A 115,343-nucleotide genomic window follows, 5' to 3' on the forward strand; every position below is an offset into this window, starting at 1 on the left:
TTTAACGTTAATAGAGAACTCATTCCCTTTTTTAATGTTCGTCCTCAGATTAGAAAACTCAAGAACATCTCCTTGGCTCAGCATGTCGTAATCTTCTGTGTGAACAAAGGTTATCGGCAACACACCAAAGTTAACAAGGTTTTGCCAATGAATTCGCGCAAAGTCTTTAACTAAAGCAACGCGTAAACCAAGGTATCTTGGTGCTAGTGCAGCATGTTCACGGCTGGAACCCTGACCATAATTGAATCCGCCTACTACAGCATGTCCACCTTGACTAACACTTTCCGTTCCACGTTGATAGTAGGTTTGATCAATAATTTCAAAGGTGAATTTACTAATTTCAGGAAGATTGCTTCGATAGGGAAGAACACGTGCTCCTCCGGCAAGTATTTCATCGGTTGAGATATTATCACCCATTTTTAACAAAATGGGAATTTCCAGTTGATCTGGCATCTCGTCCATTTGTGGTATCGATGCAATATTAGGTCCTTTATGTAGCTCAACTTTCCTAGCTTCCTCATATGGCAATGGTTCATCCAATAAATTTTTATCAACGGTTGGTTTCTTCATTTCCTTGACTTTGGGATATGGAACATCCATGGTACGTGGATCTGTAATTTCCCCTGTTAATGCGGAGACCGCGGCTGTTTCGGGACTACATAAATAGACGCTATCTTCTCTCGTTCCAGAACGTCCAGGAAAATTACGGGGTGTTGTCCGTAAACTGTTGCGTCCCGTTGCCGGTGCTTGCCCCATTCCAATACAGCCATTACAACCTGCCTGGTGTAAACGAGCCCCAGATTGAAGTAAGCTTGCAATATGGCTTTCTTGTACCAAATCGGTTAATACCTGTCTTGAGGTTGGGTTAATATCAAAAGAAATACCCTTTGCAATTTGTTTTCCGCTAACGATTTGAGCCGCAATGGCGAAATCGCGAAATCCCGGATTTGCCGAGGAACCAACATAAGATTGATAGATCGGTGTACCAGCAACTTCCGTAACAGGGACTACGTTTCCTGGACTCGACGGTTTAGCAATAAGCGGTACCACTTCAGACAGGTTGATTTCCTCATCAATATCATAAGTTGCACCCACATCAGCAACCAGTTCTATCCAGTCATCCTCTCGATCTTGTTCCTTTAAAAAGCGTTTTATCTCATCATCAGAAGGAAAAACAGTTCCAGTTGCCCCTAGCTCAGCCCCCATGTTTGCGATCACATGGCGATCCATTGCACTTAACGTTTTAACGCCTGGCCCGTAATATTCAATGACTTTTCCAACACCACCTTTAACATCATGTCTGCGCAACAATTCTAAAATAACGTCCTTTGCACTCACCCAATCCGATAGTTCTCCCGTTAACTTAATACCCCATACCTTAGGCATTTTCACGTAAAAAGGCTCACCTGCAATAGCTAAAGCCACATCAATTCCACCAGCGCCCATGGCCAGCATACCCATACATCCATTTGCACATGTATGGCTATCTGATCCAAGCAACGTTTTCCCCGGTTTGGCCAGTCGCTGCATATGAACTGGATGGCTGACCCCATTCCCTGGACGACTATAATATAATCCAAAACGCCGCGTGGCACTTTGCAAAAACAGGTGATCATCCGGATTTTTGCTATCCACTTGAATCAAATTGTGGTCCACATATTGGGCGGACGCCTCTGTTTTCGGACGGTCTAATCCCATCGCTTCCAGTTCTAGCATCACCATTGTTCCCGTGGCATCTTGAGTTAAGGTTTGGTCTATTCTCAGTCCGATTTCTGTGCCTGGAATCATATCACCAGAAACAAGATGCCCTTTTAGAAGCTTTTGGGTAATATTTAAAGGCATGTAACTTCCTCCTGTTTAAAAAAAATTTAATTGTTGATATCTAATCTTTAATATTGTCCATATTTAGACACTTAAAAAGTCCTTTAATAAGATGCACAATTGGTGGATTAAATATCCGGGAATTTAAAGTTTCATCGTGCAATAGCATTTGGAAAAAAACTATTGAAAAGCGCTTTCAATTATTTTATACTCTAGATAAATCGATTTACTAAATCGGTTTATAGTCGACAGAAGGTGCGTGTGATGAAAAGTGTCATTATTCCGTTAAATGCTTTTGGTAGGAAAGAAGTGATGGAAAAAGGCCAATTTCCGATTGTACCAGCGGAGCGTGTGAAGGAGTATGTGGAAATGGTGGAAAGCAACAAGGGTAGCGAGAGAGGAGATTTTGTATGCAATCGTTAGATGTTGTAACGTTCGGTGAAGCGATGGCTATGTTTATCGCAGAAAATCCAGGACCTCTGCATGAAGTAAAACATTTTACAAGGGAGCTTGCAGGTGCGGAAACAAACGTCGCAATCGGGCTGGCGAGGCTTGGTTTCAAATCTGGATGGGCCAGTAGAGTCGGGTCTGACGCATTCGGAAAGTTTATTATGAAAAGGCTTGGGGAGGAAAATGTAAATGTTGATCATGTTTTAACAGATGAACGTTTTCCAACCGGATTCCAAATAAAATCAAAGGTTATAGATGGAGATCCTGAGGTCCAGTATTTTAGAAAGGGATCAGCAGCTAGCTTTATGGATGCTGAAAATTTCCAACATCAATATTTCACGAGTGCCCGCCATTTGCATATGACCGGGATTCCTTTAGCGATCTCCGGCCACACCCGCAGATTCGCAGAGAGAGTGCTTTCTCATATGAAGGAAATAGGAAGCACTGTCAGCTTTGATCCCAATTTAAGGCCGACTCTATGGACGTCTAAACAAGAGATGATTGAAGTTATTAATCAGTTTGCTGTAAAAGCAGACTACGTTTTTCCAGGGATCTCCGAAGGCGAGATATTAACTGGGTTTAAAAGCCCGCGTGATATTGCTTCCTTTTATTTGGATAAAGGGGTTGAACTTGTAGTCATCAAACTTGGCGACAAAGGAGCGTTCTACAAAAACAGTATCGAAGAAGGTACTGTCGCTGCTTATGAAGTGAAAGAAGTTGTTGATACGGTTGGAGCTGGAGACGGTTTTGCGGTGGGCCTTATCAGTGGTCTTCTTGAAAATCTGCAGCTAGAGGAAGCCGTGCTGCGCGGGAATGCAATCGGTTCAATGGCCGTCCAAACTCCTGGTGATAATGATGGTTATCCTAACCGCAATGAACTGATGGAATATATGAAAGTACAAGTACAAGGAGTGAAGTAACATGCAACACTTGGATTTCATAAAGTATGCCAGATTACTAGAGCTAAGGGAGAGTGGAAATCATGGGTGTTTCAGAAATAAAAAACCGGGCCGTTGTCGCTGTTATCAGAGGAGCAACGCCTGAATCTATTATAAAGATAGGAAACTCGTTAAAGGATGGGGGAGTTACGGCACTTGAGATAACAATGGAGACCCCAAAGGCTGTATCCGTAATCGAAGCAGCAGCTGCCTATTTTGGAAAAGATGTGCTGGTCGGCGCTGGAACCGTTCTTGATCCCGAAACAGCAAGGTCAGCGATTCTGGCCGGTGCGAGATTCATATTTTCACCGACTGTCAAAAAAGAAACAATCACAATGGCTAAGCGATATGGCGTAGTCAGTGTGCCCGGTGCGTTTACGCCAACGGAAATTCTAACAGCATATGAGTATGGGGCAGATATAGTCAAAGTATTTCCAGCAAATGCAGCCGGGCCGGAATATTTTAAAAGCATAGCCGGTCCTCTGCCACAAATTCCTTTAATGCCAACGGGTGGCGTTGATGTCCACAATGCAGGCGCTTTTATAAAAGCAGGGGCTGTTGCAGTTGGGGTGGGCAGCACGCTTGCCAACACGGCACACGCCTTAACCGAAGAATATCTCGAAAAAATGAAAGAAAAAGCAGCACAGTTTATCAGAGAAGTGGCCAAAGCAAGAGAAGAATAGCAGCGGAAGCCCTCTCATTCTGTTACGGGATATGGAGGGCTTTCCTTTATAGAGAAATCGAATGACAATTTTGCAATGGATAATTAGTGGATTAATGCAGCTTTTGCCTTTAAAATGGAGATACGAATGTTTTGAAAGAGGAAGATAAAATGGCAAAAGTAACAATGGCAGATGTAGCTAAAGAAGCGGGAGTCTCTAAAAGTACGGTCTCCCAATTTTTAAATAAGCGTTATGAATATATGGGAGAAGACACGAAGAGGAAAGTAGATGAAGCAATCAAAAGGCTTGGCTACCAGCCCAACTATCTGGCGCGAAGTTTAAAGCAGAAGCGCACATCAATGATCGGCATAATTGTTGCCAATATCATGCACCGCCTTTCTACCGAGGTCAGCCGCTCGATTGAGGACTATTGCCATGAGCACGATATGCAGGCCATCCTTTGCAATGCCGACGACAATCCTGAAAAAGAAAGAAAATATATTGAGGTACTTCGGGCAAAGCAAGTGGATGGACTGATTATTTTCCCGACGGGGCAGAACATGGATTTATATGAAAACATGATAAAAGAGGGTTATCCGGTTGTTTTTATGGATCGAAAGGTAGAAGGCTTAAAAGCAAATACAGTCGTTGCAGCCAATAGTGAAGCAACCGTGGAAGCTGTTTCCCACTTTATTTCAAATGGACACAAAAGAATTGCAATTGCCACACAGCCATTAAGCATCAGTCCGAGGGTTGACAGGCTCCATGGCTATAAACAAGCGCTGATTGAAGCGGAAATTCCCCTCAGGCAGGAATATATGATCCATACTGAAATAAAAAATATGCAAGAAGAACTTGAAAAGCTTTTTAGCCTTAAACAACCGCCGACAGCTTTATTTGCCGGAAATGATCTGGCTTTTCTCGAGGTGCTCGAATTTTTTAACGGAAAACGGTTGAAAATTGGCAAAGATGTAGCATTAATCGTTTTTGATAATATCCCGTTTGCTCATCTTGCAGAAACTCCAGTGACAACCATTGCCCAACCAGCCCATGAAATGGGGCAACAGGCGGCAGAACTGCTGCTTAAGCAAATTGATGACGAGGTTCAGGATGTTCAGGAATATGTTTTTCCATGCGAATTATTGATACGGGAATCGTCCCGGAGAAAAGTTGAATAGGAGTCTGTTCAGTAGCGATACTATTTTACTAAACCGGTTTACACGAGGAGTAATGCAATGAAAATTCAGCTAGCTTTAGACCGTTTATCGATTGAGGAAGCGATTCAGATTGCACGAGAAGCAGAAGAATCGATTGACTTGATCGAGGTTGGAACATCATTGATAAAAGAGTTCGGCATTTCAAGTGTGTCAAAAATTAAAGAGGCCTTTCCAAATAAAACAATCGTTCGCGATATAAAAACAATTGATAATGCCGTCTATGAATTTGAATTATGTTTCAAAGCAGGCGCCGACATAGCTACGGTGATGGGAGTATCTCCCGTTCAGACAATCGAAGCATGCTTAAACACAGCAGCGAAGCACGGCAGGACGGCAATGATAGATTTGTTAAACACAAATGCAGAGCAAAAGGATTCTCTTTTTCAATATAATGATGCGATTTTCTGCGACCATGTGAGCAAGGATGAGCAAGAGATGGCAGGGAAAAAGAAAAGCAGTACTGCACAAAGCTTGGATTCTTCACTGCAGTGGGCTGTGGCTGGCGGCATTACCCTCGATTCAATCAATAAAATGACAGAGCCGCACCCTGACATTCTCATTATTGGTTCTGCAATCACGCAATCGGATGATCCCGGAAAAGCGGCAGCAGCCTTTAAAAAAGTGATAGATGAGGGAAGGGTAGAATACCAATGAATCAAATGGAAACGATACTTTCAGAAGTTTCAACTGTTCTTAAAAGAATTGATAATCAGGAAATAGACGCGGCAGTCCGCAAGCTACAGGAAGGGAGGCGTATTTTTGTTATAGGAGAGGGACGGTCTGGTTTGATGGCCAAATCTTTTGCGATGCGTCTTATGCATTTAGGTGCAGAAGTTTATGTAATTGGCGAAACGATTACCCCATCCATTACAGAAACCGACATCCTTGTGGCAGTTTCCGGCTCAGGGACAACGAAAAATGTAGTCTGGACAACAGAAAAGGCCCAGTCAATGGGCTGTAGCATTATTGCGGTCACAACAGACACTGACTCTCCTTTAGGATCACATGCTTCCCTTGTCATCCATGTTCCAGCAGCCACAAAATATCGAAAAGAATGGGAACCTGCCACGATCCAGCCGCTTGGCTCTTTATTCGACCAATGTGTCCATATCCTTTTCGATAACATTTGTCTTGCCTATGCTGCCAGTAAACAAGTCAACCATGAACAAGCTTTTCAAAAGCATAGCAATATGGAATAGCACATTTTTTCGCTTGAATCCCGAGCCTCTTCAGGATATGACCGGTTTTATCCGGGCCGCAGCGGGAATAATACTCATAACATTAGAATTTGTGTTAAATTGAGGTGTTTCAATGCTATTTTTGGATAAAAAGCATGACCCGGGTAAGAATGCAAAACTCTTGGCTGAAATTTTCGAAAACAATCAGGATATCAAACAAGCAATCAAGGAAACAGATGCTGTTTTTCAAGAGTGCCAACTAGGCTTCGGGCAAAATCAAAAGTGGTCTACTATTAATAATTTAAGTGTTGTCATACCGCGTTTCTTTCTGACCAAACGGGCAGATACGAATTTTATCCCGTGCGAAACATTGATAGATCAACAAGGGAATGTCTATCCGGATTGGAAAACTCATCTGGACAAGGAATATATACATTTACAAAACAAGATTGATAGAGAAGTGAACGTTAAAGATTATGATGCTGTGGGAGATGGCGTAACAGATGATACGGAAGCTTTTAAGAAGGCAATTGGCAATGGCCATGTAATAGTAAACGTCCCTGAAGGTGTTTTTATCACAAAAGGAATCAGGCTGCCGTCATGGACAATCCTGGCTGGTGAAGGAAAAGGCGTTACAACGATAAAACTACATGATCATGCTCCAAAAGAGACAAGGCTGGTTACCAATCGAAATCACTGGCTGGGTAACCGTAGTATTTTAGTAAAGGGGCTGAGTCTGGACTGGAATGTAGAAAGGCTTGGCAACGAGCCAAAGACTAGTACCTGGGGAAACCATTCCAGCTGTCTAACGTATGCCAATGTAACATATGGCTGGGTGAAGGATGTGGAAGCGATTAATCCCGGCCTTCATTGCTTTGACGTTTCATCGACCCTCTATAATTACTCTGGTGACGGATACCGGGCCCGGGGCGGCAGCAAGTATATCTGGCTGGATAACCTTAACGGCTATGGCTTTGGAGACGATGGAATTACTACCCATCACAGCGACTATATCTTCATTTCAAATTCACATATGTGTGATCCGAGCGGCAGGGCACATAAAAAAGGATTTTCCAACTCTAATGGAATCGAAGTGGACGATGGCTCACGATATGTATGGCTCATGAATAACTCCACGGCCAGATGCTTTGGCGGGGTAGAAATGAAAGCCCATGCCAATTCTTCAGCGGCAAACAACGTCCAAATTATCGGACATCTGTCCGTTAATGACAACCGTTCTTATAACTTCCGCCACATCGGCCATCACAAAAGCAGTGATCCTGAGTCCCGGACCGCCCATAACATCAGGGCAACGAACATTGTCGCTATCGCACCGGTCTATACCGATCTTTATGCAGGATCCACCCCTCGGGCGATGGTTGTCTCAGCATATAAAAATGTGGTGATAAACAATTTTACGATAATCGGTAATCCTGAATATGACTTCAAAGGGAATCCGATCATTGCCATTCAGTACCGCGCAAGAAATGTTATCCTCCATAATGTATCAATAAGAGATTTTAAAAATGCTCATAGTAACATTCAAGTCTTTGGCGGTGAACAGCGTGCTGATTCCGTTTATATCCATAATGTAAGGGTTCGAAATTCAGGATCTAAGGCGGTTGATGTTGGTATAGGAATAAAGGATATCAAAATAAGCGATGTGGATTTGTTAGTATAGGCAAGGAGGGGTTCGGCAAGGTTCTTTGATATAATAGAACACAAACAAAGTCCAGAAAGGGGGAGGCTTACTTTGAAAAAACTAGCTGGAAAAAGAATTGCTTTAGTTGGCCAGCGTAAAAGCGAAGAATTAAGTAAACTTGTTGAAAATCTTGGTGGAATCCCATTTTTGCGTCCTGCCCAGGGCACTGTGTTCCTTGATGAATCAAATATAGAATCCGACATAAAGTCCATAATAGAAGATGGTTTTAACTGGATGATTTTCACAACAGGGATAGGTACGGATGCACTGTATAACATCGCTGAGAAAATGGGGAAAGCCAAAGAATTTATCGAAGCATTGGGAAAGGCAAATATTGCAGCCAGGGGTTATAAAACCGTTAACGTTCTTAAAAAGCTTGGGATTACCCCGCTTGTCCGCGATGATGATGGAAGCACGGCTGGTTTATTGAGAGAGCTGGCTGCTTATGATTTGAAAGGCTGCCGGGCGGCTCTGCAATTACATGGGGATCCAGCACCAAAGCTGATCGGTTGGTTGGTTGAGCAAGGCTGTACATATAAAGAAATTCTTCCGTATAAGCATGTTCCGCCTCAACCTGAAATGATGGAGCAACTAATTACTGAGCTGCTGAACGGGGATATCGATGCAGTCAATTTCACAAGCACGCCACAGGCCAGGTTTTTAATGAGCTATGCCCGGGAAAAAGGAGTCGAACAGGATATTCTGAAGGTCTTTTCTAACAACGTCATCGCTGTTGCGGTCGGAAAAGTGACCGCCCAGGCTTTAAAAGAAGAAGGGATTGAACGGGTAGTCATTCCCGAAAATGAGCGGATGGGAAGTGCTATAGTCGCCTTAGCTGATTATTACCAGGGAAAAAGAAAACTATAGTAAAAAGAAGAAGCAGGTTTGAAATAACGATCCTGCTTCTTCTTTTAGACCTTTTTTAAAACTCCCCATCAGACTGAGTAAACGGTATGTTCAGCCTGCCTTCAACAGTACGCAGCCTCTGGTTTAATCTGCTCAGGCGGCGTGTATGGCGCTCATCATTTTGATTTAGGCGGTTTATCTCCTGATTGATCCGATTAATTTCTCTGTTTATACGATCGAATTCCTGATTAATCCGGCCGATTTCCCGACTTTGTCGGGTTAACTCTCTGGTTTGCTGCTCATTTTGCCTTTCGAGAGCGTTCAATCTTCTTTCAACTCCCTGAGCCTGGGGCTGTTGTTGTCTCTCAAAATCGAATTGTTCTTGTTGTGGCATATACGGATTGTAATTCTCAGTCATATATTGGTCAAATTGCTGTGGAACATACTCATAATGAAAACCTCTTGGATTCATCGGGGCACTCTCCTTTTATTTTTATCTCGGGTTAAATACCATATAAATTATGTGGTTATTTGCGGAGTGACACGGCATTTACCCAGAGACAGGCCTGTTCGAAACAATAGTGATAGTTGGCAAAGATTTATAAAGAATGTAAAATGAAGGCGAAACTTTTTTATATTCCATGCGAAAAGAGGTTGTTCATTATGAGTAAAGATAAAGTTTATAAGCTAAAAATCACCATTCAAGATATCTATCCGGCTATATGGAGAGAAGTTCTGGTTCCGGGTGGCATTACCTTTCATAAGCTCCATAAAATCATCCAGGCTGCCTTTGGTTGGCAAGATTATCATTTGTTTTTATTTCTGTTCCCGGATTGCATGGTAAAAGAACAAGATCCTGATTTTCCCCTGCATGAGATAGAGAAAAATCCAAAAAAAACATATATTGACGATTTGTTCGAAAAGCATGAGAAATGTTTGTATGAGTACGATTTTGGAGATTCCTGGATGCATGAAATAATTGTTGAAGAAGTGATAGGAAAGCCATTAGAAAATCGATCTCCAGTTTGTATTAATGGGGAGAGGCATCGTCCTCCCGAAGATGTTGGCGGAGCTGGAGGTTATGAATATTTTCTTAATGTTATAAATGACCCGAATAATCCAGAATACGATGAGATGCTGGAATGGGCTGAAAAGGATACGGGTGGCAGAAAATTTGATCCCGAATATTTTTATAAGAATGAAACAAATCGAAAGCTGAAAAGAATTAAATAAAACTAGATAAGTTGAGATTAAGCATTGCATCTAACACAAATCGGTCAATACTTGCTGAAAATTTATACAGGAAGGGGCAGTCATCTTGAAAGTTAGTATTTTAGGCGGGGGAAGCGAGGTTGGTGCTTCTTGTTTACATATAAGTATGGCGGATACAAATTTATTAATTGATGCAGGCATGAGAATGCACGGGGATGAGTTGCTCCCGGCTTTAGGTATGCTTGAAAATCTTGGCAGTCCCGAAGCGATGTTGGTTACGCACGCCCATGCCGATCATATCGGAGCACTCCCGATTGTCCATTCCCTTTTTCCATCAATCCCTTTATATACAACGCCTCCAACTGCAGACCTTATGAAGATAATGATGAAGGATTCATATAAAATAATGGAACAGCGCTCCCGTGAAACCAGTACCTTACTTCCATACACAGAAGAACAAGTAAGCTCACTGCTTGATTCGATTCTTCTTTTTCCTGCAAGCGGTTCTTTGAAAGTCGGCAATTTACAAATAACCAGTTTTCGTGCCGGACATATTTTAGGAGCGGTTATGTTTCTGATTGAAGGGGAAGGTGAACAGCTCCTGGTTACGGGTGATTTGAGCTTTAAAGCGGGACGGACGATTCAAGGAGCCCAGGTTCCGCATGACATTCAGCCGGATGTGGTGATCATGGAATCAACCTATGGTAACAGAGCCCATACTGACCGGAATACGGAAGAAAGGCGTCTTGCGGAACACGTTGCTGAGGTAGTGGCAGGCGGAGGCTTCGCACTTATTCCTGCATTTGCTCTAGGACGGGCACAGGAAGTTCTCTTAGTTCTTCAGGACTATATGGAAAAAGGGCTTATCCCGGAGTTTCCAATCTATGTAGATGGACTTGTGACCCCTATCAGCAGGATTTATAAAAATTACCCTCATTTTCTGAAAGGACCGGTTGCTTATCGCATTAGGAAAAACGGAGATGTGTTTTTAACAGAGGGCCGCTGTAAGGCTGTACATCCAAAAGAACGCGATGAGATTCTTAAGGGAAAACCGGGTTGTATTGTTGCTTCCTCAGGCATGCTGACTGGAGGAGCGAGCTCTTGGTATGCACAAAGGCTGGTATCCGAGGAGAAAAACGCAATTTTTATTACAGGTTACCAGGATGAAGAGAGTCCGGGCAGAAAACTGTTAAACCTCGCAGATGGCTTAGAAAATAACCTGGAACTGAACGGAACGAGCTTTCAAGTAAAATGCCGTATTGGAAAATATGGTTTATCTGCACATGCAGACGCAAATGAAATGAATCGCTTCATCCAGACATTGAATCCCACTTATACATTGCTCGTTCATGGCGACGATGATGCAAGGAGTCGGATGGCTGATTTAATTGATCCAAGATTTCATCCCGTTTTAGTGGAGAATGGCCAATCCTACCCATTTGAGAAACGGAAGTCAGGAATAGGCATTACAGGGAAAAAGTATAAGGTCAACGAAGCAAGCATGAAGCTCCGTGAGAAAATCGGAAGCCTGTTGCTCTATCAACCTGAAAATGAAAACATCCTTAAGCTGGCCGTTTGCACAGGCACTCATCCAAAAACAAATTTACTTATTTGTCAAACCCTTAAAGGAAAGCAGCTGAGGATTAGTCTGGGACAAGTTAAAGAAACGATTGGCAGTTGGAATCAGTCGATAGAGATTTTAAAGCAAGCTGCAGGGGAGGTATTTTCCTTTTCCCGTCCTTTTCTTGAAAAAATAAATTGGAGTGTCCTTCCTGATCAAACGTTATCTTTTAAAGAAATAGTGGAAACACTTCAAATCAAAAATATGGATGACAAACTGGCGGCTGCCATCGCTTTGCAAGGTCTTCCAAATGAAAATCGCATGGAAGAGCAAGCTGGGATAATCCACTATAAACTGGATCAAAAAGTAAAACGCCAGCTGAACGATTTGGAGTTGCCAATTCAGGGACTCAAGGTTAATCCTGCTGCTGCCATGGAAACCGTTCGCGCACTTTTTGCGAATCATCCACGATTTATTCGCTGCGGGGTGGATGACTTAGGAAGGGGGAATGAAAGACTGACGATCTATTTTGATTTTCCGGATGCTGTGTCCCAAAGCGAGAGAAACGACCTTTCTGATGTAATCAAAAACCAAACCGGCTGGACTGTAAGTTTTGCGGATTCTGTCCGTCAGGATCTTTTACAAACCCGGCTCTTGGATTTATTGGGCAATTCGATAGGCTCCCCTTCCATACATTTGCATGAACGGAACGTGGCTGTTGCCATGCCAAGACCAAAGGACGCTGAAACTTTGATTCTGACGTTTAAAGAAGCAACAGGGTTTGATTTGCAATTCAAAGGAGAACCGCTTTCAGCATCTAATGATAAAAACAAAGAATTGTTCCAGGTCAGCACATCTTCAATAAAGCTGGAAAATAATCAAGCTTTAGAAGAAGCAAAAAACTGGGCAGAGGAGCGGGGACTTGCAATATATAAAACAGGGGTCAAACAACAAATCGGACAAACGATCATGGAAGTCCACTTCATCTCACCGGAAATAGCTATCCAACATGGAGCGGACCTGGAAGAACTCTCATACCGGATCGGCATGCCGGTAACATATGCGAAAAACCCGAAACAAAATGAAATTATCCGCCTAACCCTGGAAGCCATCTCTAAAAGCTGGGATATAAAAAAGAACCCTTCTATTCATATTGATAAAAAACTCGTGGCTGTAAAGCTGGCATCCATGCCGGATGAGAATGAACAAAGGGAAACCAGTGAAAAAGTCAGGAGACAAACGGGTTACAGTCTAGAGGTAATCGTTTAAAGTAAAACGGCAAAAACTACAACACAGAGGTAATCCGAAAATGAGTAAAAAAGATATCGAAAAGAGGGTATTTTCTTGCGCTGGACAAGTGCTATATGAAAAAGGCTACATCAGCCCAATAGACATTTTAATCAAAATGGAACGGATTACGCCAAAGCAAGCGGAGGATTGGCGATTTAAACGTATCCCATATCTGGAGAGGGTTACGATTGGGAATCTCTCAAAACTAAATCATATTTTAAAGTCATTGGCCAAGTTTGCCAGAGAACGAAATCTTCAACCTTCTAAAAGGGTTTATATGTCCTGGGGGAAAGGGGCAAAGCAAAGGCTGCGTTTTTCAAAATCCGATAGCCCATACATGGAGGAGCTGTATTCAACCCATTACGTAAAGGTTCAAAAAGCCGGCAGCCAACCAATGGAAAACGACAAATCGGCCAAGGCTGAACAAGGAGGAATCATTAAATCTTAAACAGTGATATAATGGAAAGAAATGGGGTGATTTCATTGAGCATGCATGAAGAGAAAAGAGAATATTCTTATGCTGATTATTTATCTTGGACTGAGGACTTCTGTTGTGAAGCAATCGACGGTCATATTATTGCTATGTCGCCCTCTCCTACCCCAAAGCATCAGGATGTTGTCGCTGAATTGACCGCGGAGTTTAAAATGTTCCTTCGCGGAAAAGAGTGCATGGCATTTTCAGCCCCCATTGACGTTTGTTTATTTGCCTCTAAAGAAACAAAACATGATGACATTAAAGATTGGGTTCAGCCAGATTTACTTGTGGTATGTGATCCAAATAAAATTGGTGAAAAATATATTACAGGTGCCCCGGACTTAACAGTTGAAGTTCTTTCCCCCTCAACAACAAAGAATGACAGGCAGATTAAATTTAAGAGCTATGAAAAAGCAGGTGTGAAAGAATATTGGATTGTCGATCCTCACCATATGTCAGTTGAGGTTTATGAATTGGATGGAGATGCTTATATACAAAAAGGAATTTTTGTAAGAGAAGATCAATTGAAGGTAGGACTATTTGAAGGTTTTGAGATTGATTTAAAAAATGTTTTTAAAGAATAGAAATCCATGATTATTCTTACCATTCAGCTTTAATGAAATTATTAAGGTTAAAAAGAAAGGAGATAGCAACTTGTTTGAGAAAGCACAGCAATTCTTGCACTCTTATTTTGGTTACTCCTCTTTTCGAAACGGCCAGGAGCAGGCAATCCGCTCTGTAATAGAAGGGAAGAATTCTCTTTGTGTGATGCCAACGGGTGGTGGAAAATCGATTTGCTACCAAATTCCAGCTCTTGTGCTGCCTGGCACAACAATTGTCGTTTCCCCGCTCATTTCGCTAATGAAGGATCAAGTTGATGCCCTCTTGCAGTTGGGGATTCAGGCGACGTATATCAACAGCTCCATTAGTATAAGTGAAGCAAACGAACGAATGGTTGGTGCCAAAGCTGGCCGGTACAAGCTTCTATATGTTGCTCCCGAGAGGTTGGAGTCCCGAGAGTTTATCGAAAACTTGAAAAGCATCGAGATTCCGCTCGTTGCTGTAGACGAAGCACACTGTATCTCCCAGTGGGGGCATGACTTCCGGCCGAGCTACCGCCAGATCAGCAGAATGATGGACAGTCTGGCACAAAAGCCAAAGGTGCTTGCTTTAACAGCTACTGCCACGCCAAAGGTACGGGGCGATATTTGTGATTCTCTTGATATTGATGATAACAATACCGTCATCACAGGGTTTGAACGGGAAAACCTGTCTTTCTCTGTGATTAAGGGCCAGGACAGGCATCTATTTTTAAAGGATTATTTAAAAAAGAACAATAAAGAAGCGGGTATTATCTATGCTGCGACTAGAAAAACGGTTGATCAGCTTTATGATCGACTCAGAAAAGAAAATATCAATGTCAGCCGTTATCATGCAGGAATGAGCGATATCGACAGGATGAGGGAACAAGAGAAATTCCTCAAAGATAAAACGACCGTAATGGTTGCCACCTCTGCCTTTGGGATGGGAATCGATAAGTCGAACGTTCGATATGTCGTTCATTTCCAGCTCCCTAAAAACATGGAAAGCTATTATCAGGAGGCGGGCCGTGCGGGAAGGGACGGGCTTGCCAGTGAATGCATCGTCCTTTATTCTCCCCAGGATGTACAAGTCCAGCGTTTTTTAATAGACCAGTCTGGAGAAAGGAACCGGATCTCACAGGAACTTGAAAAGCTGCAACTCATGGTGGATTATTGCCATACGGAAAATTGCCTGCAGTGCTATATCTTACAGTACTTTGGCGAAGCGGAGACAGAGCCTTGCGGGCGGTGCGGCAATTGTACAGACTCTCGTGCAAGTGTGGATGTCACAAAAGAAACGCAAATGGTGCTCTCATGTATCATCCGGATGGGGCAGAAATTTGGAAAGATGATTACGGCCCAGGTTTTAACCGGATCGAAAAATAAAAAAATCACAGAGCTACGCTTTTTTGAACTGTCGACATATGGAATCATGAAGGAAAAAAGCGCTAAAGAAGTAAGTGATTTTATCGAGTTTCTTATTTCACAGGAATTAATTGCAGTGGAACATGGCTCTTTTCCAACGATTTTTGTCACTGAAAAGGGACGAGGAATATTGCTTGGAAAGCAAACCGTCTACAGAAAAGAAGCGGTCCAAACAAGGCAAGTATCAATAGACGATCCTTTGTTTGAAGCTTTGAGGACAGTCAGAAGAAGTATCGCGGAAACAGAAAAAGTGCCTCCGTTCGTGATTTTTTCCGATACAACTTTAAAAGATATGTGTGTAAGATTGCCTCAGGCAAATGAAGAATTCCTGCGGGTAAATGGGGTAGGAGAGAATAAGCTAAAAAAGTATGGCAAGGCTTTCATCGATGCCATTATCGCTTATTGTACAGAGCATCCAGAGCGGCAGCCGGAAAAAGTTACAGAAAGTTTCCAAAAAAAACCGGCAAAAAAGGCGGAACGGGACTCGCACTTAGCAACCTATGAATTGTTCCGGAACGGTTTAACATGCAAGGAAATTTCCAAGCAACGGGAGCTATCTCTCGTAACGGTCGAGAATCATCTGTTGCACTGTGCTGAGCAGGGTCTGGAGATTAATTTTGAAGACCTCATCCCGGCAGAATACATGCCATTACTAAAAACAGCAGTGGAGGAGGCGGGGAGTGACAGACTGAAACCAATCAAGGAACTGCTTCCCGAGAAAGTCACCTATTTTATGATTAAAGCATTTCTGTTTCTGAATCGGCAAAAAGAAAATGCATGAAGAAAAAGGTCAGTTCCCCTATGCTCAAAAGCAGGGGAACTGACCTTTTTCGATTTTATTTAAATGATACCTTGATCTATCATTGCATCGGCAACTTTAAGGAATCCTGCGATATTTGCGCCCACGACCAGGTTTCCTGGATAACCATAATCATCTGCAGCTTTCATACAATTTCGATAAATGCCTTCCATGATTTGGTGTAACTTTGCATCGACTTCTTCAAAAGCCCAGGACAATCTTATGCTGTTTTGCGCCATTTCTAGCGCTGAAACAGCTACCCCACCGGCATTGGCTGCTTTTGCAGGTCCAAAGAGAATATCGTTAGCCAGGAACACGTCAATGGCTTCAAGTGTAGATGGCATGTTTGCGCCTTCGCCAATTGCTTTTACGCCATTGGAAACCAGAACATTCGCGGCTGTTTCATCAATTTCATTTTGAGTGGCGCATGGTAGAGCAATATCACAAGGGATAGACCACACTCCAGACGTTCCTTCATAGTACTCTGCTTCGGGATGGACATCCACATATTCACTAATTCTTTTTCGCTCGATTTCCTTCAATTTTTTAAGCGTGTCAAGATTAATGCCGTTAGGGTCATAAATGTAACCATTAGAATCACTGCAGGTCACTACTTTTGCCCCTAACTGGGTGGCTTTTTCTATCGCGTAGATCGAGACATTGCCGGATCCAGATACGACAACGGTACTTCCTTTAAAACTAAGTCCTTTGTCTTTCAGCATTTCCTCTACAAAATAGACGGCTCCATAACCGGTAGCCTCTGTTCTCGCTAAACTTCCACCGTATCCTAGCCCTTTTCCTGTCAAGATTCCTGCTTCATAGACCCCGCGAATTTTCTTATATTGTCCAAACAAGAAGCCTATTTCGCGGGCACCGACCCCAATGTCACCTGCCGGAACATCGATATCCGGTCCAATGTGTCTATATAGTTCGCTCATAAAACTCTGAGCGAATCTCATGATTTCAGCATCTGATTTTCCTTTTGGATCAAAGTCGGATCCGCCTTTGCCTCCCCCTATCGGTTGTCCGGTCAGAGAGTTTTTAAAGATTTGCTCAAACCCTAAAAACTTAATGATGCTGGCGTTAACCGTGGGATGGAAACGTAGCCCGCCTTTGTATGGGCCAATAGCACTGTTAAATTGGACACGGAATCCACGGTTCACTTTTACCTTTCCTTGATCGTCTACCCATGGAACCCGAAAAGTAATCAATCGTTCCGGTTCGACAATTCTTTCAAGAATCCCATTATCTATATAATGGGGATGCTTTGCGAATACGGGAATAAGTGATTCGAAAATTTCTTTAACAGTTTGATGAAACTCATTTTCGATTGGGTTCCGCTCTTTAACAGCTTGATACACTTCACTTACATACTCTTTGGCGACTTGCACGTCATCTTGTGTTACTTCCTGTAAAGTACCCATTATTCTGTCATCATTCCTTTTTCAGCGAATTTTTTATATATGGTTGATTAGATTTGATAAATATAATTAGTAAGATCTATATAGTTTTGCCCATAAACTATTATATATTTAAATAATAATCGAAACAATATAAAATATAGATCAAATTAATGCCAAAAGTAGATGAGTATAGAGAGGGTGAGAAAGTTGGAATTAAGACAAATCCAGTATTTTATTGAGGTGGCTAAGCTTGAACATGTGACAGAGGCTGCTTTAGCTTTACATGTGGCTCAATCAGCAGTGAGCAGACAGATTGTTAACCTGGAAGCGGAACTAGGGGTGGATTTGTTTATCCGGGAAGGACGGAACGTAAGATTAACACCAATCGGAAAGGTTTTCTTGGAAAACATGGAGCGCGCCATGAAAGTTATTGATGATGCAAAGAGGGAAGTAGAAGAGTATTTAGACCCTGAGAAAGGTACGATACGTATTGGATTTCCGAGCAGTCTCGCTGCCTATACATTGCCTACAATCATCTCAGCATTTCGCGAACGCTATCCCAAAGTTCACTTTCAATTAAAACAAGGATCCTACCATGTTCTAATTGATGCTGTGGTAAAAGGGGAAATCGATATGGCGCTGCTTGGCCCGTTGCCTAAGCAAGAGAAAAAGGTTAAAGGAGATATATTGTTTCTGGAAAATATCGTTGCCTTGCTGCCATCTACACACCCCCTTGCCGATAATAACTCGCTCAAATTGAGCCAACTAAAGAATGATTCGTTTGTCCTGTTTCCGAACGGATTTGTTTTAAGGGAAGTAGTGGTTAACGCCTGCAGGCAGCTCGGCTTTGAACCGAATGTGTCATTTGAAGGACAAGATATTGACGCAATTAAGGGACTAGTATCAGCAGGTCTCGGTGTGACACTTATACCTGAAGTAACATTGATTGAAAGCCTGCCATCATCAACAGTAAAACTGCCGATTATCGAACCCGAGGTTACCCGTACAGTTGGTATAATTATTCCAAGTGAACGCCAATTACTTCCGACAGAGAAGATATTTTATGAATTTGTTAAAAGTTTTTTTGCAGTTTTGGACAGTTTTCACAGATGAGTTTGCCTGTTATCTATAAGAAAAGGTATCCGTTTTGAGAAACGGATACCATAATTGAGAAAATGATAATGTAGTTGAGAAAATCAGAACGGTTATCTTAACACTTCCTGTGGTATAGACAGGCCAAGTCCCTCTGCTACTCGTGTACCATACTCAGGGTCTGCTTTGTAGATATGCTGAATTTGGCGCAGCTTTATTTCTTCAACTGCAACAGGCTTCATTGCTCCAACCATGTTTTCTACCAGGCGTGTGCGCTCATCTTCACTGAGAAGGCGGTATAAGTCACCGGGCTGGGTATAGTAGTCATCATGATCGTATGCGACACTGTCTGCAGAGCCGGATACCGCATAGGCAGCAGGCTTATTTTCAGGTGACTCCGTTGGACCGCCAAAACTGTTAGGTTCGTAATATACGGAACCGCCGCCATTGCTATCAGGCCGCATTTGGCCGTCACGCTGATAATTATTCACTTCAGCCTTTGGACGGTTGACCGGCAGAAGATTGTGGTTTGCGCCAACACGGTAACGATGGGCATCTGAGTATGCGAAAAGGCGGCCCTGCAGCATTTTATCAGGAGAAGCTTCGATACCTGGTACAAATGAACCAGGAGAGAATGTTGCTTGTTCGACTTCCGCAAAATAGTTTTCTGGATTTTTGTCTAATACCATACGGCCTGCCTCGATTAAAGGATAGTCTTTTTGAGACCATACTTTTGTTACATCGAATGGATCGAAGCGGTAAGTATCTGCATCCTCTACTGGCATGATTTGAACATAGAGTTTCCACGCCGGGAAGTCGCCATTTTCAATGGCATTGAATAAATCTTCTGTATGATAATCAGGATTTTCCCCAGCAAGCTTAGCGGCAAGATTGACATCAAGGTTTTTAACGCCTTGTTCGGTTTTAAAGTGGTATTTCACCCATGCCCCTTCGCCCTGTTCATTTACCCACTTGAATGTATGGCTTCCGAAACCATGCATATGGCGGAAGGTAGCGGGAATTCCGCGGTCAGACATCAAAATGGTTACCTGATGAAGTGATTCAGGTGAGAGGGACCAGAAATCAAATACGGCTGTTGGATTTTTCAAATGAGTTTTCGGGTCTCTCTTTTGTGTATGAATGAAATCAGGAAATTTAATCGCATCGCGGATAAAGAATACAGGCGTGTTGTTCCCAACCAGGTCATAGTTTCCGTCTTCCGTATAGAATTTCACGGCAAACCCGCGCGGGTCACGGACCGTATCGGCAGAACCGAGTTCACCGGCTACTGTTGAGAAACGAATGAACATCGGAGTACGTTTTCCGACATTGGATAAGAAATTAGCCTTTGTATATTTGCTTAAATCATTGGTTACTTCAAAGTAGCCATGTGCACCGGCGCCTTTGGCATGGACAACACGTTCAGGAACACGTTCTCTATTGAAATGAGCCAACTTTTCCAGTAGGTGGACATCCTGAATCAACGTCGGACCGCGGTGGCCGGCTGTCATAGAGTTTTGGTTATCGCTTACGGGAGCACCCCAGCTGGTAGTAAGATTATTCTTCTTTGTACTCATAAATAGAATCACCTCAAAGTAGTTTTTTAGAATGATTATAGTTATATAATAACATTCACTAATAAAAAATCAATACTTTTTTATAATAATTATAATTAAGTAGATATTATAAAGACCACCTACCGGTAAGCCTAACAGTAATGAGTAAACTAATAGATTTTGAATAATAGATCATATAGATAAGTAATTTCAAGATAATAAATCCAGATATTCTTACTTTTGTAATAGGAGCCAAAGGATTTGGAGGTGTCTTCTGGAAACAAATAATATCTAGTATAATTTCCTTTTATAGTATGTATAAAAGCGCTCTTACTTTAAAAAAGTTACTTAATAACATAAAATAAAGTAGGTGTTCAATCTAGTGAAAATGAAGTTTCAAAAAAACATATACAAAAGGAGAGGTTCATCCGTGTCAAAAATCGTCATTACCGGGGCTACCGGAGAACTGGGCCAACTTGTTGTCCAGAATCTGCTTACAAAAGTTTCGGCAAGTGAAATTGCAGTAAGCGTACGGAATGTTGAAAAAGCGTCTGCATTTGCCGAACAGGGAATTGAAGTCCGTTATGGGGATTATGAAGATCCGGCGTCCCTTGAAAAGTCTTTTTCCGGAGCTTCCAAGCTGCTCCTGATCTCAACCCCGGAAAACGAGCCAGTGGCACGTATCCGTATGCATGTGAATGCGATAGAAGCAGCAAAGAAGGCAGGAGTAAAACACATCGCTTATACAGGTTTTGCCTTTGTAGATAAGGGGGCATTTCCTTCACTCGGCAATGTTCACCTGGCGACCGAATATACGATTCGTGTATCCGGCATTCCTTTTACCATCTTGCGAAATGCTTTTTATCAGGAAGTGTTTGTGAATCCTGCTCTCCAATCCTTTATTGACAGCGGTTCTATCGTTACTTCAGCAGGAGAAGGAAGAATTAATACGGTAACACGCAATGATTTGGCATTAGCGGCAGCGACGGTCCTTGCTGAAGATGGACATGAAAACCGGGTCTATGAATTAGCGTCTGCTGTTGCCTGGAATTATGATGATCTTGCAGAAATTCTCTCTGATGTTTCTGGCAAAACGGTTACTCATCAATATGTAACAGATTCCGAAGCCTTTAATGGAATGGTTATAGCCGGTCTGCCGGAAGGACTTGCCCGCTTCCAGATTGCTCTTTATCAATCGATTGCAAGTGGAAATGAAGGAAATACTTCTGGTGATTTAGAAAAACTGATTGGAAGAAAACCGACTTCAATCCGTGAAAGTATCACTCAGTTTTTTAATAAATAAAGATGGTTTGTACTCTATATTTATTAAGGGAGCTTAACGGCTCCCTTTTTATTCTTTTGAAGTATACTTCTAATAATTAGAAAAAATGATAAGGAGTAATCAAACTGTGAAAATCATTTTTCCGTTACTTGCCTTACTAGGAGGCATTGCAATGGCTATTCAAGCCCAGGTAAATGGTGGGTTGGGTAAGAAGGTAGGAGCAATTGAAGGATCGTTTATTTCGTTTGCTGTCGGGACGCTTGCTTTGGCCTTTGGGGTGTTGTTCATTGGGAAAGGTAATGTGTTAGCGTTCACGAACGTACCGAAGTGGCAATTGATAGGCGGTTTGTTAGGTGCTTTATATGTGTTTATTATGGTACTTGTAGTTCCAAAGGTTGGCGTTGCAACGGCGTTTGTTGCAGTTATAGCCGGACAGATCATTGTAGGTGCGATTATTGACCATTATGGTCTTTTTGGCGGAACAAGAATTCCGATTGATGGTAAGAAACTTATCGCGATCCTATTGTTGTTTGTTTCTCTTTATTTGTTTAACCATAAATGAATTTTGCTTATTGTATTGATAATCAAGGTTTGCTTTTTGGAATATCTAAAGCAAATAGTGAAGCGGGAAAAAATGAAACAGCTACAAAGCCGAAAAAAATAAGCTATCATTTTTACAGATCTCAAAAGACAGAAACTCCGGTGGGAGCTCCTGTCTTTGTTATTGAGGTATTAAGTGCGTCTGGACCAGTGTTGATTGTTCACTTCTGTTTCTGCCAACTCAAAAGTTGATCGATACGGTTGAAAATTCACATGACGGTTCACTGCATACAATTTTTTCGGAGCAATAAGGAAAAGCGCCAGGGATTCATGATATACATACCTATCAATCTGCTTGGCTTTCAAGATTAATTGATCAGGGTCAGTCTCGGAAGCCATTTGGGCATATAATTGATCAAATGTTTCGAATTTAGGTCCGGCGCGGTATGCTCCGTCTGCTCCAAAGTATTCTCTATGGATGAAGGCGGGTGTGGCTTCTGAAAACAACGCAAACGTATCTACTAACAAGATGTCCCAATTAGGGAGGAGTTTCTTTTCTGCTGCTACACGGAGCCATTTGTTTTTGCTGCTTTCGGGAATAATCTTTACCTTTGTGTCAATTCTCAACACATTTTTAATATCGTTTGCAATCAATCGGGCTGGAGAGCCATATTTTTCTGTGGCAGCGATCTCTAATACTCTACCGGACGGCCAGCCGCCAGCTTCTCTAAATAATTGCCGTGCTTTCGCTGGATCATAGGGTCTTGGTTTGAGTTCCTCAGGGAAGTCCTTTGCCCATGAGGGTGTCATGGCAGCGATCGTATTTGCATAACCAAGAAATCCTTTTGCTATTACATTTTCTCGATTCACTGATAAATTGAATGCTTCTCTCAATCGCCTGTCATGAAAACTACTATCCTTTGCAAATCGATTGAATGTACCGGCTAAAACTTGATTAGCATCGACGGAAATTAGCTTTGCGCATGCGGATGAAACAACACCTGACGCATCGGCAGGCTCTACGTCTGTTACAATGTCCACATGACCTTCTGTTGATGTACAAAGTTCTAACGCTTGTTCAGGGGACAGGTCATTGCGGAAGACAACACGCTCTATACGCGGCCCCCGTTTTTTGTTCCAGTAATTTGGATTTGCCTCGAGCCGCACGACTGAAGTGCGATCTTCTGCTTCAGTCAGCCAGGTACAAGCGAATGGCTTCCTGGTTATAATTGCAATTTTATTCTCAATAGATGAGTAACCTTCAGATAAAATAAATGGTGCGGTACCCCACGGGCCCGAAGCATCAAGCACTCACCAATGGCCCTCGCCGCTGCCGTTGCGGGCATACCCGAATCCAAGTTGGCTCCAAAATAACTGATTTCCGATATGAAAAGCGCGCATTTTTCCGATGGCTAAACCATCAGGAGACGGGAAAGTAAAATGGACGGTGTAATCATCCAGCACTTTACACTTCGCTCCTTTATCAAAATTCAACCAGGTCCCTGGCGGATGAGGAGCCGTCCAACGCTGTAGTTCATCAAAGCTTTCTTTAACATTCTTTGCTGTAAAAGGGGCTCCATCGTGGAAAGTAACCCCTTTTCTTAATTGAACCTCTAGTGTATGAGGGTTAAACCAGGAAGCTTCTGTGGCTAAGGAAGGAACGATATGGCCGTCTGGGTCAGAACGAATCGGTTCTTCCATTGTGTTATATAAGACAAACAACCAATTTAACGGAGAAGGGTCCACAACCTGAATCATCCCTGCCGGAAAATGATCGGGCTGTTCTCCCTGAAAATTTTCGAACCCGTTCAATTTAATTCCCCCTTCGTTATAATTATGTTTTCAGAAGCTACTATCATCTATATGGATGGCATCCTGGATTCATGCCGCATCGCACATGTAATATAGATATTGAAGCGAATTTTATTATTGGAAAAGTGTCAAATACAAAAGAACAGGGAAATCTATAGATTTTCCCTGTTTTTTGTGTAATAGCTATATTTTAAAACTATCACATAAGTGGACGCTTCTATTAATTACTGTCAAAACGAGTGTTTATATTATATGATTTGGCTTAAACAGTAGCTCCTTCTCAACGTATGAGCGATTATTAAGATTTAAGAGCTATTGTAGAAATTTATGAGCTATATTCTGGATTTTAAGAGCTATTAGGAGAAACAGTAAATAGATGATCTATTTTACTATCAAATTGGGTGGTTATATTATATATTTAGCCAATATAAGTAGCTCCTTTTCAACTTATGAGCGATTATTAAGATTTAAGAGCTATTGTAGAAATTTATGAGCTGTATTCTACATTTTAAGAGCTATTACGAAATTTTAAGAGCTTTCAGCAGAAACAGTCCCAAAATACGCTCCACACTACTCAATCACATTACCCTCGGCTGGAATTGGATGTTCCTTTAACATCTTCGCAAAATGGATTAAGTTATAGGCCATTATTTTTGCATGCTGCATTGTAAATTCATTTTTGTTCCCTGATGCTTCAATAAAGGATGGGCCGGGTCCTGCTTCTCCAACCCAATAGGTATCGACATTCGGCGGGATGGTAAACCCAATATGGGATAAGGCATAGATGACCGAACGGGAAACTTGTTTTGCTCCGTCTTCATTTCCGGTGACGACCACACCGCCAACTTTATTGTAATAGATATATTGGCCTTTTTCATTGGTAAGGCTGCTTCCTCCATACAGTCTTTCAATAAGTAAAGTAGCAATGCTACTTTGTTCCCCAAGCCAGACAGGTGAACCAATAATCAATATGTCTGCTTCTTTCACCTTCTCAAAAATGGCCGGCCATTCATCTTTCTCGTCCACGGCTTCAGCGGTAATTCCATATCCTATCGTATAATCCGCCATCGTCAAAATTTCTGTAACTACGCCATTCTCATCGAAAATTTTAACGGCCTCATCAATCAGCGCGCGAGTATTTGAGGTATGTCTGCTATTTTTTAATGTACAATTAAGTACAAGAGCTTTAAGCTTCATTATTATTTTCACTCCTACTTTTGTATTTACTCTCTATGTTCCCTATTATTCAATCTTAAAAACTATAAACACAAAGAAAGGGATCAGGGCCACCGTATCGCTGGCCTGATCCCTTTTTGGTTCGCTATCTACGAAACTTTCACATCTACTTCCTCGGCTACTGGAGCGTTTTTGCTTAATCCGCTAAGAATCATTCCAATCCCTGTGCCGATAAGCGCAGGTATGATCCATTCAAGTCCAACTGCTGAAAAAGGAAGCATATCACTCATGGTTTGGAGCGGGCCCAGGTTCAAACCGAAGGCATTCAAGCCATCAATTAAGGCAAAAATGCCAGTGAATAAGATAGCGCTGCCGTATACCTTTTTTGAATTCTTAAAGAAACGGTTGAAAAACGTTAGCGCGATTAACACAATGGTTAATGGATAAGCCATGACAAGGAATGGCACTGATACTTTAAGGATTTGAGCCAATCCTAAGTTTGATAGAGTGAAACCTACAAGTGTTACGGCTAAGACCACCATTTTATAGCTTGCTTTCGGGATGAGCTTTGAAAAATATTGTCCGCAGGCTGTGGTTAACCCAACGATGGTTGTAAAACAAGCTAGCGTGAAAATGAAGCCTAGCAGCGTTTTGCCGCTTTGTCCCAGCAAAAGGGTGGAGGCAGCTGATAGGATGTCTGTCCCGTCTTCAAACGAGCCGGTTGCAGCCATTTTCCCTCCTATCAGTCCAAGACTGATATAAACCAGTGAAAGCAATGTTCCTGCGATCAACCCGGCTTTCAGGGTATAGTTTGTTAATTGCTTTCTATCGCGCACACCTCTTTGCTGTATGGATGTAAGTATAACAATTCCGAAGGCCAGCGCCGCGAGGGCGTCCATTGTGTTGTAGCCTTCAAGGAAGCCTTTAGAAAATGCTCCAGTTTCATATTGTTTTGACGGTGATTGGAGCGGTGCGTCTAATTTAACAAATCCGACTACACATAATACGACCATCGAAAGCAGCAGGACAGGAGTAATCCAACGCCCCATATATTTTTCCATTTTAGACGGGTTTAAGCTGATTACATATGCCAGGCTGAAGAATAGCGCCGTGAATAAAAACAAGAATAAAGATGAATTCGCTGTGATGCCAAGGAAAGGTGCAACCCCCATTTCAAAGGCAACATTGGCATTTCTCGGAATCGCAAGAAATGGTCCGATGCTTAAGTAAATAACGACCATAAAGATCGTACTGAATAGCGGATGAACACGATTGCCAATCGATTGAACACCGCCCTTTACATGCGATACAGCATAAAGTACAGCAAACGGCAGCCCAACACCGGTAAGGATAAAACCGGCCATCGCAAGCGGGTATGAAGTTCCTGATTCAGCTCCTAAGAAAGGCGGGAAAATAAGATTTCCAGCACCGAAAAACATCGAAAATAACATCAAGCCAATAAGTAAGGTGTCCCTTCTTTTCATCGTAATCTCTCCTCGCATATTGTTTTTGCAAAATAAAAAAACTCGTCCCTATATATAGGGACGAGTTTGCGCTCGCGTTACCACCCTTATTCCGCTCATCCTTATGAATTGATGTGCGGCTCTCAGTCAATGTACAATCATACGTGTTCCAATGTAACGGTGGAAAACCCGTCAAAGCTTACTGATGTTCAGCTTTGCATCTCAGAGATGATCTTCAGATAAGTCCTGGACACCGGCTTTCACCATACACCGATTCTCTGTGGAACTGGGATCTTTTCTTACTCTTCTCGTCATCGATTTTTATTATTACAAATAATCTAGCAGAGAAAAAAAGCTATGTCAATATATTTTGATAGTTGAAATTACTCTATTTTTATAAAGAAAACTTAGACCATAATTTTAAGATTTATATAATTGACGCAAAAGTAGGTTTTGTTTTCATACCTTGCTAATATCTGTTAAAATTCAACTATCAATATTTCGCGGAGGAGAATGGATGTGGCCCAACAAAAAAAACTCGGGTTGATGGTTGATGTTGAAACGACAGGGTTAGGTCCTGCTACTGACGAGATCATTGAACTGGCTGTAAAATTATTTTCCTTTCAACAGGATACAGGAGAAATTATCGAGATTATCGAACAAGATTCGTTTTTAAGAGAACCAGTGTCTTCCTCGGCAAAAAGAAACTATGCAAATGCCTATCGGGTTCATGGAATACCCTACGAATTAGTCGAAGGCGAAAGCTTTTTGGATGATAAAGTGACAGGATATTTTGGGAAAGCAGACGCCGTTTTTGCTCATAATGCTTCCTTTGACCGCAGCTTTCTCTATCATATGTACCCGGAAGTGAATAATGCGAAATGGTACTGCACGATGAGAAACGTTCCCTGGAAAAACTATGGATTTGCTAATGGTAAACTTCTTACACTGCTGCAATCACATAAGATAACTAATCATCAGTCTCATAGAGCGATGGACGATATTACATATTTAATGGAATTACTTAAAAAGACCAATCCGAAAGGTGAACCTTATCTCAAGGAAGTCCTGACATATGGCCATATGAGAAGATACCAGCCAGCTGTAAAACGGGAGAGCTGGGCGAAAAGAAAAGCTTCTAATTTTGAAATGTAAACATAAATTCCTGCAGATATTTCTCAGGGATTTTAATTTGGTTCTATGTTAAAATAAAGTAACGTAAAGAGTATAGTGGGGTTCTGGAAATACAGGAGTTGAATGACAGTTTAGTTGAATAAGAAATGATGTTATAATAGGATTGATTACGGTAAAAGGGGATGTTATGATGTCAAACGAAAAAGAAATCGTAAAACAACTAACGAGGATTGCTGATGCTCAGGAGCGTATAGCTTCTGTTCCCGAACAAAAGGAACAAAAGAGGGAAAGGGAATCCGAGGTTCAATCTGATTCAGAAAAAATGAAAGAGTTTTTAAGCGAAAAACAAGCACAATAGAACATTGTGCTTTTGCTTTAGTTCTATATAAATTTCAGGAGCTGGAAACAGCTTCTTTTCTTATGCAGTTAACGAGCTTGTCCAGCTTTGCAGAGGATAAATGCAGAAGTGAAATAGTTTGTTAAAATAATAAGTTAGAGATTGTTCGTTTTTTGATAAAAAAGAATGTGTGCTGCATCTTTTCTTTTCGGATAAACATTACTTTCAAATATATTACGGTGGTGGCAGAAATGACTTCAGAAAATACTTTGATTGCAAAGAAGTTCTATGAGACGTTGCTGGAATCGGATGCTGCGGCCAATCCAATCCAAATACTTGGAGAGGCTTTTTTAGCGGAACAGAAGAATGATGTTCCGGAGCTATCGCCTGTCCGTTATGCGCAGGGCGAGGTTTATTTCCATTATAAAGATTATGAATCAGCGATTTTTAAATGGGGAAGTATCATTGGTGAATTGGAGCCGTGGGCTAAAAAGAATATGGCAGATGCTTATTATGAGTTAGGAATCCTGCCGACAGCGGAAGAAATGTATAAGTCGATTTCAACAGAAAAACTGGTTCTGAGGGCGGAGGTCGCACTTCAATTATTTTCATTATACATAGAAGAAAAAAGGTTTGACCTCGCATCACGTACTATCAAGGATGTAGTGTCCTTCCATCCTGATTACCCCAATGTTACAGGAGTGGCGCGTGCGTTTTTTGAGGAAAAACAGGATTACAGCAGTGCAATCGAGCTTGCAGTTAACGAAAGTATTCGTACTGAATCCCTAAAATGGTTTGATATTCTGCATGATTATGTCGATAAGGGCTATACGGAGGAACTGCCGCCCGAGTATTTTTCGCAAGTGCTGCTGACGGTATTCAACGTCGATCAAGCCCGCTTGGAGAGGCTTGTGTTATCGCTTTGGAGCCTTTACAAAAAGCAGGAAGTTTATTTCTCGTGGCTGACATCAATTAACCATTTCTTTTTGCAGGCAGAAGTTGGGCCGTATGATACTTATTCAGGCCTGTCACAAGTGTATAAAGATACGTACCTTGAATTGATTGGCGGCCATTATTTCATTAAAGAAGTACAGGATACCATACCCCCTCTACTTTCGAACTGGCTCAAGCTTGCTGACCAAACGCATTCCCTTTATGCAGCTGCTGCGGTTCTGTCCTGGAATGAGATATTCCCGGAAAGCATTCATTCGCTTGCAATAAGTGACGCAGAAAACCTGCTGATGAATTCTAAGAATTATATCAATTCTTTACAAGAAAGCAGTGCATTGTATCAATCGATTGCGGAATGGGCTGAAAAGCACGAATTAGATACGGGCGAAAAAAATAAGTGGATGATCCGGGAACTTATGGACTTACAGACAAAACATCTATTAATAGTAGGAACGAGCGGCACAGGTAAATCGTCCTTCTTGAATACGTTGCTCGGTGAGAAAATTATCGATGATGGAACATCTGCCTTCATTATGGTTAAAGATAGCGAACAGGCCGAAATCACCGAGATTACCGATGATGAGATAAAAGCTGTTTCGGATTTAGAAAGCATCGCTTTAAATCGCCATCAATGGGAATCGCTTTTTGAAGTTAAGTTCCCATCTGGATTTTTACAGGAACATGGATTATCGCTGATTGATACTCCGGGACTAAACGGCAGCCATCCGGTGAGGAATGAGGTCTTCAATCTGTTGAATGCTGCCGATGGCCTGGTTTTCGTACTCGATGCCCAGGTGCCATTTACAGACCGGGAGCGAGATATGCTCCTTGATATAAAAAGGCAGGCGCCTTATTTGCAGATTCATTTCCTATTAAATAAGGTCGATAAGGTCTATAACGAGCAGGACACCGTTCGAATTTTGGAAGATACGTCCGCAAGAATCCACTCTTATTTACCGAAAGCGAATCTATTCGCCTTTTCCGCACATTATAACAGCAGTAAACAGTTGAACGATTTAGGCACATTCCTTACTTCGAACTTCCAGACAGGAAATATCGAAGAAGAACGGGCTGAAAAGCTTTTATATTTTATCCGTAAAACATTGACATACCTGTTGGAAAAACGAATGGAGATGGAAACCCAGCTGATAGACTCCATCAATTGGAATGAAGAAATGACGGTCAAACTGAATGGGGCAATCAATCAGGTGAATGACTTAGAAAAGGAAAATACACGGGGTATTAAAAAGTCTTATCGTATAATAAAAGAAGATGTGAAAAAAGACATGGCATCGAATATACCCGAAATTATCCGTAGCTGTACCGGGCTGCTTAAGGAAGACAGTGATTTCCGCAGGGTGCATATCGACTTAAATGAGGCCATGAATGAGCGAATCCAGGAATACGTAAACGATACCGTGCTGCCGAAGTTCTATGCGTCTCTTCAGGAATGGATTTCCGTTTCGAAAGAAGAGTTTGTCGAAAGCCAAACCTATTTAACAGAATTGAGCGATGGGTTCAATGCAATGTATGGAGACGAGAGAATGCAATTAGAATGTGACTTCAAGGTGCTTGGTGATTGGTACCGGGATGCCGATCGCATGACAAGCGGGGTGCATATTGACGAGGTAAACATTCTCATGCGCAATACCCCGTCACAATTGCTGCTGAAAAGTGCCGGGAAGCTATTTGGCGCTCTTTCTCAAAACAAAACCGCGTTATATACAAGATACAAGAAGTTTCTGGAGACACAGGACTATGATGATGTGAGCGAATCGATTACGGGTAAATTCCTTTCTCAGTTTGAACTGTTTGAAAAATCCTTGGACCGGGATGTAACATTATTCTTCAGAGATCCACTAAGCGTTCTGAACCACGCTGTTGAGCAGTCTCATTTGGAGATTAAGGAAGGCAAGGAAGCTCTTGATAAAATGAGAGAAAAGCCGGAAATATACCGCGACCCGATTAGTCTGTTCGAAGTGCAGCTCCGCCAATATGAATGGATGCTGAATGCCGGGAAATAGGACCTTTCAGTTGGATCTGTTGCTTCGTTGTCAAATGAATCGTTATTATTTCGATGTTCGCCTAGTTTTCACAAAATACGTTGATTGCCATATTCTCTGCAAATAGACAAAAAGCATTAAATTAAACAGACTGGCAGGCTCTAAAAGTAGAGCCCTGCTTTTTTAATTGCCGTCAATGCCTATCCTTCAAATTATTTTTAATATAGTATTAACTTATAGTTTCCTCTTTTCATTGATTGCAAGAGTGAAAAAACGTGATATAATATTTTTATTTAAATATACTGAATTGTTGAAAGACTTATGCAAGCATAAAATTAGGGGGTACTTTATGAAAAAGCTATCAGGATTAGTAATGGCCATGGTATTTGTGTTTGTCTTGGCGGCCTGCGGGGCAGAAAAGACGACAGGTGATGGACAGGGCGGCTCTGATACAGAGAAGAAATCCGTCCGGGTTGTGACAGATGCCAATTATGCCCCATTTGAGTATATGGATGGGGGCAAAATTGTTGGATTCGATGTTGACTTTGTGAACGCTGTCGCAAAAGAAGCCGGATATGATGTGAAAATAGAGAACGTTGGCTGGGATCCTTTATTTTTAGAAGTGAAGAATAAAAGCGCTGACATGGGTATGTCTGCGATTACAATCAATGACGAACGGAAGCAAACGTACGATTTCTCCGTACCTTACTTCTTGTCAACTAATAAAATTTTAGTTCCCGAGGGCAGTGATATTAAATCAGCTGAAGATCTTAAAGGGAAAACGGTATCTGTCCAGAACGCAACAACCGGACAGTCATCTGCTGAAAAGTTATTAGGCAAAAACAGCAAGGATATCAAAAAATTTAAAAACAACAACCTGGCCATTCTCGAGCTTACCAAAGGCGGAGCAGATGCCGTTGTTGCCGACAATACGGTGATTGAGGAATATGCCAAGAACAACCCTAAGCAAAAATTAGTCGTAATTGAGGATAGCAAAGCCTTTGAGGCGGAATTTTATGGACTAATGCTTCCTAAAGGCAGCAACGTGAAGGCGGATTTCGATGAAGCTACTAAAAAGATCATCGATAATGGAAAGTATACGGAGATTTATAAAAAGTGGTTTAAAGTCGAACCCGATCTAGATAAACTAAAAGAACAGCAATAAGAAAAAAGCTAAATTGCGTAACCCAATAATGTGTTACGCAATTTTTACTTATGTGGGGGAGTAAATTGATGGATTTTCGCTTTGATATTATCGCCGAATATGCTCCTTTCTTATTGGAGGGAACATTGCTGACGATTGGCCTGTCTTTGGCCGGAATCGTAATAGGTACAGTGCTTGGTTTATTGATTGGTTTAGGGAAAATGATGCAAAATAAATGGCTGGCATTTCCGTTTGAATGTTACATAACGATTTTTCGGGGAACGCCGTTATTGGTCCAGATCTTGCTGATACATTTTGCGGTCGTCCCGCTTTTTACGGGGAACACGAATGGAATCTTGGCATCTATCATTACCCTGTCTTTAAATGCGGCTGCCTATATCGCTGAAATTTTCCGTGCAGGAATCCTTTCCATTGATAGAGGGCAAATGGAGGGGGCCCGTTCGCTCGGGATGAACCACGTCCAATCAATGAGATATATTATTTTGCCGCAAGCGTTCAAACGAATGATTCCGCCGCTCGGAAATGAATTCATTGTATTAATTAAAGAGTCTTCGCTGGCTTCAATTGTGGCTGCACCTGAGATTATGTATTGGGGACAGGCCATGAACGGGCAATACTTCCGGGTATGGGAACCGTACCTAACAGCTGCAGTAATTTATTTGATTTTGACACTTTCCTTAAGCTTCTTATTACACCGCTTAGAAAGAAGGCTGGCAACGGAATGATAGCTTTTCAACTTATTCCCTTACAAAACAAGTCATTGAAATATTATGTTTTCTATTAATCAAACGATTGGTGAAATTACTATAAACCACTTTTTACTGATTCTATAATAAAAGAGACACAAAAATCCGTGTCTCTTCAACCTTTCTTTAAAAGATCGGCTGCTTACTTAAAATGTTCGATTTCTTCATCTTGCTGCGATTTGTCTTCTTCAAGGATTCCTATCTTTTCAATGAAACGCTTTGCTTCGGCATCACCCAATTGATGAATCATCGCATAAATTTTTTTTATCGATTCATCGTATCGATCGTTTTGAGGATCCTTATGATATTCACGAAATGGAATATGTGAACGAACATATGCTTGCATATCAGCTTTATCACTTTCGTTTAAAAAGCCCTTTAGCTTGTTTAATTCTTCATCAGTGGCCTCTATTTTAAAACTTGGATTTTCTTCCACACCAGGGCGGTCCAGAACATCGCCGCTGACGAGGTCGACGTAGTACGTATTTTTCATCGATTCCATAATCTCCACTCCTATCCGCTATTTATTGTTTAATTTACCACAAATGCAAAAGGATTAACCCTTGAATCCTCTAATGACTATTTAATTCGTGAAAAAACGGTTTTTCCCTAGAGAAAGAACAAGATGAATCCGTCTCTAACAATCCAATGCACTAAGTGAAAGTCAAGAAAATTTGTGTGAAGATAACAGAAAAAGTTTGACAATTTTGTGAACTAGATGAATAATATATAAAAAGGAGGATGATTGAAATGGAAGTGAAAATACTAAATGCTGTGAAGTATGTTGGTGGAACGGTACTTACAATCGGAATCTTTATTTTTTTGATAGGTTTTTTTGAAAGCGGTTACAGCATTTTGACTCCAATTGGCATTGGAACGATTATGGGTGCTGTTTTTATCTTTCTAATGGGTGTGTTCTTTGTGGCGACGGAAGAAATGCTTAAGAAAAGATATAAAGGAATTAATATAGCTCCAATCAAACCAAAAAAAGGAGTGCCATTATAGGCGCTCCTTTTGATACACATCGTATTACATATCCCAGACCATGGCTAGTAATGTACCGAAGACGGTAATTAGAGCTAAGGCTAATCCGTAATATACGTTCGTATAGATTGCCGCTTTATCCTCAGATTCACCGGCATGCATAAATACAACCAGTTGAAGGCCTGCTTGTACGAATGCTGTTACAAGAAGAACCGTCATGCCTACTGCAAATGACATGTTTAAGAAGTAAACCGAAAGAGCGACTACAGTCAGGGTAAGTGAAAGTACAAAGCCCATTACTTGTTTGGGCGGGAATAATTCTTTCATGTTTACATCATTCCTTTCAGGTAGATGAAGCTGAAGATGAAGATCCAAACTACATCTAGGAAATGCCAGTAAAGAGAGAAGATGAATGATTTATTAGCTGTTTCAGGAGTCAATCCGCGCTTTTTCACCTGAAGGATGATGAATAATCCCCAGAAAAGGCCAAGTGTAACGTGTGCTCCATGTGTTCCTAATGTTGTTAATAGGATAGATGTAAACGCACTGGTTTGCAGTCCTGCCCCTTCATGAACATACGTAACGAACTCAAAAATTTCAAATCCCAAGAATCCTGCACCAAGAAGAAGTGTGATCGCGAAGAATGACAACATCGCTTTCTTATTGCCGAGACGCATCGCATGAATTCCAAGTCCGATGGTAAAACTGCTTGTTAAAAGCAAGATCGTTTCAATTAGCACTGGAGTGATTTCGAAAATCTCCGCTCCAGTAGGGCCGCCTGCCGTACGATCAAACAGTGTGAAATATGTCGCGAAAAGCGTTGCAAAAAGCATTATTTCGGCGCCCAGGAAAATCCAGAAACCCAAGACTTTTAAACGGTTTTCTTCCGTACTATATTCAAGTGGCAGCGAGTTATCTATTTTCATTAGTTAGCACCTCGCAATTTTGTTTCTGTCTCTTCTATTTCTTCAACTGAGATATAACGGCCGTGATCTTTCTCGAACGAACGGAGAGCCATACAAGCAAATATTCCGATTGTTGTAAGGATTAAAGGAATCCACATGCCGAATACAAATGAAAACCCCCATGCGAAGAAGATACAACCCATGATAAACGGTACGCCGCTGTTATTTGGCATATGAATTTTTTCATATTCACCTTTGAATAAAACATGGCCTTTTTTCTTGGCATCCCATAGTGCTTCAGTTGAATTAACTTGTGGCAAAATCGCAAAGTTATATTCCGGTACCGGAGTATGAGTAGCCCACTCTAAAGAACGTGCATCCCATGGATCAGAACTGATATCCCTTGAAGCGTAACGAGTGCTGTAGTAGATGTTGTAGACGATTAATACAAAACCGACTGCGAGCACAAGTGCCCCGATAAACGAAATCATATTATATATTCCAAATCCAGTTGATTCAGAGTATGTGTACATCCGGCGTGCTTGACCATCCAGCCCTGAGAAAAACATTGGCATGAATGCTACGAGAGTACCGATAGCGATTAACCATGCTGCCCATTTCCCGATTCTTTCATTCAGCATGAAACCGAACATTTTTGGCCAATAGTAAGTGAGTCCGGCCAGCATAGCGAATATAACACCAGGGATGATGACCATGTGGAAGTGAGCCACTAAGAACATCGTATTATGGTATTGGTAGTCAGCTGCTGACATTCCAAGCATAACTCCGGTAACTCCGCCGAGTGTGAAAAGCGGAATGAATAGCAATGAATAAAGCATTGGAGTTGTAATAACAATTTTCCCTTTCCAAAGCGTTAACAGCCAGTTAAAGATCTTAACCCCGGTCGGAACGGCAATCGCCATGGTTGTAATCGAGAAGATACTGTTAGTAAGTGCTCCCTGTCCCATTGTAAAGAAATGGTGCGCCCATACCAGGAACGAAAGGAATGAAATTGCAACCATGGAGGCAACCATTGATTTATAACCATATAGGTTGCGGCGTGCAAAGGTTGAGATAACCTCACTATAAATACCGAATGCCGGAAGAATCAAGATATAAACTTCAGGATGTCCCCAAACCCAGAACAAGTTCGCCCAAAGCATATCCATACCGCCATTATCCGTTGTAAAGAAGTTTGTTCCAAATAGCCGGTCCATTGTACCCATCGCAAGCGTCACTGTTAATACAGGAAAAGCAAAAACGATGATAAGGTTAGTGATGAGGGAAGACCAGGTGAACATTGGCATTTTCATTAATGTCATACCAGGTGCCCTCATTCTGAGAATGGTAGTCATAAAGTTAATGCCAGTCATTAATGTACCAATACCAGCAATCTGAATCGCTATCATATAATAATTCGTTCCGACTGATTCACTAAATTCGTTACCTGCGAGCGGGAAGTAAGAAGTCCAGCCCGCATCAGGAGAACCCCCAACTACAAAAGAGATGTTGAATAGCATCGCACCCATGAAGAATAACCAAAAACTTAGGGCATTCAAACGTGGGAACGCTACGTCACGAGCTCCAATTTGTAATGGAACAACGAAGTTCATTAGGGCTATGATGAATGGCATTGCCATAAAGAGGATCATGACGACCCCGTGCGTTGAGAAAATTTCATTATAATGTTGTGCATCCAGCAGCTTGTTTTCAGGCACGGAAAGTTGGGCACGCAACATTATAGCATCAACACCACCGCGGAATAGCATCAGCAAAGCGGATATCAGATACATAATACCAATCCGTTTATGATCTACTGTTGTTAACCATTCACGCCATAGATAGCCCCATTTTTTAAAATATGTTAAGCCGGCGATTATTGCGAGAACAGTAATACCAATGGCAACCATCGACGCGTAAATCACAGGACTTGGATGAGGTATGGCAAATCGATCAAAGTAATCCATACTTTTTGTGACTCCTTTCGGGAAGTATATTGCTATTCATGTAATCTAGTTGTTATAAAACTCGAAGTATATTAATGATTATTGTGTTCTGTTTCTTTTTCATCTGAATCGCTTGATTCTTGATGTTCAGTATGTTCATCTTCTGAATGTTCATCAGAGTCACTTGATCCATGATTATGTCCTGTCGGAGGTGGATTAAATTCTAAATGAGTTCCGGTGAACGTCATCCGCCCAAGGTGACCAGGTTCTAATAACTCATCGAATTTTTCTTCAGTCACTGGTTCAGCCGTTTCTTTCACTTCTTCTACCCATTCGTCAAATTCAGCTTCAGGCATTGCCTCGACATCGAACGTATTTTCAGCGAACCCTTTACCACTAAAGTTTGCATTTCGTCCCATAAATTCCCCTGGAACGTCAGCCCCTAAGTGTAACGTGTTAACCATGTCACTCATCGCGTATTTTTGTCCCCCAAGTTGCGGAATCCAGAAACTAGTGATTGGTCCGTAGGAATAAAGTTTAAATTCAAGCGGCCGGTCTGTTGGAATATTTAAGTAGTTAACTGTTTCGATACCCTCTTCTGGATAACTAAAATGCCACTTCCAATTAGATGAAGAAGCATAAATTACTAAAGGTTCTTTATCTTCATATCCTTTCGGTGTTGCTTCAACCTTATAGTTGCTTTGTACAGAAACAAATGAAAGGAAAGCGACGATTAAAACTGGAATCCCCACACAAATCGCTTCAACAATCACATTCCCTTCCATGTGAGGCGGTTCATAATCTTTACTTTGTTTGGACGCACGGTATTTTATTAACACAAATGCTAAAAGTGCGAAAACGACAATGACAATAAACGACATGATCCCAATCGATAACATAATGTCATTGGCTTGCGTTTCGGCTTGAGGCCCCTTAGGATCTAAAACCATTAGTGGTTCACAACCTGTAAGCACTGTGATTACAGTAAAAACTATTGTTAATAAAGCCCATTTTATTTTCATGAAAGTACCCCTTTCTTAATTAATGAAAAAATAAAGTCAAATACCAAATGTGAACATTTTGTTAATTATTTCACAAACACTTTTGAGAACGTAGAACCAAAAATCCTTCCTTCTCAAACTATACGTCTATCTTAGTACCATGTATGTAAAAACTCAAATGAAAATTGTGTATGTCACAAAAAGTTCATGATTGGTTAGTCGATGGCTGGAAGGAAACAAAAAAATGGGTAAACGGGTTTTATGGTTTTTTCGCAAGTGGATTTTATTTTAATATAAGGATTTTGATAGATGATCTATTAAATACCTTCATTATCAAAGAAAAACACCTGTTAAGTTCGTTCCTGAATTTTATCTGAAATCTAAATAGTTTATGGGATGGCATTTTACATTAGGCCTTGTTCGTTATTGAAATCCTAAAGGAATTGCCGCTAAACTATCCGATTAATACTATTTATCTGAATAAATTGGAAGTTGTGGAAGATAAATTTATTAGCTTCTATAACGAAATGGGGATTGCGACATTTTTAGAAGGAGAAAATCAAATTGCTGTGGATGGAAAACAATAATCGGAATCGAATGGTGATTTTATTGCTTCAGATAATTTAGCTTTAAATAATAAAGAAGCAGGTACCTTCAATCAGGTTTCCTGCTTCTCTAATTGGTCCATTGTTTTTGAACTTGTTCGAAAGCTTTACGGAAAATTTCGTCTTCAGTATCCCCATGTTCCGCAATTACGTTCGTTTGATAACTCTTTCCTAAATAATCGATTTTTACAGTGACTTGAATCATGTTTTTATCATCCTTTCTATAAAACTATTCTTATGAAAATTTCTTGCACAATATTATTATTTATACCCCTTTTGTAGAGTTTCAAACATAAAAGATTGGAATAACAGGCTGGAAAAGATAAGACTCTGGAAATGTTGTTTCCAGAGTCTTATTTTGCATTAACTTTATTTAAAAACTGCAGCGTACGATGTTTTTTTTTTGACGACCATGACGTTTGGCGCCAAGACCGGCAATCATTCCATCCCATTTTGTTTCAACGAACTTAGGTTTAAAATCGAGACGTTTAAATACCTCTTGAGTTATTTCAATATCAAAACCCGTCACTTTTATCGAAAATATCCATTGACAGAGTACCACTTTTTTAACTATAGTAATCAAGACAAAATGATAATTGAGCGGGAGAGGTTCATAGCAATCACCCTCTATAAAAAACTATGGCTTTGATAGGGAACGAATCAACCATATCTTGATGAGGTATGGTTTTTCTGTTTCGAGCCTTTTTATGAGTTTATTGCCTCTCTTGTGTAAAAAAGGAGGTTTTTTTATGTCTGGAAGAAAAGATGAGAGAAAAGATGAGGATTTGCAGGACATAACACTGCTTGGGAATCAGGGGACAAAATATGTATTTGAATATTCGCCTGGAATTTTGGAAACGTTTGACAATAAACATCCAAACCGGGACTATTTTGTGAAGTTTAATTGTCCGGAATTCACCAGCCTATGCCCAAAGACGGGCCAGCCGGATTTTGCGACGATTTATATCAGCTATATTCCCGGCCATAGGATGGTAGAAAGTAAGTCGCTCAAGCTCTATTTATTCAGCTTCCGCAATCATGGTGACTTCCACGAGGATTGCATGAACATCATCATGAATGACCTGATTGAACTGATGGATCCTCGCTATATTGAAGTCTGGGGGAAGTTCACCCCTCGGGGCGGTATCTCGATTGATCCGTATACGAATTACGGCAAGCCGGGCACTAAATATGAAAAAATGGCGGAATACCGTTTGATGAACCATGATTTGTATCCGGAAAAAATAGATAACCGTTAGGAAAAGAATTCTCTATTAAATGCCGTTACTTTCCTTCCGGGATCGATTGCGAATATTTATTTCAGCTTTTCAGACAACTGGAAGATGTAAACGAGAGGCAGTACCGTGCGACAATGCAGTAGATTATAAGAGTACGCATAATAGTAAAATGTATAAAAAAAACACACTTTTTCTAAAGTGTGTTTTTTTTATACGTTTTAAAAATCGACAAAAAAACTTAAGTTATAAACTAACCGTTATATAAAGCTAAAAGAAGTATAGATTTCTCTACTTTTAATGTTGGCACGCTTTTTGCATATATAAATTATAAGACTTATATTTTTAGCTTTATATAGAAAAAAGGGGGATATAGAACGGAATCCTTTTTGATCAGTAACTACTGTTTGAAGAATAGAGCTTACTGCAATGGGTTTCATTACAGAAACCATCCAAAAGTTTCACACATGAATATCGGTATAACGATTTACCGTGCTTTTATTTGTATTGCTTCTATCATACTTCATCTTAGAAATGAAGGCGATTACATAAGGGCAATTAAATATGAATTTTAAAACAAGATAGGAGGAAACATTGAATGAACAATTTAGGTTTTTTTAAAAACCCCACCCAAATTACTTATGGAATGGGGGCTGCTAATCAATTAAGAGAAATTATTGATGCTCAAGGTTTTAAGAATGTATTAATAATCACAGATGGAGGCATCGTCAAAACTGGTTTGATTGACCAGCTTACAAGGCAGTTAGATGGCATTCATTATGCGATATTTGATGAGACAAAACCAAATCCCACTGTGACAAATTGTGATGATGCGATGCTGGCATTGAAGCAAATCAATGCAGATGTAGTTGTGGCCATGGGAGGTGGCAGTTCCATTGATGTTGCCAAAGCAGTTTGTCTATTAGCTACTAATGGTGGTTCTATTGCCGGTTATGAAGGAATTGATACTTGTTCAAATGACTTATTGCCACTTGTGGCCATCCCTACAACGGCGGGTACTGCTAGTGAAGTCACTACTTTTACGGTTATTACCGATGAAGAACGTCAGTATAAGCTCACTGTCGGAGGAATTAGGTTGGCGCCTAAGTGGGCATTAGTTGATCCATTGGTAACAAAATCTTTGCCTTCTCATATAACAGCTTCTACTGGATTGGATGCACTTGTTCATGCACTCGAATCCTATACCTCAAAAATGGCGACCCCTATTTCAAAGACGCTGGCAAGGGAAGCTATCAGAAAAATTAGTTCTCATCTCCGCCAGGCGGTATACAACGGGGATAATATGGTGGCAAGGGATAATATGCTGATGGGAAGCCTTTTAGCAGGGCTAGCATTCAACAATACACGTTTGGGAAACTGCCATGCATTAAGTCATCCGGTAAGTGCGATTTATGGAGTACCCCATGGAGTTGCTAATTCGGTTTTGATTCCGCATGTCATGGAATTTAACTCTCTGGCTGTACCGGAACTGTTTAGTGATATTGCGGAAGATATGGGAGAAAACCTTGAAAGTTTGACATTAATGGATAGAGCAGTAGCTGCTGTAGATGCTGTTAAAAAGCTTTCAAAGGATATTGGAATTCCTACAACTTTTGCAGAGTTCAAAGTTGATGATTCTCAGATTGACCGTATGGCAAAGGATGCAATGTTAAGTGGAAATATTGCAGCAAATCCTAGAATCACTACATATGAAGATGTGGTTGCGCTATATCGTAAATCAATCGGAGGTGCTTTAGTTGAAGTTGTTTGATTTGAGCGGAAAAACGGCGTTGGTTACGGGAGGAGGACGAGGAATTGGCAAGACTATTGCGTTAGCACTGGCTGAAGCAGGTGCTAACGTAGCTATCACGAGCAGAACAGAAAGCGAACTAAAAGAAACTGCAGACACGATAACTGGTTTTTCAAGAAGGGCTTATTATTCTGCAGTGGATGCACGAAATGCAGACGATATAACTGGTTTTGTAAAAGATATCGTGAATCAAGAAGGAAAAATTGATATTTTAGTGAATGGTGCTGGAACAAATAAACGGCTTTCGTTTTTAGAAGTAACCGAAGAGGATTGGGATTATGTGATGGATATCAACCAGAAAACAGCAGTATTTACATCACAGGCTGTTATCCCATACATGAAGGAACAAAGATATGGAAAAATCATCAATATAGCTTCACTAACTAGTGAAATAGCTTTTCCGAACATGTCTGCATACGCTGCAAGTAAGGGTGGAATATCTCAATTAACCAAATCGTTGGCAGTAGAGTTTGCAGAGGATGGAATTTTAGTCAATGCAATTGGTCCGGGCTATTTCAAAACAGAAATGACGAAAAGTCTTTTTGCGGACGAGAAAAGAGTAGAGTGGATGAAATCTCGTATTCCATTAAGAAGAACCGGTGAAGTTGAAGAACTACAAGGAGCTGCAATTTTCTTAGCTTCGCATGCTTCCGATTATGTTACCGGCCAAACGATTTATGTCGATGGCGGCTGGTTAAGCAGTTAATTATTTATGGGGGTTCAATTTATGAAGAAGATTTTTTCTCTAGTAATAGTAGGTTTTCTATTACTATTGACTGCCTGCGGCGGATCAGATCAGGCAAGTGGTGATGACAAAGGCTCCGACACGTTAAAAATCGGTGCAATTTTTCCATTATCCGGAGGTCTAGCGCTACTAGGTGAAGAAAGCTATCGCGGAGTGGAGCTTGCAATTGAACAAAGAAACAAAAACGGTGGAATAGCAGACGGTAAAAAAGTTGAACTCGTTAAAGGGGACGCTCCAGATGCTGACTCTGCACAGGCGGAAGCAAACCGTTTGATTAATCAAGAGAATATTAAGACAATTGTCGGTTCTTATTCTTCTGGCGTCGCGCAGGCAGCTAGTGAAGTGACTGAAAGAAATGGTGTCTTGTTCTGGGAGTATGGTGCCGTTGCTGATTCTATTACGGACCGGGGATACAAATATGTGTTACGTACGAATCCTCCAGCATCCTATCTATCAAAAACTCACATTGATTTTATCAAAAATTATGTGGCTGATAAGCTTGGGAAGGACTTAGGCGATATAAAAGTAGCGATTGCCCATGAGGATTCATCTTATGGAACAACAATTGCAGATGAAGCAGAGAAACTAGCAGAAAAAGAAGGCATTAACGTCGTAACAATCCAGCCATATAGTGCTGCATCAAACGATTTAAGTTCTGTAGTTCTGAACCTTAAAAAGGCTGAGCCAGATGTACTCATTGCAGTTTCTTATTTAAATGACGGCATTCTGCTACACAGACAAAGTCAAGAATTAGGGTTAAAAGTTCCGGTTGTTGTTGGCTCAGGCGGAGGCCATGATATGGCTGACTTCATAGAAGGTGTTGGTGACATAGGAGATGGTTTTTTTAATGTTGCGTTTCCACAATACCATATTAACCAAGAATTCACACCCGGAATGAAAGATTTTGTGAAGCTTTATAAAGAAAAATATGGTGAAGATCCTCGCTCTGGACACTCTTTGGTGCACTACATGGGAACGAATGTCCTTCTTGATGTAATTGATGAGGTTGGGGAGATGGACCCTGATAAATTACGTGATGCAGCCATTAATTATAAGGCAGAACCAGGACAAACTGTAACTGGATGGGGTGTAGAATTCGATCCAGAAACAGGACAAAACAAGCTAAGTGAACCATATGTGCATCAGTGGACTGACGGAAAGCTTTTAGCTGTATGGCCAGAAAAAGTGTCTGTTCAGGAACCACAGCTTAACAAATAATTATTTATCAAATGAGGGGGAAATTTCTTGAAGAAAGTTGCAAGCGTTATTATGGTAGGATTTCTTCTCCTTTTATCAGCCTGCTCAGGCGGGGCAAGTGGTGATGGTGAAGGAAGTGGTAAATCGGGAACATTAAAAGTTGGTGCGTTATATCCTTTATCAGGTGGATTGGCACTTCTTGGCGAAGAGAGTTTTCGGGGTGCTGAGCTTGCTATTGAAGAAGCAAATAAAAATGGCGGTATAGCAGGTGGAAAGAAAATTGAACTTGTTAAGGGAGATGCAGTTGATGCTGATGCTGCTCAAGCAGAAGCGAATCGTTTAATTAATCAAGAAAACATAAAAACCATTGTCGGATCATATTCAAGCTCTATTGCTTTTGCAGCAAGTGAAGTAGCTGAAAGAAGTGGAGTGTTGTACTGGGAACTTGGTGCCGTGTCTGATACCATAACAGACCGTAAATACAAATATGTTGTGCGCACAAATCCACCGGCTTCTTATTTTTCTAAGGTTCATGTAGATTTCATAAAAGAAATTGTTACAAAAAAACTTGGTAAAGAGCTAGGAGATATCAAGGTTGGTCTTGCGTACGAAGATTCTACGTATGGAACAACGATTGCGGATGAAGCTGCTAAACTAGCAAAAAAAGAAGGAATTAATGTTGTAACAAAACAAGCATACAGTGCTGCTTCAAATGATTTAAGTTCAGTAGTTTTAAACCTTAAAAAAGCTGCACCAGACGTTTTGATAGCTGTTTCTTACTTAAATGATGCTGTCCTTCTTGCTAGGCAAAGTGAAGAGTTAGGACTGAAGGTTCCTGTATTTGTCGGCTCTGGTGGCGGTCATACGATGACTGATTTTGAAGATGCAATGGGAGAAAAAGCAAACGGTATTTTAAATATTGATTTCCCGCAATACCAAATTAATCGCGAAGCTACGCCTGGAATTGAAGAATTTATGGCGCTGTATAAAGAAAAGTATGGTGAAGACCCACGTTCTGGACATTCTTTAACAAACTATATGGGAATGAAAATAGTACTAGACGTAATGGATAAAGTAGGCGAAGTTGATCCTGATAAATTAAAAGAAGAAGCTTTGAAATATACTGCTGACCCTGGATCAACAGTTACTGGCTGGGGAGTAGAATTCGATCAGGATACCGGGCAAAACAAGCTGGGTCAACCATACGTCCATCAGTGGCTCAATGGAGAGCTTAAGACAGTTTGGCCGGAAAACGTAGCTGTAGAAGAACCTCAAATAGCGAATAAATAAAATAATAGTTTTTATGAAATCAAGAATCTAAAAGGATATCCCAAAATTAAGAGTGTGGCACCCTTAGAAAAGGGTGCCGGGCACTTATAGGTTAACCTCATAGAAGTTTCTCTTTTTATTATCAAACAGAGAGGTGTAAATATGACAATAGTTCAAACACTTATATCAGGGATTTTATTAGGTGGGATTTATTCATTAATCAGCATGGGCTTGAACTTAATTCTTGGGGTTGTAAGGATCGTAAACTTTGCTCATGGTGAGCTGCTTATGATTGCCATGTATATAAGCTTTCTTTTTTACACGACGATGGGCTTAGATCCATATGTATCTGCCATTCTAGTAATCATTTGTCTATTTTTACTTGGTGTACTCACTCAGAGATTTATGATTCAGCCAATTTTAGATACACCTGCATCAACGAAAATATTTGCAACTTTAGGATTATCGATAGCCCTTCAAAATCTTGCTTTAATGACATTAAGTGCGAATCATCTTTCTGTTAAAACAAGTTATCAAACATCAGTTATTAATATTGGAGAACTTGCAGTCAGTATTCCGAGATTAGTTGCATTCGGAGCTGCAGTTGGGGTAGCTGTTGTTTTATATCTTTTTTTGCAAAAAACCTTGACTGGAAAAGCCATCCGGGCTGTTGCTATGCAAAAACAAGCCGCTTTCTTGATGGGGATTAACGTAAAAAGAATTTATCTTTTAGCTTTCGGAATCGGATCAGGCCTGGTAGGTCTTGCGGGTGCTTTGCTCATGCCGATTTACTCGGTCTACCCAACAATTGGTGCATCATTCATACTAATTGCGTTCGTTGTCGTTGTATTAGGTGGAATGGGAAGTATGTTCGGTGCATTCTTCGGTGGGTTAATTATTGGATTAGTGGAAGCTCTTTCCGGTGTTATCTTTGATCCAGGTCTAAAAGAAGCGATATACTTTGTGATTTTTATTATGGTTTTACTGGTTCGCCCTTCCGGTATATTTAGTCTTGGCAAAGGAGCAGAGGAGGTTGGCTTGAAATGATGCAACTATTATCTAAACAAAAATTTTTGTTTTTATTTGGTATTTTGCTAGTAGTAACTCCCTTTGTTGTTACAAATAGATTCTATTTAAATATTTTTATTCTCATTTTATTGTATGCAACTATTGCGGGGTCGTGGAATATTTTAGGCGGATATGGTGGTCAATTATCACTCGGCCATGCGATCTTTTTCGGAATAGGTGCTTACACTTCAACCCTTTTATATCTAAATTTCGGTGTTAGTCCTTGGTTGGGATTCATCATAGCAGCAGTGATATCCATCGTGGTTGGTATATTGATCGGCTGGCCTGCTTTCAGATTAAGAGGAACATATTTTACTCTAACAACTATTGCATTTGCAGAAGTTATTCGCCACTTGACGCTATATTTCAGAGACGTAACAAAAGGAGCGATTGGAGTTAATATTCGATTTGAGCCAAGTTTTGCAAACCTAATCTTTAGAGAATACAGTGCCTACTATTTCGTAGTATTAGTTTTATTTGTGATTAGTATAGCCATTGCGATTTGGGTAGATAAAACAAAGGTTGGTTATTACTTGAAAGCTATTCGTGAGGATGAAGATGGTGCTGAAACACTTGGAATACATGTAACGAAATATAAAATGATTGCTATGGTAATAAGCGCTGGAATGACTGGTATTGCCGGTGTATTTTACGCTCAGTATATGTTGTTTTTTGAACCTATCTCTGTTTTCAACATGAACTTTTCGATTGAAATTGCTTTGATTGCGATCATTGGCGGGGTTGGAACAGTATTCGGACCGGTTTTAGGTGCTTTTATCATCATCCCATTAAATGAACTTTTACGTTCTTCTTTCCCTTCATTAAGCGGAATGAATTATTTAATATATGGTGTTGTATTAATTCTAATCGTATCGTTCTTGCCGAATGGATTGCTTCCAATTCTAAAAAGCATTCCTAAAAAACTGAAAGGCTTGAATAAAAAGAACATCAAAGTGGAGGACGGTGAAAAAGTTGATTATTCAGGTTAAAGAAGTTTCAAAACATTTTGGTGGATTAAAAGCAGTAAATGGCGTTTCATTTGATGTAAATGAAAATGAGATCGTCGGGATTATTGGTCCGAACGGTGCAGGTAAAACGACGTTGTTTAACCTTATATCTGGCTCACTTCCGGTAACATCTGGACAAGTAGTATTTAATAATGAAGATATTACAAGCCAAAAGCCATATGTTATTTGCAAAAAAGGAATTGGTAGAACCTATCAAATCGTTAAGCCGTTTGGCAATATTTCTGTACTAGAAAATGCTATGGTTGGAGCTTTCAACAAAGCATCTAGTACAAAGGAAGCAAGAGAATATAGCCTGGAAATATTGAAAAAGGTTGGTTTAGATAAAAAGAAAGATCAAATCGGCAAAAGCTTAACCATCGCAGATAAAAAGCGTCTAGAAGTAGCTAAAGCATTGGCAACGCAGCCAACCTTGCTTCTGTTGGATGAAGTTATGGCTGGTTTGAATCCAAGTGAAGTGAAAGAAATCCTGCCGATGATCAAGGGGTTAAGAGAAAGTGGAATTACCATCATTCTTATTGAGCACATTATGGAAGTTGTCATGAATGTTTGCGATCGTATCGTCGTAGTTCATCATGGTGAGAAAATTGCAGAGGGTACACCGAAAGAAATTACGAACAATCCAGAAGTAATTAAAGCTTATCTTGGGGAGGAATTGAGCTTTGCTTAAATTACAAAACGTAAACTTATTCTACGGCGAAATCCAAGCCTTATGGGACTTGTCATTTGAAATTAAAGAAGGCCAAATTGCTGCATTATTAGGAGCAAATGCGGCGGGAAAATCAAGTGCAATTAATGCTATTTCTGGAATCGAAAAAATTTCGAGCGGAGAAATAACATTATTTGATAAAGAAATTCACAAAATGAGCCCACATGAAATTGTTGAAGAAGGAATTATTCAAGTACCAGAAGGAAGAAAGCTTTTTAACTATATGCCTATTCAAGAAAATCTAGAATTAGGGGCTTATTCTAAACGAGCGAAAAAAGATTTCAAAAAAAATCTCCGCTTCGTGTACGACTTGTTCCCAATTTTAGAAGAAAGAAAAAGTCAAATGGCAGGGGATTTGAGTGGTGGACAGCAACAAATGGTCGCGATTGCTAGAGGATTAATGGCCAATCCAAAACTATTAATCATTGATGAGCTATCACTTGGATTAGCTCCCATCTTAGTTCAGCAGTTAATAAAGGATTTAATAAATATACGAAATACTGGAATTACGATTTTACTAGTGGAGCAAAATGTGCAGCAATCATTGGCCATAGCCAGCGATGCCTATGTACTGGAAAATGGAAGATTAGCATTGTCCGGAAATGCGACAGAATTAATTAACGATCCACATTTGAAAAAAGCCTACCTTGGAATGTAGAGGTGTCATGTATGAGAGCAGCCATTAAGACAGAAAATGCTGGAGAAATTATTCTTCAAGAAAAAGATCTGCCAAGATTGAGCAGTGAGGAATTGCTCGTTAAGGTAGAATACTGTGGTGTTTGCGGAAGTGATCTTCATGCATTTAATCATTCAAAAGGCTATGAATTTGTGAAAAAACCGATCATTCTAGGCCACGAATTTTCCGGGAGTGTCGTTGATTGTTTTGATGCTTCACTTTCTCATTTAAAAGGAAAAAACGTCATCGTTGAATCAATGAATTACTGTGGCCAATGTGAAAACTGCCTTAACGGGCGCAAATCGATATGTACTCAAAATAAAGTAATTGGTCTTCACTTTGATGGTGGCATGGCACAATTTGTAAAGACAAAAGCGCAATATGTAAGGGAAGTTCCAGATGGGATGCCCCTCCATTTAGCTGCGTTAAGTGAACCGATGGCAATCGCTGTTCATGCTGTACGCCAAGCAGGAGAAAAATCTAAAAACGATACAATACTTGTTCAAGGTCCAGGAATTATTGGTTTTTTTGTAAGTGTAATTCTCGCTCAGCAAGGTGCAAAAGTTATTTTGTCTGGTCTTCAACAGGATTATGAAAACAGATTATCAAAATGCCGGACATTCGGAGTCATACCACACATTGTTGAATCAGGGAATTTAGAAGAAAAGGTGGACATTGTATTTGAATGTTCCGGATCTAACGCAGCGGTGAAATCAGGATTCCGTAGTTTGAAAAAAGGTGCAAAAGCGGTTTTTGTTGCACTGTATGAACATGAAACAACCCTCTTCTTAACGGAATTAGTAAGAAGTGAGGTATCAATCATAACAAGCTATGGATGTAATCCTGACGATTATAGTATGGCATTTTCTGTTTTAGATTCATTATCAGAAAAATTGATAGACGTTATGACAATCTATCCATTAGCAGAGGTAGCACAAGCTTTTGAAGACGGTCTGAATCAAGTAGTACTGAAGCCAATGTTAGCTATAAACAAATGAAGGCGGGGGACTCATGACTCTTGACAAACAATTAGATGCAACGCTTGAACTTTTACGAAGTCATACTTCCATAAGGGACTATAAAAAGGAAGACATTCCGCCTGAAACCTTAAAAAGGATGCTAGTTTCTGCACAACACGCTGCAACATCTCACTTTGTTCAAGCTTATTCGGTCATTCACATCACAGATCCGGAGAAAAAAGAAGCAATTGCAACTCTTTCAAATAATAGAAGGCAAATCGAATCTGCACCGGTTTTGTTGTTATTCTGTGCAGACATGAAACGCTTGGAATATGCATGTAAAAAACAAGGAACAAACATTCAGAATGAAATTCTTGAAAACTTCCTTGTCGGAGTTATTGATACTGCACTATTTGCCCAAAACTTTGTAGTTGCTGCAGAATCTCAAAAATACGGTATTTGCTACATAGGCGGTGTACGAAATAACCCTGAAGAAATTAGTAATGTTGTAGGGTTACCTGATAAAACATTTCCTTTATTCGGCATGACAGTGGGAGTTCCGGATGAAACTCAATTGGTAAAGCCGCGCTTACCAGTTAATGCGATTCTACATGAAAATGTATATAACGAAGAAAAATACGATGAGCTCTTGGATCAATATGATTCTCAATTGGAAGATTATTACGGTCACCGTTTTACAAACCAGAAGAATACGAATTGGACAATAACAATGAGTGATTTTCTATCGGTACCAAGAAGGGAACATATGAGACCCTTTGTTAATTCAAAAGGGTTTCATTTAAAATAACTTTTCCGTTAAAAGAGGGGATGAAAATGAAAAACAATAAAGTCGCTTTGGTTACAGGTGCTGGGGCAGGGATTGGTAGAGCAATTGCAATGCGGCTTGCTAGTGATGGTTTTGATATAGTCCTAAATGATATCGGTGAAGAATCCATAAAAAATGTGGCCTCCGAAATTGAAGAGCTAGGTCAGAAATCCTTTGCAATTGTAGCTGATATTAGCAAGAGAGATCAAGTTTTTTCCATGATTAATCAAACAGTAGAACATTTTGGCCGTCTTGATGTCATGGTTTCAAACGCTGGCATTGTCCAAGTAAAACCATTGCTTGAAATTACAGAAGAAGATCTAGAAAGAATCTTTCGAATTAATGTGTTTGGAACAATGTTTTGCATGCAAGCAGCAGCTGAAGTGATGATCAAACAAAACAGTGGAAAAATCATTAATGCAAGCAGTACTTCCGGAAAAAGAGGTGTTGAATTTCTAGGTCACTATTGTGCGACAAAATTTTCTGTTATAGGTCTTACTCAAACGGCAGCAAAAGAGCTGGCTCCTCACGGAATTACGGTTAATGCGTATTGTCCAGGTATTGTAGGTACAGGTATGTGGGAAGAAATTGATCGCAAAATGAGTGAATATATGAATGTGCCCTTAGGAGAAACGTTGAAAAATAAAATTAACGGAATCCCGTTAGGAAGAATTGAAGAACCGATAGATGTAGCGAATTATGTTTCATTTTTGGCATCTGAGGATTCAAATTACATGACAGGGCAAGCAGTCGTAATTGATGGCGGAATGGTATTCTCTTAAAATTAATGATTGTATTTTAAACAATTTTTCTAGATTCATTTTTTCATGAATTAATGGATCATACATGACTTGAAAAAAATAGGAGGAATTACAATGTTACAAGCTGCTAAACAAGTATCTTTGATTGACTTAGATAATAGTAAATTATTCATTAACGGTGAGTGGGCAACTGCAAGCGGTGGTTCCACATTTTCAGTAAAAAATCCAAACACTGGTGAAGTCATCGCCGAGGTTCCAAGAGGAGCAAAAGAAGAAACGAAAGCTGCTATTGAAGCTGCAAATGCAGCATTCCCAAAATGGGCTAAGCTTACTGCCAATGAAAGAGCAGATTATTTATTAAAAGTACATGATTTAATGCTAGAGCATGAGGCTGAACTTGCAACCATTATGAGCAAGGAAATGGGGAAAGCATACACAGAAGCTTGTGGAGAAGTGAAATATGCTGCTAGCTTCTTATCCTGGTATGCAGAAGAAGGCCGCCGTATTTATGGGGAAACGATTCCGGCATCCTCACCTAACAAAAGATTGCTTGTCGTGAAACAGCCAGTTGGTGTAATTGCTGCCATTACCCCTTGGAATTTCCCGTTAGCCATGATGACTAGAAAGCTTGGACCTGCCTTGGCTGCTGGCTGTACGGGTATTGTCAAGCCTGCAAGTCAGTCACCACTTTCAGCTCTTGCCTTTGCTAGCCTTGTTCAAAAAGCTGGTATTCCAAATGGTGTCGTAAATATTGTGGCAGGTGCTACAGGAGAGATTTCTGATGAGATTTTTGCAAACCCGATAGTGAAAAAGGTTTCTTTTACAGGATCAACAGATGTAGGGAAGAAATTAGTAGAAAAGTCCGCAGAGCAATTGAAAAAGCTTTCTTTAGAGCTTGGTGGACACGCTCCTTTCATCGTATTCGAAGATGCAGATTTAGAAAAAGCAGCTGAAGGAGCAGTAGCGAGTAAATTTAGAAATGCAGGCCAAACATGTGTGTGTGCAAATCGCATTTATGTTCATGAAAATATTAAAGATGAGTTCACAAAGCTTTTTGTTGAAAAGGTTCAAACGTTGAAGGTAGGGAATAGTTTGGATCAAACTGTACAAATTGGACCATTAGTAAATAAAGACGGACTTGAAAAAGTACAAGAGCATGTAAAAGATGCTAAATCAAAAGGTGCAGAAGTTTTAACTGGAGGTAAAGTAACAGGAGATCCTAATGGTTTCTATTTCGAACCGACTATTCTTGGTAATGTTACAAACGACATGATTATCATGACAGAAGAAACTTTTGGACCAGTAGCTCCAATCACAACTTTTAGTAATGATGAAGATGTTATATTCGAAGCAAATAATACGGAATACGGGTTAGCGGCTTATCTTTATACTTCAAACATTCAACGTGCAGTTGCTGTTTCTGAAGCATTAAACTTTGGCGTAATCGGATTAAATGATGCAGTTCCTGGCGTACCTCAAGCTCCATTTGGTGGTATGAATCATAGTGGATACGGCCGTGAAGGCGGACACCAAGGAATTAGAGATTACTTAGAAGAGAAGTATATTTCTCTTGGGCTATAGGAGTGAATGAAAATTCCTTCTGGAAGAGCAACTAACTTTTCCAGGAGGAATATTTTTCTTCATAAACGTTATAGAGACACAGTGGTAAACAAAATAATGTGTTAGTTCGTTTTAGACTGAATCGTACATCAAATTTTAATAAGCGAGTGGATTAGACATGAAAGCACTTATGAAGACAAAGCCCGGTTTTGGAAATTTACATTTACTTGATATTCCTGAACCGGTTTGTGATGCGACCGGAATAAAAATAAAAGTGCGGTATTCAGGCATCTGCGGCACAGATATGCATATTTATCATGATAGCTATAAGAGCTATCCACCTGTTGTGATCGGACATGAATTTTCAGGAGAAGTCGTTGAATCTGGAAAGAACGTAAAAAACATTAATCCGGGAGATATTGTAATGGTGTTGCCTTCGATTGCCTGGACGTGTAAGAACTGTATGTACTGTAAACAAGGCTATTATATGTTTTGTTCTGAACGCAGAAGTATTGGCAGTGGGGTAAATGGCAGCTTTACAGAATATGTGGTCGTCAATAAAGAGATGGTTTATAAGGTACCATCTACCATTTCATTACAAGAAGCAGCTCTAGCAGAACCATTAGCATGTGCAGTACAGGCAATTGAAGAATTGACGGAGTTTCATGCAGGTGATTGGGTCTTGCTTTCAGGACCGGGGCCAATTGGATTACTTTGTTTGAGTTTACTAGTAAGAAAAGGCTGCAATGTAATTGTTACTGGAACGAGTCAGGATTTAACAAGGCTGAATATTGCCAAAGAACTTAGAGCCCATACAATAGTTGATGTTTTTACTCAGGATTTGCAGGAAATTGTGGATGAGTTGACAGAAGGTGTTGGTGTAGATGTTGGTGTTGAATGCTCTGGTGCCCCTTCAGCGGTCAATACTTCCATTAAAGCAATAAAGAAATTGGGGAAATACATCCAAGTTGGAATTATCGGCAGTGACATCGAAATGGATATGGACTCCATTTTGTATAAGCAAATACAACTATACGGATCATATGCTCATTCCATGCAAACATGGGAAAAAGTAAAGAAAATCTTATCGACGAATACGATTGATTTAAAACCTATTATTACCGATGTAGTTCCACTAAGCGAATGGGAAAGAGCTTTTGAGATCATAGAATCAAAAGAATGCGGAAAAGTGTTGATGTATTACGACTTTGAAGAATGAAGAAATGGTTTGATAAGGAATCGTTAAAGCAAATAAGTTTATATGAGAAAGGGGTTTCCCATATGAAGACAAGCACGGTTGGAAGCTTACAAAAGCTAGGGAAAGAAAGATTAAAGGATTTGTTATATCAAATGATTCTTATTCGCAACTTTGAGGAAGCGGTTGAAAAACAGTTTATGCAAGGGAAAATTCACGGAACGATGCATCTTTGTATCGGTCAAGAGCCTACCGCTGTTGGTGCATGTGCAGTGTTAACGAATGAAGATAAAATTACGAGCACTCACCGTGGACATGGACATTGTATTGCCAAGGGCTCAGAAGTGAAATACATGATGGCCGAGCTATTGGGGAAAGAAACGGGGTATTGTAAAGGAAAAGGCGGTTCCATGCATATTGCCGACTTGGAAATAGGAAATATAGGAGCAAATGGTATTGTAGCAGGGGGTCTGCCATTGGGTTGTGGAGCAGCTCTAACTTCTAAGAAGAAGGATTTAGGCTTTGTCGTTGTTTGCTTTTTCGGTGACGGAGCGACGAACGAAGGAGCGTTCCATGAATCTGTTAATATAGCGTCTGCTTGGAAATTGCCAGTTATCTTCTTCTGTGAAAATAATCAGTACGGAATGTCTAGCTCCATCAAAGAAATGACGAACATCGAGAATTTAGCGGACCGTGCAAGTTCATATGGAATTCCAGGCGTTACAATTGACGGCACAGATGTTATTGCAGTTATGGAAGAGACACAAAAAGCGTTAGATCGTGCTAAGAATGGTGAAGGCCCTACTTTAATAGAAGCTAAGACTTATAGATGGAGAGGACACTCCAAAAGTGATGCTAGAAAATACAGAACCCGTGATGAAGAACATGATTGGATGACAAACAGAGACGGAATCAAGCTGTTCAAGGAAAGATTATTGAACGAGGGTATTATCACAAGTGAAGAAATTGTTGAAGTAGAAGAAAAAGTGAAGAAAGTGCTGGATGAAGCAATTGAGTTTGCAGAAAACAGTCCTGAACCATCACTTAGCTCGCTTGAAGAAGACGTATTTGCATAAGAAAAGGCAGGGAGGGAGGACTATTCATGCGTGAAATTACATATGCAGAAGCAATTAATGAGGTTATGTGCCAAGAAATTGAAGCAAATGAAGATGTTTTTATTTTAGGTGAGGATATTGGGATTTATGGTGGTGCGTTCGGGCTAACTAGAGGAATGATTGAAAAGTTAGGACCAGAAAAAGTATTAAATACTCCTATTTCAGAACAAGCCATTACAGGAGTTGCAATCGGGGCAGCCTTAATGGGAATGCGTCCCATTTTAGAACTCCAATTTTCTGATTTCGTGACAGTTGCGATGGATCAAATCGTAAACCAGGCAGCTAAAATACGTTATATGTATGGCGGAAAAGGAAAAGTTCCTATCGTAATCCGTACCCCAGGCGGCTCTGGAGCTGGTTTTGCAGCTCAACATTCACAAAGCTTAGAGGCTTGGATGGCACATATACCGGGATTGAAAGTGGTGCAGCCATCTACAGCTTATGATGCGAAAGGTTTGTTTAGAGCAGCGTTAGAAGATGACAATCCAGTTATTTTCTATGAACATAAGCTTTTATATGGCATGAAAGACGATGTACCGGAGGAATCTTACGTGATTCCTCTTGGAAAAGCTGATATTAAGCGTGAAGGTAAGGATGTTACAGTCGTTGCAACTTCAATTATGGTTCATAGAGCATTGCAAGCAGCTGAAGAGCTTGAAAAAGAAGGAATTAGTGTTGAGGTCATCGATCCGCGTACATTAGTTCCGTTAGATATAGAAACAATTGTTGAATCGGTGAAAAAAACTGGGCGTGCGGTCGTTGTATATGAAGCTGTTCAACGGGGTGGATACGGAGCAGAGATTGCCAGTGTGATTAACGAAGGTGAAGCATTTGATTATCTTGATGCACCAGTAGTCAGACTAGGCGGAAAAGCTGTGCCAATTCCGTATAATCCAACACTTGAAAAGAAAGCTGTTCCGCAAGTTGAAGATATTATTAATGCTATTAAATCAACGGTAGTAACGTATGCCTGATGGGAGGTTAAACAATGGCTGAGCAAGTTCTGATGCCAAAGCTCGGGGCAACCATGGAAAAGGGAACTATTTTGGATTGGATGAAGAATGAAGGGGACCGAGTTGAAAAAGGTGAACCTATTCTTGAAATTATGACCGACAAAATCAATCTTGAAGTGGAAGCAACAACGTCAGGAATTCTGTTAAAGAGATTATTTGATGTTGATACGGAAGTAGCCGTTTTGGAGCCAATTGCTTATATTGGCGAGGAAGGTGAAGAATTTGGTGATCTTCGAAACAAACGAACAGAGGACTTGAAAGAAGAGATTGTACCAGTAGTAGCAGGCACTGTTCCTTCAACCGGTACGGAAATTGAAACTGATTTTAATGTAATAAACAAACCAAGAAAAACGCCTGCAGCAAATAAGTTGGCAAAAGACAATGGCATTAATTTACGTCAAATTAAAGGTACAGGTCCAAATAACCGCATCCATGCAAAGGATGTTGAATTATTTATCAATAGTAAACAAAGAGTCAGCCCACTTGCTAGTAAGCTTGCTAATGATCAAAATATTGATTTAGCAAACATCAAAGGCACGGGCGCGAACGGAAAGATTGTAACAAAAGATATAGTGAAAAATAGTCCGATCCTGCAGAATCAAACGATTCAATATGCCGGCATGAGAAAGGTGATCGGAGAAAGAATGGTACAGAGTGTTACTACTGTACCTCATGTAACGCTAACATCAGAAGTCGAAATGACGGCGGCAATCGAATTAAGAACGAAACTTCTAGACAAAATTAGTAAGGTCACGGGATATCGTTTATCCTATACTGAAATTTTTATTAAAGCGGTAGCACAAGCATTAAAAGCACACAAAATGGTGAATGCTTCATTAAATGGCAATACGATTGAACTTCATTCTGAAGTGAATATTGGCTTAGCTGTTGCTGTCCCGAATGGATTAGTAGTGCCAGTTATCAGAAATGCGGATACCTTAGGGCTTTCAGCTCTTACAGAAGAAAATAAAAGAATAGTAAAACTTGCACGAGAGAATAAGCTATCTCCTGAAAACTTTGCGGGGGGAACATTCACGATCAGTAATTTAGGAATGTATGCTGTCGATGCGTTTACACCAATTATTAATCAGCCACAGTCTGCTATTCTTGGAATTGGTCGAATCCGGGAAAAAGTCGTTTCTAACAACGGATCATTTGCTGCTAGGCAATTTGTTACCTTAAGCCTTTCCTTTGATCATCGGGTGATTGATGGAGCTCCGGCAGCAGAGTTTCTCACTGAACTGAAAAATTTATTAGAAAATCCTTATGAATTAATGGTTTGAGGTGAGAGATATGAAAATATACGATTTAGTTGTAGTCGGAGGAGGACCAGGTGGATATATTGCTGCAGAGCATGCCGCAAAACATGGTTTGTCCGTGGCACTCGTTGAAAATCAATTTCTTGGGGGAACATGCCTAAACACAGGGTGCATTCCATCAAAAACGCTTTTACGGCATTCTGAATTCCTCGACTTGTTAGAAAAAGCAAAGCAGTGGGGAATAGAAGCGGGAAATGTCACCCTTTCTTTTGAAAAAATGATGCAACGGAAAAACAGTGTAGTCGAGAATTTACGCAAAGGTGTGGAATTCTTGCTGAAAAGCACGAATGTCAATATTTACAATGGATTAGCAACGGTTCATTCTGACTATCGAGTTACCATTGATTCAAAGAATACTCAATCAGAGGTGTATGGTGAAAAAATTATCATTGCTACTGGTTCAAAACCATTCATTCCTCCTGTTAAAGGCGTTGAACAGATAAAAGCCCATACAAGTGATACGATTTTTGACTTGAACTATATTCCAAAATCAATCGTCATCGTTGGTGGAGGAATTATCGCAGTCGAGTTTGCTTGTATTTTTTCAAGCTTAAACGTGGATGTGACCATCATTGAAATGGGAGAAAGGTTAATTGCCACAGAAGATGAAGATGCATCGAAGTTAATGACAAAAGAGCTTAAGAAAAAAGGCATCACCATTCATATATCTGCAAAAGTAGTTGAGGCAAGTGAAATTGATTCGGAAAAGGCATTAACAGTTGAGCTTGCGAATTCTGAGAAGATGACAGTTTCTGCCGAAGAAGTTCTGTTTGCCTCAGGCCGAAAGCCGAATTTAACTGGTATAAATAAGTTGGGATTGACCATGAATGAACCGTTCATCGCAGTGAATAAGCAAATGGAAACAAGCTTTCCGAATGTTTATGCGGTTGGTGACGTCATTGGCGGCTGGCAATTAGCCCATGTTGCAAGTAGCGAAGGCATAGTGGCAGCAGCAAACACAGCGGGTATACACAAGGAAATTGATTATAAAGTGGTACCTCGCTGTATCTATACCTATCCTGAGATTGCCAGTGTTGGATTATCAGAAAAAGAGGCAAAAGAAAGAGGATATTCTTATCGGTGTGAGACGCTGCAGCTAAGAGCGAACGGCAAAACGTTGGCTATGGATGAGTCAAGCGGTTTTATCAAGCTCATTGCAGATGACCGCTACGACGAAATTCTTGGAGCGGTTATGGTTGGCCCTCATGTAACCGAAATGATTTCTGAAGTATCCACCGCTATTTTCTTAGAAGGTACTGTGGATGAACTGGCTTCACTGATCCATCCACATCCTACTGTTTCAGAAGGAATATGGGAAGTCGCAAGAACGTGGCTTGAGAAAAAGAAAAGTTTCATTCATCACTAGAATGGAGGATGGATTGTTTCAGTATAAAGGAGGTGATAAGTGTGAGTAACTTATCACTTTTTTTATTCATCCATTTAATATTCTTATAAATTCTCACGAATTCTCAACCATTCTCAGTTTTTCTTAAATGGCTTTATCTTTTCCCAATTAAACCAATATAGAAAAGAACAAGCTCATAACATGAACTGATAGTTAGTAATGTTATTGACTTTTTTCTAATATATCAATGCATAGTATCGGATGATTTTTGAAAAAGTGTTCTTGTAAACACTAGGTTCATATTAACATTTCTCAGGAGTTTTCTTCTTTAGAAAAACGAGCAAATGAGAGTATTAAAGATATTTTTTAAAAAAATAGAGGTGTGGTCTTGAGCTTATAAAAATTTGGCATCGATCTTGCATATTACTAATTTGAAAGCAGAAACCTTAAGGAGATGAATTTAATGAAGTTAGGAATGTTTTTAATGCCCTCACATCCACCTGAAAGAAGTCTTTATGATGCAACGGAATGGGATTTAGAGATGATTCAATACGCAGATCAATTAGGCTATGAGGAAGCATGGATTGGGGAGCATTTTACGTCTCCATGGGAGCCAATTCCAGCTCCTGACTTACTTATTGCTCAAGCTCTTAAAAGTACTAAGCAAATTAAGCTTGCACCAGGTGCGCACCTGTTGCCTTATCATAATCCAGTTGAGTTAGCCCACCGTGTTGCCTATCTTGACAACCTTTCACAAGGACGCTTGATGCTTGGAATTGGGGCAGGGGGGCTTCCTAGTGATTATGATACGTTTGGTGTCGATGGGTTACATGGAGAAAATAGGAGAATGACAGCGGAAGCACTAGAAATAATGCTGAAGATTTGGAAAGAAAAAGAACCCTTTGAATACAAAGGTGAATATTGGAAGGCAAATAGAATAGAAGGGAACGAGTTTTTAAGACCCCATATAGAACCATACCAAAAACCTCATCCGCAAATTGGGGTAACTGGACTTAGTCCAGGGTCGGAAACCTTGATAATGGCAGGAGAAAAGGGATTTATTCCTATGAGTCTTGGAAATAATCTCGACTACATTGCTAGCCACTGGAAGTCTGTTGAAGAAGGCGCTAAAAGAAGTGGTAAAACCCCGCAGCGCAGCGAGTGGAGAATTACACGTGATGTGTTTGTAGCAGATACAGATGAAGAAGCACTGGAAGGTTCCTTATATTCAATGATGGGCAGACAGCATCGTGAATATTATTTGCCTCTGTTTAAAACCCTTCGTGCCATTTCAGTATTTAAACATAAAGAGTCTGTAGATGATAATGAAGTTACACCGGAATATGTTGCAAAACATAATTGGTTTGTTGGCTCGCCCGAAACAGTTGCAACTAAATTTGCGAATATTTATGAGAAAGTTGGCGGATTTGGAACTTTACTTGTAACTGGCTACGACTATAGTGAAAATCCTGAAGCATGGAAAAAATCAATGCGGCTATTAAAAGAGGAAGTACTGCCAAGATTAGCAAGTAAATTATCAAAAGTAGAAATATAATATCAGAAGTTTAATAGGGAGGTTAGGCCAATTGAATAACGAAAAAGTATCTGTATTTAAGCAAATCATGGGCTCTTATCCGACGGGAGTAACAATCCTGACGACTATGGATGCAGAGAGAAATCCGTGTGGTCTTACAGTCAATTCATTTGCTTCCGTTTCCTTGGATCCTTTATTAGTTTTATGGTGCATAGATCGCAAGGCTTCGTCATTAGAAGCATTCAAACAATCACCAAACTTTGCAGTGCACGTATTGGCAGCAGATCAAAAAGATCTTTGCTGGGCATTCGCGGGTAAGGAGCCTGATCGATTTTCAAAAGCCAGTTGGAATCTGTCAGAAAATAAACTGCCAATTCTTTCAGGTTCACTGGGAGTGATGGAATGCAAAAAGGTTCAGGAAATCGACTCAGGTGATCATCTCATTTTAATCGGCCAGGTTATCCATATAGAGAATCAGGAAAAGGAGCCAATGTTGTATTTTCGGCGAAATGTCGGTGCTGTTCCTACTAATTGGCCAGAATTGGCCAGCTTAACCAAATAAGAAAGATGGGCGGGTATGCCATAGAATTACCAATCCGCCCTTATCTGTTGCTTGATTAATACTTAAAAGGAGGGAGTCATTCGATGGAAAAACTTTATTGGGTCATAAGCAGAGGAGGCAAACAAATTTCTACTATTGTGCATGTTCCACAGAATACTGCCTCCTCTAAAGGAAAATCCCCCGTGATTGTATACTTTCACGGGTTTGCCGGCAATAAGACCGTTGGGAATCGAATGGGTGTAAAACTGGCAAGACGGTTATGTGCAGAAGGATACTTGGTAGTTCGTTTTGATTATATAGGTTCGGGAGAAAGTGAAGGAGATTTTGAAACTGATACCTTTTTCACCGGGTGGATAGAAGATGCACAGATCGTGTTGGCATGGACAAAAACGTTGGAGAACGCCGATTTGAAGAGAATCGGGATCATTGGCCACAGTTTGGGTGGTGCGTTGGTGACACACTTATCAGCGTCGGATAAAACATTAAAATCGATTTGCACATTGTCTCCTGTCTCTTACTTGGAGAGAAACTTCGAACAAATCATCCTTGGGCCTGCATTGTGGGCAGATTTATTACGTGGCCAAACCATCCGTAATTTTAATGGATCGGGATATTCATTATCCTCTCTATTTGCTCAAGACATAGTGCGATACAATATCTTGGAAAGCGCAGGAAAAATCTCGCAGCCTATCCTTATTATCCACGGAAAAAAAGATCAAGTCGTGCCTGTAGCAAACAGCTATGATTTGGAACGCTCTCTGGTTTCGCCAAACAAACGCCTGGAAGTTTTTGAGGACGAGGGGCATTTATTTTCCGAGAAGATCTACCTTGCTGTGATCGATTGGTTTAAGAATACACTATAATTTTCTCTGATTTTTAATACAGGGGGATTTAATTTAAGTAATCATAAATTAATGCCGTTATTAGATCCTAAAAATATAGTTTTCATTGTTGTTTCGAACGACACCAATAAGGTCGGTGGCAGGCCGATTGAATATTTAAAAAGATAGGGTTTTAAAGGTACAATACATCCCGGCGTTTGGATAGTGTCATGGGTAGGAGGTCAAAACGGAGTTGTTCAACAACTTAGTAAGAGTGGGGTTCCTTCATTTGAAGATCGGACTATGTGTGTTAGAGCCTTTTCGAAATTCGTTGACTATCATTTAGATTTAAAATTGATTTTCCAAAAAGTGTTGATTCACGTTGATAATACAGTAAAAATATCATATGATTATAATAAGAATTTTATAAATTCAGAAAATTTCAGAAAATATTTTATCTTAGGGCAAAGTCTAATTCCAAGACTTAAGGGAGATGATATTTTTTTGAATGATTTAATCATTACAAAGAGTACGTGGAAGCGTTTTGTGGATGAGGGAATTTTGGATACTTCCAGGCTTTCCAACAGAATTATAGAGTCGTGGTACCGGTCTAAAAAAAATAATGTAAACCCTTATCTTGAAAAAGGGTCTCATCTTTTAAGCTATGAGGATCTTTTGAAAAAAAGAAAAGAAAATAATCGCTTATTACAGTTGGCAAGTCCTTATATTCATTCGTTGGACGGATTTTTAAAAGGAACAGGAACAATCCTCATTTTAACAGATTCAGAAGGGCATGTATTAAAGGGACATGGAGAAGATAAAACTATCCAATTCGCAAGGGATTTCAATATAATTAATGGACAATGGAATGAAAAAGAGCTTGGGACGAATGCAATCGGTACTGCCTTGGAAATTAATGAACCTATTCACGTTGCTGGCGTAGAGCATTTTTCTGCAGCTTTTCATAACTGGACATGTTCCGCTGCGCCAATAAAAAATAACCAGGGTCAATTAGTAGGAGTTTTAGCTATTTCTACTACAAGAAAGCAGCATGATTTAAAGTTGCTTAGTATAGCCGTTTCAACAGCATATGCAATTGAACTACAATGGAAATTGCATCAAGAGAATGAAAGGTTGGAACTGCTTCAAGCATCTTATAACAAAATAGAGAGTAATAGGGAACAATCCATCATTATTTGTGATCGTGACGATTATTTCATTGCAGCAAGTTCTTCTATTATGGACATGATTAAGGATGAAATGAAAGAGTATAAAACGAATGTTTCTAAATTGGAGGAGATCGGCCTTAAGGAAAAGATTAGAATCCCTATTCACATGGATGGGAAATTATACGGATATGAAATCCATGTGGCAATAAAGAAAGATCATAAGATGCAGGCACATAATGGCAGCACTTTCAAGTTTGCTGGTGAAGAGGGGAAAAGCGAGCAGTTCGAACAAGTTATTAATGATTTGAAAAAAGCATCAAAAACAGACATTACAGTATACATACATGGCGAGAGCGGAACAGGAAAAGAAATTACTGCTAAAACTATCCACTTGAATAGTAAAAGAAAAAATAAACCTTTCATTGTTATTAACTGTGGTAGTATTCCTGAACATCTTTTGGAAAGTGAATTATTTGGATATGAGGAAGGAGCTTTTACTGGAGCAAGAAAAAAAGGGCATAAAGGAAAGTTTGAACAGGCTGATGGTGGAACAATTTTTCTTGATGAAATAGGTGATATGCCCTTATCGATGCAGGTTGCTTTATTGCGTGTTTTGCAAGAAAAGGAAGTCGTTCCGATTGGGGGAAGCAAAGCAAGGGTTGTTGATGTTCGAATTATAACTGCAACAAATAAAAGATTAGAAATGCTGGTTGAAGAGGGGAAGTTTAGAAGAGATCTATTTTATCGTTTAAATGTTTTTAACATAAATCTTCCTCCACTAAGAGAGAGAAAGGCAGACATTTCAAGTTTGGTAGACCACTTTCTCAAAACAAAAGATTGGGATGTTAAATTTTCAGATTATTTAATGGATTACCTTGTGAATTATCATTGGCCTGGAAATGTTCGCGAGCTTTTCAATGTTCTTGAAAAAATGAAAGTATTAGCCGAAGATGGCGAGCCTCAGCTTTCTCACTTTTCTCCTTATTTTCTTCATGGGAATCTGCTTACTAATTCTATTTCATTAAAAAACTATAAAAATAATGTGAAAGATAAAATGGTTATGGCATTGGAACAAGCAGAGGGAAATGTATCAAAAGCTGCGGAATTTATTGGTATGCCGATGAGTACATTTTATCGCAAATTACAAAAATATAAAATATCAAGGTGATAAGTGTAAATAACTTATCACTTTTTGGTGTACCCAACAGTCACACAATCTAGGTGGTTCAAATCCACCCAGTAACTTTACCCTTTAAAGTGCTGTAGCCGAAGTATAAATCCTCCCATAAACGAGAAGGATTGACAGGTTTTCCTATGACGGGGTATCTGAAAGGTCGGCAAGTATTTACCCGACTGGACCAACATTCCTCGCCTTTTCTCACAAATTCTCACCTTTTCTCATAAATTCACATTTTTTCTTATATGACATCAGCTTTCTCAAACTTAGAAAAAACAAGCTTATATCATTAGTTGATACTAAATTTTATTTAGTTACTTTTCTAATAAATTAATTTATTTGATATCTGGAGTTAAGGGATTAATTTAGTTATTTGAAAATGTGCTTGTTACAACACTAGGGCGAATTAAACATCTTAGTATTCTTCTTAATAAAAAAACAGACAAAAAAGTTACAAAAGATATTTCAAAAAAGTGAATTAGAGATTGGCATGGAGCTTATATAAACTTGGCACAAATCCTGCATATTACTTATATGAGTAACTAAAAAATACTAAAGGAGATGTTTCAATGAAGTTAGGAATGTTTTTACAGCCATCACATCCACCAGAAAGAAACCCTTATGATGCTACGGAATGGGATTTAGAGGTGATCCAATTGGCGGATCAATTAGGTTACAATGAGGCATGGATTGGAGAGCATTTCACTTCAACATGGGAGCCCATCCCAGCTCCTGACTTAATGATTGCTCAAGCTCTTAAATCTACGAAGCAAATCAAGCTTGCACCTGGTGCCCACCTGTTACCTTATCATCATCCAGTAGAATTAGCTCACCGAGTTGCCTATCTTGATCACCTTGCCCAAGGACGATTAATTCTAGGAATAGGTGCAGGGGCGATGCCAACTGATTATGAGACGTTTGATGTTGATGGTAAAAATGGAGAAAATAGAAAGATGACAGCGGAAGCACTAGAAATTATGCTGAAATTTTGGAAAGAAAAAGAACCCTTTGAATTTAAAGGAAAGTATTGGAACGCAAATAAAGTAAAGGGCAATGACATCTTAAAACCACATATGGAACCTTACCAAAAACCTCATCCGCCAATTGGTGTAACTGGACTTAGTCCAGGTTCAGAAACTTTAAAAATGGCAGGAGAAAAGGGATTTATTCCAATGAGTCTTGGAAATAACCTCGAGTATATTGCTAGTCACTGGAAGGATGTCGAAGAAGGGGCAAAAAGAAGCGGAAGAAACCCGCAACGCAGCGAGTGGAGAATTACACGTGATGTGTTTGTGGCAGATACCGATGAGGAAGCACTTGAAGGATCATTAAATTCTATGATGGGTAGACATTATCGTGAATATTATTTACCTCTGTTTAGACTCCTTGGAGGAGTTTCAGTATTTAAACATGAAAGTTCCGTAGAGGATAATGAAATTACAGCAGAATATGTTGCAAAACATAACTGGTTGGTCGGTTCACCCGAAACGGTTGCAAATAAATTTGCAGATCTTTATGAGAAGGTTGGCGGTTTCGGAACTTTACTTGTAGTTAGCTACGATTATAGTGAAGAACCTGAAGCGTGGAAAAAATCAATGCGTTTATTAAAGGAGGAAGTACTGCCAAGAGTGGAAAAAAGATTATCAAAAGTAACAATATAACTCTTTCTTGATTAGGTTGTTATTTATTAATGAAACATAAAAGGTAAGAACGATGTCACAGGAATTGCTGAAAAAGCAAGTCCTCAGGTGGGTATCTTTCACATCCCAGAGCCTCTTAATTACTTCACTGTAAACACTTTAATTTATGAATTAAATAGATTTTTATAAAATAGAGGAGGGACTATAATGAGTTTTTCTGGAAAAGTTGTTGTTGTTACAGGTGCAGCTGGGGGAATTGGTAAAGAAACAGTTAAGGCTTTCGTTGAACAAGAAGCAAAGGTCGTTTTAGTTGATTTGGAACAAGATACGTTAGAATCTACAGCAAAAGATTTAAATCTAATAGAAGGAGAGTACTTATTAGTTGCAGCAGATGTTACGAAAGAAGCAGACGTAGAAGGGTATGTGACAAAAACAAAAGAAACCTTCGGACGAATTGACGTTTTTTTTAACAATGCAGGTATAGAGGGAAAGATTGTACCGCTTACTGATTATCCTTCGGATGTATTTGAATCTGTGTTAAACGTAAATGTTATGGGAGTTTTTTATGGATTAAAACATGTACTTCGAGTCATGAGTGACCAGAAATCCGGATCGGTTATTAATACATCTTCTATCTCCGGCTTAAATGGAATAGCTGGTGTTAGTGCTTATATTGCGTCTAAACACGCTGTTAACGGTTTAACAAAAACAGCTGCATTAGAAATGGCCCCGTACGGAGTTCGAGTTAATAATATTAATCCATCTACTGTAGACACAAGAATAATGCGCACTTTTGAAAGTGCCGCTGCACCCGATGATGTTGCAGCTGCTAGAGAGGCATTTACTCAGGCCATTCCACTCGCCCGCTATGGGAAGCCAGAGGATATTGCGAACTTAGTGCTGTTTTTGGCTTCGGACAAGTCCTCTTTTATTACTGGTACAGACCATAGAATTGATGGAGGACAATTAGCAGGAGTAAGAGGATATTGACATTGATCGAAAAAAATATTAGGTAAGCGATCACACTTTTTATATAGCCACAAATTGAACATAGTATCAGTATTAAATAAAAGGAATGGGTATCAAACATTCCTTTTATTTACGCTTAATCAATTCTTATTTCAAACTTTTATTTTTTTTAACAACTTCACAAGAAGCAATTCCAGGACTAGTTAACCAATGGACCCAACGTTTCTCAAAGGCTCCTACTGGCCAAATCGGAATGATGAAAAAAGCCATAAGCCAAAGTATCGGAGAATCAATGGAGAGATCAGTAGATTATCATCGATATATAACTGCATTAATGTACCAAACACAAGACCACGATGAGGGGAAGAAGGCATTTTTTGAGAAAAGGGAACCTCATTTTATTGGGAAATGATAAATGAACATCCAGGAAATGGGGATGAGATAATTTGAATAATAAAGCAGACATTATCCATTTACCTGACTGTAAGAGCATTATCTCCCAAGTAATATGTAAAAGAATATGAGAAAGATCTACTGTCTTACTTATCAAATATTTGGTATTATAATAAAAGGTCAGAAATTTGTCATTTTTTAATTTATTATCAAAAGAACATTATCATTTTAGTTATCCAACTCTCTAGAATATGTGAGGTGATTATCTTGAAAGGTGAGTATTCATACAAAGAATTGTATAACAAATGGGAGAAATTTATCAATGGCGGAAATGATTTGAACCACTTGAGAAAGGAAGTTGCGGAATCGTGGATTAATTGTCGTAAATTAAATGTAAACCCTTTCAAAAAGCCTCTTTTGTTAAATGAATCCGAAATAATAGAATTAATTAATAAAAATCGATATTTAATAGATATTGTTTCTCCATTTTTAAAATTAATTACCGATTTGATAAAAGAGACGAACTTTATATTTGTATTGACTGATAATAAAGGGAATGTTTTAGATGTTAGGGGGGATAAAGAAGTAGTCAATCATGCGAAAAAGAGTAATTTTGAAATAGGTGCAAACCGTTCTGAAAGTGCAGGCACTAATGCAATCAGTCTAGCAATTAGCACAAACAAACCAATCCAGCTTGGGGGTCCAGAGCATTATAACATACTTTTTCATCAATGGACTTGCACTTCAGCTCCGATACATGACATGAAAGGAAAGCTTATTGGAGTTCTAACACTTTCGGGACATTTCTCGCTAAAACATACACATACTTTAGGGATGGTCGTATCACTGTCCAAAGCAATTGAGAAAGAATTATCATATAAAGAAAAAATATTTGGTAAAGATAAATATATACGTAACTCTATGAGATGCAATTTTACTTTTGAAGACATTATCGGAAGAAGTAAGGCTATTCGATCTGCAATTGAGATGGCTAAAGTAGCATCAATGACAGACACAAGAATTGTAGTGGAAGGTGAAAGTGGTACAGGAAAAGAAATGTTTGTACAAGCAATACATAATGCAAGTAGTAAAAGTGGTGGGCCCTTTGTAGCAGTTAATTGTGGCGCGATTCCTGATCAGCTAATCGAAAGTGAATTATTTGGTTACGATGACGGTGCATTCACCGGGGCTAGAAAGGGAGGGAAACCCGGGAAATTTGAATTAGCAAATGGCGGAACCTTATTTTTAGATGAAATTAATAGTATGTCAGAAGATATGCAGGTTAAGTTACTTCGTGTTTTACAACAAAATGAGATAACCCGCGTCGGCGGTATAGATCCAATTCCAGTCAAGGTTAGAGTAATTGCGGCTTCCAATCAACCGCTGGAAGCGTTAGTTGAAGAAAATGACTTTCGCAGAGATCTTTTTTATAGATTAGGAATTATTATGATTGAAGTGCCTCCTCTTCGTGAAAGAAAAGAAGACATTCCTGAATTGTTTACCCACCTGTTAAAAAAAATTTCAACCCAATTAGGGAAAAACAACCTCGATCATGATCCGACAATTTTATCCTATTTAAAATCTTATCATTGGCCGGGTAATATACGTGAGTTAGAAAATTATATAGAAAGAGCTGTGGTATTAGGGCAGGGCCAAAGACTATCTTTAGAACACTTTCCGAAAAAAGTGATGGAACAAATATTTTTGAAATGCAACCTGGAGTTAACGACTTTGGAAAAAGTAGAAAAAGAATCTATCAGAAAAGCACTTGAGGTTTACGAGGGCAATATTTCAAAGACCTCCAAATTGCTAGGTATAACAAGAAAGACCTTATATAATAAGATAAAGGAATACAATTTAGAAAAAGATCAAATTGGTTGAATCTGTAGTCTTTCATAAGAGAACGTTTGTCCGTACATTATGGAATCTCCCCTTGATTGTTTTTCTGAAAAAGGTAATAATAGAAATTATATTTTTACTGTGAATTTTAACAATTAGGGGATGTAAGAATGAAGGTTGTAAAATTTGGCGGTTCTTCGCTGGCATCAGGCGTACAGGTGAAAAAGGTCTTGGATATTGTCGTTTCTGATCCGGAGAGAAGGATTGTTGTTGTTTCTGCACCGGGGAAACGCCATTCTGATGATATAAAAGTAACGGACTTATTGATTGAGTGTGCCGGACAGCATTTGGAATATGGCGAAGCAGTGGAACTGGAGAATGCTATTGTGGGTAGATATGATAATATTGCTCAAGATTTACATCTGCCAGAATCAGTTACCGAACAAATACGGACAGATCTTCATGAACTGCTGAAAGGCGATAAAAGTAATCCTGAAAGATATTTGGATGCTGTGAAAGCAAGTGGAGAAGATAATAATGCCAAGCTAATTGCTGCTTATTTTCAAAGCCAGGGCTTGGACGCAAGATATGTAAACCCTTGGGAAGCAGGGCTTATTGTCAGCAATGAACCAGGCTATGTAAAAGTGCTTCCTGAATCGTATGATGCTTTATATAGATTGCGTGAACAGTCTGGCATAATCGTTTTTCCTGGATTTTTCGGCTATAGTGAAAACAGGGAGGTTATTACATTCTCAAGGAGCGGCTCTGATATAACCGGATCGATTCTCGCAAATGGAACAAAGGCAGATTTGTATGAAAACTTTACAGATGTTGATGCGGTGTATTCTGTCAATCCAAATGTCGTGTATAATCCGACGGAAATTCGAGAACTGACTTATCGTGAAATGCGTGAGCTTTCCTATGCGGGTTTTTCCGTATTCCACGATGAAGCGTTGATTCCTGCTTTTCGTGCGGGAATTCCAGTGAATATAAAGAACACGAATAATCCGGCCGCTGAAGGAACGAGAATCGTGAATAGGCGGGATAATAAGAACGGGCCTGTCATCGGGATCGCCGGTGACAGTGGCTTTTGCAGTATTTATGTGAGCAAATACCTAATGAACCGGGAAATTGGTTTCGGCCGCAGGCTTTTGCAGATTTTAGAGGAAAGTGGCCTGTCCTATGAGCATGTCCCCTCTGGAATAGACGATATCTCCATCGTTTTAAGGCAGCGCCAGATGGATCAAGATCTTGAGGATAAGATTGTATCCCGAATTTATGAGGAACTTCACGCAGATGAAGTTAAGATAGAACATGACCTTTCGCTTATTATGGTTGTAGGAGAAGGCATGCGCCACAATGTAGGAACAACCGCGAAAGCATCCGAAGCGTTAGCGAAAGCAAAGGTTAATATTGAAATGATCAATCAGGGCTCTTCAGAGGTCAGTATGATGTTCGGTGTGAAAAACAAGGATGAGACAAAAGCAATCCAGGCTTTGTATGAAGAATTTTTCAGCAAGGCCACTGTATTAAAATAAACGAACCATTGCAAATAAACAAGACGATGCTGCGGATTCTTTAAAATTGTATTGAGAAAGACCCGTTTAGGTTAATAAAAAAGCTTGTAGTAAAGCTATCAATAGGCTTTACTACAAGCTGAAATACATAAAATTTTAAGAGTAACTATGCTTAACAAATCGTTTTCGTAATAATAGCAACACTGTTTTTGCTAGTCGTCTTTAAGCCCTTTGTTCCACAAACTTTTAATATCCGCTGCCGCCTCCAACATAAGCAGCCCCTACGATGATGAGCAGAATAAATAATACAACGATTAGCGCAAAACCAGCACCATATCCACCAGAACCAGACATTAAATCCACCCCTTTCCTTTTACAATAATAAATTATGAGTCTTCAGAGTAACCGTGCTTAGGAAATCGTTTTAGAAGAAATAATAATATTGTTCTTGCTACTCGTTTCTAAGCCCTCTGTTTCAGAAATTTTTAATATCCGCCGCCGCCTCCAACAAAAGCAGCCCCTACGATGATAAGCAGAATAAATAATACAACGATTAGCGCAAAACCAGCTCCATATCCACCAGAACCATCAGACATTAAATCCACCCCTTTTCTTATACATAATAAATTATGAGCAAAGCTAAGATATTGGCAGGGCTATTGAGTAAAAAAATCCATCCTAAAGAGAATTGGGATAACTGGGAGGGTGTTTCGAAAATGGTTATGCCCCTAAAAAGACTTTTAAAAGCGGGCAGGTCCATCATTAATACATCCTCCATTGTGACGTTTCGGTTATAAACAATTGATTGATTACACATCGACAAAAGGAGCCATCATTGGTTTCACCCGTGCATTGGCAAACAATGTCGCAGATAAAGGCATACGGGTAAATTATAGCCATTTTCAACTGTTTAAAAAACAGACTAAAAAATGTATGATTAGTAGTAAAACCATAGAATTCGAGATAATAGGTTTTTTAATTGAAAAGGTATTGAGGCACTTGGGAATGTGTATGTATTATCACCGATTTCGGTCATAAAATTGAATTTCGGGTATAACATGTCCTTTTACCATTCCCATAGTACTAATACGAGGAGATTATCAGGTGGATAGTATGAAAAAAATATTTTCTTTCCTAAAACCATACAGACTTCCTATGACGGTTGCCCTTTTCCTGATGTTATTCGAATTGGGCGTCGAACTAATCCAGCCTATTTTAATGGCGAAAATTATTGACGAAGGCATAATCAAGAAGGACCTTTCGACAGTCTATCTTTGGGGCGGGGTCATGGTTGGAATCTCGATTCTGGCTTTCGTTGGAGGAATCGTCAATTCATTTGCTTCCTCTCATGTTAGCCAGAGCTTTGGTTATGACGTGCGAAAAAGTTTGTTTGAGAAAGTCCAAGCTTTCTCCTATGCAAATCTGGATCAAATTCCGACATCTTCGCTTGTCACGAGAATGACAACGGATGTGACCATTATCCAAAATACCGTTTTTATGGGCTTAAGAGTCATGATGAGGGCACCGCTGCTTATTATCGGAGGGACCATCATGGCTCTGGTTGTAAATGTTACATTAGCGTTAGTCCTTCTATTCTCCATTCCAGTGCTTCTCTTCTTCCTTGTCTGGATTATGGGTAAAGCCGGGAAGAGGTTCAAGGCTGTCCAGGAGAGGCTGGATCAAGTAAACATCGTCATGCGCGAAAACTTGATGGGTATGCGCTTAATTAAGGCATTCCTCAGGAAAGATTTTGAGATCAATCGCTTTCAGGATGTGAATGAACAACTAAAAAGGAAAACGGTATCCTCTTTAAGATTGATAGAAACAACAATGCCGATATTGCTGCTGGTCATGAATATCAGCACCATTTTCATCCTATGGTTTGGCAACAGGTACATCGCTGCAGGGGATATTAAAGTAGGGGAAGTTGTGGCTATCGTAAATTATGCTACAAGAATTACCGCATCTTTTTCTGTGTTTTCCTGGCTGATCATGGTGTTTTCAAGAGCACGAGCCTCTTCACAACGTATCAATGAAGTCTTTGATACAGAAATTAATCTGCTAGACTCGGAGAATATGGATACATCAACAGGAATCAAAGCAGGAAAAGTAGAATTCAGGACGGTTTCTTTCCAGTATCCGGACACAGAAACATCTGTTTTACAGAATGTTTCTTTTATAGTTGAACCGGGGGAAACAGTTGCAATCCTCGGTGCCGCTGGATCCGGGAAAACATCACTGTTCCAGTTGATTCCGCGCCTTTATGATCCCAATAAAGGTGAGGTAATGATTGATGGACAGGACGTGAAAACGATTAAATTGGCAAGCTTGCGAAATCAAATTGGCGTTGTTCCCCAGGAAGCTCACCTTTTTACAGGGTCTGTCAGGGAAAATATCATATGGGGAAAAGAAAATGCGAAGAATGATGAAATCATTAGAGCTGCCGAAAGGGCCCAAATTCATGATACGATCATGAAGTTTCCAAAGCAATATGACACAGTATTGGGCCAAAAGGGTGTCAATCTTTCTGGAGGTCAAAAACAACGCTTGTCCATTGCCAGGGCGCTTGTAAGGGAGCCGAGAATTCTTTTGTTGGACGATAGCACAAGCGCCCTTGATTTACATACAGAGGCAAAACTGCTTCATGCATTGAAAGAATATACGCGTACTACTTTGATCATCACCCAAAAAATCAGTACGGCGATAGAGGCGGATTCCATTTTGCTTATGGAAGATGGAAGGCTGATTGCAAAGGGAAGCCATGCCCAGTTGCTTGGAAACAATGTTCTTTACCAAAGAATTTACCAATCACAATTCGGAGAGGAGGCATATTGAGGTGAGACGGGTACCTGCTCCATCTAGTTCAAATAACAGAACCAATCCTGCTTTTAAAAGTAAGTCAAAACCACAAAACTGGAGCGCGACAGTAAAACGCATTTGGGTGTACCTTGCTGGTAAAAAAGGTTTATTGGGCCTTGTTATTTTGATGGTTTTCGCAAGCTCGGCTCTCGGACTGCTTGGACCCTACCTCATAGGCGCTGCGATAGATGACTATATCATGACTGGAGATAGCAGTGGCTTTATTAAACTATTGCTTGCTTTGCTTGGCGTCTATTTCTTTTACTCGCTTTCAACATGGCTGCAAAACTTCTGGATGATAGGAATTGCCCAGGATACGGTTAGGACGATGCGCAATCAATTATTTGAGCATCTGCATAAACTGCCGATTCCCTTTTTCGATCATCGCCAGCATGGAGAATTGATGAGCCGTGTCACAAACGATATGGAGAACGTCAGCTCTACCCTGAATAGCTCGTTCATTCAAATTTTTTCAAGTGCCCTGACGCTTGCCGGGACAGTGGGCGTGATGCTCTGGCTAAGTCCGTTGCTAACTGTTATTACGCTGATGATCGTTCCGTTGATGTTCGCCGGAATGAAGTGGATTACCAGCAGGACGGGGAAATTGTTTAAAGAACAGCAGCGAAATATTGGTGAATTAAATGGTTTTATTGAAGAAACAATATCAGGCCAGCGGATCGTAAAGATGTTTTCCCAGGAACGAAAGGTCACCGGCCTTTTTATGGAACGAAACGGTAAACTGAAACAGTCGGGATATTTAGCACAGGCTTATTCAGGATTCATTCCAAAACTGATGACCGTATTAAATAACTTGAGCTTTGCGATTATTGCCGGCATTGGAGGCTTATTAGCCTTGAAGGGATTGATCTCGATCGGGACGATTGTGGTTTTCACAGAGTATTCCAGACAGTTTACCAGGCCCTTAAATGATCTTTCCAATCAGTTTAACACGCTCCTTTCAGCAGTAGCCGGAGCAGAAAGGGTATTCGAAATCCTCGATGAGGAAAAAGAAGAGAAGGATGAAAAACAGGCTATAGATCTTGAGAAAGTTGCTGGCAACGTTGACTTTGAACATGTCTCTTTTTCGTATGAAAAAGGCGCGAATACGATACAGAATGTCAGCTTCCATGTTTCCAGTGGTGAAACCGTGGCGCTTATCGGGCCTACCGGGGCCGGAAAAACGACTATCATCAACTTGCTGTCTCGTTTTTATAACCCTGACAGCGGGCGAATTTTAGTGGATGGGCACGATATTGCCAACGTTAGAAGGGGCAGCCTGCGGCGTCATATGGGTTTTGTATTGCAGGATTCTTTTTTATTTGTGAAAAGCATTCGTGAAAACATCCGTTATGGAAGGCTGGGAGCAACGGACGCAGAAGTGGAACAGGCCGCGAAACTGGCAAATGCTTATTCATTTATCATGAAACTGCCTGAACAATTTGATACAGTTTTAAAGCAAGATGGCGGCGGAATCAGTCAGGGGCAGAAACAGTTGCTCTCCATCGCTCGTACAATCCTTGCCGACCCGACCATTTTAATCCTCGATGAAGCTACTAGCAGCATAGATACCATAACCGAAGTAAAAATCCAGGAAGCCCTGAGGCGGTTGATGAAGGGAAGAACCAGTTTTGTAATTGCCCATAGACTGAATACAATTCAGCAGGCTAACCAAATTTTTGTCCTGGAGGAAGGGACTATTCTTGAAAAGGGCAGCCATGAATCACTTCTGAGGGATAAAGGCTTCTATTACGGCCTCTATCATAGTCAACTGCATGATAAAGGACACTTGAGCGGCTGAAAGGTAAGGACTTGCATGGGATCTCACCACCCACGAAATCATAGATTTTTTTTTGGTAAAATGTATCTCGAAAAAGATACTCAATATAGTGTATTGATGATGAAAAATGGGTAATGAGAATAATAAAGGGCAGTTGATATAATCAAGGGATCTAACTTGAGGGTAAACGAGATGAATATTGAAAAGATTTCATCGAAATGGCAAGAGGGGATTACTGTGCGAAAAGGTCCGAAGATGTTACCGTTATTATTAAATATATCAAAGTATTTTAATCAATACATGCTTTTAGAAGAACACTTTAAGCATTACCAGTTGAAGCACGATTTGCGCTGAAGATTCTAGACATTTTTGCTTGTGCTTAGCAGATCAGTTGCTTGGTTTTCTGTAATTCCATTTATTAATCCGAGTTCACTAATTAACATTTTCCGGGCAGTAAGGAGCATTTGTTTTTCACTGGAGTTAAGTGCTTTTTGATTTTGTATCCGCGTTAAATCACGTAACACTTCGGCACCTTCTTGTAATTTACCAGATTTCAACTTCTCCGAGTTTAGTTTATATCTTTCTTTCCAAGATAATGAAGTATCAGACTCTCCATAATGAAAAATGTGTAATACGTTTTTCATGGCAAGTTTATCAGAAACCGCTCTTATTGAAGAAGATGTTACTTTAGCAAGAGGGATCATTACTTGCATACTGCTGATAGGAATTGTTATCAGATAATATTCCTGTCTTTTTCCTTGAATTTCCTTTTCTTCTATGGCTTCAATTACACCTGCTCCATGCATCGGATAAATAATGTTATCGCCAATTTGAAACAAATAATCAACCTCCTATATCGTATCTTTTAATGATATCATGATTTGGATTTTTAATCAAATTTTATATAATAACACTTATTTATGACAAATGTCAATATTTTTGTTGCACAAATATAAAATAAATGAGCCAATAAATTATTTTGTATCGGTACGGTTGTAATCAACTCTTTGCCTAGGATTTTCGATCTTCAACACATCCTTCGCCAACCCTGCAATCATCCAAAAAGGTAAATTCCTTTGACTTGTTCTGTATATTAAACCATTTGCATAAACTGAGCAGGAGGTCGTTTTGAATATTGAAAGTCAATAAGACAGTCTGCAGCAAGCCCTTGTCTTCCCTGTAGGAGAAAAAGAATTAATATCTATTGAACATTGCTTCAAAAAGCTAAGGAAAAGCAAGGAGGACTAGGAGTGCAAATATTAAAGGTCTCAGCAAAATCTAATCCTACTTCTGTAGCCGGTGCACTTGCAGGTGTTCTAAGAGAAAGAGGAACCGCAGAAATCCAGGCTATCGGGGCAGGTGCGTTAAATCAAGCAGTAAAGGCAGTGGCGATCTCTAGAGGATTTGTCGCCCCAAGTGGAATGGATTTGATTTGTATTCCTGCTTTTACAGGTTTATTGATTGATGGTGAGGAAAGGACAGCTATTAAGTTGATCGTTGAACCGAGATAAAGAGCATTGTAAGACTAACCTGTTTCACGCTTCTGTAAGCAGGTTAGTCTTTTTGCGCATAATATAAATGCTAAATAAAGAAAGAAACCAAAATAAGCAGATGGTTTGTAAATCGTAATGATTCCGTTTATAATAAAAATATCATTTGAATTGAGGTGATAATTTTGAAAACGAAAGTACACCCTGAATATCATAAAGTCGTGTTCATGGATATGAACAGCGGCTTTACGTTTTTAAGCGGATCAACAAAATCATCGAAAGAAACAATTGATTGGGAAGATGGAAACACCTATCCATTGCTTAAGGTCGAAGTCACTTCCGATACCCATTCTTTTTATACCGGAAGACAAAAGTTTGCCGATAAAGGTGGAAGGGCTGAACGCTTTATGCAAAAGTACAATCTAAAAAATGATAATGAATAATACTGAAGCCTGCATCTAACAACGATGCAGGCTTTTTTTAGATCAAAGATTAGCGAAATAGAGAAGGTTGGCACAAGTTTTCGCTTTTAAGCAGCTAAATTTAGAAATAAATTGCTTTTGAAACGAGGGGTGACATATAATTCTAAATAGATAGATAATTCTGAATGGAGAGGAGGGCTGGCATTCAGAGAAAATCTTAATAGAGACAAAGTGGAAACGACATCAGAGAGGTGGGGAATTAGTGAAAGCGCTTAAATCAATTCTTCTTTGGGGAGTAATTTCTGCACTTGGGGCTGTTAGCTTCGGCGTTGTTGCCCTTAAGCGTGGAGAGAGCATCAATGCAATTTGGATTCTGACTGCGGCTGTTTGTGTGTATGCAGTTGCTTACCGCTTTTATAGTAAATTTATTGCACAAAAAGTATTTGAGTTAGATGACAAACGGCAAACACCAGCAGAAGCAAATAATGACGGAAAAGATTATGTGCCGACAAATAAATGGGTGCTTTTTGGCCATCACTTTGCAGCCATTGCCGGTGCGGGTCCGCTTGTCGGTCCAATCCTCGCTGCGCAAATGGGCTATTTGCCCGGGACTCTTTGGATAGTAGTCGGGGTTGTTTTTGCCGGTGCCGTACAGGATTTTATTATTTTGTTCGGTTCAATGCGCCGGAACGGGAAATCACTTGGTGAAATTATTAAAGAAGAGATTGGCCCAGTTACAGGGTTGATTGCAATGGTTGGTATTTTAGGAATCATGATTATCCTATTGGCAGTACTTGCTCTCGTAGTTGTAAAAGCACTGACGGGAAGTCCTTGGGGGATGTTTACGATTGCGGCAACCATTCCAATTGCTGTCTTTATGGGGATTTATATGCGTTACATACGCCCTGGACGGGTGGGCGAAGCCTCGATAATAGGGATTGTATTATTGCTTCTTTCCCTGTATGGCGGCCAATACGTATCTGAAAACCCTACTCTTGCAGCAATGTTCACATTTAGCGGTGAAACGATTGCACTTATGATGATCGCCTATGGGTTCGTAGCATCGGTACTGCCGGTATGGCTGCTGCTCGCTCCGCGTGATTATTTAAGTACATTTTTAAAAGTTGGAACGATTGTGGGCTTAGCGTTAGGAATCCTTATCGTGGCACCGAATCTGGAAATGCCAGCAGTCACTCAATTTGTGAATGGCACTGGGCCTGTTTTCTCAGGGAATCTATTCCCGTTCTTATTCATTACAATTGCCTGCGGTTCGGTTTCCGGATTCCATGCACTCGTCTCGTCCGGAACAACTCCTAAGATGATTGAACGGGAATCGCATGCGCGCTCGATTGGTTACGGAGCGATGCTTACTGAATCCTTCGTTGCGGTTATGGCAATGATCGCTGCCTGTGTCTTGACACCAGGAATTTATTTTGCAATTAACAGTCCGGCAGCTGTAATCGGCCCTGATGCTGTTACTGCTGCTGCAACAATTTCCGACTGGGGCTTCAAACTGACACCGGACGATTTAACAGAGCTCGCGGACAAAGTCGGAGAAGAAACAGTACTATCCCGTACGGGGGGAGCTCCAACGCTTGCGATCGGAATGGCTGTTATTTTCTCAAATGTGATAGGCGGGGATGCATTGATGGCATTCTGGTATCATTTTGCGATCCTCTTTGAAGCGTTATTTATCTTAACCACCATCGACGCCGGAACCCGTGTCGGGCGTTTTATGATTCAGGATATCATAGGCACCGTGTATAAACCGTTTGCAAGGACAGATGCATGGGTGCCAAATGTTATCGCTACTGCGATTTGTGTAACCGGCTGGGGGTATTTCTTATACCAGGGCGTTATTGACCCGTTAGGCGGGATTAACACCTTATGGCCGTTATTTGGTATCTCAAACCAGATGCTTGCTGGAATTGCGTTGTTGCTTGGAACTACCATTCTATTTAAAATGGGAAAGAAAGCCTATACTTGGATTACGCTTGTGCCTACAACGTTTTTGTTAGTCGTAACGTTGACTGCAGGCTGGCAAAAGTTATTCCATGAAAATCCAAAGATTGGTTTCTTATCACATGCACAGATTTTCAAGGATGCGATCGACAAGGGTGACGTGCTGGCGCCAGCTGCGTCAATGGCCCAGATGAGACAGGTGATGATTAACGATTATGTAGACGCTGCACTTTGTGGGATTTTCATGCTCGTCGTTATTACTGTTTTGATTTCAGCTATCCGCTTATGGATTAAGGTGCTGAAGAACCAGAAAGTGACTCTTCACGAAACGACATATAGACCTCGCGCCTAAAAGGAGGAAATCATGTATAAAAAATTATCAGAGATTATGAGCTATCGTAAACAATTTATTAGCCTGCTGGTCGGTGTGCCATCCTATGAAACATATGTGGAACATATGCAAGTGCATCATCCCGGCAAGCATGTGAAAAACCGAAAAGAGTTTTTCTGCGAAGCACAGGAAGAAAGATTCAACGCAAAGGGCGGTAAAATATCACGCTGCTGTTAATATAAGTGAGAAACATAAATAGTTGAGATTGATTAAAAAGGGTTTCCTCATCATGGAAACCCTTTTATTATGCAAAAATATAGCTTGTAATGTAATTAGTATGTTGGAGATATTAGAATAATTGCACTATATAAAATAGTAAGAGTAATCCTAAATGGTTGAACTCTGCTTTTTTTTAATGTTATCTTTTAGTAATGAGGCTGGCATACTCCCTTGAGGGAACATGTTTTAGTCTGTTTTTTTATTTCTTCCTCGGCATTTAAGCTACTCGTTCATAATCTGCTGTCCTTCACACAAAAGCTTTCAAAATCGCATGCCGTGCCACTTAGGAATAAAAACTTCCACTTTGAACAATCTTTTAATAAGAAAGTCCCGATTTTTCCAATTTAATGAACAATCATTTCATTAAAAGTATAAATAAGTAAAGGGGCCGCAAAATGAATGGAGGAATACGATGAAACCAAATGTCATAGTAAGGGATGTTTCAAAAATTTTTGGGAAGTCTCCAAAGAATGCAATTGATCTTTTGAAAAAAGGATATTCCAAAAAGGACATTTTAAAAGAAACAGGGCATACTGTCGGTGTGAACAAAGCTAATTTTGAGGTCTTTCCCGGAGAAGTTTTCGTGATCATGGGATTATCAGGCAGCGGGAAATCAACTTTGATCCGAATGTTTAACCGCTTGATTACCCCTACTTCAGGTGAAATTTTGATTGATGGGGAAGACCTTGTAAAGATGAATCCGGCACGCTTACGGGAGACGAGAAGGAAAAAAATCAGCATGGTCTTTCAGAACTTTGCGCTTTTTCCACATAAGACGATTCTAGAGAACACGGAGTATGGACTTGAGGTTCAAAAAGTACCTCCTAAAGAACGAAGAGAAAAAGCTATGAAGGCATTGGAAGTCGTAGGTTTAAAGGGATATGAACATCAGTTCCCTTCCCAACTGAGCGGCGGTATGCAGCAGAGGGTGGGACTTGCCAGGGCGCTGGCCAGCGATACTGATATTCTTTTAATGGATGAAGCGTTCAGTGCCCTTGACCCGCTCATTCGAAAGGATATGCAGGATGAGCTGCTCGAAATCCAGGAAAACTTTAAGAAAACGATCATCTTTATCACTCATGACCTGGATGAGGCGTTACGGATAGGTGACCGAATTGCCTTAATGAAAGATGGGAGCATCATCCAGCTCGGAACCCCTGAAGAAATAATGATGAACCCAGCAAATGAATACGTAGAACGCTTTGTTGAGGATGTGGACCTATCACGAGTGCTCACTGCTTCACATGTCATGAAAAGAGCGGAAAGAATATCAGTCGACAGGGGCCCGCGTGTTGCTCTGCAAATTATGAGGGAGCAGGGCTATTCGATGATTTTCGTAGTGGACAGAAAGAAAAAGCTGCTGGGAGCATTAACAGCAGAACAGGCGTCCCTTGCGATCCAGAATAATCAAGCCATTGCAGAAGCAATGACAAAGGATATCCCTACTGTTGGTGAAGCGGTCATGATTGCCGATCTATTAGAGGATATTGCTACCTCAAGTTTGCCACTTTCAGTGGTAGACGATGAAAACCGATTAAAAGGAATCATTATTAGAGGCGCCGTTATTGGTGCGCTTGCAGGAAATAGAGATTCTTTAAATGAAATGGGAAGTGATTAAATGAATGTACCAAAAATACCTCTGGGGTCCTGGATAGACAGGCTTGTCGATTGGATCACTGTTGCTTTTGGCGGTTTTTTCGATTTCTTGACGAATGCAATAGAGTGGATATTGGATATACTCGTCAAGGTTCTTGGCGCAGGTCCTCCTTTGATTCTGATTATTATCCTGACTCTCTTAGCAATGTATACGAGCAGGTGGACGCTGGGACTATTTACGTTTATTTCATTGTTGTTGATTGAAAATCTGGGTTATTGGGACGCGACAATTGATACGCTGGCACTTGTATTATCATCAGGAATTATTACGATATTGATAGGCATTCCAATCGGTATCTGGGTATCCCAAAGTGATACAGCAAAAAAAATAATCATGCCAATTCTGGACTTTATGCAGACGATGCCCGCTTTTGTGTACTTGATTCCGTCCATCTTGTTCTTTGGGATCGGAGTCGTTCCAGGTATCATCGCCTCTGTTATTTTTGCGGTTGCTCCTACGATACGATTGACAAACCTGGGTATTCGGGAAGTGCCTGGGGATTTAATAGAGGCCTCAGAAGCTTTTGGCTCTACAACTGGACAAAGACTTTTTAAAGTTCAAATTCCACTGGCCGCGCCAACCATTCTTGCAGGCGTTAACCAGAGCATTATGCTATCTCTTTCTATGGTTGTTATTGCATCCTTGGTAGGAGCGCCGGGACTCGGGGCCGAGGTGTACAGGGCCGTTACGCAGATTCAGGTAGGCCAGGGATTTGAAGCGGGCTTATCCATCGTAATCATTGCTATTATTCTGGACCGTATTTCACAAAACCTAAGAAAGCCTGCATATGCAGATAAGGTAAACCGAACCATTGTATTTGGGATAGTGGCAGCGGTTTTCGTTGCTGCATTCGCCTACTTCGGTATCACAGAAGCACAAACGGAAAAAGCATCTTCTGACAATGTTGGTGATACAGTAAATTATGAAATCACGGGTATAGATCCAGGGGCAGGTTTGATGAAAGCGACCGAAAAGGCTATGAAGGATTATAAATTATCCGATTGGACCTTGAAGGAAGGATCTTCGACTGCCATGACAGCTGAACTACAGAAAGCGTACGAAGACAAAGAACCGATTATTATTACTGGTTGGACGCCGCATTGGATGTACCAAAAATATGATTTAAAGTACCTGGAAGATCCAAAAGGTTCTTATGGGAAGGGTGAAAACATCCATACGGTTGTTAAACGCGGCTTTGAAGAGGAAGCTCCCGGCGCCTATAAGGTGTTAGACCAGTTTCATTGGAAACCCAGTGATATGGAAGAAGTAATGGTAGATATCCAGGAAGGCATGGATCCAAAAGAGGCAGCAAAGAAATGGGCCAAATCTCATTCTAAAGCCGTACAGCAGTGGACAAAGGGCGCGGAGAAAGGGAACGGACAGGAAATTGTCCTTGTCTATGTTGCCTGGGAATCTGAGATAGCAAGCACCAATGTTATCAGTGAAGTATTGAAGCAGCATGGATATGCAGTCAATATGAAACAAGTGGAGGCTGGCCCGATGTTTGCCGGGATAGCAGATGGAAGTGCTGATGCCATGGTAGCAGCATGGCTTCCAACCACTCATGCTGATTATTTCGAGAGATACAAAAATGAATTGGTCGATCTCGGGGCAAATTTAGAAGGAACGAAACTGGGATTAAGTGTTCCTGAATATATGCAAATTGATTCAATTGAAGACTTAAAAAAATAATGTCTCAAAAAAGATATCCGGAATCCGGATATCTTTTTTGTTTTAAAGTGATGTAATAAAACATAACATTAAATCCGAATAGTTATAAAATTTTACTTGAAACTTTACCTTTAAGAATGTATGATAGTGTTAGTAACATAAATATGTTATAAAATATAACATTTAAATAAAAGTGTTTTGAAAGGGCGGAAAAAAGATGCAGATGGGTGATTCAGTTTTTATGTTTATTGCAACATTGCTGGTTTGGCTTATGACTCCGGGAATTGCATTATTTTATGGAGGAATGGTCAAAAGTAAAAATGTGCTGAGTACTGCAATGCACAGCTATATGCCAATTGCGATTGTATCGATTCTTTGGGTTTTGATTGGTTACTCCCTTTCTTTCTCCACAGGGGGCAATGCCTTTATAGGCAATTTCGATTGGGTTGGGCTGAAGGGTGTTTCCTTTGAACCTAATGCTGAATACAGTGCCACAATTCCACATAACATGTTCATGATGTTCCAAATGACTTTTGCTGTGTTGACCGTTGCTATCATTTCGGGCGGGTTTGCTGAACGTATGCGCTTTTCTGCCTTTATCGTATTTATCGTGATTTGGTCCTTACTTGCATACGCTCCGGTAGCGCACTGGGTATGGGGAGTCGGCGGCTGGTTAAGGGAGCTTGGAGCCCTTGATTTCGCGGGTGGCAATGTTGTTCATATTTCCTCTGGTGTGACCGGGTTGGTGCTGGCGATTCTGTTAGGAAAAAGGAAGGATTCTGAATCCAGTTCGCCTCATAATCTCCCCTTAACATTTTTAGGTGCAACATTGATCTGGTTTGGCTGGTACGGTTTTAATGTAGGAAGTGCGTTGACAATAAACGATGTTGCGATGACTGTTTTTGTTAACACGGCAATCGCGGCTTCTGCCGGTATCCTTGGCTGGATGTTAATCGAATACTTTGTTAATAAAAAGCCTACGATGCTGGGCGGCCTTTCCGGTGCGATATCAGGTTTGGTTGCCATTACTCCTGCCTGCGGATTTGTCACTCCTGCCTCATCGATTATTATCGGCCTTGTCGGAGGCATCGTATGTTTCTGGGGTGTCACTTATTTGAAGAAGAAGCTTGGGTATGATGATGCGTTAGATGCGTTCGGTTTACACGGAATAGGCGGTACATGGGGCGGTATCGCTACTGGTCTTTTTGCAACAACATCTGTAAATTCCGCTGGTGCGGATGGACTTTTCTATGGCGATTTCAGCTTGTTATGGAAACAAGTAGTTGCGATTGTGGCCACTTATATTTTTATCGCAATCATCACCTACGTAATTGCAAAAGCAATTAACGTTTTCGTGCCGATTAGGGTTGACGAAGAACAAGAATCACTGGGACTGGATATTACTCTTCATGGCGAAAAGGCTTACCATGAAACAAACTTTTAAAAATCAGAAATCCGGCGACAAAACCAACCAAAATTTCGGCCCAAAAAAGGGAGGGGTAAAGCTATGGTAGAGGTATTAACAAAAATCGAGATCGTGACACGTCCAAACAAGTTTGAACAATTTAAACAGGAGCTGGCCAAAATCGGGGTGAGCGGGATAACGGTTTCTGAGGTGAAGGGAACCGGCCTACAAAAGGGATATATTGAAACATACAGAGGTACGAGAAAAGAAATTACCTTACATGACCGGATCAAGATTGAGATAGTCGTCTGTGAAGTGCCAGTACAGGATGTAATTGACATTGCCAGAACGTATTTTAATACCGGCCAGCCGGGAGACGGAAAAATCCTCATTTATGAGCTCGCAAACGTCATTAAAATCCGTACCGGTGAAGTGGGGCACGCTGCCTTAAAGAACAATAATTAGACGTGCTCCAAGACGCTAGATAAAGTGAAACTTCTATCGGTGGGGGTTTTCTTTATCCCTCCTTAGACTTCGTGGTTTCTTCTACCTGAAGAGGGGTCTATGTGTTATTGTATCGATTTCGTCTGTGTTTAATCAAGTGTGTTTTTTCGACAAAAGAGCGGTGTGAGAATGGACTTTTTAGTCAGTTAAATATTACCAAAGTGATCACCGATGAACTATATAAGTTGAAATAACCATTTCCTATTTCGGTTAAAGTTTTGTCGTCTCTCTTATCGTTTTGTTGTCTCTTTTCTCATTTTGTCGTCTCTTTTAATTCCAAGTATTGACCGATTTGTGTTAGATGCAATTCTTAATCTCAACTTATAGAGTATTTGAGATCTTTAAACAGGTCAAAGTACGTTGAATTAGCAAGCTTTCAAAAAAGAATTGCTGCTTGTTCAAGCAGCAATTCTCATTTACTTTGAAACCAATTGAAAAAAAGAATTGGTTTTTTACAATCCAAGCGAAATATATTTAACTTCGAGGAATTCCTCGATGCCAAAGTGGCCGCCTTCACGTCCGAGGCCGCTTTGCTTGAAGCCGCCGAATGGCGCCTGCGGAGTGGAAGGAAGCCCGTCGTTTAAGCCGACAATTCCAAATTCGAGTGCCTCAACAACGCGGATGCCCCTTGAAATGTTTTCTGTGAAAACATAGGCTGCAAGGCCATAAATAGAATCATTCGCCCGCTGGATTGCTTCTTCCACAGTTTTAAAGGAAGAAATCGGCATCACAGGTCCGAATGTTTCCTCTTGCATACAAAGCATGCTGTCATCAATATCGGATAAGACGGTCGGTTCCATGAACAGGTCATTCCCCGTGCCGCCCACTTCTAGCTTTGCCCCTAGTTTGATGGCATCATCAATGTGGGCTTGAACTTTTTGCACGGCTTTTTCATTGATTAAAGGCCCGATATCAGTGCCTTCTTCCAAACCGTCCCCTACTTTTAGTTCTTTCACTTTCGGGATAAGCCGGTCGATAAATTCCTGATAGATCGATTCCTGGACATAGACACGGTTGGAACAAACACATGTCTGGCCGGCATTGCGGAACTTAGAACTGATAACCCCTTCCACTGCTTTATCAAGGTCTGCATCTTCCATGACAATAGCTGGTGCATGGCCGCCAAGCTCAAGCGACACCTTTTTTACGGTATCAGCAGAACCGCGCATCAACTGTTTTCCTACTGCGGTTGAGCCGGTAAACGTCAATTTTCTGACACGCTCATCCGCGAGCCAGGCTTCACCGATATCCTTCGCTTCTCCCGTTACAATATTTAGTACTCCTTTTGGAAAACCTGCTTTTTCAGCAAGTTCAGCCAGTTTTAAAGCGGTTAGCGGTGTCAATTCGGCCGGTTTAATGATTACCGTACAGCCGGCTGCAAGGGCAGGTGCAATCTTGCGAGTGATCATCGCTGCCGGGAAATTCCATGGAGTAATAACGGCTACAACTCCAACAGGCTGTTTGGAAACAAAAAGCCGTTTGTTACGCTGGATCGCCGGAATCGTTTCACCGTATATTCGCTTTCCTTCCTCGGCATACCATGATAGAAATCCATTCGCATATGCCACCTCGCCTCGTGCTTCTTTTAAAGGCTTTCCTTGTTCCTTTGTCATCGTCACGGCAAGATCTTCAATATTTTCGTTAATCAGGTCATACCATTTCCGGATCAGGTCGGCGCGTTCATATACTGAAAAAGCGGACCATTCACTGAATGCTTCATAAGCAGCGTCTGCAGCAAGCTTTGCTTCCCGTGAACCGCCATTTGGGATTGTGGCAATTATCTCGCCTGTAGCAGGGTTTTTAACCTCGATTGTATCAAGTCCTCCATCTGTCCACTCGCCATTAATAAACAGTTTATACTTTTCCAAGAAAAAACCTCCTATTAAAATAAGTATCCTTTTCCAACTTGACTAAACTTCGCAAATTGTATCTTCCCTTTATATATACCCTATATTATAAATGATTCACCATCGATCCTGAATATTTCTGTTTGAGAAATAGGAAAATAAATAAAGGCCACCCTCTCATATATTATTATAGGATACGGAAAGAACCGACAAATAAACGATCTAGTCAAAGTATAAATATAAAGTAGTAGCGTGTTTTTTTATTTCCGAGTAAATTAATAAGAAAACTTTGTTGACATTATCAATCAATGTGTTATTCTGTTTAATAATTAAACTTATCGAGAGCGGCGGAGGGAATTGGCCCTGTGAAGTCCGGCAACCTGCAAATCCTGCAAGGTGCCAAATCCGACAAAATGTAAGCCATTTTGGAAGATAGGTATATGTTCATAAACATTACCTGATATCGTCTTTCCGAAGTGGAAAGATATTTTTTTTGAAATAAATGCTTCATTTTTTCGACAAGATTTATGTATAACTTCAACGTACGACGAAGTTATAAAGACGTGGCAGTCTTGGTCGGCCGTCGCCCAACTGCTTTTCTTAATTACAAGAAGATACACGAGCTGACTAGACAAACTAGAGGCGGTATTGACGATTTTCTGTTAATGCTGCCTTTTTATTGGGGGCTGTTAAATGATGAGTAATTTATTGGAATATACAGACTTTGAGGCGTTTACCCCTGTCGATTTTTCGATTGATAATGACACAAAAGGGGCGCTGGAGGTTTTGGAGTGGGCCTATGCCCACTACGGCGATGAATTGGTATATGCTTGCAGCTTTGGGATAGAAGGGATTGTCCTAATCGACTTAATAGCGAAGGTCAATGAGCGGGCAAGGATTGTGTTCCTGGATACGGATCTTCATTTCAAAGAAACGTACGAATTAATCGAGCAAGTAAAACAACGTTATCCGCTTCTGCAGATTGAGATGAAGAAACCGGAACTTACCCTCGAAGAGCAGGCAGAGCAGTATGGCGATGCTTTATGGGAAAGAGAGCCGAATAAATGCTGTGAGATTAGAAAGGTAATCCCGCTCAATGAAGTTCTTTCCGGTCCGGCCGCATGGTTATCCGGCTTAAGAAGGGAACAGTCCGAAACAAGAAAGAATACCCAGTTCATCAATAAGGATAATAAATTCAAATCGATTAAAATTTGCCCGCTTATCCATTGGACATGGAAGGATGTTTGGCGCTATGCCCATAAGAACGGGCTGCCTTATAATATCCTCCACGATAAAGGATATCCGAGCATAGGCTGTGAAAAATGTACAAAGCCTGCCTTCAATGAAGCTGACTTAAGGGCCGGCCGTTGGACTGGAACAGGAAAAACCGAATGCGGGCTGCATTTATAAAGCCCAATTCATGACTTATTATAAAAGCAATTTTTCTCTTATCATAATAACGTAACTATACTGGAGGTTGTACACGTGACAGTAAGCAAGCCGCATGGAGGAACATTGATTAACCGTTGGAATCCAGACTATGATATCTACCAAATTGATAAAGAAATTGAAATGGATAAAATGGCATTAAGTGACCTGGAACTGATCGGCACAGGAGGATATAGTCCGATTGAAGGTTTTTTTACCCAAAGGGATTATGATTCTGTTGTCAAAGAAATGCACCTTTCCAATGGATATGTCTGGAGTATCCCGATTACATTGCCGGTGACAGAAGATCAGGCTAAGGACATTTCTACAGGTGAGGAAGTCAGGCTGGTGCACGATGGCAAAACGTACGGCGTGATAAAGGTTGCTGATATTTATCAACCGGATAAACAGAAGGAAGCACTGTCCGTTTACGGGACGGATAGCGACGAGCATCCGGGTGTAAAGAAGCTGTACAGCAGGGGCACAGTCTACATTGGTGGGGAAATCCAACTTGTAAAAAGAATAGCCCGTGAAGGATTTCAGGAATTTTACAATGATCCAGCAGAAACAAGAAAGATATTTGAGGAAAAAGGATGGAAGACAATTGTCGGTTTCCAGACACGGAATCCAGTCCATCGCGCTCATGAATATATTCAAAAATCAGCTCTTGAGATTGTGGATGGCTTATTATTGAATCCGCTCGTAGGAGAAACGAAGTCTGATGATATTCCGGCTGATATCAGAATGGAAAGCTATCAGGTTTTACTTGAAAAGTACTACCCTAAAGACCGGGTTTTCCTATCGGTATTCCCTGCAGCAATGAGATACGCCGGGCCAAGGGAAGCGATTTTCCACGCAATGGTCAGGAAAAACTACGGATGTACCCATTTCATAGTAGGCCGTGACCATGCCGGCGTAGGAAATTACTACGGAACATACGATGCACAGAAGATTTTCGGTAACTTTACAGAAGATGAGCTGGGAATTACTTTATTATTCTTTGAACATAGCTTTTACTGCAAGAAATGTGAAAACATGGCATCAACAAAAACATGCCCGCATGGTAAAGAGGATCGTATTATCTTATCTGGGACCAAGGTAAGGGAGATGCTGCGTAACGGTGAAATCCCGCCAAGCACATTCAGCCGCAAAGAAGTTGTCGAAGTCTTGATTAGAGGCATGCAAAAAACTACAGTACAGGTTTGACGGAAAAGGAGGGCTCATTTTGGCTGCAAGTACAAATGTTACATGGCATGATTTATCACTAACAAAAGAATTTCGGAGAGTGCAAAACGCCCATCACAGTTTTGTCATCTGGTTTACAGGACTGTCAGGTTCAGGGAAATCTACTGTAGCGAACGAATTGGCCAACAGGCTTTATAAGGATGGGATCAGTAACTATGTCTTGGATGGAGACAACATCCGGCATGGTTTGAATAACGACCTTGGATTTTCGGAGGAAGACCGAAAAGAAAATATCCGCAGAATCGGGGAAGTATCAAAGTTATTTGTGGACAGCGGCCAGGTCGTTTTGACTGCGTTTATTTCGCCATTCAAAGAGGACCGTGAAATTGTCCGAAATCTTCTTGAAGTAGATGAGTTCATTGAGGTCTATGTTAAATGCCCAATCGAAGAGTGTGAAAACCGCGACCCTAAAGGGCTATATCAAAAAGCAAGAAATGGCTTGATCAAAGACTTTACCGGCATCGACTCTCCTTATGAAGAACCGGAAAATCCCGAATTTGTAGTTGAAACAGATCGTTTTTCAACGGAGGAATGTGTCGAGCAGTTAGTCAGCTATTTAACAGAACGTAATTTCATCTAAGTCTAAGATATATGAATTTTTCCAATTAAAAGAAGATTTTTATAAACTTGCTCCTGAGCAGTTTATCGGATATTCTGTTCCTTGTACCGGAAAGAAGAAAATCCGAAAAGGGGCCGGCTTTGTTTTATCGCATCTAGAAAGCTTAAGCAAGCAGGAAGGGTGAAGAAAATGGGGAAGGTTTACTTGGTTGGTGCAGGACCTGGTGATCCTGAGCTTATTACAGTCAAAGGATTGAAATGTATCCAGAAAGCAGATGTTATTCTATACGATCGATTAATTAATGAAGAATTGTTGAACTACGCAAAACCGGATGCTGAGTTGATTTACTGTGGTAAGCTCCCGGATGATCACTTGCTTCAGCAAGAGACGATCAACCATTTTCTTGTCAAATATGCTAAAAAAGGAAATGTCGTGACCCGATTAAAAGGCGGAGATCCGTTCGTATTTGGAAGAGGCGGCGAAGAAGCGGAAGCTCTTGCAAAGCATGGAATCGAATTTGAAATCGTCCCGGGAATCACCGCTGGAATTGCAGCACCGGCTTATGCCGGGATTCCGGTAACACACCGGGAATATGGTTCTTCATTTGCCTTTATTACAGGCCACCGGAAGAATGGTGAAGAGGACGATCATAAGTGGGATGCTCTTGCAAAAGGGATTGATACGCTCGCTATATATATGGGTGTGAAAAATCTTCCTTACATTCAGCAAAAGCTGCTTGAACACGGCAAAAGTGCGGACACCCCGGTGGCCTTCATTCACTGGGGAACGTTTCCTGACCAGAAAACGGTAGTCACTACTCTTGGATCCGCCGCAGACATCATTGTTAAAGAAGAAATTAAAAATCCTTCTCTGATTATTATCGGAGAGGTTGTAAAGATGCGCGAAAAGATTAGCTGGTTTGAACAGTTGAACAAGAATGAAGGATTGCTAGTCAGCGAGGGATTTTAATGGAAGCTATTTTGTACATTTGCCACGGAAGCAGGGTATGTGAAGCCTGTGAGCAGGCGATCTCTTTTATCAAAAATTGTATGCTCCAAAGTGATGTTCTCATCCAGGAGTACTGTTTTCTTGAACTGGCTGATCCGACAATCGAAGCAGCCTATGAGAGATGTGTCCGAAGAGGGGCGACAAGGATTAATGTCATTCCAGTCTTGTTGCTGACAGCTGCGCATGCAAAAGAAGATATTCCAAACGAACTGGAAAGAATCGGAAAACAGTATCCGGAAGTGGAAATGGTTTATGGCAGGCCAATTGGCGTCCATCATCATATGATTGATATTTTGATGGAGCGGCTTGACGAAACCAGTGAAGAATTGAGTGAAGATTCCATGGTTCTCTTGATTGGAAGAGGAAGCAGCGATCCGGACGTAAAGCGTGATTTATCCCGCATCGCCCAATTGCTAAAAGAGAAAGCGGGTTTAAACAGGGTGGATACCTGTTACTTAACTGCCGCAGAACCCGGTTTGGAGGAAGCCCTGCAAACAGCGAAGCAGAGCAGCTATAAGAAAATATTTATCATCCCCTATCTGCTTTTTACAGGAATCTTAATGAAGACGATTCAAAAGACAGTCAAGGATTATAGCTCCGATGGAGACAAGGAATATATTTTATCCAATTACCTAGGATATCACCCGTTGATCGGAAACATCCTCCAAGAGCGTGTGATCGAACTTTCAGGAGGCGTTGACCGTGTTTCCGATCATGCTTAATGTCGCAGGCAAACTGTGTGTAGTTATTGGCGGTGGAAAAATTGCGTATCGAAAGGTTGTTCCTTTACTTGAAGCGGGAGCATGTATTCATATCATTAGTCCAGAAATATGTGAGGAAATGAACAAGCTTTGGACCGAGCAAAAGCTAAAAGTGTCCTTAAAAGAAGCTGAACAAAGCGATTATGAACATGCTTTCATGGTCATTGCCGCTACAAACTCCAATGAAGTAAATGAACATATACATGAAAATACGAAGGAAAACCAGCTCGTAAATATCGTAAGTGACCATAAGCTGGGGAATTTCCACATCCCTTCTTCCGCAGTAAGAGGAAGGCTAGTGATCAGCGTTTCAACTGGGGGTGCCAGCCCCGCTCTTGCAAAAAAAATAAAAAACGATTTACTCGCTCAATTTGATGAAGCTTATGAATGCTATCTTGATTTCTTGTGGGAAGCGCGCAAGAAAATTAAGAACGGCCGCCTTGACAATTCAGAAAAGTCAAACTTGTTAGCAGAGTTAATCGACGAAAAATATAAAGACTCAGAGATAGAAAGAAACAGATTCATGACCCGGTTGCAGGACATGTTTAACGGTTGAAACAGTGCTGCCGGCTTGATGGGGTATAAATGAAGAGTGTTCCCCATTGTATAATCATTCAATTGTGAGGCTTTTTTTGACTATAAATCAGACCAAAAAGATAGGAAAAGGGGGATTTGATGAAAAAATTACTTGTTTTGTCCTTTGTCGGTTTTCTTGCACAGTTGATCGATGGTTCTTTAGGAATGGCTTATGGAGTTACCTCCTCTTCCCTTTTACTGGCCTTTGGGATTGCCCCCGCAGTAGCTTCTGCTTCTGTTCATCTATCTGAAGTTGTAACAACGGCAGCATCGGGGATATCACATATCAGGTTCGGAAATGTAGATCGAAAAATGGTGTTTCGATTGATCATTCCGGGTTCTGTTGGAGCCTTCGCAGGAGCCTGCTTTTTAAGCAATTTGCCTGGGAATCTCGTAAAACCTTATGTTTCGACATTCCTATTGATTCTCGGTGTCTATATTATCATTCGATTTTTGTTTCTGTTTAGACCTACCGAAGAGAAGGAATCTCCGCCTTTGCCGTATAAGCAGTCCATTCCTCTGGGGTTGATTGCCGGGTTTGCCGATGCTACTGGCGGCGGAGGCTGGGGACCGATCGCGACACCGATTCTTTTATCCAAAAAAGGAATGACAGCCCGAAAGGTAATAGGGACAGTAGATACGACTGAATTTGCTGTTGCTTTGTCAGCCACTGCAGGTTTTATCCTATCTTTAGGTTGGGATACGGTGAATTGGCTGTGGGTAGGTGCTTTAATGCTTGGCGGCGTTTTTGCGGCCCCGATTGCTGCGTGGCTTGTCAGGATCATTCCGGCACAACTGATGGGAGTGTTTGTCGGAGGCTTTATCATCATAGTGAATGCGCGCACATTAGTAACCTCCTGGCTGCCGAATTCAGCAGAACACTATCCAACTATTTACACTCTCATTTTGCTATTGTGGGCAATCGCTTTATTTTTCTCTGTCAAAAAACAGATTAATATAAACAAAAACAACTTGGTAAATGGGTCGGCTACTAAAAGTGATAATCGAGCAATCTGAGACCATCAAAATGTAATAGAAACAAGTTCGCTCGATAAAACATGAAGCAGAGATTAAAGAAATTAACAGAACAGTGAAGAATCAATAAAAAGACCGTTTATGGAAAAAGAAACGGTTTTTTTTTATATCTTAAAATTGCTATCTTACCGAACTTCCAAAATCGTGATATTTTAAACAATAAATGTATTTCATTGGAAATTATATGATAATATTCAAAACAGGGGGTATACCAATGGATCAAAAAATTTTACCCGCTTCAGCGAGCATAAAGGAATTTGAGTGTTTTTTGGAGAGTCCTTATGAAATAGGCGTATTTCTGGATTTGCATATTTCACAATTAAAAAATGTGCATAGGATGGCGATGCAATATAAGAAAAAAATGATTTACCATGTTGATTTGATTAATGGCCTCAAAAGCGATGAATATGCCGCAGAATACATTTGCCAGGAATTCGATCCGTATGGATTAATTTCCACGAAATCCGGGGTCATTTTAAAAGCCAAGCAAAAAGGGGTGCTTGCGATTCAAAGGATTTTCTTGATTGATTCCCATGCACTGGAGAAAAACTATAAACTCGTCCAGAAAACAAAGCCAGATTATATTGAGGTTCTTCCTGGGACAATGCCGTGGATGATAAGAGAAGTAAAGGACAGGTTAAAGACCCCCATCTTTGCGGGGGGACTCATTCGCACCCCTGACGAAGTGTACAACGCCCTGGAAGCAGGGGCTGATGCAATCACTACGTCTAAAAAGGAGTTGTGGAATTTATTTTTAAAGTAATGAAAAAAGATTGAAATATTATATTGACAGCGCTTACAGATAAAATTATACTTAAAGTACAAGTTAATCATTGTGACGGAGATTAGGAGATCCACAACAGACGCACTCTTTTTTTGAGACACGTCCTGCTGTGGATCTCCTTCTTTTTGTTACATAAGTTTTTAATATTCTCTATAAGGGAAGTGGATATTGCAATGACTGGATTTTGGGGAGAAGTAGTCGGCACCATGATTTTGATTTTGTTTGGGGCAGGCATTGGGGCAGGGAGTTCTTTAAAAGGTTCCTATTCTAATAATGCCGGCTGGATTGTAATTACCATTGCCTGGGGCCTTGCTGTAACGATGGGTGTTTTTGCGGTAGGTTCCATAAGTGGGGCACATTTAAATCCCGCAGTCAGTATAGCATTGGCCATCAATGGGGACTTTCCATGGACTGATGTTCCAGGGTACATCCTGGCACAAATGATTGGAGCCATCCTGGGTGCAACTCTGGTATTCTTACATTATTTGCCTCACTGGAAGGTCACAGAAGATCCAGGGGCCAAGCTTGGCGTGTTTGCCACCAGCCCAGCTATTCCTCATACATTTGCTAACTTACTGAGTGAAATGATTGGTACATTTATCCTTGTGCTTGGCTTATTATTTATCGGGGCTAATAAGTTTACAGAAGGATTGAATCCTTTTGCAGTGGGCTTGTTGATCGTTGTCATCGGGATGTCGTTGGGTGGGACAACAGGCTATGCGATTAACCCAGCCCGTGACCTTGGTCCTCGTATTGCTCACTTCCTGCTTCCTATTCCTGGTAAGGGAAGTTCAAATTGGAGTTACTCGTGGATCCCGGTTGTCGGTCCTATTTTAGGCGGTGCCCTTGGAGCAGTATTTTATAAAACAGTGTTTATAGGTGAGCTCACTGTAACATTTTGGACGGTTTTGGCGGTAAGTTTAGCTATACTATTGACGGCTTATGCTTTTGGGGAAAAACAGTCTAATGAAGTAGACAGCAGTAAAGTCGCCAGTTAACTAAGAGGAAACAGGGGGAATATGTAATGGAAAAATATATTTTATCTCTAGATCAAGGAACAACCAGCTCACGTGCTATCCTTTTTAATAAAAGTGGCGCTATTGTCCACACAGCTCAAAGGGAATTCACACAGCACTTTCCTAAGCCGGGATGGGTTGAGCATAATGCAAATGAAATTTGGGGTTCCATTTTGGGCGTTATTGCCGGAGTGTTGTCCGAATCAGGTGTGAAGCCGGAACAGGTTGCGGGCATCGGGATCACCAACCAGCGTGAAACTGCAGTTGTTTGGGATAAAGAAACTGGTGTACCTGTTTACAATGCCATCGTGTGGCAATCGAGACAGACGAGCGGGATTTGCGATGAGTTAAAGGAAAAAGGCTACAATGGTCTATTCCGCGAGAAAACCGGCTTGCTGATTGATGCCTATTTTTCGGGTACAAAGGTAAAATGGATCCTCGACAATGTGGAAGGGGCGCGTAAAAAAGCGGACGAAGGAAAGCTTTTATTTGGAACGATTGACACGTGGCTCATCTGGAAGCTGTCTGGCGGTAAAGCTCATGTTACGGACTATTCAAACGCATCCAGGACCCTGATGTTTAATATCTATGATTTAGTGTGGGATGATGAACTGCTTGACATATTGGGCGTTCCTAAAAATATGCTTCCAGAAGTAAAACCGTCTTCTGAAGTGTACGCCCATACCGTCGACTATCATTTCTTCGGCCATGCCATCCCGATCGCCGGGGCTGCAGGAGACCAGCAGGCAGCGCTGTTTGGCCAGGCGTGCTTCAAAGAAGGGATGGCAAAGAATACGTATGGCACTGGATGCTTTATGCTGATGAATACGGGTGAAAAGGCCGTACGCTCGTCTCACGGACTTCTGACCACCCTGGCTTGGGGCTTAAATGGAAAAGTTGAATATGCTTTAGAGGGCAGCATATTTGTTGCCGGATCAGCGATTCAATGGCTCCGCGACGGTCTAAGAATGCTGAAAGACGCAAGTGCAAGCGAGGATTACGCAAAAAGGGTGGAGAGTACAGATGGTGTATATGTAGTTCCAGCCTTCGTTGGACTGGGTACACCATATTGGGACAGTGATGTACGCGGTGCTGTGTTCGGTTTGACGCGCGGAACCTCAAAAGAACACTTTGTACGTGCTACCCTTGAATCCCTTGCTTATCAAACGAAGGATGTTTTGGATGCAATGGAAGCCGACTCCGGGATCGCTCTTCAAAGACTCCGCGTGGACGGGGGAGCTGTTAAAAACGCCTTCTTGATGGAATTCCAAAGCAATCTTTTACAAGTGCCGGTTGAAAGGCCTACAGTCAACGAAACAACGGCACTTGGTGCTGCTTATCTGGCCGGGCTGGCTGTTGGCTATTGGAAGGATAAAGATGAGATTGCTAAGCAATGGGCAATTGAAGAAACATTTGAGCCAAACATGGAAAAACAAAAAAGCGAGGAGTTATATAAAGGCTGGCAGAAAGCTGTTTATGCAGCAATGGCTTTTAAATAACCGTTTTCCTTTCTAAAAATTTGTGGTATAATAAGCACAAGTTAATAACCCGGCCGGAGAATTAGGAGAGACCATGAATGCATTATCGACTGCGATAGTGCCATTTATGGTCTTATTTTCTTTTGGCAGGAAGATGCTTTAGTGCTTTAGCAGTTCATGTTGAACACGGATAACGATTAGGAGGAGACCAGCGTGAGATTTTCAAATAAAAATCGTAGCGAAAGTATAAATCGCATGAAACAAGATACATTTGATGTGATTGTTATTGGTGGAGGAATCACGGGAGCAGGAATTGCTCTGGATGCAACAGTGCGGGGACTGAAAGTAGCTTTGATCGAAATGCAGGACTTTGCAGCTGGAACATCCAGCCGATCTACTAAGCTTGTTCACGGCGGCCTCCGTTATCTAAAGCAGTTCGAGTTCAAAATGGTTGCAGAAGTGGGAAAGGAACGGGCTATTGTTTACGAAAATGGGCCTCACGTGACCGCTCCTGAGTGGATGCTGCTGCCCATTCACAAAGACGGCACATTCGGAAAGTTCAGTACAGGGATTGGCCTCCGTATCTACGATTTCCTTGCAGGGGTTAAAAGGGGCGAGCGAAGGAAAATGCTAAGCACTCAAGAAACACTGAAAAAGGAACCGCTAGTTAAAAAAGCGGGATTGAAGGGCGGAGGATATTATGTTGAATACCGTACAGATGATGCACGTTTGACCATCGAAGTGATAAAATCCGCAGTGGAAAAAGGCGCACTTCCAATGAATTATACAAAGTGTGAAAAGCTTATATACCGGAATGGCCAAGTCAGAGGGGTGGGAGTGACCGATCAATTGTCAGGAGAATCGTATGAAGTCTTCGGCGAAAAAATCATCAACGCTGCCGGGCCATGGGTTGATTCCATCCGTGAGAAGGATCAATCTAAAGTTGGGAAAACATTGAAGCTTTCCAAAGGTGTACACATAGTAATTGACCAATCCCGTTTTCCGCTGAAGCAATCGGTTTATTTTGACTCTCCAGACAAAAGAATGATTTTCGCAATTCCTCGAGATGGAAAAACGTACGTCGGGACGACAGACACTTTTTATAATGAAGATCTTACAGTACCCGCGATGACAAAAGAAGATCGCGATTATTTATTGAAATCCATTGCCTATATGTTCCCGAATGTGAAGATTACCGAAAAAGATATAGAATCCAGTTGGGCTGGCGTAAGGCCTTTAATCCATGAAGAGGGTAAAGATCCTTCGGAAATTTCCCGGAAAGATGAAATCTGGGAATCACAATCAGGACTTATTACCATTGCAGGCGGTAAATTAACCGGCTATCGGAAAATGGCAGAAACCGTTGTCAATTTAGTTACTGAAAAGCTGGCCAAGGAAAATGGCAAGGCCTATCCACGCTGCTCGACAAAACAGATACCGATTTCAGGGGGGAATGTAGGAGGATCAGCTAACTTTACAGAGTTCACAAATAATCTTATCCAAATGGGTGTTGATTCCGGTCTAAACCCAGATGAGGCCAGGCAGTTGCTTTCGATTTACGGCTCCAATGCACCAGCTTTGTTTGCCATTGCTAATAACAGCAGAGGCCGCGCTGCATCCTCGTCACTGCCATTGGGACTATTTTCTAAACTTCAATATGCACTTGATTATGAAATGGCAGCCACTCCAGTTGATTTCTTTTTCCGCAGAACCGGCGCACTATTATTTAATATACATTTAGTGCAAAAGCATAAGCAAAGTGTAATAGAATATATGGCTGATTATTTTACATGGAACAAGGACACAAAATTACAAAGAACGGAACAACTTGAACGGGAAATCAGAAGAAGCACCTCTGTTTAAAATTCATATAAGAAGGCGGAAATGCTTACTCCTCAAGCATGTTGAAGATGTGATAGCACCAATAATAGGAAGTCATTCACTAGATTAACAACTATTACAAACCCTTTACGATTCTTTAGCTTCGCTTAGCAAGAGCTTAACAATCATCTATTAATATTTTAATAGAGAACAAATGACTAGGCTTTTTTATAAAATGGAGTGGGGTGTAAGAAATGAGTGAATTGGACCGCAGAAAATTTTTAACGTATGTTGGAACAGGGGTAACTGCCTTGACTGTGGCTTCAAGCGGGTTAGGGGTTCTTGTCCCGGAAGCGGAAGCGAGAGGAAAAAAGGCAGCGGATCATTTATTTGGATTCAAAAAGAAAGTGTCAGGATTGAATTTTACCCCAATAAATCCATCAGACAGGGATGAACTGCTTCTTCCCAGGGGTTATAAATATAACGTAGTAGCGGCCTATGGGGATGTCATCAACAAAAAGGGCGAAACATTTGGCTTCAATAATGACTTCACGCTCTATTTTCCAATTAATAAATCAAGCAGCCACGGGTTATTATGGGTGAACCATGAATATTCGAGTGAGTTGTTTGTACATGGCAAAAAGCAAAATAATACATACACAAATGACCAGATTCAAAAAAGTCTCTATAACCAGGGTGGATCGATTATTGAAATACATCGTGATAAAAGTGGTATCTGGAAAATGGACCTGGAATCTAAATATGCACGCCGGATTACAGGCTTGACTCCATTTAAGCTAACTGGACCTGCCGTTGGATCGGCAGCAGTCGGCCAGGCTACAAATGTCCAGGGTACTTTCGCAAACTGCTCAGGCGGGAAAACATTGTGGAATACCGTGTTATCCGCAGAAGAAAATTTTGAAACCACTGCAGCGGATGCAAAACTTAACGAAACACATTACGGTTGGATTGTCGAGATTGATCCGTTCAATCCTTCTTTTAAAGCAAGAAAACATACATCATTAGGGAGATTTAACCATGAAAACTCCTCTATGGGTATTTCCGCAGATGGACGCGTGGTCGTATATATGGGGGATGACAAGCAGGATGCCTGTGTTTATAAATTTATCAGCAAAAATAAATTCATCGCTTCGCGTGGCATAGCAAACTCCGATCTTCTTGAAGAGGGAACTTTATATGTGGCTAATATGAGCAAAGGGCAATGGGCAGCTTTAACGATCGATGCGGTCCAGAAAGCAGCCAATGGTGACAAGGATTTGTTAGCAAAGTTTAAAACCCAGGCAGATGTTGTCGTGAACGCCCACGAAGCAGCGCTGTTGGTGGGAGGGACGCCGACTGACCGTCCTGAAGATGTCGAAATCAGCCCGTTTGACAATACAGTATTCATTGCCCATACGAATAATAGTATGCATGGAAACTTTCATGGACACATTACCCGATTTATTGAAGAAAGGGATGACCTTGGTTCGCTGACATTTGATTACGAAATTTTTGCAGCAGGCGGAAAACAGAGCGGTTTCAGCGCACCTGACAACCTGACATTTGACAGCCAGGCTAACCTTTGGACGGTTACGGACATTTCATCAAGCAAACTGAATTCAGGCATTTATAAGCATTTTGCTAACAATGGGATGTTTGTAATTCCTACATCAGGGAAGAATGAAGGTGAAGCCTTTCAATTTGCTTCCGCTCCGAAAGAGGCGGAAATGACCGGTCCTTGCTTTACTCCTGATGAGACTACCCTGTTTTTATCCATTCAACATCCAGGGGAAGAAACGACTGATCTAAAACAACCGACCAGTACGTGGCCTCACCGCCGGGGCGACACAATGCCGCGGCCAGGTGTTGTAGCAATTACCGGATTTAAATACTAGGAGGTTGTCATGCTATCTAACATTGGAATACCCGGATTGATTCTAGTACTGGTGCTCGCACTTATTATCTTTGGACCAAAAAAACTTCCGGAAATCGGACGGGCTTTTGGCTCTACATTAAAAGAATTCAAGAAATCGACACGTGAACTTGTATCTGACGACGACGATGAAGACAAGAAAAAATTGAAATCATAATTCTGGAGGAGGAGCGGCTTATGCAGCTCCTCCTTCTGGTTTTTCTTTGAGGACAAAATTTAAAAGTTAACTATACAGAAAAACAGATGACAAAAATTAATCGAAATTTAAATGGCGCATGAATTAATTCATGCGCCTACTCTATTAATAAACTAGAGATCATTAAAGCCATTTTCACGCTGCTATCTGTTTCCAACAGCAGCTGCATCATCCACACTTGTATCGGCAGCCGCTCTTTCATCAAATTCGCCTTCTGTTTTCGAAATGACCACTGTTGCCACACCATTACCGATTAAATTCGTGATGGCACGCGCTTCTGACATGAAGCGATCGACTCCGAGCAGGAGGGCAATGCCTTCAACAGGAATCATCGGGAACGCCGCGAGCGTCGCCGCCAGTGTGATGAACCCTGAGCCTGTAACACCTGCAGCCCCTTTAGATGTTAGCATTAAAACCCCCATCAGTGTAATTTCCTGCCAGATCGTTAAATCGATGCCATATGCCTGGGCAATAAACATGGCAGCCATCGACAGGTAAATCGCGGTTCCATCAAGGTTAAAGGAATATCCGGTTGGTACGACCAGCCCGACAACAGGCTTAGAGCAGCCGTATTTTTCCAGCTTGTTCATCATGCCTGGAAGTGCGGATTCGGAAGAGGAAGTCCCGAGTACCAGGAGAATTTCCTCTTTGATGTAAGCGATAAATTTAAAGATATTAAACTTATAAAATTTCGCAATTCCACCAAGGATGAGGATGATGAAAAAGAACATCGTAATGTAAACAGAACCCATTAATTTTCCGAGGTTAATAAGTGAATCAAGTCCAAATTTACCGATCGTGTATGACATCGCCCCAAAAGCCGCAATTGGCGAAAACTTCATGACCATATTAACAATTCCAAAGAATATATCTGTGAATTTTTCAAATAATGAAACGACTGGTTTCGCCTTTTCACCCATTGCGGCCATCGATAGGCCGAATAAAACAGCAAAAAACAGGATTGGCAACAAATCTCCGCCTGCAAAAGCAGCGACGACGTTATCAGGGATGATGTTTACAATGAAGTCAATCGCCCCGTGGCTTGTTTCTTTTGCAGCGGTGGTATATTGAGAAACGTCGCCGCCTTCCACAGAGCCTATGTTGAAGCCTTCACCCGGCTTAATGATATTGACAACAAGAATTCCGATTGCAAGGGCAAAGGTGGTAACGATCTCAAAGTAAAGTAAAGCCTTGCCGCCAATACGGCCGACTTTTTTCATATCACCCATGCTTCCGATTCCGATAACGACCGTAAAGAAAACAATCGGTGCAATTACCATCTTAATCAATTTAATGAAAACATCAGCGAGTACTTTAAGCTGTTCACCGAAGGCCGGGAATAGGAAACCGACCGTAATACCTAAAATAATCCCGATTATCACTTGAACAGTTAAGTTTTTTAAAATTTTCAAGGGGTCACTCTCCTTTGTTAATCCTTTGATAGCGCTTTCTTAATATCTCTATAATAGCAGAAGGTTTAGAAAATAAGAGTTTATGGTGATATTGTTCTTATTGGTCTTTTTGGTCTTTAGTTTTGGAGGATAAACGAAAAAAGTATCGAGCCAAGAAGGGCTACGATACTTTCTTTAAAATCATTTTGTTTTAATCACTAGAATATTCATTCAGTATATTATGGAAGAAGCCTGGCCAATTTTCTAACAGGAAAAAAACAGCCGGCATTATGCCGGCTGTTTTAATTATTTATATACTTTTACTTTTACTGTTTTGACGCCCCATTTAATTGCTTTTGATTTTGAAGGAACGAAAACGTCAATTTTATTGCCCTTGATTGCGCCGCCTGTATCAGAAGCAACCGCTTGGCCGTAACCTTCTACATAAACCTTTGAACCTAACGGGATAACTTTTGGATCAACAGAAATGGCTTTTGCTGAAGGGTTCTTCTTTAAATTTAAACCTGTTGCAGTAATTCCGCTGCAGCCTTTACAGCTTGCTGTGTAAGCAGTCGCTTTAACTGTAATTGTTTTATATGCCGTTTTGCTGGAGGATGCTGCTTTTACAGCAGGTTTCTTGGCTGCTGTCTTCGTTGCAGTTCCTGATAGTTTTAATACCTGCTTTGGCATGATTAGATCGCTTTTAAGTTTATTCCAGCTCTTAATCTGGCTAACTGCTACTTTATTCTTTTTTGCTATGCCCCAGAGAGTGTCTCCGCTTTTTACCTGATATGTACCAGCTGCCGATGCTGCACCTGAAAATCCGAATACGAGAAAAATTGCTGAAGTAATATATAGTAGGATTTTTTTCAAAATATTAATTCTCCTTTGCTATTTCGTAAAGATAGAATAACAATTAAATATAACAGGGATGTTTCAATGGCTTAGTAATTATGTTACAAAACAAAGACGGTGAGTTAGCAATTGTAATATTTGAGTATAAAAACTGAATATTTTGATATAGAAAAAGGCCCTCTGTCCTAGTGACAGGGGGCCTTTTTGGTAGAGAAACGAAGGAACTCTTTCAGATAAGAAATTGTTTTTAGAAAAAAAGAAAGTAGGACTTTTTCAAGGCTTGCGCTTTTCTACCTAATAGAATTAGTCTTTACAAATTCATGGGCAAAATCGATTAGCATGTTTTGATAGACTGAGACCGACTCGAGCACGACATACTCACGATCACCGTGCCAGTTTTCACCGCTAGGTCCGAATTCAATTGCCGGTATATCTAAGGCGGCATAGTACACTGTGTCGGCAGAGCCATGCTGCCCGAAAATGACAGCATCCTGGTTCGTATGTTTCTCGATGACCGGACGAAGCAAGGTAATATAAGGATCCTTCAGCTTTGTCTTTACCGGAAGACTGAACCTTTTTGCAATCAATTTGCCATTGGTAACATTTTCAATCTGCTGGATGATCTCATCCTTATCCTGGGTGGGCAGGTAACGGATATCAAAGCTTAACAGACATTTATCAGGCACTTTATTGTACACCTCACCTGCCCTTATCTTTGCCAGGTTAAGAGAAGGGGAAGCATAAAATTCTGATTTTTCATGAGTGAAGGGCAGATTGCGGACTTTTTGAAAGACGTCATAGGCTTTTTCGATTGCATTGATTCCTTCCCAGGGGCGGCTGCCGTGGGCAGGAATTCCGCTTATTTCGATATCTGCCTGCAATATCCCTTTTGCCTGAAGGCCGATCCCTAGCTGTGTTGGCTCTGCACAAATGACAAAGTCCCCGAGATAACCCTGTTTCACAAGGTACCCAGAACAGTTGAATCCGCCGGTTTCCTCGTCAGAGACAATCTGTAGTTGAATTTTCAAACCCAGTTCCTGGCCTTGCAGTTCTGTCATCGCACACATCATAGCGGCAACACCGGCTTTCATATCAGCGGCACCCCTGCCGTATAATTTACCTTCCTCAATGACAGGGATGAATTGATCTGGCTTTCCACTGACAATATCGACATGTCCATTGAAAATTAATGTTTTATCCCCTTTGCCAATTTCACAAACGAGCATTTTATAACCGTTATTTTTGATAAGGTTTACAGTCAATCCATGATCTGTAAGCCACCCGGAGCAATATTCAACTGCTTTATTTGCTCCGTCTTTTGTAGAGCTATCAATCGACACTAAATCCTTCAATAAATCAACAAGCATACGAAAAAAGAACCTCCTTTTTAGTGATCCTATAACTCTTATACCCTTATTTATTCAAAATATCAGCTTAATTCAGCGATTCATTTATCCATTCATAGATCTTTGTGGAAATGGGAAAAAAAGAAAGAGAGTGTGAATGCGATTTCGCTTGACTAATATGTATATACAAGTTAAAGTAATAGTACATCATGTATATACAAGTTAAGGGATGCAGGATGCGAAAGCAGTAAAAGAGTATGGACTTTTTCAATATGAACGGGTGTCTAGCTCCAACGCCTAGCCCCTCGAGGTCATAAGCCAATCATCTGATGGGGAGAAAGTCGCTCCCCATACAGATGCTCGTCTTATGCTTGTCGGACTTGCGCAGGATGCGCTGACGTCGGCGTTCGCCACAGGACGTGGCGGATCTTAGTCGACGTTCCTTTTTACAAGGCGCTTCCGCTTTTCTTTATAGATAAAATGAAAACGTTCACAAGGGGAGGATTTACAATGGCGAAAGAATATCATCATGACGTTGAAAAAATCGTCGATGCCATTGGCGGAAAGGAAAATATCGCTTCTGCCACACACTGTGTTACGCGTCTTCGCTTTGCTCTGAAGGATGACGGCAAAGTGGACAAGAAAGCGTTAGAAAATATTGATATTGTAAAAGGTTCTTTCTCCGCAAACGGTCAATACCAGGTTGTCATCGGACAAGGAACAGTCGATAAAGTATATCAGGAAATGGTTGAACAAACGGGAATTTGTACAGCTTCCAAAGAAGAAACAAAAGCGGCTGCCGAGAAAAACCTTAACCCGCTTCAGCGTGCTATAAAAGCACTTGCTGACATCTTTATTCCAATTCTGCCAGCAATCGTCACTGCAGGCCTCTTGTTGGGAATCAATAATATTCTTACAGGACCAGGGATTTTCTTTGATAATAAATCAGTCGTTGACGTATATGCCCAATGGAAGGATTTTGCCGGAATCATTAACTTGATTGCAAATACAGCTTTTACGTTCTTGCCGGCTCTGATTGGCTGGTCCGCTGTTAGGCAATTTGGCGGAAACCCGCTTCTTGGGATTGTTTTAGGTTTAGTGCTTGTGCATCCTGAATTGTTGAATGCATGGGGATACGCTGACGCAAAGGCAAAAGGCGAAATTCCTTACTGGAACCTATTTGGATTTCATGTTGATAAAATTGGCTATCAGGGCCAGGTCCTTCCGATTCTCTTTGCTTCCTACGTACTTGCCAAGCTTGAAATATTCTTAAATAAGCGAGTTGCAGATTCGATTAAACTATTGGTTGTTGCGCCAATTGCTCTTTTAGTAACAGGATTCCTGGCGTTTATTGTCATTGGGCCAGTGACGTTTGCAATCGGTAATGGGGTTACTTCTTTATTCACAGGTCTTTTTGATACGGTACCTGTAATTGGCGGATTGATCTATGGTGCATTATATGCTCCGCTTGTTATCACCGGGATGCACCATACGTTCCTGGCGGTGGACTTCCAGTTAATCGGCAGCATCGGCGGAACCTTCCTGTGGCCGATCGTGGCGCTTTCTAATATTGCCCAGGGTTCATCTACGCTGGCGATGCTGTTTGCATCAAGAGATGAGAAGGTAAAAGGCTTGTCTTTATCTTCCGCGGTTTCCGCCTATCTTGGAATTACAGAACCGGCCATGTTTGGTGTAAATATCCCGCATCGCTTCCCATTCTTTTCGGCGATGATCGGTTCTGCGATTGCGGCCATTTTCATCACGCTTAATAAAGTAATGGCTCCTTCGATCGGGGTTGGCGGCCTGCCCGCTATCTTCTCGATCGTTCCGGAAAAATGGGCACCGTTCGCTATCGGAATGGTGATTGCGATTGTGGTACCGTTTGCCCTAACATTCTTTATGGCTAAATTCAGGAAAAATAAAACAAGCTAATTATTAAAATTTGTGCCATTGGCAAAAAGGATCTGTTCACACAGACTTTATGCCAGTGGTTTCGTTTTTTACTTGCTTACTATTTAAGAATTGAAATGGCGGTGGTTACTATGAAAGAATGGTGGAGAAAATCTACAGTCTATCAAATTTATCCCAAAAGCTTTAATGATACTACCGGGAATGGAACCGGCGATATCAATGGAATCATTGAGAAGCTCGATTACTTAAAGGAACTCGGGATTGATGTCATCTGGCTTACGCCAATTTATAAGTCTCCTCAGCGTGATAATGGCTATGACATCAGCGATTATTACGCGATACAGGAAGAATACGGATCCATGGAAGACTTCAACCGTTTGCTTACCGAAGCGCACGAGAGAGGGTTAAAAATCATTATGGATCTAGTGGTGAACCATACATCGACTGAACATCAGTGGTTTAAGGAAGCAAATGAATCCAAAGAAAGCCCATACCGGGATTATTACATTTGGAAAGACCCTGTGGACGGTAAAGAACCAAACAACTGGGTTTCTAAATTCGGCGGATCTGCCTGGAAGCTTAATGAAAAAACGGGACAATACTATTTACATCTGTTTGATGTGACACAAGGGGACCTGAACTGGGAAAATGAGGCGGTCAGAAAAGAAGTGTATGACATGATGCACTTCTGGTTTAATAAGGGAATCGACGGCTTCCGGCTTGATGTGATCAATTTAATCTCCAAGGACCAGAAGTTCCCGAATGATGACGGCGCCACACCTCCCGGAGATGGCCGGAAGTTTTATACAGACGGTCCGCGTGTCCATGAATTCCTTCATGAAATGAATGAAAAAGTACTTTCTAAATACGAAAGTATCACTGTCGGAGAAATGTCTTCAACGACAATTGAAGACTGCGTTCAATATTCGAATCCGGAAAGCAAAGAGCTGAGCATGACCTTCAACTTCCATCATTTAAAGGTCGATTACCCAAATGGGGAAAAATGGGCGATCGGTGATGTTGACTTTTCCGCACTTAAAACCATCTTGTCAAAATGGCAGATGGAGATGAATCGAGGCGGGGGCTGGAATGCCTTATTCTGGTGCAATCACGACCAGCCGCGAATTGTTACCCGCTATGGAAATGATGGTAGATTCCATAAACAATCAGCGAAAATGCTGGCAACTATAATCCATATGATGCAGGGTACACCTTATATCTTCCAGGGTGAAGAGTTCGGGATGACTAATCCAAAGTTTGAAACGATTGACCAATACCGTGACGTCGAAACATTGAACTACTATGAAATAATGAAAGGACAGGGAAAACCAGAGAGTGAAATCATCGAAATCATTAAACAAAAGTCACGTGATAATTCCCGGACGCCGGTCCAATGGAATGAGTCTGCAAATGCCGGCTTCACGATAGGTACTCCATGGATCGATGTAGCTGTCAATTACCCTGTCATCAATGCGGAAAAAGCGTTGGCCGAAGAGGACTCGATCTTCTACCATTACCAAAAATTGATCGCACTTCGTAAGGAATACGATATTATTACCTATGGGGATTATCAACTTCTCTTCCCGGAACACGAGGAATTGTTTGTCTATAAACGGGAACAAGAAGAGGACATTCTATTATCTATCAACAATTTCTATGAAAAAGAAGTCCTGCTCGATCTTTCTGAAAGCCTCAATAAGAGAGGTTTCGATGTCAGCGTGTTGATTTCTAATTACCCAGATTCCCCTGAACTTGAAAGCCAAATGAGATTCCGTCCATATGAGTCAGTCGTTTATCATCTAAAAAAGAAATGATAAAATGATGTTGGTGATGATTAATGAAAAATAAATTCATGAAAGTATATGAAGAAATTGCAGCCCAAATCCAGCAGGGAATTCTTATGGCCGGTTCCCTGCTGCCATCAGAGAATGAATTAACGGCCCATTACAAAACGTCCAGAGAGACTATCAGGAAGGCATTGAATCTGCTTTCGGAAGAAGGGTATATCCACAAGGTGCAAGGCAAGGGATCGATCGTGCTGGATGTGAAAAGGTTTGACTTCCCGATTTCCGGACTTACCAGCTTTAAAGAAGTGACCCAAAAAATGGGACAGCGTGCGAAAACGCATGTTGTCCTTCTGGAAAGGAAAATTCCTGAGTCTTATATCAAGGAACAATTGAAGCTCGATGAAACCGAACTGGTTTGGGACTTAACCCGAGTCCGGGAAATAGATGGCGAAAGAATCATTCTTGATAAGGACTATCTCACAGAGAAAGTCGTTCCGTTTATCACAGAAGAAATTTGCCGGCATTCAATCTATGAATATTTGGAAGGCGAACTTGGGTTGTCCATCTCTTTTGCAAAAAAGGTAATAACCGTCGAAGAGCCAACAGAGGAAGACAAGAGACATTTGGATTTAACAGGCTTTCAAAACATGGTTGTTGTAAAAAACTATGTGTATCTTGATGATGCGAGCTTATTTCAATATACGGAATCACGCCACCGTCCGGATAAATTCCGTTTTGTCGACTTTGCAAGAAGGAAATAGGCTAAACTTGCCCATGACTGGCCCAGTTTAACCACCTTTTCTGATAACAAGGGCATTACTTTTATTGCAAATAGATTAAAAATAAAGATTCTAGTTAGATCCATGTTAGGAGCTCTCTCTATCGGGTATCTATGGAGTAGATGCAAATTATTCGATAGGAGGATGATTTAAGATGGATAAACGAGTAATTGGAGTTTATGAGAATGGTGACGATGCAGTCCGTGCTGTTGAGGAATTAAAGGCTCAAGGCTATGACCAAGATGATATATCTGTAGTTGCAAAAGATCGCGATGAAGTTGATGCTGTAAATGAAGAAACAGGGACGAAAACAGAGGAAGGCCTCGCAGCTGGGGCAGCTACAGGCGGGTTGTTCGGAGGAGCTGCAGGCCTGTTGGCAGGTGTAGGAGCGCTGGCAATTCCGGGAATCGGCCCGATATTGGCTGCAGGCCCGATAGCGGCTACATTAACAGGTGCGGCTGTCGGCGCGGGAACAGGCGGACTTGCCGGTGCATTGATAGGTATGGGTATTCCCGATGACGAAGCCGACCGATATGAGCGCGATGTGAAAGAAGGGAAGCTGCTCGTATTATTAGATCCGGATGCCAGAAAAACGGACAGAGGTCTAAATGACTTGAACAGAACCGACGATACGTATACAACCGGTACGAGGGAACAGCGGGATGGAAGTATTAATCCGAATAGGAATTTCAGATCTGACACAAACAATGCCAATGATTCTTTGCGTAAATATTAAGTAAAAGTAAGAATTAACGGCTGCATCTTTATTTGGCTAAAGCTGACAAAGTGTACGTAAAACAAAGAGGCTGTCTTTAGAAGGTCGTTGAATAACGACTTTTCTATGAGTAGCCTCTTTTTTTAGGCCTATTAATATTGACTGAGATTAAACATGAAAGAAAAAGGGTATTATATAAAAATAAGAAATAACTCAATATAAATAACAACCACACGATCGTAGCTGGAAATGAAAAACATTTTCAGAGACTGTCCCAAAAGTATTTTTTTGGAACGGTCTCTTTATTTTTAGAAATTAAGCTTTACCAGCATGTACCCGCCCGGAAAAAAAGGTGGCTCCGCCGCCCATATCGGCGATGCGGTCGGGTGTGAGGGCATTTACGAGTTGTTTCGCTCCCGGCCTATCCGCCCAGAGTCCCTGGCTCACCAAAACTCCTGGTAGTACGTTCTCGCCAACCGCTGTTTTCAATTCGCATTCTCCACGATGATTATGGATCCGTACGATATCGCCATCTCCAATGCCTAACCGGCGGGCATCCTTAACATTCATGTGCAATCTAGGTTCCTTTTCAAGGGCAACATGCCTTGTGTTATTAGAGAACGTAGAGTTTAGGAAATGGTGATTTGGCGCAGGGATAAAAAGGAACGGCAGATCGCCGTCATCAGCGATAGGGTTGTAGACTGGCAATGGGTCATATCCATCCTTAAGCATTTGTTTAGAGTACAGCTCTATTTTTCCGCTTGGCGTCGAAAGCTTGCCGGGAAAAAGCGGAGTGATCTTTGCTTTCACAAACTGGTTCTCCAAAAGGTTTTGTAAGGAGATACCTTCTAAATAAGGATTATATGGATTATCCAATGCTTGCTCAATCATATCCTCTTCGGAATCTTTAAAAGCCTGCTCATCGAATCCCATGCCGTCTGCCAGCAGTTTGAAAACGTCTGTATTAGATTTTGATTCCCCGTAGACTTCCGTAACCGGCTGTTGAATCTGCATATAATTATGCCAATAAGAGGCATAAAAATCCATCGTTTCAAAAGAAGCTGCTGCCGGGAGAACAATATCCGCGAAAGCTGCCGTCTCGGTTAAAAATAAGTCATGGACGACGGTGAATAAATCTTCACGCATTAACCCTTCGCGTACTTTGTTAGCATCCGGGGCAACCACAGCCGGGTTGGAATTATAGACAAATAAGGAACGAATCGGATCCTCTGTTTCGAGCAGCGCTTTCCCGATAGCGTTCATGTTAATGCTGCGGGTCGCTTTATTTTTCAGTAAATCCGGACGTTGAAGAGCCCTGGCATTGTGAGACAGGTAAACCGAATTCCCTTTAATTGCTCCACCGCCTTTCACCCGCCATTGTCCGGTTATGCCTGGCAAGCACGATATAGTCCGCACACACATCCCTCCATTATCATGGTGCTGGATCCCGTTTCCGATCCGGATAAAAGCAGGAGATATTTGCCCATACATCCTTGCCAATCTATAAATGTCCTCAACCGGAACACCCGTAATCGCCGATACAGTCTGAGGATCATATTGAAGGACATGCTGCCGCAGTTCCTCGGCACCCACCGTATATTTCTCCAGGAAATCCGCATCTTCCATCTTTTCTGCGAATAAAACATGCATGATCCCGAGGGCAAGCGCACTGTCTGTTCCCGGCAGAATTGGAATGAACCAGTCCGCCCAGCGCCCCGTCTGGTTTTTATGAACATCAATCACAACGATTTTGGCGCCGTTTTTCCGTGCCTGCTGTGCAATCGTAACCTGATGCATATTCGTGCTTACGGCATTGACTCCCCAAAAAATGAAAAGCTTCGAATGAATCGTATCCTCAGGATCAACCCCGATGGAGCCACCCATCGTATATCGATAGCCGCTGCTGCCCGCAGAATTACAAATCGAGCGCTCCAGCCGGCTTGCTCCAAGGCGGTTGAAAAAGCGCCGGTCCATGCCTTCCGCGCTAAGATTCCCCATATTCCCATAAAAACTGTAAGGAAGAATGCTCTCAGGTCCATTTTGATTGATAAGATCCTTCCATTTAGAGGTTATCGTATCAATTGCCTCTTCCCAGCTGATCCGTTCAAATTTACCATCACCTTTGTTTCCGATTCTTTTCAATGGGTATTGCATGCGTTTCGGATCGTATAGCCGGGCGGTCATATTCCGGACTTTATTGCAGATATTCCCCTTCGTTACAGGATGGTCCGGATCTCCTTCCACTTTGATGATTTTCCCATTCTTTTTATGAAGCAGCAGCCCGCATTGATCGGGGCAATCGAGCGAACAAACCGATGGAAATACGCCATCAAGTTGATTGATATATGAATTCATTTTAGATACTCCTAATCATCAAGAATAGTAGTCAGCAGTCTGGATATCTGAAACTCAAGTTAGACTGGCAGTTTATTCTCTATAATAAGATAACTCTCATTTTCTATCAATAGAACTGTTTGTAAACGCGTTTCAATAATCCGAAAATTATTAACAATTGTTCCACTTTCTGCTAATCTCTAATTGGGGACTCATTTTTTAACATCTGCGAATAAAGGGGGATTTTTATGGAATATGGGGTCATTATTTCGATTGCCATCTATATGATTGGAATGCTTTTGATTGGCTATGTCGCCTACAGGCGCACTGCCAACCTGACCGATTACATGCTTGGGGGGCGTAATCTCGGGCCTGCTGTAACGGCCTTGAGTGCAGGGGCATCCGATATGAGCGGTTGGCTGCTAATGGGCCTTCCGGGTGCGATGTATGTAAGTGGATTGAGCAGCGGCTGGATTGTGGTGGGTCTATGTGCAGGTGCCTATCTAAACTGGCTTTATGTTGCACCACGTTTACGAACATATACAGAGGTTGCTAATAATTCGATTACCATTCCAGACTTTTTTGAAAACCGTTTCAAAGATAACTCAAGGATATTGCGAATCACTTCAGCGTTAGTCATCTTAATATTTTTTACATTTTATACATCTTCTGGGATGGTTTCCGGCGGGCAGCTATTCGAAAGTGCCTTCAACATGAATTATACGACTGGCATTTGGCTTACTGCGAGTGTGGTCATCCTTTATACTTTATTTGGCGGTTTCCTCGCGGTCAGCTGGACGGACTTCGTACAGGGTACAATCATGTTTATTGCCTTGATTCTTGTACCTATTGTCACTGTTGCAAATATCGGCTGGCACAGGAATTATTCCCTTCACTTATCACAGGGTTCTTGCTGGCGGCTATTCTCGCAGCAATCATGAGTACGGTTGCCTCCCAACTATTAGTTACGTCAAGTGCTCTGACAGAGGACTTTTACAAAGCATTTATCAGACGTGACGCTTCCGATAAGGAATTGGTGCTTGTAGGGCGGCTTGCTGTATTGGCAGTCTCTCTGATAGCCCTGGTTCTCGCCTTGAATCCGAATGAGACAATCCTGAATCTCGTCGGATATGCCTGGGCAGGATTTGGCGCTGCATTTGGTCCAGTTGTGCTACTGAGCCTTTATTGGAAGCGGATGACCAAAATGGGGGCATTGGTCGGAATGATTGTCGGCGCTGTCACAGTTATTGTCTGGGAACAAATAGATACATTTAAAGATGTATATGAAATCATACCTGGCTTTATTGCCGGTACGATCAGTTTTCAATATATTCCCTCCTGATTTATTAATGTGATACAGTTATTGTAAAAGGTAACGTAACGTTACCTTCAATACTTATTTTAGGAGATTGTATAATGAGTTTTTTTCAACAGGTGAGGTATCGTTAAAGCATACAAACACGATATTAAACAGTATAGAAATTGAAGGAGAACTGAATTGGGAGCATTTGTTTCCAATTATAAAAAGCCATGAAAACACTGATACACAGGAAACCAGAGAGAAGGTTTGGAAACAGTTATTTAATTCTTTAGGGTTATATCCAGTTAGTAACGAAGTAATTCATTTTATCGAAGAGTCTGTAAACCTTTATGAAAAGATCCACGTGCCAAACTAAATCTATAAGATAATTCAACTGTCGCATATTTACAGTCAGTAAAAAACATGTTAAATTAATGAATTGCTATTAATGCTGAAAATACAGGCTTGATATAAAATCTGGGCCTACCACTTAAAGGAGACACTTATGCCTGATACACCACAATTTATTTCAACTATGAAACCGTTTATACAAAGGTCCTGGGAAAAAGCAGGGTTTGAGCAGGGGACCCCAATACAGCTTAAAGCCATCCCGCTGATTGCAGAAGGAAAGGATCTTATTGCCGAATCACCTACCGGAACAGGGAAAACACTTGCTTATTTGCTGCCGTTGCTCGAAAAAATCGATCCCGAAAAAAAATCGATCCAGGCGGTCATCCTGGCATCATCGCGTGAATTGGTGATGCAGATTGCCGAGGAAATTAGAATTTGGTCTGAAGGAAGTGACATTAGCGGAGCAGCTTTTATCGGCGGCGCTAATGTAAAAAGACAGCTTGAGAAGCTAAAAAAACGGCCCCAAATCATTGCTGGAACTCCGGGCCGTATCTATGAATTGATTGCCCAGAAAAAAATTAAGATGCATGAAGTTAAAACGATGGTGCTTGATGAAGGCGATCAATTGCTTGTTTCTGAGCATATCGGTACCATCCACAATATAGTTAAATCAACACTAAAAGATCGGCAAGTACTGATGTTTTCCGCCACTTTGCCAGCTCACACTGAAAAGTTGGCCCAAGAATTAACAAATAAGCCGGAAACAATCAGAATCGGGAGAGATGAAAACATCCAGTCAAAGGTAGACCATATTTATTTTGTCTCTGAAAAACGCGACAAAATAAGTATTCTTGAAAAAATTGCACGCTTGAAGGATGTAAAAGGACTGGCCTTCGCAGGTGACATTGCCGAAATAACTGTAATCAGTGAAAAGTTTGTCTACAAAGGCCTTGAATTAGGGGTTCTCCATGGTGATTCCAGCAAAATGGAACGTGAGAAGTCCCTGAAAAACCTTCGTTCCGGAAAATCTACGCTGCTTCTAGCGACGGATGTGGCGGCAAGAGGCCTGGATATTAAAGGATTGACCACGGTGATCCATGTTGATCTTCCTGAAAATACAGATCAATACGTGCATCGCTCCGGTAGAACGGGGCGTGCCGGTGCAGGCGGAACGGTGATCTCCATAGTGACCGAAAGAGAAGAACGGGAACTGAAAAAAATTACCCGCGAGCTTGGAATATCCCCGAGTAAAAAGACTTTTTACCGGGGAGAAATTATCGATGCACGATAAGGAGAAGCCATTTTTTTGGCTCCTTTTGTGTCAAATCTGATACCTTCCGCAATCAATTGTTATATCTCTTTCATTTTTGCTCATAATAAAACTGAAGAATAGCCCAGTTAGTACACTCTATACTTCTTTATAACAGGATACTAAAGTTTATGGAAAGGTGGTAAAACATGCAAAAGCAATTAGGTCTTCACGAAACACTTGAATCGCATGAGATTCTGACGTTTAAAAACAATTGCGCCGTAAAGTCCTCATCCATGATGGGTCTCGCGAATGATGCTGAACTTAAAAATCTTCTCTCGCTTGATGTGCAACAATCAAAACAAGAAATTGAACAATTAGTAAAGTTCTTATCGTAGGGAGGTCATTTTTATGAATGAAGTTAACCAAAACATGACAGGCATGGGTAACATCACCGACCAGGTGATCGCAACCGACTTATTAAACAGTGCTAAATCAGGAGTCAAAATGCACTCAGTCGCGGCCACAGAAGCTGCTACCCCTGAACTGAGGGCGGTGCTGATTGAACACTTAAATAACGCGATCAACTTTCATGAACAAGTTACTAATTACATGGTTTCCAAAGGGTACTACCATCCATATAATATGAATGAACAAATTAACGTTGACATAACAAATGCACAAACAGCTTTAAACTTACCCATGCAATAATAAAAAAAAAAGGGGTGTTTTAAAAGCCCTTGAAAAAACGCACTGGGAATTTCAATTTCCTAGTGCGTTTTTTTGTGGATGATTAATGTTCTCCCTGAATTTCAGTTCTATTGAAAAGTGTTCATTAATAGACAAATTGCGTCTTTACTTGATGATTGAATAGTTTGCACTTAATAAATTATACTATATTCGTTGTAATGCAGATGGAATTTTCGGAACGCAGACACAAAATCAAGTCAGAGTATAAGTAGATCATAATCTCTATTCTGATGGTATCGTTGGCCCGAAAACATGGGCAGCAATTGATAAGAATATAGCTGAACGAAAAAGCTTTCCGTACCAGAATGCACTTCAGTCTGCCCAAAAAAGACTAGGGAAAGGCGTAGTCTTTAGTAGTAATGAAAGATTAGTAAAAGATGAAAAAGGAAACTCGTATTACAGAATACACACTAAAAATCAAAAAGGCATTGAAATTTCATGGCTTCATGTTTATAGCGACGGGCGGGTAATTGAAGAAAAAACATTGTAATCCAAAAAAGGGGCTGCCCCATAAGTCATTCATGGGACAGCCCCTTTTTTTTATGGCTTCAAGATTACCTTTATGCAATCATCGGTTTTTGTATCAAAGTACTCATAACCTTTTTCGGCTTGGTCGAGAGGGAGAACGTGTGTAACAATATCGCCTGGATCCACTTTTCCCTGAGCAATCAAATCATATATGAACGGCATGTAATGGATAACCGGTGCCTGTCCTGATCGAATATTGACGTTTCTTTGGAAGATATCGCCAAGAGGGAAAGCGTTATATCTACCGCCGTAAACACCTGTTATTTGAATGGTTCCACCTTTACGGACTGCTTGGCT

General features: G+C 40.9%; 104 protein-coding genes, 2 pseudogenes, 1 riboswitch and 1 other annotated feature (2 of these 108 cut by a window edge). Of the genes and pseudogenes, 82 read left to right on the forward strand and 24 right to left on the reverse strand.

The window, feature by feature from the left end:
- Positions 1–1,842, reverse strand: partial view of an aconitate hydratase gene (locus ELQ35_RS11725; protein WP_126865007.1) — the 5' portion only. 123 nt of this gene lie to the left of the window's left edge; the window shows 1,842 of its 1,965 coding nt (coding positions 1–1,842); its start codon is at positions 1,840–1,842; its stop codon lies off the left edge, out of view.
- A gap of 243 nt (positions 1,843–2,085) precedes the next feature.
- Between ELQ35_RS11725 and ELQ35_RS22610 the strand changes: the two genes are divergently transcribed.
- The 8 genes from ELQ35_RS22610 to ELQ35_RS11760 all read left to right on the forward strand — a co-directional run bounded on the left by ELQ35_RS22610 (position 2,086) and on the right by ELQ35_RS11760 (position 8,835).
- The gene (locus ELQ35_RS22610) at positions 2,086–2,244 is read left to right on the forward strand and encodes a hypothetical protein (RefSeq protein WP_185861745.1); all 159 of its coding nucleotides are present in this window, start codon (positions 2,086–2,088) and stop codon (positions 2,242–2,244) included.
- The gene (locus ELQ35_RS11730; RefSeq protein ID WP_126865008.1) at positions 2,232–3,191 is read left to right on the forward strand and encodes a sugar kinase; all 960 of its coding nucleotides are present in this window, start codon (positions 2,232–2,234) and stop codon (positions 3,189–3,191) included. The genes ELQ35_RS22610 and ELQ35_RS11730 overlap by 13 nt, the downstream gene beginning before the upstream one ends.
- Positions 3,192–3,253: 62 nt before the next feature.
- A complete protein-coding gene (locus tag ELQ35_RS11735; protein WP_126865009.1) occupies positions 3,254–3,892 on the forward strand; it encodes a bifunctional 4-hydroxy-2-oxoglutarate aldolase/2-dehydro-3-deoxy-phosphogluconate aldolase in 639 nt (212 codons plus the stop codon).
- Between the two features lie 149 nt (positions 3,893–4,041).
- Positions 4,042–5,049 (forward strand): LacI family DNA-binding transcriptional regulator, encoded by a 1,008-nt coding sequence (locus tag ELQ35_RS11740; RefSeq protein ID WP_126865010.1) that lies wholly within the window; start codon positions 4,042–4,044, stop codon positions 5,047–5,049.
- Between the two features lie 57 nt (positions 5,050–5,106).
- A complete protein-coding gene (gene hxlA, locus ELQ35_RS11745; protein WP_126865011.1) occupies positions 5,107–5,742 on the forward strand; it encodes a 3-hexulose-6-phosphate synthase in 636 nt (211 codons plus the stop codon).
- Entirely contained in the window at positions 5,739–6,287 is a 549-nt protein-coding gene (hxlB, locus tag ELQ35_RS11750; RefSeq protein WP_126865012.1) for a 6-phospho-3-hexuloisomerase, read from the forward strand. The genes hxlA and hxlB overlap by 4 nt, the downstream gene beginning before the upstream one ends.
- 112 nt (positions 6,288–6,399) lie before the next feature.
- Positions 6,400–7,947: a glycosyl hydrolase family 28-related protein gene (locus ELQ35_RS11755; protein ID WP_126865013.1), complete on the forward strand. Its 1,548-nt coding sequence runs from the start codon at positions 6,400–6,402 to the stop codon at positions 7,945–7,947.
- 72 nt (positions 7,948–8,019) lie between these two features.
- Positions 8,020–8,835: a uroporphyrinogen-III synthase gene (locus tag ELQ35_RS11760; RefSeq protein WP_126865014.1), complete on the forward strand. Its 816-nt coding sequence runs from the start codon at positions 8,020–8,022 to the stop codon at positions 8,833–8,835.
- Between the two features lie 55 nt (positions 8,836–8,890).
- Here the strand turns inward: ELQ35_RS11760 and ELQ35_RS11765 are convergent, their stop codons facing one another.
- Complete coding sequence (locus ELQ35_RS11765) at positions 8,891–9,286, reverse strand: coiled-coil domain-containing protein (RefSeq protein WP_126865015.1); 396 nt, start codon at positions 9,284–9,286, stop codon at positions 8,891–8,893.
- Positions 9,287–9,477: 191 nt separating this feature from the next.
- Between ELQ35_RS11765 and ELQ35_RS11770 the strand changes: the two genes are divergently transcribed.
- The 5 genes from ELQ35_RS11770 (at position 9,478) to recQ (ending at position 16,139) form a co-directional block, all read left to right on the forward strand.
- A complete protein-coding gene (locus ELQ35_RS11770) occupies positions 9,478–10,047 on the forward strand; it encodes a plasmid pRiA4b ORF-3 family protein (protein WP_185861746.1) in 570 nt (189 codons plus the stop codon).
- A gap of 85 nt (positions 10,048–10,132) precedes the next feature.
- Entirely contained in the window at positions 10,133–12,856 is a 2,724-nt protein-coding gene (locus ELQ35_RS11775) for an MBL fold metallo-hydrolase (protein ID WP_126865017.1), read from the forward strand.
- Positions 12,857–12,896: 40 nt separating this feature from the next.
- The gene (locus tag ELQ35_RS11780) at positions 12,897–13,325 is read left to right on the forward strand and encodes a hypothetical protein (RefSeq protein WP_185861747.1); all 429 of its coding nucleotides are present in this window, start codon (positions 12,897–12,899) and stop codon (positions 13,323–13,325) included.
- A gap of 41 nt (positions 13,326–13,366) precedes the next feature.
- Positions 13,367–13,936, forward strand: a complete 570-nt coding sequence (locus ELQ35_RS11785; RefSeq protein WP_307365234.1) for a Uma2 family endonuclease — start codon at positions 13,367–13,369, stop codon at positions 13,934–13,936.
- A 70-nt stretch (positions 13,937–14,006) separates the two neighbouring features.
- A complete protein-coding gene (gene recQ / locus ELQ35_RS11790) occupies positions 14,007–16,139 on the forward strand; it encodes a DNA helicase RecQ (protein ID WP_126865019.1) in 2,133 nt (710 codons plus the stop codon).
- A gap of 59 nt (positions 16,140–16,198) precedes the next feature.
- On the opposite strand, the gene gdhA is transcribed toward recQ, so the two are convergent.
- Positions 16,199–17,581 (reverse strand): NADP-specific glutamate dehydrogenase, encoded by a 1,383-nt coding sequence (gene gdhA / locus ELQ35_RS11795; RefSeq protein WP_126865020.1) that lies wholly within the window; start codon positions 17,579–17,581, stop codon positions 16,199–16,201.
- A gap of 186 nt (positions 17,582–17,767) precedes the next feature.
- Here gdhA and gltC point away from each other — a divergent pair, with 186 nt between their 5' ends.
- On the forward strand, positions 17,768–18,673 hold the full coding sequence (gene gltC / locus ELQ35_RS11800; RefSeq protein ID WP_126865021.1) for a glutamate biosynthesis transcriptional regulator GltC: 906 nt from the start codon (positions 17,768–17,770) through the stop codon (positions 18,671–18,673).
- Between the two features lie 92 nt (positions 18,674–18,765).
- Here the strand turns inward: gltC and katA are convergent, their stop codons facing one another.
- Positions 18,766–20,229 carry a catalase KatA gene (gene katA, locus ELQ35_RS11805; RefSeq protein ID WP_126865022.1) on the reverse strand — a complete coding sequence of 488 codons (1,464 nt, stop codon included), beginning with the start codon at positions 20,227–20,229 and terminating at the stop codon, positions 18,766–18,768.
- 409 nt (positions 20,230–20,638) lie between these two features.
- Here katA and ELQ35_RS11810 point away from each other — a divergent pair, with 409 nt between their 5' ends.
- Both ELQ35_RS11810 and ELQ35_RS11815 read left to right on the forward strand, forming a co-directional pair.
- Positions 20,639–21,511, forward strand: a complete 873-nt coding sequence (locus ELQ35_RS11810; RefSeq protein WP_246026052.1) for an SDR family oxidoreductase — start codon at positions 20,639–20,641, stop codon at positions 21,509–21,511.
- Positions 21,512–21,617: 106 nt separating this feature from the next.
- Positions 21,618–22,052, forward strand: a complete 435-nt coding sequence (locus ELQ35_RS11815) for a DMT family transporter (RefSeq protein WP_126865023.1) — start codon at positions 21,618–21,620, stop codon at positions 22,050–22,052.
- Positions 22,053–22,222: 170 nt separating this feature from the next.
- Here ELQ35_RS11815 and ELQ35_RS11820 read toward each other — a convergent pair whose 3' ends face one another.
- From ELQ35_RS11820 to brnQ, 4 genes are all read right to left on the reverse strand, one after another.
- Positions 22,223–23,341: an ABC transporter substrate-binding protein gene (locus ELQ35_RS11820; RefSeq protein WP_126865024.1), complete on the reverse strand. Its 1,119-nt coding sequence runs from the start codon at positions 23,339–23,341 to the stop codon at positions 22,223–22,225.
- A complete protein-coding gene (locus tag ELQ35_RS11825) occupies positions 23,342–23,842 on the reverse strand; it encodes an ABC transporter substrate-binding protein (protein ID WP_246026053.1) in 501 nt (166 codons plus the stop codon).
- A 570-nt stretch (positions 23,843–24,412) separates the two neighbouring features.
- On the reverse strand, positions 24,413–25,039 hold the full coding sequence (locus ELQ35_RS11830) for a flavodoxin family protein (RefSeq protein WP_126865025.1): 627 nt from the start codon (positions 25,037–25,039) through the stop codon (positions 24,413–24,415).
- A 128-nt stretch (positions 25,040–25,167) separates the two neighbouring features.
- Entirely contained in the window at positions 25,168–26,502 is a 1,335-nt protein-coding gene (gene brnQ / locus ELQ35_RS11835) for a branched-chain amino acid transport system II carrier protein (RefSeq protein WP_126865026.1), read from the reverse strand.
- Positions 26,503–26,555: 53 nt separating this feature from the next.
- Positions 26,556–26,805, reverse strand: a binding site (T-box leader).
- Positions 26,806–27,000: 195 nt separating this feature from the next.
- Here brnQ and ELQ35_RS11840 point away from each other — a divergent pair.
- From ELQ35_RS11840 to ELQ35_RS11855, 5 genes are all read left to right on the forward strand, one after another.
- On the forward strand, positions 27,001–27,636 hold the full coding sequence (locus tag ELQ35_RS11840; protein ID WP_126865027.1) for an exonuclease domain-containing protein: 636 nt from the start codon (positions 27,001–27,003) through the stop codon (positions 27,634–27,636).
- 169 nt (positions 27,637–27,805) lie between these two features.
- On the forward strand, positions 27,806–27,973 hold the full coding sequence (locus tag ELQ35_RS22615) for a hypothetical protein (RefSeq protein ID WP_185861748.1): 168 nt from the start codon (positions 27,806–27,808) through the stop codon (positions 27,971–27,973).
- A gap of 230 nt (positions 27,974–28,203) precedes the next feature.
- Entirely contained in the window at positions 28,204–30,927 is a 2,724-nt protein-coding gene (locus ELQ35_RS11845) for a dynamin family protein (RefSeq protein ID WP_126865028.1), read from the forward strand.
- A 328-nt stretch (positions 30,928–31,255) separates the two neighbouring features.
- Entirely contained in the window at positions 31,256–32,071 is an 816-nt protein-coding gene (locus tag ELQ35_RS11850; RefSeq protein ID WP_126865029.1) for a basic amino acid ABC transporter substrate-binding protein, read from the forward strand.
- Between the two features lie 68 nt (positions 32,072–32,139).
- A complete protein-coding gene (locus ELQ35_RS11855) occupies positions 32,140–32,796 on the forward strand; it encodes an amino acid ABC transporter permease (protein ID WP_126865030.1) in 657 nt (218 codons plus the stop codon).
- Between the two features lie 163 nt (positions 32,797–32,959).
- Here the strand turns inward: ELQ35_RS11855 and ELQ35_RS11860 are convergent, their stop codons facing one another.
- On the reverse strand, positions 32,960–33,319 hold the full coding sequence (locus tag ELQ35_RS11860; protein WP_126865031.1) for a hydrolase: 360 nt from the start codon (positions 33,317–33,319) through the stop codon (positions 32,960–32,962).
- Positions 33,320–33,567: 248 nt separating this feature from the next.
- On the opposite strand from ELQ35_RS11860, the gene ELQ35_RS11865 reads away from it, so the two are divergent.
- Complete coding sequence (locus tag ELQ35_RS11865; protein WP_307365186.1) at positions 33,568–33,822, forward strand: hypothetical protein; 255 nt, start codon at positions 33,568–33,570, stop codon at positions 33,820–33,822.
- A gap of 24 nt (positions 33,823–33,846) precedes the next feature.
- Here the strand turns inward: ELQ35_RS11865 and qoxD are convergent, their stop codons facing one another.
- The 6 genes from qoxD to ELQ35_RS23105 form a co-directional block, all read right to left on the reverse strand.
- Positions 33,847–34,128: a cytochrome aa3 quinol oxidase subunit IV gene (gene qoxD, locus ELQ35_RS11870; RefSeq protein WP_126865032.1), complete on the reverse strand. Its 282-nt coding sequence runs from the start codon at positions 34,126–34,128 to the stop codon at positions 33,847–33,849.
- 2 nt (positions 34,129–34,130) lie between these two features.
- The gene (gene qoxC / locus ELQ35_RS11875) at positions 34,131–34,727 is read right to left on the reverse strand and encodes a cytochrome aa3 quinol oxidase subunit III (protein ID WP_126865033.1); all 597 of its coding nucleotides are present in this window, start codon (positions 34,725–34,727) and stop codon (positions 34,131–34,133) included.
- On the reverse strand, positions 34,727–36,673 hold the full coding sequence (gene qoxB, locus ELQ35_RS11880) for a cytochrome aa3 quinol oxidase subunit I (protein WP_126865034.1): 1,947 nt from the start codon (positions 36,671–36,673) through the stop codon (positions 34,727–34,729). Before qoxB ends, qoxC begins: the two co-directional genes overlap by 1 nt.
- Before the next feature lie 71 nt (positions 36,674–36,744).
- Positions 36,745–37,674, reverse strand: a complete 930-nt coding sequence (qoxA, locus tag ELQ35_RS11885) for a cytochrome aa3 quinol oxidase subunit II (protein ID WP_126865035.1) — start codon at positions 37,672–37,674, stop codon at positions 36,745–36,747.
- 654 nt (positions 37,675–38,328) lie between these two features.
- Positions 38,329–38,463 (reverse strand): BA3454 family stress response protein, encoded by a 135-nt coding sequence (locus ELQ35_RS11890; RefSeq protein WP_126865036.1) that lies wholly within the window; start codon positions 38,461–38,463, stop codon positions 38,329–38,331.
- Between the two features lie 168 nt (positions 38,464–38,631).
- On the reverse strand, positions 38,632–38,820 hold the full coding sequence (locus ELQ35_RS23105; protein ID WP_425466821.1) for a transporter substrate-binding domain-containing protein: 189 nt from the start codon (positions 38,818–38,820) through the stop codon (positions 38,632–38,634).
- A 187-nt stretch (positions 38,821–39,007) separates the two neighbouring features.
- Here ELQ35_RS23105 and queF point away from each other — a divergent pair, with 187 nt between their 5' ends.
- The 27 genes from queF to ELQ35_RS12025 all read left to right on the forward strand — a co-directional run bounded on the left by queF (position 39,008) and on the right by ELQ35_RS12025 (position 69,727).
- Complete coding sequence (queF, locus tag ELQ35_RS11900; RefSeq protein WP_126865037.1) at positions 39,008–39,517, forward strand: preQ(1) synthase; 510 nt, start codon at positions 39,008–39,010, stop codon at positions 39,515–39,517.
- A 574-nt stretch (positions 39,518–40,091) separates the two neighbouring features.
- A complete protein-coding gene (locus tag ELQ35_RS11905) occupies positions 40,092–41,264 on the forward strand; it encodes an iron-containing alcohol dehydrogenase (protein WP_126865038.1) in 1,173 nt (390 codons plus the stop codon).
- Positions 41,251–42,009, forward strand: a complete 759-nt coding sequence (locus tag ELQ35_RS11910; RefSeq protein ID WP_126865039.1) for an SDR family NAD(P)-dependent oxidoreductase — start codon at positions 41,251–41,253, stop codon at positions 42,007–42,009. The genes ELQ35_RS11905 and ELQ35_RS11910 overlap by 14 nt, the downstream gene beginning before the upstream one ends.
- Positions 42,010–42,030: 21 nt before the next feature.
- Positions 42,031–43,266: an ABC transporter substrate-binding protein gene (locus ELQ35_RS11915; RefSeq protein ID WP_185861749.1), complete on the forward strand. Its 1,236-nt coding sequence runs from the start codon at positions 42,031–42,033 to the stop codon at positions 43,264–43,266.
- Between the two features lie 27 nt (positions 43,267–43,293).
- On the forward strand, positions 43,294–44,535 hold the full coding sequence (locus ELQ35_RS11920; protein WP_126865041.1) for an ABC transporter substrate-binding protein: 1,242 nt from the start codon (positions 43,294–43,296) through the stop codon (positions 44,533–44,535).
- A 141-nt stretch (positions 44,536–44,676) separates the two neighbouring features.
- Complete coding sequence (locus ELQ35_RS11925; protein ID WP_126865042.1) at positions 44,677–45,561, forward strand: branched-chain amino acid ABC transporter permease; 885 nt, start codon at positions 44,677–44,679, stop codon at positions 45,559–45,561.
- Entirely contained in the window at positions 45,558–46,571 is a 1,014-nt protein-coding gene (locus ELQ35_RS11930) for a branched-chain amino acid ABC transporter permease (RefSeq protein ID WP_126865043.1), read from the forward strand. The genes ELQ35_RS11925 and ELQ35_RS11930 overlap by 4 nt, the downstream gene beginning before the upstream one ends.
- A complete protein-coding gene (locus tag ELQ35_RS11935) occupies positions 46,546–47,277 on the forward strand; it encodes an ABC transporter ATP-binding protein (RefSeq protein WP_246026054.1) in 732 nt (243 codons plus the stop codon). Before ELQ35_RS11930 ends, ELQ35_RS11935 begins: the two co-directional genes overlap by 26 nt.
- The gene (locus ELQ35_RS11940; RefSeq protein WP_126865044.1) at positions 47,270–47,974 is read left to right on the forward strand and encodes an ABC transporter ATP-binding protein; all 705 of its coding nucleotides are present in this window, start codon (positions 47,270–47,272) and stop codon (positions 47,972–47,974) included. Before ELQ35_RS11935 ends, ELQ35_RS11940 begins: the two co-directional genes overlap by 8 nt.
- A gap of 11 nt (positions 47,975–47,985) precedes the next feature.
- On the forward strand, positions 47,986–48,990 hold the full coding sequence (locus tag ELQ35_RS11945) for a zinc-dependent alcohol dehydrogenase (RefSeq protein WP_126865045.1): 1,005 nt from the start codon (positions 47,986–47,988) through the stop codon (positions 48,988–48,990).
- Between the two features lie 13 nt (positions 48,991–49,003).
- The gene (locus tag ELQ35_RS11950; RefSeq protein WP_126865046.1) at positions 49,004–49,759 is read left to right on the forward strand and encodes an NADPH-dependent oxidoreductase; all 756 of its coding nucleotides are present in this window, start codon (positions 49,004–49,006) and stop codon (positions 49,757–49,759) included.
- 26 nt (positions 49,760–49,785) lie between these two features.
- Positions 49,786–50,559, forward strand: a complete 774-nt coding sequence (locus ELQ35_RS11955; RefSeq protein WP_221884963.1) for an acetoin reductase — start codon at positions 49,786–49,788, stop codon at positions 50,557–50,559.
- A 93-nt stretch (positions 50,560–50,652) separates the two neighbouring features.
- Positions 50,653–52,119, forward strand: coding sequence for an NAD-dependent succinate-semialdehyde dehydrogenase (locus ELQ35_RS11960; protein ID WP_126865048.1), 1,467 nt, complete (start codon positions 50,653–50,655; stop codon positions 52,117–52,119).
- Positions 52,120–52,276: 157 nt separating this feature from the next.
- The gene (locus tag ELQ35_RS11965; protein ID WP_126865049.1) at positions 52,277–53,317 is read left to right on the forward strand and encodes a zinc-dependent alcohol dehydrogenase; all 1,041 of its coding nucleotides are present in this window, start codon (positions 52,277–52,279) and stop codon (positions 53,315–53,317) included.
- A 62-nt stretch (positions 53,318–53,379) separates the two neighbouring features.
- A complete protein-coding gene (locus ELQ35_RS11970) occupies positions 53,380–54,369 on the forward strand; it encodes a thiamine pyrophosphate-dependent dehydrogenase E1 component subunit alpha (RefSeq protein WP_126865050.1) in 990 nt (329 codons plus the stop codon).
- Positions 54,370–54,395: 26 nt separating this feature from the next.
- Positions 54,396–55,382 (forward strand): alpha-ketoacid dehydrogenase subunit beta, encoded by a 987-nt coding sequence (locus tag ELQ35_RS11975; RefSeq protein WP_126865051.1) that lies wholly within the window; start codon positions 54,396–54,398, stop codon positions 55,380–55,382.
- A gap of 14 nt (positions 55,383–55,396) precedes the next feature.
- The gene (locus tag ELQ35_RS11980) at positions 55,397–56,704 is read left to right on the forward strand and encodes a dihydrolipoamide acetyltransferase family protein (protein ID WP_126865052.1); all 1,308 of its coding nucleotides are present in this window, start codon (positions 55,397–55,399) and stop codon (positions 56,702–56,704) included.
- A gap of 10 nt (positions 56,705–56,714) precedes the next feature.
- Positions 56,715–58,106, forward strand: coding sequence for a dihydrolipoyl dehydrogenase (gene lpdA / locus ELQ35_RS11985; RefSeq protein WP_126865053.1), 1,392 nt, complete (start codon positions 56,715–56,717; stop codon positions 58,104–58,106).
- 442 nt (positions 58,107–58,548) lie between these two features.
- Positions 58,549–59,640: an LLM class flavin-dependent oxidoreductase gene (locus ELQ35_RS11990; protein ID WP_126865054.1), complete on the forward strand. Its 1,092-nt coding sequence runs from the start codon at positions 58,549–58,551 to the stop codon at positions 59,638–59,640.
- A 31-nt stretch (positions 59,641–59,671) separates the two neighbouring features.
- Entirely contained in the window at positions 59,672–60,181 is a 510-nt protein-coding gene (locus ELQ35_RS11995; RefSeq protein WP_246026055.1) for a flavin reductase family protein, read from the forward strand.
- An 83-nt stretch (positions 60,182–60,264) separates the two neighbouring features.
- Positions 60,265–61,044, forward strand: coding sequence for an alpha/beta hydrolase (locus ELQ35_RS12000; protein ID WP_126865055.1), 780 nt, complete (start codon positions 60,265–60,267; stop codon positions 61,042–61,044).
- Between the two features lie 183 nt (positions 61,045–61,227).
- The gene (locus ELQ35_RS12005; protein WP_126865056.1) at positions 61,228–63,339 is read left to right on the forward strand and encodes a sigma-54-dependent Fis family transcriptional regulator; all 2,112 of its coding nucleotides are present in this window, start codon (positions 61,228–61,230) and stop codon (positions 63,337–63,339) included.
- 578 nt (positions 63,340–63,917) lie between these two features.
- The gene (locus ELQ35_RS12010) at positions 63,918–65,009 is read left to right on the forward strand and encodes an LLM class flavin-dependent oxidoreductase (RefSeq protein WP_126865057.1); all 1,092 of its coding nucleotides are present in this window, start codon (positions 63,918–63,920) and stop codon (positions 65,007–65,009) included.
- A gap of 186 nt (positions 65,010–65,195) precedes the next feature.
- The gene (locus ELQ35_RS12015) at positions 65,196–65,978 is read left to right on the forward strand and encodes an SDR family NAD(P)-dependent oxidoreductase (protein ID WP_126865058.1); all 783 of its coding nucleotides are present in this window, start codon (positions 65,196–65,198) and stop codon (positions 65,976–65,978) included.
- Positions 65,979–66,063: 85 nt separating this feature from the next.
- On the forward strand, positions 66,064–66,369 hold the full coding sequence (locus ELQ35_RS22620; RefSeq protein WP_185861750.1) for a Clp protease/crotonase-like domain-containing protein: 306 nt from the start codon (positions 66,064–66,066) through the stop codon (positions 66,367–66,369).
- Between the two features lie 248 nt (positions 66,370–66,617).
- Entirely contained in the window at positions 66,618–68,231 is a 1,614-nt protein-coding gene (locus tag ELQ35_RS12020) for a sigma-54-dependent Fis family transcriptional regulator (RefSeq protein ID WP_126865059.1), read from the forward strand.
- Between the two features lie 128 nt (positions 68,232–68,359).
- Positions 68,360–69,727: an aspartate kinase gene (locus tag ELQ35_RS12025; protein WP_126865060.1), complete on the forward strand. Its 1,368-nt coding sequence runs from the start codon at positions 68,360–68,362 to the stop codon at positions 69,725–69,727.
- A gap of 225 nt (positions 69,728–69,952) precedes the next feature.
- On the opposite strand, the gene ELQ35_RS12030 is transcribed toward ELQ35_RS12025, so the two are convergent.
- Complete coding sequence (locus ELQ35_RS12030; protein WP_126865061.1) at positions 69,953–70,060, reverse strand: YjcZ family sporulation protein; 108 nt, start codon at positions 70,058–70,060, stop codon at positions 69,953–69,955.
- 131 nt (positions 70,061–70,191) lie between these two features.
- Positions 70,192–70,302, reverse strand: a complete 111-nt coding sequence (locus ELQ35_RS12035) for a YjcZ family sporulation protein (protein ID WP_126865062.1) — start codon at positions 70,300–70,302, stop codon at positions 70,192–70,194.
- Between the two features lie 144 nt (positions 70,303–70,446).
- Between ELQ35_RS12035 and ELQ35_RS23110 the strand changes: the two are divergent.
- The 3 genes and pseudogenes from ELQ35_RS23110 to ELQ35_RS12050 form a co-directional block, all read left to right on the forward strand.
- Positions 70,447–70,597, forward strand: a pseudogene (locus ELQ35_RS23110) (SDR family NAD(P)-dependent oxidoreductase); the annotation flags it as partial.
- A 222-nt stretch (positions 70,598–70,819) separates the two neighbouring features.
- The gene (locus ELQ35_RS12045; protein ID WP_126865063.1) at positions 70,820–72,541 is read left to right on the forward strand and encodes an ABC transporter ATP-binding protein; all 1,722 of its coding nucleotides are present in this window, start codon (positions 70,820–70,822) and stop codon (positions 72,539–72,541) included.
- Positions 72,489–74,363, forward strand: coding sequence for an ABC transporter ATP-binding protein (locus ELQ35_RS12050; RefSeq protein WP_126865120.1), 1,875 nt, complete (start codon positions 72,489–72,491; stop codon positions 74,361–74,363). The genes ELQ35_RS12045 and ELQ35_RS12050 overlap by 53 nt, the downstream gene beginning before the upstream one ends.
- A gap of 338 nt (positions 74,364–74,701) precedes the next feature.
- Here ELQ35_RS12050 and ELQ35_RS12055 read toward each other — a convergent pair whose 3' ends face one another.
- Positions 74,702–75,181 carry a CarD family transcriptional regulator gene (locus ELQ35_RS12055; protein ID WP_281278123.1) on the reverse strand — a complete coding sequence of 160 codons (480 nt, stop codon included), beginning with the start codon at positions 75,179–75,181 and terminating at the stop codon, positions 74,702–74,704.
- Positions 75,182–75,592: 411 nt separating this feature from the next.
- Between ELQ35_RS12055 and ELQ35_RS12060 the strand changes: the two genes are divergently transcribed.
- The 8 genes from ELQ35_RS12060 (at position 75,593) to ELQ35_RS12095 (ending at position 84,024) form a co-directional block, all read left to right on the forward strand.
- A complete protein-coding gene (locus tag ELQ35_RS12060) occupies positions 75,593–75,853 on the forward strand; it encodes a stage V sporulation protein S (RefSeq protein ID WP_126865064.1) in 261 nt (86 codons plus the stop codon).
- A gap of 164 nt (positions 75,854–76,017) precedes the next feature.
- Entirely contained in the window at positions 76,018–76,275 is a 258-nt protein-coding gene (locus tag ELQ35_RS12065) for a type B 50S ribosomal protein L31 (RefSeq protein WP_126865065.1), read from the forward strand.
- Between the two features lie 241 nt (positions 76,276–76,516).
- Positions 76,517–78,568 (forward strand): carbon starvation CstA family protein, encoded by a 2,052-nt coding sequence (locus ELQ35_RS12070; protein ID WP_126865066.1) that lies wholly within the window; start codon positions 76,517–76,519, stop codon positions 78,566–78,568.
- 12 nt (positions 78,569–78,580) lie between these two features.
- Positions 78,581–78,784 carry a YbdD/YjiX family protein gene (locus ELQ35_RS12075; protein WP_126865067.1) on the forward strand — a complete coding sequence of 68 codons (204 nt, stop codon included), beginning with the start codon at positions 78,581–78,583 and terminating at the stop codon, positions 78,782–78,784.
- A gap of 454 nt (positions 78,785–79,238) precedes the next feature.
- The gene (locus tag ELQ35_RS12080) at positions 79,239–80,444 is read left to right on the forward strand and encodes a quaternary amine ABC transporter ATP-binding protein (RefSeq protein WP_126865068.1); all 1,206 of its coding nucleotides are present in this window, start codon (positions 79,239–79,241) and stop codon (positions 80,442–80,444) included.
- Entirely contained in the window at positions 80,445–82,175 is a 1,731-nt protein-coding gene (locus tag ELQ35_RS23460) for a glycine betaine ABC transporter substrate-binding protein (RefSeq protein WP_126865069.1), read from the forward strand. It abuts the gene before it with no gap.
- Between the two features lie 196 nt (positions 82,176–82,371).
- Positions 82,372–83,598, forward strand: coding sequence for an ammonium transporter (locus tag ELQ35_RS12090; protein ID WP_126865070.1), 1,227 nt, complete (start codon positions 82,372–82,374; stop codon positions 83,596–83,598).
- A 63-nt stretch (positions 83,599–83,661) separates the two neighbouring features.
- Positions 83,662–84,024, forward strand: coding sequence for a P-II family nitrogen regulator (locus ELQ35_RS12095; RefSeq protein ID WP_126865071.1), 363 nt, complete (start codon positions 83,662–83,664; stop codon positions 84,022–84,024).
- A 491-nt stretch (positions 84,025–84,515) separates the two neighbouring features.
- Here ELQ35_RS12095 and ELQ35_RS12100 read toward each other — a convergent pair whose 3' ends face one another.
- A complete protein-coding gene (locus ELQ35_RS12100) occupies positions 84,516–85,931 on the reverse strand; it encodes an NAD-dependent succinate-semialdehyde dehydrogenase (RefSeq protein WP_126865072.1) in 1,416 nt (471 codons plus the stop codon).
- A gap of 311 nt (positions 85,932–86,242) precedes the next feature.
- Positions 86,243–86,349: riboswitch (SAM riboswitch) on the forward strand.
- Between the two features lie 257 nt (positions 86,350–86,606).
- Between ELQ35_RS12100 and ELQ35_RS12105 the strand changes: the two genes are divergently transcribed.
- The 13 genes from ELQ35_RS12105 (at position 86,607) to tatA (ending at position 99,711) form a co-directional block, all read left to right on the forward strand.
- A complete protein-coding gene (locus ELQ35_RS12105; protein ID WP_126865073.1) occupies positions 86,607–87,320 on the forward strand; it encodes a phosphoadenylyl-sulfate reductase in 714 nt (237 codons plus the stop codon).
- 75 nt (positions 87,321–87,395) lie between these two features.
- Positions 87,396–88,544 carry a sulfate adenylyltransferase gene (gene sat, locus ELQ35_RS12110; RefSeq protein WP_126865074.1) on the forward strand — a complete coding sequence of 383 codons (1,149 nt, stop codon included), beginning with the start codon at positions 87,396–87,398 and terminating at the stop codon, positions 88,542–88,544.
- A 19-nt stretch (positions 88,545–88,563) separates the two neighbouring features.
- The gene (cysC, locus tag ELQ35_RS12115) at positions 88,564–89,163 is read left to right on the forward strand and encodes an adenylyl-sulfate kinase (protein ID WP_126865075.1); all 600 of its coding nucleotides are present in this window, start codon (positions 88,564–88,566) and stop codon (positions 89,161–89,163) included.
- 168 nt (positions 89,164–89,331) lie between these two features.
- Positions 89,332–90,111, forward strand: coding sequence for a uroporphyrinogen-III C-methyltransferase (gene cobA, locus ELQ35_RS12120; protein ID WP_126865076.1), 780 nt, complete (start codon positions 89,332–89,334; stop codon positions 90,109–90,111).
- Positions 90,111–90,872, forward strand: a complete 762-nt coding sequence (locus ELQ35_RS12125) for a sirohydrochlorin chelatase (protein WP_126865077.1) — start codon at positions 90,111–90,113, stop codon at positions 90,870–90,872. The genes cobA and ELQ35_RS12125 overlap by 1 nt, the downstream gene beginning before the upstream one ends.
- Positions 90,853–91,467 carry an NAD(P)-binding protein gene (locus ELQ35_RS12130; RefSeq protein WP_126865078.1) on the forward strand — a complete coding sequence of 205 codons (615 nt, stop codon included), beginning with the start codon at positions 90,853–90,855 and terminating at the stop codon, positions 91,465–91,467. Before ELQ35_RS12125 ends, ELQ35_RS12130 begins: the two co-directional genes overlap by 20 nt.
- Positions 91,468–91,586: 119 nt before the next feature.
- Entirely contained in the window at positions 91,587–92,504 is a 918-nt protein-coding gene (locus tag ELQ35_RS12135) for a sulfite exporter TauE/SafE family protein (protein WP_126865079.1), read from the forward strand.
- Between the two features lie 232 nt (positions 92,505–92,736).
- Positions 92,737–93,285, forward strand: a complete 549-nt coding sequence (locus ELQ35_RS12140; protein WP_126865080.1) for a glycerol-3-phosphate responsive antiterminator — start codon at positions 92,737–92,739, stop codon at positions 93,283–93,285.
- A 194-nt stretch (positions 93,286–93,479) separates the two neighbouring features.
- Positions 93,480–94,304 carry an MIP/aquaporin family protein gene (locus tag ELQ35_RS12145; RefSeq protein WP_126865081.1) on the forward strand — a complete coding sequence of 275 codons (825 nt, stop codon included), beginning with the start codon at positions 93,480–93,482 and terminating at the stop codon, positions 94,302–94,304.
- 26 nt (positions 94,305–94,330) lie between these two features.
- On the forward strand, positions 94,331–95,821 hold the full coding sequence (glpK, locus tag ELQ35_RS12150; protein ID WP_126865082.1) for a glycerol kinase GlpK: 1,491 nt from the start codon (positions 94,331–94,333) through the stop codon (positions 95,819–95,821).
- 192 nt (positions 95,822–96,013) lie between these two features.
- Positions 96,014–97,663, forward strand: a complete 1,650-nt coding sequence (locus ELQ35_RS12155) for a glycerol-3-phosphate dehydrogenase/oxidase (protein WP_126865083.1) — start codon at positions 96,014–96,016, stop codon at positions 97,661–97,663.
- 212 nt (positions 97,664–97,875) lie between these two features.
- Entirely contained in the window at positions 97,876–99,516 is a 1,641-nt protein-coding gene (locus ELQ35_RS12160) for a PhoX family protein (RefSeq protein WP_126865084.1), read from the forward strand.
- A 9-nt stretch (positions 99,517–99,525) separates the two neighbouring features.
- Complete coding sequence (gene tatA, locus ELQ35_RS12165; RefSeq protein WP_126865085.1) at positions 99,526–99,711, forward strand: twin-arginine translocase TatA/TatE family subunit; 186 nt, start codon at positions 99,526–99,528, stop codon at positions 99,709–99,711.
- 182 nt (positions 99,712–99,893) lie between these two features.
- Here tatA and ELQ35_RS12170 read toward each other — a convergent pair whose 3' ends face one another.
- From ELQ35_RS12170 to ELQ35_RS12180, 3 genes are all read right to left on the reverse strand, one after another.
- On the reverse strand, positions 99,894–101,162 hold the full coding sequence (locus ELQ35_RS12170; RefSeq protein WP_126865086.1) for a dicarboxylate/amino acid:cation symporter: 1,269 nt from the start codon (positions 101,160–101,162) through the stop codon (positions 99,894–99,896).
- A gap of 285 nt (positions 101,163–101,447) precedes the next feature.
- Positions 101,448–102,014, reverse strand: a complete 567-nt coding sequence (locus ELQ35_RS12175) for a 3D domain-containing protein (RefSeq protein WP_126865087.1) — start codon at positions 102,012–102,014, stop codon at positions 101,448–101,450.
- A gap of 272 nt (positions 102,015–102,286) precedes the next feature.
- The gene (locus tag ELQ35_RS12180; protein ID WP_126865088.1) at positions 102,287–103,363 is read right to left on the reverse strand and encodes a M20 family metallopeptidase; all 1,077 of its coding nucleotides are present in this window, start codon (positions 103,361–103,363) and stop codon (positions 102,287–102,289) included.
- A 489-nt stretch (positions 103,364–103,852) separates the two neighbouring features.
- On the opposite strand from ELQ35_RS12180, the gene treP reads away from it, so the two are divergent.
- The 4 genes from treP to ELQ35_RS12200 all read left to right on the forward strand — a co-directional run bounded on the left by treP (position 103,853) and on the right by ELQ35_RS12200 (position 108,555).
- The gene (gene treP, locus ELQ35_RS12185; RefSeq protein WP_126865089.1) at positions 103,853–105,274 is read left to right on the forward strand and encodes a PTS system trehalose-specific EIIBC component; all 1,422 of its coding nucleotides are present in this window, start codon (positions 103,853–103,855) and stop codon (positions 105,272–105,274) included.
- A 110-nt stretch (positions 105,275–105,384) separates the two neighbouring features.
- The gene (gene treC, locus ELQ35_RS12190; RefSeq protein WP_126865090.1) at positions 105,385–107,067 is read left to right on the forward strand and encodes an alpha,alpha-phosphotrehalase; all 1,683 of its coding nucleotides are present in this window, start codon (positions 105,385–105,387) and stop codon (positions 107,065–107,067) included.
- 23 nt (positions 107,068–107,090) lie between these two features.
- Positions 107,091–107,801, forward strand: a complete 711-nt coding sequence (gene treR, locus ELQ35_RS12195) for a trehalose operon repressor (RefSeq protein WP_126865091.1) — start codon at positions 107,091–107,093, stop codon at positions 107,799–107,801.
- A 172-nt stretch (positions 107,802–107,973) separates the two neighbouring features.
- A complete protein-coding gene (locus ELQ35_RS12200; protein WP_126865092.1) occupies positions 107,974–108,555 on the forward strand; it encodes a YflT domain-containing protein in 582 nt (193 codons plus the stop codon).
- Positions 108,556–108,849: 294 nt separating this feature from the next.
- On the opposite strand, the gene ELQ35_RS12205 is transcribed toward ELQ35_RS12200, so the two are convergent.
- The gene (locus ELQ35_RS12205; RefSeq protein WP_126865093.1) at positions 108,850–110,889 is read right to left on the reverse strand and encodes a molybdopterin oxidoreductase family protein; all 2,040 of its coding nucleotides are present in this window, start codon (positions 110,887–110,889) and stop codon (positions 108,850–108,852) included.
- A gap of 227 nt (positions 110,890–111,116) precedes the next feature.
- On the opposite strand from ELQ35_RS12205, the pseudogene ELQ35_RS12210 reads away from it, so the two are divergent.
- The 5 genes and pseudogenes from ELQ35_RS12210 to ELQ35_RS12230 all read left to right on the forward strand — a co-directional run.
- A pseudogene (locus tag ELQ35_RS12210) lies at positions 111,117–112,186 on the forward strand (sodium:solute symporter family transporter); the annotation flags it as partial.
- Positions 112,187–112,277: 91 nt separating this feature from the next.
- A complete protein-coding gene (locus tag ELQ35_RS12215; RefSeq protein WP_126865094.1) occupies positions 112,278–112,544 on the forward strand; it encodes a hypothetical protein in 267 nt (88 codons plus the stop codon).
- Positions 112,545–112,673: 129 nt separating this feature from the next.
- On the forward strand, positions 112,674–113,810 hold the full coding sequence (locus tag ELQ35_RS12220) for a DEAD/DEAH box helicase (protein ID WP_126865095.1): 1,137 nt from the start codon (positions 112,674–112,676) through the stop codon (positions 113,808–113,810).
- Between the two features lie 167 nt (positions 113,811–113,977).
- Complete coding sequence (locus ELQ35_RS12225; protein WP_126865096.1) at positions 113,978–114,166, forward strand: hypothetical protein; 189 nt, start codon at positions 113,978–113,980, stop codon at positions 114,164–114,166.
- Positions 114,167–114,179: 13 nt separating this feature from the next.
- Entirely contained in the window at positions 114,180–114,479 is a 300-nt protein-coding gene (locus ELQ35_RS12230; RefSeq protein WP_126865097.1) for a spore coat protein, read from the forward strand.
- A 579-nt stretch (positions 114,480–115,058) separates the two neighbouring features.
- On the opposite strand, the gene ELQ35_RS12235 is transcribed toward ELQ35_RS12230, so the two are convergent.
- Positions 115,059–115,343, reverse strand: the 3' end of a protein-coding gene (locus ELQ35_RS12235; protein WP_126865098.1) for a zinc-dependent alcohol dehydrogenase. 852 nt of this gene lie beyond the right edge of the window; the window shows 285 of its 1,137 coding nt (coding positions 853–1,137); its start codon lies beyond the right edge, outside the window; the stop codon is at positions 115,059–115,061.

It is taken from the genome of Peribacillus cavernae, assembly GCF_003989135.1.
Classification (GTDB): Bacteria; Bacillota; Bacilli; order Bacillales; family DSM-1321; genus Peribacillus; species Peribacillus cavernae.

What these genes read in the sequence shown, in the direction of transcription:
- ELQ35_RS12140 (WP_126865080.1), top strand. Translation starts at nt 92,737, where the DNA reads ATGGATCAAAAAATTTTACCCGCTTCAGCGAGCATAAAGGAATTTGAG.
- ELQ35_RS12230 (WP_126865097.1), top strand. Translation starts at nt 114,180, where the DNA reads ATGAATGAAGTTAACCAAAACATGACAGGCATGGGTAACATCACCGAC.
- ELQ35_RS11845 (WP_126865028.1), top strand. Translation starts at nt 28,204, where the DNA reads ATGACTTCAGAAAATACTTTGATTGCAAAGAAGTTCTATGAGACGTTG.
- ELQ35_RS12225 (WP_126865096.1), top strand. Translation starts at nt 113,978, where the DNA reads ATGCAAAAGCAATTAGGTCTTCACGAAACACTTGAATCGCATGAGATT.
- ELQ35_RS12135 (WP_126865079.1), top strand. Translation starts at nt 91,587, where the DNA reads ATGAAAAAATTACTTGTTTTGTCCTTTGTCGGTTTTCTTGCACAGTTG.
- ELQ35_RS12035 (WP_126865062.1), bottom strand. Translation starts at nt 70,302, where the DNA reads ATGTCTGATGGTTCTGGTGGATATGGAGCTGGTTTTGCGCTAATCGTT.
- ELQ35_RS11735 (WP_126865009.1), top strand. Translation starts at nt 3,254, where the DNA reads ATGGGTGTTTCAGAAATAAAAAACCGGGCCGTTGTCGCTGTTATCAGA.
- ELQ35_RS12075 (WP_126865067.1), top strand. Translation starts at nt 78,581, where the DNA reads ATGTATAAAAAATTATCAGAGATTATGAGCTATCGTAAACAATTTATT.
- ELQ35_RS11950 (WP_126865046.1), top strand. Translation starts at nt 49,004, where the DNA reads ATGACTCTTGACAAACAATTAGATGCAACGCTTGAACTTTTACGAAGT.
- ELQ35_RS11925 (WP_126865042.1), top strand. Translation starts at nt 44,677, where the DNA reads ATGACAATAGTTCAAACACTTATATCAGGGATTTTATTAGGTGGGATT.
- ELQ35_RS11765 (WP_126865015.1), bottom strand. Translation starts at nt 9,286, where the DNA reads ATGAATCCAAGAGGTTTTCATTATGAGTATGTTCCACAGCAATTTGAC.
- tatA (WP_126865085.1), top strand. Translation starts at nt 99,526, where the DNA reads ATGCTATCTAACATTGGAATACCCGGATTGATTCTAGTACTGGTGCTC.
- ELQ35_RS11960 (WP_126865048.1), top strand. Translation starts at nt 50,653, where the DNA reads ATGTTACAAGCTGCTAAACAAGTATCTTTGATTGACTTAGATAATAGT.
- ELQ35_RS11770 (WP_185861746.1), top strand. Translation starts at nt 9,478, where the DNA reads ATGAGTAAAGATAAAGTTTATAAGCTAAAAATCACCATTCAAGATATC.
- ELQ35_RS12160 (WP_126865084.1), top strand. Translation starts at nt 97,876, where the DNA reads ATGAGTGAATTGGACCGCAGAAAATTTTTAACGTATGTTGGAACAGGG.
- qoxA (WP_126865035.1), bottom strand. Translation starts at nt 37,674, where the DNA reads ATGAAAATAAAATGGGCTTTATTAACAATAGTTTTTACTGTAATCACA.
- ELQ35_RS11740 (WP_126865010.1), top strand. Translation starts at nt 4,042, where the DNA reads ATGGCAAAAGTAACAATGGCAGATGTAGCTAAAGAAGCGGGAGTCTCT.
- ELQ35_RS11850 (WP_126865029.1), top strand. Translation starts at nt 31,256, where the DNA reads ATGAAAAAGCTATCAGGATTAGTAATGGCCATGGTATTTGTGTTTGTC.
- ELQ35_RS11905 (WP_126865038.1), top strand. Translation starts at nt 40,092, where the DNA reads ATGAACAATTTAGGTTTTTTTAAAAACCCCACCCAAATTACTTATGGA.
- ELQ35_RS11990 (WP_126865054.1), top strand. Translation starts at nt 58,549, where the DNA reads ATGAAGTTAGGAATGTTTTTAATGCCCTCACATCCACCTGAAAGAAGT.
- ELQ35_RS12030 (WP_126865061.1), bottom strand. Translation starts at nt 70,060, where the DNA reads ATGTCTGGTTCTGGTGGATATGGTGCTGGTTTTGCGCTAATCGTTGTA.
- qoxD (WP_126865032.1), bottom strand. Translation starts at nt 34,128, where the DNA reads ATGAAAGAATTATTCCCGCCCAAACAAGTAATGGGCTTTGTACTTTCA.
- brnQ (WP_126865026.1), bottom strand. Translation starts at nt 26,502, where the DNA reads ATGAAAAGAAGGGACACCTTACTTATTGGCTTGATGTTATTTTCGATG.
- ELQ35_RS11780 (WP_185861747.1), top strand. Translation starts at nt 12,897, where the DNA reads ATGAGTAAAAAAGATATCGAAAAGAGGGTATTTTCTTGCGCTGGACAA.
- ELQ35_RS12180 (WP_126865088.1), bottom strand. Translation starts at nt 103,363, where the DNA reads ATGCTTGTTGATTTATTGAAGGATTTAGTGTCGATTGATAGCTCTACA.
- ELQ35_RS11975 (WP_126865051.1), top strand. Translation starts at nt 54,396, where the DNA reads ATGCGTGAAATTACATATGCAGAAGCAATTAATGAGGTTATGTGCCAA.
- ELQ35_RS12010 (WP_126865057.1), top strand. Translation starts at nt 63,918, where the DNA reads ATGAAGTTAGGAATGTTTTTACAGCCATCACATCCACCAGAAAGAAAC.
- ELQ35_RS11855 (WP_126865030.1), top strand. Translation starts at nt 32,140, where the DNA reads ATGGATTTTCGCTTTGATATTATCGCCGAATATGCTCCTTTCTTATTG.
- katA (WP_126865022.1), bottom strand. Translation starts at nt 20,229, where the DNA reads ATGAGTACAAAGAAGAATAATCTTACTACCAGCTGGGGTGCTCCCGTA.
- lpdA (WP_126865053.1), top strand. Translation starts at nt 56,715, where the DNA reads ATGAAAATATACGATTTAGTTGTAGTCGGAGGAGGACCAGGTGGATAT.
- ELQ35_RS12025 (WP_126865060.1), top strand. Translation starts at nt 68,360, where the DNA reads ATGAAGGTTGTAAAATTTGGCGGTTCTTCGCTGGCATCAGGCGTACAG.
- gdhA (WP_126865020.1), bottom strand. Translation starts at nt 17,581, where the DNA reads ATGGGTACTTTACAGGAAGTAACACAAGATGACGTGCAAGTCGCCAAA.
- ELQ35_RS11785 (WP_307365234.1), top strand. Translation starts at nt 13,367, where the DNA reads ATGCATGAAGAGAAAAGAGAATATTCTTATGCTGATTATTTATCTTGG.
- hxlA (WP_126865011.1), top strand. Translation starts at nt 5,107, where the DNA reads ATGAAAATTCAGCTAGCTTTAGACCGTTTATCGATTGAGGAAGCGATT.
- ELQ35_RS12000 (WP_126865055.1), top strand. Translation starts at nt 60,265, where the DNA reads ATGGAAAAACTTTATTGGGTCATAAGCAGAGGAGGCAAACAAATTTCT.
- ELQ35_RS11865 (WP_307365186.1), top strand. Translation starts at nt 33,568, where the DNA reads ATGGAAGTGAAAATACTAAATGCTGTGAAGTATGTTGGTGGAACGGTA.
- ELQ35_RS23460 (WP_126865069.1), top strand. Translation starts at nt 80,445, where the DNA reads ATGAATGTACCAAAAATACCTCTGGGGTCCTGGATAGACAGGCTTGTC.
- cobA (WP_126865076.1), top strand. Translation starts at nt 89,332, where the DNA reads ATGGGGAAGGTTTACTTGGTTGGTGCAGGACCTGGTGATCCTGAGCTT.
- treR (WP_126865091.1), top strand. Translation starts at nt 107,091, where the DNA reads ATGAAAAATAAATTCATGAAAGTATATGAAGAAATTGCAGCCCAAATC.
- ELQ35_RS22610 (WP_185861745.1), top strand. Translation starts at nt 2,086, where the DNA reads ATGAAAAGTGTCATTATTCCGTTAAATGCTTTTGGTAGGAAAGAAGTG.
- ELQ35_RS11970 (WP_126865050.1), top strand. Translation starts at nt 53,380, where the DNA reads ATGAAGACAAGCACGGTTGGAAGCTTACAAAAGCTAGGGAAAGAAAGA.
- qoxC (WP_126865033.1), bottom strand. Translation starts at nt 34,727, where the DNA reads ATGAAAATAGATAACTCGCTGCCACTTGAATATAGTACGGAAGAAAAC.
- ELQ35_RS11730 (WP_126865008.1), top strand. Translation starts at nt 2,232, where the DNA reads ATGCAATCGTTAGATGTTGTAACGTTCGGTGAAGCGATGGCTATGTTT.
- ELQ35_RS11755 (WP_126865013.1), top strand. Translation starts at nt 6,400, where the DNA reads ATGCTATTTTTGGATAAAAAGCATGACCCGGGTAAGAATGCAAAACTC.
- ELQ35_RS12015 (WP_126865058.1), top strand. Translation starts at nt 65,196, where the DNA reads ATGAGTTTTTCTGGAAAAGTTGTTGTTGTTACAGGTGCAGCTGGGGGA.
- ELQ35_RS22615 (WP_185861748.1), top strand. Translation starts at nt 27,806, where the DNA reads ATGTCAAACGAAAAAGAAATCGTAAAACAACTAACGAGGATTGCTGAT.
- ELQ35_RS11945 (WP_126865045.1), top strand. Translation starts at nt 47,986, where the DNA reads ATGAGAGCAGCCATTAAGACAGAAAATGCTGGAGAAATTATTCTTCAA.
- ELQ35_RS12125 (WP_126865077.1), top strand. Translation starts at nt 90,111, where the DNA reads ATGGAAGCTATTTTGTACATTTGCCACGGAAGCAGGGTATGTGAAGCC.
- ELQ35_RS12090 (WP_126865070.1), top strand. Translation starts at nt 82,372, where the DNA reads ATGCAGATGGGTGATTCAGTTTTTATGTTTATTGCAACATTGCTGGTT.
- ELQ35_RS12205 (WP_126865093.1), bottom strand. Translation starts at nt 110,889, where the DNA reads ATGAATTCATATATCAATCAACTTGATGGCGTATTTCCATCGGTTTGT.
- ELQ35_RS11955 (WP_221884963.1), top strand. Translation starts at nt 49,786, where the DNA reads ATGAAAAACAATAAAGTCGCTTTGGTTACAGGTGCTGGGGCAGGGATT.
- ELQ35_RS11980 (WP_126865052.1), top strand. Translation starts at nt 55,397, where the DNA reads ATGGCTGAGCAAGTTCTGATGCCAAAGCTCGGGGCAACCATGGAAAAG.
- ELQ35_RS12050 (WP_126865120.1), top strand. Translation starts at nt 72,489, where the DNA reads ATGTTCTTTACCAAAGAATTTACCAATCACAATTCGGAGAGGAGGCAT.
- queF (WP_126865037.1), top strand. Translation starts at nt 39,008, where the DNA reads ATGTCTGGAAGAAAAGATGAGAGAAAAGATGAGGATTTGCAGGACATA.
- ELQ35_RS12105 (WP_126865073.1), top strand. Translation starts at nt 86,607, where the DNA reads ATGAGTAATTTATTGGAATATACAGACTTTGAGGCGTTTACCCCTGTC.
- ELQ35_RS11860 (WP_126865031.1), bottom strand. Translation starts at nt 33,319, where the DNA reads ATGGAATCGATGAAAAATACGTACTACGTCGACCTCGTCAGCGGCGAT.
- ELQ35_RS11930 (WP_126865043.1), top strand. Translation starts at nt 45,558, where the DNA reads ATGATGCAACTATTATCTAAACAAAAATTTTTGTTTTTATTTGGTATT.
- ELQ35_RS12220 (WP_126865095.1), top strand. Translation starts at nt 112,674, where the DNA reads ATGCCTGATACACCACAATTTATTTCAACTATGAAACCGTTTATACAA.
- ELQ35_RS12095 (WP_126865071.1), top strand. Translation starts at nt 83,662, where the DNA reads ATGGTAGAGGTATTAACAAAAATCGAGATCGTGACACGTCCAAACAAG.
- ELQ35_RS11830 (WP_126865025.1), bottom strand. Translation starts at nt 25,039, where the DNA reads ATGAAGCTTAAAGCTCTTGTACTTAATTGTACATTAAAAAATAGCAGA.
- ELQ35_RS11890 (WP_126865036.1), bottom strand. Translation starts at nt 38,463, where the DNA reads ATGATTCAAGTCACTGTAAAAATCGATTATTTAGGAAAGAGTTATCAA.
- ELQ35_RS11915 (WP_185861749.1), top strand. Translation starts at nt 42,031, where the DNA reads ATGAAGAAGATTTTTTCTCTAGTAATAGTAGGTTTTCTATTACTATTG.
- ELQ35_RS12200 (WP_126865092.1), top strand. Translation starts at nt 107,974, where the DNA reads ATGGATAAACGAGTAATTGGAGTTTATGAGAATGGTGACGATGCAGTC.
- hxlB (WP_126865012.1), top strand. Translation starts at nt 5,739, where the DNA reads ATGAATCAAATGGAAACGATACTTTCAGAAGTTTCAACTGTTCTTAAA.
- ELQ35_RS11965 (WP_126865049.1), top strand. Translation starts at nt 52,277, where the DNA reads ATGAAAGCACTTATGAAGACAAAGCCCGGTTTTGGAAATTTACATTTA.
- ELQ35_RS12145 (WP_126865081.1), top strand. Translation starts at nt 93,480, where the DNA reads ATGACTGGATTTTGGGGAGAAGTAGTCGGCACCATGATTTTGATTTTG.
- ELQ35_RS12080 (WP_126865068.1), top strand. Translation starts at nt 79,239, where the DNA reads ATGAAACCAAATGTCATAGTAAGGGATGTTTCAAAAATTTTTGGGAAG.
- treP (WP_126865089.1), top strand. Translation starts at nt 103,853, where the DNA reads ATGGCGAAAGAATATCATCATGACGTTGAAAAAATCGTCGATGCCATT.
- ELQ35_RS22620 (WP_185861750.1), top strand. Translation starts at nt 66,064, where the DNA reads ATGGGTATCAAACATTCCTTTTATTTACGCTTAATCAATTCTTATTTC.
- treC (WP_126865090.1), top strand. Translation starts at nt 105,385, where the DNA reads ATGAAAGAATGGTGGAGAAAATCTACAGTCTATCAAATTTATCCCAAA.
- ELQ35_RS12045 (WP_126865063.1), top strand. Translation starts at nt 70,820, where the DNA reads ATGAAAAAAATATTTTCTTTCCTAAAACCATACAGACTTCCTATGACG.
- glpK (WP_126865082.1), top strand. Translation starts at nt 94,331, where the DNA reads ATGGAAAAATATATTTTATCTCTAGATCAAGGAACAACCAGCTCACGT.
- qoxB (WP_126865034.1), bottom strand. Translation starts at nt 36,673, where the DNA reads ATGGATTACTTTGATCGATTTGCCATACCTCATCCAAGTCCTGTGATT.